Here is a 110088-nt window from a genome sequence, read left to right on the forward strand (position 1 = left end):
GATGTTCATACGCCTTCAGTTCCCCCTGATATGACGGTACATGCCAGGCATGTAAGTGAATCAGTCGGCCCGAAACCTCGCGTTGATGGCTGGCAATGTAGCGCCCCACGACTGCCTCAATGCCCAACTCTTCACGCAGTTCACGGAACAGCGCCTCGGGCTGACTTTCGCCCGATTCAACCTTACCGCCGGCAAACTCCCACATGCCTGACTGATCCGCATGTAGCGGACGCTGAGCCAGTAAAATTTTGCCATCACGTTCAATGATAGCGGCGACCACGTCGAGGGTTTTCATTATATTCATCAAGATCTAACAGCAGAAAATGACATACTATCGTTATCTTTGTTTTATCTAAAGTATTCAGGAGCCACCGTTGAACGAACCTCAGTCGTGGGTAAAGCCGTTAACGCGTATCCCTTCCAGTCTAAAACCGCTCGTTGCTACGCAGAAAAAACATTATGGCGATGTGCTGCATCCCACGCGCTGGTGGGGGCGGATGCCGTTTCTGTTCTGGCTGGTGGCGCTGTTTGTCGGGTTTCTGGAGCGTAAAAAGGCGCGCTTAACGCCGGTGATGCGCGCGCTGTTGATGACCCGCGTTTCTCAGGTGTGCCACTGCGCTTTCTGCGTTGATGCCAACAGTTTACGGCTGGCTGAACGCTGTGGCGCGCTGGATAAAGTCTTACAGGTTGCCAACTGGCAAGAATCGGCGCTATTTAGCGCAGAAGAGCAAGTAGCTCTGGCCTATGCCGATGCGGTGACCGCAACGCCTCCACAGGTTGATGATGCGCTGAAAGCGCAGATGAAGCAGCATTTTACCGATGATGCCATTACGGAAATGACCGCGCTGATTGCGTTTCAAAATCTCTCGGCGCGTTTTAATGCTGCTCTCGATATTCCTTCCCAGGGGCTGTGCGACAGCTTTAAAGGACGCCCGCATGCTTGATCGTCATATTCATCCGCGATTAAAACCCCTTTTGCATCGCTGCGTAAGCATTATTGATAAACCGGCGATTACCCCGGACGGGCTTACGCTGGTCGGTTTTGCCATTGGCGTGTTGGCCTTGCCATTTCTGGCGTTAGGCTGGTATCTGGCAGCGCTGGCGGCCATTGTGCTCAATCGGCTTTTTGATGGGCTGGATGGGGCTCTGGCGCGGCGCAGAGGGCTAACCGACGCAGGCGGATTTCTTGATATCACGCTCGATTTTCTGTTTTACGCCTTAGTGCCATTCGGTTTTATGCTCGCCGATCCGGCGGCTAACTCGCTGGCTGGCGGCTGGCTGCTGTTCGCCTTTATGGGAACCGGCAGCAGCTTTCTGGCCTTTGCCGCGCTGGCGGCGAAACATCAAATTGATAACCCGGGCTACGCGCATAAATCGTTTTATTATCTGGGGGGACTGACCGAAGGTACTGAGACGATTTTGCTATTTGTGTTGGGTTGTCTGTTCCCGGAATATTTTGCCGTGATGGCGTGGGTCTTTGGCGCGCTGTGCTGGATGACGACATTTACCCGGATCTGGAGCGGATACCTGACACTGAAAGCGGTTCAGCGTCAGGCGTAGCGTATTGCGTTGCCGGATACGCTTATCCGGCAATAATGACAATCTTACTTACTGGCGTCCGGGCCCCGTTCACCGCTGGCAACCGGATTTTTTGGATTGCTGCTCCACTCATACCAGCCGCCGTCGTAGACGGAGACGTTTTTCCAGCCCATCGCGCGGGCATACATAAACGTTTCTGAAGCGCGCCAGCCGGTACCGCAATAGAAAGAGACCTGTTGATTCGGCAGGATATTCCATTGCTTCCACATGGCGGCGATGTCATCCGCGCTGCGCATGGTGCCATCCGGGTTATGAAAATCTTCCATATGCGTGGAGTCGCTGCCTGCGTGGCCCCAACGTGCACCTGCAATCTCACCTTTTGGCTTAATGTAGCTATAGCCACTGGTGGTACCGACAAATTCTGGCCATGAACGAATGCTCACCAAAGACGCATCCTGGCGATGCAGCAGACCGCGAGCCTGTTCCATATCGAGCATCAACTGCGGCTGGGCAGGGATTTTCACGCCGAAATCAGGTTCTGGTTTCACCGTTGGCGGAGTGCCGCGTTCGACCGGTAAACCTGAGTCGGACCAGGTTTGCCAACCGCCGTCGAGAAGACGAACATCTTTCACGCCTGCATACAGCATAATTTGCGCCACGCGAGCGGCGGCATAGACATCGCGACCGTATAAAATCACCGTGGTGTCGTGGCGGATACCGTGTTTCGCCAGCATCGCTTTGAGCTGCGCGTCGGAAACTTTATTCCACAGCGGTTCGCTTTCAACTTCGTTGGTATCAATGTAGCCCGCACCAGGGATGTGGCTGAGCAGATACAACTTCGGCGCGCCCCAGGCGGCCTCAATCACTTTCCAGTCACCCGCCGGTTTAGCGGTTACGTTTTTACCCTGCTGCAGGTCGTGCAGCCACTGCGGGTACACCAGCTGTTCGAAGTGCGGCAGACGTTGCAGGCGGGCTGGGTCCGTAAGCGCATCGCTGAGGGTGGAGATATGGTTAACGCCAACTTTTTGCAGGCGGGCTTTGACAGCCTGTATGTCGTTATCGCTACCATACAGCGCTACTGGCGCATCAGTTTTCAACTGATGTGACTGAACCCAGGCGCTGAGTTGTTCATCATTCATCTTGTCGAGCCAGGCGGCAGACAGGTTCAGTGCGGAAGGTTCGTGTCCTGAAGGACCATTAAGCGACTGCGGCCAGCCGTTGTAAAAAGCGCTCTGACGGGTATCGATCGCCGCGCCTTGCTTTTGCTGTAACTGGTCGAGGGTGAGCGTCTGTGCTGTTTCAGTAGCCCAGGAAGAAGCGCAAGCGAGCCCTAAAGCCAGTGCCAGCGCGGTCATTTGAGAAACACGTTTCATCGAATAGCCCGACGTTGAAAAAAAGAGGACGACATTCTGTGCCGCCGATTAAGTAAAAACCTTGCGTTAACGCAGCATATCGCCACATTCACGCCCAGTTTTCCATCTGAAGTACGCGGCCTGCTGGCGGAACGTCCTGCGCATCATGGGTCACCTGTACCACCGGGATCCCCAACTTACGCACCTCGGTGAAGACCCATTGGCGAAAGGTGTCGCGTAGCGACGCATCCAGCCGACTAAAGGGTTCATCAAGTAACAGTGCCTGGGGCTGAGCCAGTAGCGCGCGGAGCAGGGCGACACGCGAGCGTTGTCCGCCGGAGAGCGACGCCGGATCGCGAGAATAAAAACCGGCCAGGTCAGCGCGTGCGAGAGCACTTTCCACCGCATGTCGTCTGGCGGAACCCTGCAGGCTGGCAGGTAGGGCCAGCAGTAAATTCTGCCCAACGCTGAAATGGTCAAACAACAACGCATCCTGGAACAGAATGCCAATCTGGCGCTGTGCCGTAGGTAGCGCGTCAACGCGTCGTTCGTTGAGCCACAGCTCGCCTGATGCCTGAAACTGAGGCGACAACGCCCCGACCATCCACGAAAACAACGAAGACTTTCCGCTGCCGGAAGAACCCATGATCGTGACAATGTCACTTTTATCAACCTGAAAGGTAACGTTCTTCAGCAGCGCAGTCGCCCCCTGGTACAACGAAACGTTTTGCACAATGAGCATTAGCGGAGTCCTTGTCGAAAGCGGCCAATCCACGCGGCGAGAAAGGCTGCGAGTGCGAAAACGAGCAGTGGTAGAAGAAGCTGCCACAACGCTTGTGTTGCCAGAATCTCGCTGCTACCGCCGCTGCTTAATGCCACCGCTTCGGTGGTCAGAGTGGAATAGCGTCCGGCACCTAGCCACAGCGTCGGCATATACTGGGCGATACTGACCGAGAAGCCAACCGCGAAGGCAATCAATGCCGGGCGCACCAGCAGCGGGCATTTCACCAGCCAGAATATCCGCCCCTGCGACCAGCCCAGCGTTTGTGCAATCAAAATTAATCGCGAGTCAATGCGCTGCCAGGCCGGTTTAAGCACAAATAGCATCCAGGGCATCACCCACAGCAGGTGGCCCCAGATAATGGTCGTCATCAGTCCATCCTGTCCGGCATATAACGCCAGCAGATATTGTCCGGTTACCAGTGGTAGCGCAGGCAAAATGAGCGGTAGCCAGACCCAGCGGTGCCCGGTTTGTGGACTCCATTCCAGCCAGACAAAAAGTATCAGTAGCGCTAACACGCTGGAAAGGAGCCCTAGCTGCAGGCTATTGCTGAGCGCCTCGTGGTTTAGTGAGGAATAGCTGGCGATAAGCGCCAGTACAAGCGCGCATACCACACCGTTGACGGGCAAGATCTGTACCAGCGGGCGTGCGATTGTTATAGGTGAAAAATGCAGGCGTTCACCATTTACTGCCGGGATAGTACGTCGCCAGGCGCGCCACAACAGATAACTCACCAGCGCGATAATGAGGAGTAACAGCACCAGCAACAGGCTGGCGAGTGCGCCTTTCGCCTGCTGTTCGACATCGCCCTGACTGAGCCATTGCCAGCTCAATACGGCCAGTGTTGGCGGATTTCCGGGGCCGAGGACGATTGCCACATCCACAACGGAGAGTGACCAGGCAACAATCGCCAGCATAGCTTTGCCTAATGCCGGGCCGATAGCGGGCAGTACCAGCCAGTTCAGGCATTGCAGTCGGCTGTAACCCAGCGAATCCAGCACGATAACCTGCTGCGAAAGTTGTTTTTCACTCAGTAGAGCCGAGAGGATCCATAACAAAAAAGCGCTCTCTTTCACCGCCAGCGTCACGCCAAGCCCAATGCCGTAACGGTCTGGTTGTGGGCTGAGGAACGGTAGCCATTGCCAGATTTTACCGCCTTCGGCAAAAAACAACAGCACGCTGGTGGCGAAGGCAACATGCGGGATCGCCAGCAGCCACGGAAGACGGGTGCTTAGTCGCGCCCAGCCTGCACCGGGCCATAAAGCGAGGATCGCCAGCAGCGCGATGATTAGCGCGCCGCCGGCAGCCAGTCCTGTGGAAACAAGTGTCGCCAGTAACGCCTGCGGAAGTTGAGGGTCGGCAAAGAGAGCCAGCCAATGGGGTAGGCTAAGGGCTGGCGCTATCAGAGAGAAAGCCGCTGGCACCAACGGCAGATAAACTGCCGCCATGATGGCCCAGAGTAGCAAAATTAATGCGTACCGTAGCGGCGTAGCCATTCTTGTTCCAGAGCGTTTACCCAGGCAGCATGCGGTTCCGGCAGAACGGCAGGGAGTCCTTGTGGGATCCGCGCCAGCAGCGCATCACGCTGTTCGACAGGTAATTTTTGTGGATCAAGCACCGAAGGATCTCCCCAGACAGTTGAGTCGGCTTTACGCAGTTGTGCTTCGGGCGAAAGCAGGAAGTTTGCCACGACTTTTGCTCCGGCGCTGGCGCGGGCATTCGCCGGAATGGCAACAAAGTGCACGTTGCCGAGCATGCCCTGTGAGAAACCAAAACTGTAGCTGCTTTTAGGCAATTCGCCGCTGGCTACTTTTTGCTGCGCGTGGGCAGGGTTAAAGGTCAATGACAAATGCAGGGTGCCGCTATTGAGCAGTACATCCATTCGTGCTGGCGTGGGCGGAAAATCTTTGCCTTCACGCCAAAGTACAGGGTGCAAGGTATCAAGATAATGCCACAATGGCGCGGTAACGTCGGCGAATGTCGCTGCATCTGGCGCAACTTTCAATGCTTGTGGTTTGGTGGTGAGCGATATTAACAACTGCTCCAGAAACGCCGTGCCGGTAAAGTCTGGCGGGCGCGGATAGGTCACCGTGCCAGGGTGCGCCTGCGCAAATTCAAGCAGTGCTTGCGGAGATTGCGGCGGCTGCGCGGTGAGATCGCGCCGGGCAATAAAGGTGAGTTGGGCACCGCCCCACGGTGATTCAGCTCCCTCCGTTGGAACGGAGAAATCTTCGGTCACCGGTTTCTGGGTATCAACATAGCGCCAGTTAGGTAGCGTTTGCGCCCACTGAGTTTGCAGAAGCCCGGCTTCTTTCAGAGTGCGGAAGTTTTCGCCGTTAACCCACAATAAATCGACAGAACCCCCGGTTTTTCGCCCGGATGCTGCTTCTGTCTGGATACGTTTTACCGCGTCGGCGGCATCTGCGAGACGTACGATTTTCAGGTTAATGGCATAGTGTGTTTTCATCTCGCCGCTAACCCAATCGAGATACTGGTTAACTGCATTGTCGCCACCCCAGGCGTTGAACCACACCGTCTGACCGCGGGCATCATTTTTGATTTGTTGCCAGCCGTCGTCCTGGGCAAACGTCGCCAGCGGACAGAGCATTAAACTCAGGCACAATAAGCAGTAACGCATAGTATCTCCATGGCTAAAAATGGGGGAAGTCTCAGGTTTTTTTTCGCTGATGTTCAAGATAAAGGCTTCTCGCCACTGAAATTATTACGCTCAGAGCGAACAGGATGAACAGGCCGGTTACAAACCAAAATGTACCGCCGGTTAACAGGCTACCAGCCCATGAATAGACGATAGTGGCGGGTAACTGACCGATACCGGTGGCGATGAAAAAATGGCGAAACCGAATCGAGGTCAGGCCTGCTGCGTAGCTTACCGGATCGAACGGTACAAAAGGTAACAGTCGACAGACCAGAATGGTGTGCTTGCCATAACGCTCGAAAAAAGCGTCCATGTTGTTCAACACCGTTTTTCCGGTCAGTTTCTCCACCGCGCCACGGCCTAAAACACGGGCAATAAAAAAGCACAGCGCCGCGCCGGCCATTGCGCTGCACCAGGACAATATGCCGCCCCAAAATGCACCAAACAGCGAGGCGTTGGCAAAGGTGATCACAAAAGCGGGAAGCGGGGCGACGATGGCCTGCAAGATCATCAGGAAGAATGAAACGACCGCCGCCTGAGTTCCGTAAGAACGAATAAAATTCTCAATTGCATGCTGATCGAGCGTGGCAAATGCCGCCAGGCTGGCGTGGAGAAAATCGCTCACGCCAGGTATCCACGCCCATGCCATCAGCGCGAGCAGCAGCAGGATTATCACTCCTTCGCGGTAGTAATGGATGCGTCGTTTTATCATTTATCTGCGCACTCGTGAGGAGCTGACGGATCGATATGCTTATACCGGGCCCAGGCTTTGGCTGCCTGAACGAGGACGAATAACGCCAGCCCCGCCACGCTGAGCTTACCGATAAATGCCCAACTAATTCCTTCGCTGGCCAGTTCGTGCGACATCAGCGTATAAATAAAAATGCCTGGTAAAGTGGTTGCCGCAGATATCACGGTAAATGACCAGAACGGAATAGCCGTCAGCCCATAGGCGTAATTTTGAATGTTATAAGGGAACAGTGGCACGAGCCGGGTGAGGATCAGAAAGTCAACTCCGCTATGGGCAATACCTTTTTCGATAGCCTGAAACATTGTCGTATGCCCAACGTATTTCAGGAGCAGATCCCGTCCAAGCCAGCGAGCCAGCAAAAACGACAGCGCCGAGGCCACGGTTGCTGCCACTAACGAGATAAGCGTCCCTGCCACGGGGCCAAACAGCACACCGCCGACGATCACCAGGATGCTGCCGGGGATCAGACACAGCGCAGCAACAATAAACAGCAGGATATAAAGCGTATAGCCGAACATACCGCTTTGGCGGATGACGTCTTGCAAATGATGGAAATTGGTTATCAGGTCGGTCAGACCATAATGATGGAAAACTCCCGCCAGAACGCAGAACAGGACCGCGACAATCAGCAGCCGGTATTCTGCTTTATGCGAACTTCTTTTTCATGGGGGTTCTCCTGTAAAACCGAGTGCAATGGAGCATTTTCGTCAGCGAAAAGTGCGCGCGAAGATATAATAAATTCCCGGCCGCAACAATGTATTACCGTCGCTTTATTGATTTTGCACAGAATAAACAGACTCTCCAGGCCGGGCCCGGAGAGTAAAAAAACATAGAAGGTCAGACGCTGAATTTAGCCCATACCGGCGCATGGTCGGACGGTTTTTCCATGCTGCGAATTTCATAGTCGATGCCGGTTTCTTCGCAGCGTTCCGCCAATGGGTTGCTCGCCAGCAGCAGATCGATACGCAGGCCACGATTATCGTCAAAGCCTTTTGAGCGGTAATCAAACCACGAGAACTGGTCATTCTTTTCAGGATTTGCGTGACGGTAGGTATCCACCAGACCCCAGCCCAGCAGGCGTTCCATCCACTCACGCTCCTCCGGCAGGAAGGAACATTTTCCGGTACGCAGCCAGCGTTTACGGTTCTCTTCGCCAATGCCGATATCGAGATCGGTTGGGCTAATATTCATATCGCCCATGATCAATACCGGATTGTCGCGCTTCAGCTCTGTCTCAAGATAGTTTTGCAGGTTCTGATAAAACGCGGCTTTGGCCGGGAATTTAGTTTCATGGTCACGACTTTCGCCCTGCGGGAAATAGCCGTTGATCACAGTGATGCTGCCCAGAGGGGACGGAATTTCTGCCATGATGATACGACGCTGCGCTTCTTCGTCATCGCCCGGGAAGCCACGACGTACCGCAATTGGCGTTTCTTTCGTTAACAACGCGACGCCGTAATGGCCTTTCTGGCCGTGATAAAAGACGTTGTAACCTAGCTTTGCTACCTCTTCGAGAGGGAACATATCGTCGTGGACTTTTGTCTCCTGTAAGCCAATAACATCCGGTTGGTGTTTTTCGACAATGGCTGCCAGTTGATGGGGACGGGCACGCAGGCCGTTGATATTAAAAGAGACAAATTTCATAGTCACTGCCACTTTGCAAGATGAATAGTGCAAGGATGGTAGCAGAATTTCTGCAGACTGACTGCTTCTTGTCACCTGATTCCAACAATGATTGCTAATGGTGTTAACGATGGAGCAAAAACTGCACCGTTTTGGCGCGAAGCGCGTCGGAATGGAGCAATAATTTCCGAAAAATTTCGTATACGATCACAATTCCAGAATTATATTTGGCGACTGAATAAAACTGCGTTTTTTCCTCTGTTTAGTCACCTGATGCGCAAACATATTCACTTTATATGCACGTATAGTGAATATCGTCACGTTGTAACCTGTTGATATTCCGTTCTCGCCCTCCGTTTATGCACTTTTTTTGCTGGCTGGCACGAACCCTGCAATCTACATTTACACCGCAAACACTATATTTATTAACATATAAATAACCTTTTATTTACCGTTGAGGTCGCTATGTCTCTGTCAATTACGCGTGAAAATTTTGATGAATGGATGATGCCCGTATACGCTCCGGCCCCTTTTATTCCGGTGCGGGGTGAAGGTTCACGTCTGTGGGATCAGCAGGGTAAAGAGTATATCGATTTCGCGGGAGGCATTGCGGTTAACGCGCTGGGTCACGCCCATCCGGCATTGCGCGAGGCATTAAACGACCAGGCGAGCAAATTCTGGCATACCGGAAATGGCTACACCAACGAGCCGGTATTGCGTCTGGCGAAAAAGCTGATTGACGCCACCTTCGCCGAGCGCATTTTCTTCTGTAACTCCGGCGCAGAAGCCAACGAAGCGGCACTAAAACTGGCGCGTAAATATGCCCACGATCGTTTTGGCAGCCAGAAGAGCGGGATTGTGGCGTTTAAAAATGCCTTCCATGGCCGCACGCTGTTTACCGTCAGCGCCGGTGGTCAGCCCGCCTATTCACAGGATTTCGCGCCGCTGCCGCCGGATATCCGCCATGCCGTGTATAACGATCTCGATTCTGCCAGTCAACTGATTGATGACACGACCTGTGCGGTCATCGTCGAGCCTGTCCAGGGCGAAGGCGGCGTGGTGCCTGCAACAAACGCGTTTTTGCAGGGGTTGCGTGAATTATGCGATCGCCATAATGCGCTGCTGATTTTTGATGAGGTTCAGACCGGGGTTGGCCGTACTGGCGAGCTGTATGCCTATATGCATTACGGCGTTACGCCGGACCTGCTGACGACAGCTAAAGCGCTGGGCGGTGGTTTCCCCATCGGCGCACTGCTGGCGACAGAGCATTGCGCCAGTGTGATGACGGTGGGTACGCACGGTACAACGTACGGCGGCAACCCGCTGGCGACGGCGGTGGCGGGTAAACTGCTGGAAATTGTTAACACGCCGGAAGTGCTCAACGGAGTAAAACAGCGCCACGACTGGTTTGTGGAGCGTATTAACGCCATTAACGAACGTTTTGGACTGTTTAGTGAAATTCGTGGACTCGGGCTGCTGATCGGCTGCGTGCTGAATGCGGAATTTGCCGGGAAAGCGAAACTCATCTCGCAAGAAGCGGCTGTTGCCGGGGTGATGGTACTGATCGCTGGCGCTAACGTGGTGCGTTTTGCGCCAGCGCTCAATGTCAGCGAAGAAGAAGTCGCCACCGGACTGGATCGCTTTGCGCTGGCCTGCGAACGCATTAAAGCAGGAGGTTCATCATGATGGTGATTCGTCCCATTGAACGTGCTGATATCACCGCGTTGATGCAGCTTGCCGGTAAGACCGGCGGCGGATTGACCTCGCTACCGGCGAATGAAGCGACGCTAATGGCGCGTATCGAACGTTCGCTACAAACCTGGCGCGGTGAGTTGCCCAAAAGTGAGCAGGGATATGTGTTTGTGCTGGAAGACAGCGCCAGCGGAACTGTGGCCGGGATTTGCGCCATTGAGGTGGCGGTAGGACTTAACGATCCCTGGTACAACTATCGGGTCGGCACACTGGTCCACGCCTCGAAAGAGCTGAACGTGTATAACGCGCTGCCGACGCTGTTTCTGAGTAACGATCACACGGGTAGCAGCGAGCTTTGTACGCTGTTTCTCGATCCGGACTGGCGAAAAGAAGGCAACGGCTATTTGTTGTCAAAATCGCGCTTTATGTTTATGGCCGCGTTTCGTGACAAGTTTAATGAGAAGGTCGTGGCTGAGATGCGCGGCGTGATCGATGAGCACGGTTACTCGCCGTTTTGGCAAAGCCTCGGCAAACGCTTTTTTTCAATGGAGTTCAGCCGGGCGGATTTTCTCTGCGGAACAGGGCAAAAAGCGTTTATTGCTGAATTAATGCCCAAGCATCCTATTTACACCGATTTCCTGTCTGATGAAGCACAAAGCGTGATTGGTCAGGTTCATCCGCAAACGGCGCCCGCGCGGGCGGTGCTGGAGAAAGAGGGCTTTCGCTATCGCAACTATGTCGATATTTTCGACGGCGGGCCGACGCTGGAATGCGATATTGATCGGGTGCGGGCGATTCGTAAAAGCAGGCTGGTGGAAGTGGCGGAAGGTCAGCCAGCAACCGGCGATTATCCGGCCTGTCTGGTTGCCAATGAAAACTATCAAAACTTCCGCGTCATGCTGGTTCGCGCAGACCCGGATACCCAACGTCTGGTACTGACGGCGGCACAACTGGATGCCCTGAAATGCCACGCGGGCGACCATGTACGTTTTGTGCGTCTTTGTGCAGAGGAGAAAACAGCATGACACTATGGATAAACGGTGACTGGGTGACGGGATTGGGCGAGCGCCGTGTGAAAACCAACCCAGTAGGTGGTGATGTGCTGTGGCACGGCAATGATGCCGATGCCACGCAGGTGACGCAAGCGTGCCAGGCTGCGCGTGCAGCTTTTGCCGGTTGGGCTAAACAGCCCTTCAGTGAACGCCAGGCGATTGTTGAAAAGTTTGCTTCATTGCTGGAAAGCAATAAGTCCGAGCTAACCCAGATTATCGCCAGGGAAACCGGCAAACCACGCTGGGAAGCCGCGACTGAACTGACGGCGATGATCAATAAAATCGCCATCTCCGTCAAAGCTTACCATGCCCGTACCGGAGAGCAGCACAGTGAACTACCGGATGGCGCGGCAACGTTGCGCCATCGCCCACACGGCGTGCTGGCGGTTTTTGGTCCGTATAACTTCCCTGGTCATTTACCCAATGGCCATATTGTTCCGGCATTGCTGGCAGGCAATACGTTGATTTTCAAACCCAGCGAGTTGACGCCGTGGACCGGTGAAGCAGTAACAAAGTTGTGGGAACAGGCGGGACTGCCGCCGGGCGTGCTGAACCTGGTGCAGGGCGGACGTGAAACAGGGCAGGCGCTGAGTGCACTGGAAGACCTCGATGGTTTGCTGTTTACCGGCAGTGCCAATACCGGTTATCAGTTGCATCGGCAGTTATCCGGTCAACCGGAAAAAATTCTCGCCCTCGAGATGGGGGGTAATAACCCGCTGATTATTGAGAATCCGGAGGATATTGATGCCGCGGTACATCTGACCATTCAGTCCGCATTTGTCACCGCCGGACAGCGCTGTACCTGTGCCCGCCGCCTGCTGGTAAAAAAAGGCGCGCAGGGTGATGCGTTCCTGACGCGTCTGGTGGAGGTTAGTCAGCGTTTAATGCCCGGTAACTGGGATGCGGAACCGCAGCCGTTTATGGGCGGACTGATTTCCGAACAGGCCGCGCAGCATGTCTATGATGCCTGGCAGCGTCTGGCGTCGTTGGGGGGACGTACGCTGTTGGCGCCACGTCTGGTGAAAGCCGGAACGTCACTGCTGACCCCTGGAATCATTGAACTGACCGGGGCGGCGAACGTACCTGATGAAGAGGTTTTTGGGCCGCTGCTTGGCGTATGGCGTTATGACAGTTTTGATGAGGCGATTCGTGTGGCGAACAACACCCGCTTTGGACTGTCGTGTGGGTTAGTTTCGCCCGATCGCGGCCAGTTTGAACAGCTACTGCTGGAGGCACGAGCAGGGATCGTCAACTGGAATAAGCCGTTAACCGGCGCTGCGAGTACCGCACCGTTTGGCGGCGTTGGCGCTTCCGGGAACCATCGCGCCAGCGCGTGGTATGCCGCAGATTATTGCGCCTGGCCGATGGCCAGTCTGGAATCACCGGTCTTAACGCTGCCAACGGCCCTTAGCCCCGGGCTGGATTTTTCTCGCGAGGATAATCTATGAAAGCCCGTGAGGTAAATTTTGATGGCCTGGTGGGACTGACTCACCACTATGCTGGATTGTCATTTGGTAATGAGGCCTCAACCAAACATCGATTTCAGGTGTCGAACCCGCGTCTGGCGGCGAAGCAAGGTCTGCTAAAGATGAAAGCGTTGGCGGATGCGGGTTTTCCTCAGGCGGTGATCCCGCCCCATGAGCGGCCTTATATTCCGGTTCTGCGTCAGTTGGGATTTAGCGGCAGCGACGAACAGGTGCTGGAGAAAGTGGCGCGTCAGGCACCTCACTGGCTCTCCAGTGCCAGCTCCGCATCGCCTATGTGGGTAGCGAATGCGGCAACGGTTTGCCCTTCAGCAGATTCGCTGGACGGGAAAGTGCATCTGACGGTGGCGAATCTGAATAATAAGTTCCACCGTTCGCTGGAAGCGCCTACTACCGAAGCGTTGCTACGGGCTATTTTCCGTGATGAGAATAGTTTTGCTGTCCACGGTGCGTTACCCCAGGTTGCGCTTTTCGGTGATGAAGGGGCGGCAAACCATAACCGCCTCGGTGGAGATTACGGCGATCCCGGTGTACAGCTATTTGTTTACGGTCGTGAAGAAGGCAATGCATCCCAGCCGAAGCGCTATCCGGCAAGGCAATCCCGTGAGGCCAGTGAGGCGGTCGCACGACTGAATCAGGTTAACCCGCATCAGTGTATTTTTGCTCAGCAAAATCCGGATGTCATCGATCTTGGTGTGTTTCATAACGATGTGATTGCGGTGTCGAATCGCCAGGTGTTGTTTTGTCATCAGCAGGCGTTTGTCAGACAGCAGACGTTATTAGAGCAGTTGCGTAGTCAGGTGGCAGGTTTTACCCCGCTGGAAGTCCCGACTGCGGAAGTTTCGGTGCAGGATGCGGTGACTACCTATCTGTTTAACAGTCAGTTGCTGAGTCGTGATGACGGTTCGATGATGCTGGTCCTGCCGCAGGAGTGCCGGGAGCATGCTGGCGTGTGGCGGTATCTGAACCGTCTTGTCGAGGAAGACAATCCGATCGATGATCTGCGGGTATTCGATCTGCGTGAAAGTATGTCCAACGGCGGCGGTCCGGCATGCTTGCGCCTGAGAGTGGTGCTCACCTTGCAGGAACAGCAGGCGGTGAATCCGGCGGTTATCATGAACGATGTGTTGTTTAACACCTTGAATAACTGGGTTGATCGTTACTATCGCGATCGTATTACCGCTGCCGACCTTGCCGACCCACAGCTGTTGCGCGAGGGGCGTGAAGCGCTTGATACGCTGACGCAATTGCTTAACCTCGGCTCTGTGTATCCTTTCCAGCAGGAGGGGACGCGCCATGGATAACTTTCTGGCTATCACGCTCGCAGGTGCCACTCCGGAGGAAACGCAAGGAACCATTCATGGTTTTGACTGGCAGTGGATCGGTCACGGAATTCTGGAACTGATGCCGCTTGCACCCGTTGAACATTCTCTGGTGCTGTCTGCGGGGATCCATGGCAATGAAACGGCTCCGGTAGAGATACTCGACTCATTGTTGTCCCGGTTATTTAGCGGCGAGCTGGCACTAACATGGCGGCTACTGGTGATTCTGGGAAACCCGCAGGCGCTTGCTGCGGGAAAACGGTATTGTCATAGCGACCTGAATCGTATGTTTGGCGGCCGGTGGCAGATTTTTACCGCGAGTGAAGAAACGCGCCGAGCCCATGAGCTTGAGCTGTGTCTGGAGGATTTTTATTCGCGGGCGAAAGAGCCAGCACGCTGGCATCTGGATCTACACACCGCGATTCGCGGTTCACAGCATCTGCGCTTTGGCGTGTTGCCACAACGCAACGTTGCCTGGGATGAGGGTTTTCTTGAATGGCTGGGAGATGCGGGACTGGAGGCGCTGGTCTTCCATCAGGCGCCTGGCGGTACGTTCACCCATTTTAGCGCTGAACATTTTGGCGCACTGGCCTGTACGCTGGAACTCGGTAAAGCGCTGCCGTTTGGACAAAACGATCTGTCCCAGTTTGCGCAAACGGCAGACGCACTGGCGCAGTTGCTGCGAGGCGAGCGAGTATCGACGGGAGAAACATCTCCGCTGCGCTACCGCGTAGTGTCGCAAATCACGCGACGTAGCGATGATTTTATTCTCCATATGGATAACCAGACGCTCAACTTTACCCCTTTTAAAGAGGGAACCTTGCTGGCGCAGGACGGTGATGAACGTTTTATTGTCACCCATGATGTTGAATACGTTCTCTTTCCGAATCCCAACGTGGCCTGTGGTTTACGTGCCGGGCTGATGCTCCAAAAAATGTGATAAATATATATGCCTTGCAGGTTTATCCTTCAGGGCTTATTTTTGCGTGCTGTTTTTATTTATTACGGATTATTCCTGGTGAATTGCTTTCTTAATAAGCAGGGTTCAGGTATAGTGCTTCATAATCCTTTCAAAATCATCCTGTTGTAATTTTTTATTGCAACTCTGCGCAATTTATTCTTTTTTTCTTCATAATTGATGAAAATTTGTTTTTTATACTTTCACTGTTTTACCGTTGCTCTGATTAATTGACGCTTAAGCCGGTAAAGTTAATCTCGTCAACACGACATCACATTGCATAAGAGTCGCATGAGTGTCGTAAAAATAACTGAAAGAAAGGATAGAAATTATGCGTAAACTGACTGCTCTGTTTGTTGCCTCTACTCTGGCCCTGGGTGCTGCCAACCTGGCTCATGCCGCTGACACGACAACAGCTGCGCCAGCTGATGCCAAACCGATGATGCACCACAACGGTAAATTCGCCCCGCATCACGACATGATGTTCAAAGACCTGAACCTGACCGATGCTCAGAAACAGCAGATTCGCGAGATCATGAAAGGTCAACGCGACCAGATGAAACGTCCGCCGCTGGAAGAGCGTCGCGCGATGCACGACATTATTGCCAGCGATAGTTTCGATAAAGCGAAAGCCGAAGCGCAGATTGCGAAGATGGAAGAACAGCGCAAAGCCAACATGCTGGCGCATATGGAAACTCAGAACAAGATTTACAACATTCTGACCCCGGAACAGAAAAAGCAGTTTAATGCCAATTTTGAGAAGCGTCTGACAGAACGTGCAGCGCAGAAAGGTAAAATGCCACAAGCTGCCGAGTAATCGATCAGCGTCTACACTAAATCATTCATGCTGTGTTGCACTGATTGCCGCACAGCGTGAAACCAAACTCAAGACCGCCGCTCTTGTCCACAACACGTTTAACGATGTGGGCAGGATCGGCGGTTTTTTCTTTCCTGCCTATTGCACCGGACACACGACACGCTATTCTCCTGAAGCCCGTGAAAATTCTACCTGGATCAGCGCGTTATTCTTTTTGCAAAATACCGGGTTCATCGCTAAGGCAAATCAACTCTGCTGCCGATAACAATAATCTGCAGGGTGAACATACCAATGATGATTTATGGCTGCCTGTTTACGGCGGGTTGCCGTGCTGCGTCTTTCTGGAGGGATGATGGAATACTTTGATATCCGCAAAATGCCGGTCAATCTGTGGCGAAATGGTGCGGGAGAAACCCGTGAGATTTGCTGTTTTCCGCCAGCAACACGAGATTTTCACTGGCGGGCGAGTATCGCCTCCATTGCAGCCAACGGAGAGTTTTCTCTCTTTCCCGGCGTAGAACGCGTGATTACTCTACTGGAAGGTGGAGAAGTGACCCTGGAAGAGTCAAACACCTTCACACATACTCTGAAACAGCATCAGCCTTTTACCTTTGCCGGTGACAAGGTGGTAAAAGCGAAGCTGACAGAAGGGCAGATGTCGATGGATTTCAATATCATGACCCGACGGGATGTCTGCCAGGCGAAAGTCAGAGTTGCCGACCGCACGTTTACGACTTTTGGTTCGCGCGGCGGCGTGGTATTTGTTATCAGCGGTGCCTGGCAACTGGGCGATAAGCTACTGACCGCCGATCAGGGTGCAAGCTGGCACGACGGTAAACACACCTTACGACTGCTGGAGCGCGAGGGAAAACTGCTGTTTAGCGAGATTAACTGGATGCCGGGCCATTCTCCGGACGCAGTTCAATAATGTCATATTGACCAGACAGAACAGGCCGGCAGAGAATTTTGTAGCCATCATGGTCAAAGCCGGCCGGCATACGCGCCAGGGTAGCCGCTTCATCCAGCGTTGAAACGGTTCCCAGCCACAGCCAGTTGTTGATGATATGGTACTGTGTCATTTCAGCGCGGGTTTCCTGCAGCGCAATGGCATTGCTCCATGGCCAGCAAATTACTCTCACTCTTTCCAGCGCCTCTAACAGACGCAAATGATGGGCTTCATGACTCTCTTTCCCGCAGCACGCTCCGGCGCATCGCTTAAGCGAGGAGCGAAAACAGGCGCGCCCGCGACTCAGGGGTTCCAGCCCCAGCAGGCCGTAGCACAGCTGCTGTTCATCCGCGAGGCTTTGCAACGCTTGTAGCGCTGCGCGACGATTGGCAAACAGGCCAAACAGATTGGGGGCATGGGAGAAATCAATATCTCGTGCGTAGACAACCTGAACAGTTCGGTCGGTAAGCTGCAAGGCGCAAAGCTGACGATTGCGCCGCAGTCGTTTATTAAACAACGGCTGTTGTTCTTTGATCAATCGCGCTTCCAGCAGCAGGGCACCAATTTCTCCCGCGGTACAAATCCAGCTAATGCGTTTGGCCTGACGCAGCATTGCTGCTTCGTTTGCGGTACGCAGGTGTGCCATCACGCGGCTGCGAATATTGACGCTTTTACCAATATAGAGCGGCATAGTGTCGCTTTCACTGTGAAACAGATAGACGCCTGGCACGGCGGGAAGCGCACTCAAAAATGGACGCAGGTGCTCAGGATATTCATAGATTGCCGCTGCCTCAAATGTCAGGCGCGGGGCTGATTGACGCCGTACCACTTCTCACTCCGAATGCTGGTTATCCATCCAGTATAACAGTTTGGAACCGATTAAAAAAGCGGCATCAGATCAGGAAAAGGGACCGGACAGCGGTGATCTCAGTGCTATCCGGCAATATGTGACTAAAAGAATTACGCTTTTTTCCAGAAGTCATCAAACACCGTAATCGGTGTGCGACGTTTGTGCTCGGTCTTCAGATACCAGCCTTCAATTTTTTTCGCGACGTCGGCAGTCAGCGTTTTTCCTTCCAGATAATCGTCGATGTTGTCATAGGTGACGCCTAATGCGGCTTCATCCGGCAGAGAAGGACGATCGTCTTCGAGGTCGGCGGTTGGTGCTTTCTTATATAAATGTTCCGGGCAACCCAGCGCGGCAAGCAGTTGCTTACCCTGACGCTTGTTCAAACGGAAAATAGGGTTAATATCAGTACCGCCATCGCCGTATTTGGTGAAAAATCCGGTGATAGCTTCTGCTGCATGATCGGTTCCCACGACAACGCCGCTGGTCATACCGGCGATACTGTACTGAGCCTTCATACGTTCACGGGCTTTTTCATTGCCACGGACAAAATCGCTCAGTTCAATACCCGCTTCACGCAGGGCCTGTTCACTGGCCAGTACCGCACCCTTAATATTGACGGTGAGTACGCGGTCCGGTTGGATAAAGGCGATGGCATCCTGACAGTCCTGTTCATCAGCCTGAACGCCATATGGCAGACGTACGGCAATAAACTGCAGCGCGTCATTCCCCGTTTCTTCGCGAAGCTCGGAAATAGCCATCTGGCATAGTTTTCCCGCGAGCGTTGAGTCCTGCCCGCCGCTAATCCCTAATACCAGTGATTTCAGAAAGGGGTAGGTCTGCAGATAAGATTTAAGGAAATCCACGCTGCGGCGAATTTCTTCTTCTGCATTGATGTGCGGTTTTGCGCCAAGCGCCTGGATTATCTCTTGCTGCAGAGTCATTTAACCCCCTATGGAAAATAAAATGATCAAAAAAATGATGTGTTAAAATTATCGCGTTGAGGCCCAAACGACAAGGGATGCGAGCATCATTTTGTTTTAATGGAATTTTCCGAAACTGCCTAAGTATCATCTGATTGCTTGAAAAATGCGTTGTTGTGCTCCAGGCTTATATAACACGCTGAAATACAAGAGGACGGAATATGAACAAGAACCTAACAGGAATTCTGAGTGCAGCGGCTGTTTTGACTATGCTGGCAGGGTGTACGGCTTACGATCGTACCAAAGACCAATTTGTTCAGCCCGTGGTGAAAGATGTGAAGAAAGGGATGAGCCGGGCGCAGGTGGCGCAGATTGCCGGTAAACCTTCTTCTGAAGTCAGCATGATTCATGCGCGAGGGACATGCCAGACCTACATCCTGGGTCAACGAGATGGTAAAGCTGAAACCTATTTTGTTGCTTTAGATGACACCGGACATGTGATTAACTCCGGTTACCAGACCTGCGCAGAGTACGACACCGACCCGCAGGCGGCGAAGAAGTAACAACTGCTTATTGCCTGAGCATTCAGACGAACCGGCCATCGTGCCGGTTTTTTTGTGCCGAACGATCTTATTTATTGCCGCGAATTATTTGCCCGAAATGTGAGGGGGGTCATAACGACAGGTCAAGGAGAGACAATTTAGTTGGTCAAGGAAATACCATCCACTGGTGCAATCCCGTATACTCATTTCAGCCACCTAAAAAAGTAATTTAGCTGACGCAAGTTACCCAGAGCATGGATGCAGGTTATGGCTTGCGGAGTGTCTGGTTGACAGATAATCGCATATGAGGATCGTTTTAATGGAAAAGAAACACATTTATCTGTTTTGTTCTGCGGGCATGTCGACTTCATTGTTGGTTTCGAAGATGCGTGCTCAGGCCGAAAAATACGAAGTGCCGGTTATTATTGAAGCGTTTCCTGAAACGCTGGCCGGAGAAAAAGGTCCAGCCGCCGATGTCGTGTTATTAGGTCCACAAATTGCTTATATGTTGCCCGAAATTCAGCGTTTGTTACCCAACAAACCTGTGGAAGTGATTGACTCGCTGCTGTATGGCAAAGTCGATGGTTTAGGCGTGCTTAAGGCTGCTGTTGCAGCAATTAAAAAAGCCGCAGCAAATTAATTATTTTATTTTAATTTTTCCCGTCAAAGAGTTATTTCATTAACATTCACCGTAATTATTAATTGCGGTATTTAAGGGTATTTTTCTATGAGTAACGCTATTGCTTCACTTGAAAAGGTACTCCTTCCTTTTGCTGTAAAAATTGGAAAGCAGCCACACGTTAATGCAATCAAGAACGGTTTTATTCGTTTAATGCCGTTAACCCTCGCAGGGGCCATGTTTGTATTAATCAATAACGTTTTCCTGAGCTTTGGGGAGGGGTCGTTTTTTTATTCAATGGGCATTCGACTTGATGCTTCAACTATTGAAACGCTGAATAGCTTGAAAGGCATTGGTGGAAACGTCTATAACGGTACGCTGGGTATCATGTCATTGATGGCACCGTTCTTTATCGGCATGGCGCTGGCAGAAGAACGTAAAGTCGACTCACTGGCTGCCGGGCTGTTATCTGTCGCCGCGTTTATGACCGTAACGCCTTATAGCGTGGGTGAGGCCTATGCCGTTGGCGCGAACTGGCTCGGCGGTGCCAATATTATTTCCGGTATCATTATCGGCCTCGCGGTCGCGGAAATGTTCACCTTTGTGGTTCGTCGCAATTGGGTCATTAAATTACCTGATAGCGTACCGACATCTGTATCGCGCTCTTTCTCTGCGCTGATTCCTGGCTTCCTTATCCTCTCCATTATGGGGATCATCGCCTGGGCATTGAACACCTGGGGTACGAACTTCCACCAGATCATTATGGATTCCATTTCAACTCCGCTGGCGTCGTTGGGCAGCGTGGTGGGCTGGGCCTACGTGATTTTTGTTCCGCTGCTGTGGTTCTTCGGTATTCACGGTTCACTGGCGCTGACTGCGCTGGACAGCGGTATCATGACGCCATGGGCGCTGGAAAACATCTCTATCTACCAACAGTTTGGTTCCGTAGATGCCGCGCTGGAAGCCGGTAAGACGTTCCACGTCTGGGCGAAACCGATGCTCGACTCCTATATTTTCCTTGGAGGTAGCGGGGCAACGCTGGGTCTGATTATCGCTATCTTCCTGGCATCGCGTCGTCCTGACTATCGTCAGGTTGCTAAACTGGCACTGCCATCAGGTCTGTTCCAGATTAACGAACCTATCCTGTTCGGTCTGCCGATCATCATGAACCCGGTGATGTTTATCCCGTTCATCCTGGTTCAGCCGATTCTGGCGGCGATTACGCTGGCAGCTTATTACTCAGGCATTATTCCACCGATTACCAACATTGCACCGTGGACCATGCCAACCGGTTTGGGCGCGTTCTTTAACACCAACGGTAGTGTCGCTGCTCTGCTGGTCGCGCTGTTCAACCTCGGTATTGCAACGCTGGTTTACCTGCCGTTCGTGGTGGTAGCCAACAAAGCGCAGAATGTTATTGACCAAGAAGAAAGCGAAGAAGATATCGCTAACGCATTGAAATTCTAAATTTGATCCGGCATGGCTTCACGGTCATGCCGGACTGAACCAGAGGAAAAAAGTATGTTGGATATCGAGAATATCGTCGACACGCAGTCCGAAGCAGAAGAACTTGAAGAAGTGGTGATGGGCCTCATCATCAACTCCGGTCAGGCGCGTAGCCTGGCGTACGGCGCACTTAAAATGGCCAAGCAAGGTGATTTCGAGTCGGCCAAGGCGATGATGGACCAGTCTCGTCTGGCGCTGAACGAAGCGCACCTCGTGCAAACGAAACTGATTGAAGGCGATCAGGGCGAAGGTAAAATGAAAGTTAGCCTGGTGCTTGTCCACGCGCAGGACCACCTGATGACATCAATGCTGGCGCGTGAGCTGGTGACTGAACTGATTGAACTTCACGAAAAGCTGAAATAGCGAGGAGTGCATAATGCAGCTACAGATTAACGCACCGGAAATCAAAACTGTTTATGAACAGCAACTGTTTAATGGCAAAAATTTCCATGTGTTCATCTATAACAAAACTGAGAGTATCAGCGGGCTGCATCAGCATGACTACTATGAATTTACCCTGGTTTTAACCGGGCGCTATTATCAGGAAATCAACGGTAAACGCGTACTGCTCGAACGTGGAGACTTTGTCTTTATCCCGTTGGGATCGCACCACCAAAGTTTTTATGATTTTGGTGCGACAAGGATCCTTAACGTCGGCATCAGTAAACGTTTTTTTGAACAGCACTATCACCCGCTACTGCCATTTTGTTTCGTTGCATCGCAGGTCTATCGGGCGAATAACTCGTTTCTTACCTATATTGAAACGGTTATTGCATCACTTAACTTTCGCGAGAGCGGACTGGATGAATTTGTAGAAGTGGTCACCTTCTATATTATTAATCGGTTACGTCATCATCGCGAAGAGCAGGTGTTGGATGATATTCCGCAGTGGCTTAAAACCACCGTCGAGACCATGCACGACAAACGGCAGTTTAGCGAGAACGCGCTGGAAAATATGGTACACCTGTCCGCGAAATCCCAGGAGTATCTGACCCGTGCAACCCAGCGTTATTACAGCAAAACGCCGATGCAGATTATTAATGAAATCCGTATTAACTTTGCTAAAAAACAGCTGGAAATGACGAACTATTCTGTAACGGATATTGCTTACGAGTCTGGCTACAGTAGTCCAAGCCTGTTTATTAAAACGTTTAAAAAGCTGACGTCGTTTACACCGAATAGCTACCGTAAGAAATTAACTGAATTTAATCAGTAGAAATTATTTGCCAATAACCCATTTTTTATAGCTTGCCCAAAATAGCGTCGGGACAGCCACGCTATACCTGACTTACGGGTTGAGCATAATACACGTCAGTGTTTTGACACTGAAGGGAGAAAGTATGAGCCAGAAATTAAAAGTCGTCACTATCGGTGGCGGGAGCAGCTACACCCCTGAATTACTTGAAGGCTTTATTAAGCGCTATCATGAATTACCGGTTTCTGAATTGTGGCTGGTTGATGTCGACGGTGGAAAAGAGAAACTGGACATTATTTTTGACCTATGCCAGCGCATGATCGATAAAGCCGGCGTACCGATGAAGTTGTTTAAAACGCTGGATCGCCGTGAAGCACTGAAAGATGCTGATTTCGTTACCACCCAGTTGCGTGTAGGGCAACTGCAAGCCCGTGAAAAGGATGAACGCATTCCGCTGAGCCACGGGTATCTGGGGCAGGAAACCAACGGCGCTGGCGGGCTGTTCAAAGGCCTGCGTACCATTCCGGTTATCTTTGATATTGTTAAAGATGTGGAAGAATTGTGCCCGAATGCGTGGGTGATCAACTTCACTAACCCAGCCGGGATGGTGACTGAGGCGGTTTATCGCCATACGAATTTTAAGAAATTCATCGGCGTATGTAATATTCCGATCGGCATGAAAATGTTCATCAGCGACGTGCTGGCGCTGAAAGAGAGCGATGACTTATCTATCGACCTGTTTGGTCTGAACCATATGGTCTTCATTAAGGATGTTCTGGTCAACGGTGTGTCACGCTTTGATGAACTGCTGGACGGCGTTGCTTCGGGTCAGTTGAAAGCCTCTGGTGTGAAGAACATCTTCGACCTGCCGTTCAGCGAAGGGTTGATTCGTTCGTTGAAGCTGCTGCCGTGCTCGTATCTGCTGTACTACTTCAAGCCAAAAGAGATGCTGGCGATCGAAATGGGCGAGTACTATAAGGGTGGCGCACGTGCTCAGGTAGTACAAAAAGTAGAAAAACAACTGTTTGATCTCTATAAAAATCCTGAGCTAAACGTTAAACCGAAAGAGCTGGAGCAGCGCGGCGGGGCCTATTACTCCGATGCGGCCTGTGAAGTGATCAATGCCATCTACAACGACAAACAGACTGAGCACTATGTCAACATTCCACATCATGGGCATGTTGATAATATTCCTGCGGACTGGGCGGTTGAGATGACCTGTACGCTGGGGCGTAACGGTGCTACGCCGCATCCGCGAATTACCCATTTTGATGAGAAAGTGCTCGGCCTTATCTATACCATTAAAGGTTTTGAAGTGGCGGCGAGCAACGCAGCGTTGAGCGGTGAGTTGAATGATGTGCTGCTGGCGCTGAACCTGAGCCCGCTGGTGCATTCTGACAGCGATGCCGAAATTCTGGCGCGTGAGCTGATTCTGGCGCATGAAAAATGGCTGCCAAACTTCGCCGGGTGCATTGAGAAACTCAAAAGCGAACAACACTAACCGAGGTCGGCTATGGAACGCGTACTGATTGTAAATGCGGATGATTTTGGCCTGAGTAAAGGACAAAACTACGGCATTGTTGAAGCTTGTCGCAATGGTGTTGTCACCTCGACCACGGCGCTGGTTAACGGTGCGGCAATTGACCATGCGGTACAGCTGAGTCGCGACATACCTGAACTTGCCGTCGGAATGCACTTTGTTCTGACGCTGGGCAGGCCGTTGACGGTAATGCCAGGCCTTACTCGTGACGGTGTACTGGGGAAATGGATCTGGCAGATGGCGGAGGAAGACACTCTGCCGCTGGATGAAATTTCTCAGGAACTGGCCGCACAGTATCAGCGTTTTATTGACCTGTTCGGGCGGGAGCCGACGCATCTGGATAGCCATCACCATGTGCATATGTTCCCGCAAATTTTCCCTATCGTAGCAGGGTTTGCTGCCCAGAAGGGGATTGCGTTGCGTATCGATCGTCAGGCGGTATTCCAGGCGTCTGACTTACCGGAAACCTTACGGACTTCCCAGGGATTCAGCAGCGAGTTTTACGGTGAGGCGATTTCTGAAGCTCTGTTTTTGCAGATGCTTGATGCGTCAGCCGATCGCGGAGAATCCTCGCTGGAAGTGATGTGTCATCCGGCTTTTATCGATGACATTATTCGTCAAAGTGCCTACTGTTACCCCCGCTTAACTGAGCTCGACGTGCTGACGTCTTCGTCACTGAAATATGCTATTGCGGAGCGCGGTTATCGTCTTGGCAGTTTTCTAAACGTGTAATTCCTGAGTTTGCGGCGCTTGATGCGCCGCATTTTTTTAGGCCGGAATCGTGTCTATTTTTCCGGCGCGTGACCAGACGCGGTGCGCGGTCATCAGCGTCAGCAGGGTATCCATGAACTGTGTGTCTGCACTGTCCGCTTTCACCACGCCTTCTTCTCCTTCCTTTTTGATATTCAACGTTGCTTTAAACTGACGAGCATCGCCAGCCAGGGCGATAGGTTTTAAGTGTTTATACGCTTCGAGTAAGTAATATCGGGCATCATCGTTCGTAACGATATCCGCGAGATTGCCGCACGGAACGATAACCGCATCGACCGTCAGGGTAGATCCATCATCGGCAACTACATTCCCCATCCGGGAATAGAGTAGTTTGGCATGAACACCTTCGGCCTGTAGGGCTTGCATGATGGCGAGCAGATCGGCCGATTTCACCTGGTTATTAAGTACGACCATGCGGCCAGTTATCATTGATGGAATTCGGTTCATAGTTGGCCGGATTGGTATCGATGTCCATGCAATGCATGCCGTCACGCTGGAAATTATGGTACGGACAGGTTGGGCGATTAATTGGGATTTCATGGAAGTTGGGCCCGCCCAGACGACTGATCTGGGTATCGGTATAGGAGAACAAGCGGCCCTGCAACAAGGGATCGTTAGTAAAATCGATGCCCGGGACGATGTGTCCGGGATGAAAAGCCACTTGCTCATTTTCGGCGAAAAAATTGTCCGGATTGCGGTTTAGCACCATTTTACCGACGAGTTGTACCGGAACCAGTTCTTCAGGTATCAATTTCGTTGGATCGAGCAGGTCAAAATCGAACTTGAATTCGTCCTCTTCAGGAATGAGCTGTAGCCCCAGTTCATATTCCGGATAATCGCCCGCTTCAATCGCTTCCCACAGTTCGCGGCGATGAAAGTCGGGAGCCCGACCTCAGCGGCGCAGGTACAGGCCGATGACGTAAAGCGCGATGAACCAGGCAAACAGCGCACGCAAGGCAGGACGTCAGGAGGCAAAATCGGCTAAGATAGTGGTTTTCTGATTTTTAGAATTTGTCTTTAGTGAAGCAACTGATTATGAAACCTCTTCGCCAACAAAATCGTCCGGTTATCAGCTATGTTCCTCGCGTGGAGCCCGCTCCACCAGAGCATGCGATTAAAATGGATGCGTTTCGTGACGTATGGATACTGCGCGGAAAATATGTCGCTTTTGTCTTAATGGGGGAGGCGTTTCAACGTTCGCCCGCATTTACGGTCCCGGAATCAGCGCAGCGCTGGGCTAATCAGGTCCGTCAGGAAAATGAACTGAGCGATTAATGGATATAAAAAAACCGCCGGAGCAGACACTCCGGCGGTTTTTTGTTTTTTAGCTGACAGACTTAGCGATGCGCCAGTTCGGCGTTATCGTCGCTGTCCAGAATTGTTTTATCGGTCTGCTTCAGCCATTGACTGGTCAGCGTACCGGCAGTCATGGAACCGCTCACATTCAGCGCGGTACGACCCATATCGATCAGCGGTTCAACGGAGATCAACAGCGCAACCAGCGTGACCGGCAGACCCATGGCAGGCAGGACGATCAGCGCGGCAAACGTTGCACCGCCGCCCACACCCGCGACGCCTGCAGAACTCACGGTCACGATACCGACCAGCGTGGCAATCCACATTGGATCCAGCGGGTTGATCCCGACGGTCGGCGCGACCATTACTGCCAGCATTGCCGGGTACAGACCCGCACAACCGTTCTGGCCAATCGTGGCGCCAAAAGAGGCGGCGAAAGAGGCGATGGATTCAGGCACGCCCAGACGACGGGTTTGCGCTTCAACGTTCAGCGGAATTGAGGCTGCGCTGGAACGGCTGGTGAAGGCGAAAGTCAGCACCGGCCACACCTTACGGAAGTATTTCAGCGGGCTAACGCCGTTAATACCCAAGAGGATCCCGTGAACCACGAACATAATGCCCAGACCGAGATAAGAGGCCACGACGAAGCTACCCAGCTTAATGATATCCTGCAGGTTGGAACCGGCAACCACTTTGGTCATCAGCGCCAGAACACCGTACGGCGTCAACTGCATCACCAGACGAACCAGCTTCATCACCCAGCTTTGCAGGGTATCGATAGCCACCAGAACGCGCTCGCCTTTTGGTGCATCATCCTTCAGCAGTTTAAGTGCGGCTACACCCAGGAATGCTGCGAAGATAACTACGCTGATAATCGACGTCGGGTTGGCGCCAGTCAGATCGGCAAACGGGTTTTTCGGAATAAACGACAGCACCAGTTGCGGAACGCTGAGGTCAGCCACTTTGCCAACATAGTTGGTTTCAATCGCGTTCAGACGGGCCGTCTCGGCACCACCTTGCACCAGACCTTCGGCGGTCAGGCCGAACAGGTTGGTCACCAGAACCCCGACCAGTGCGGCAATCAGCGTGGTAAACAGTAGCGTTCCGATGGTCAGGAAGCTGATTTTACCTAACTGAGAGGCATTGTGCAGACGCGCAACGGCGCTGAGAATAGATGCAAATACCAGCGGCATAACAATCATCTGCAGCAACTGGACATAACCGTTGCCGACAATGTTGAACCACTGTACGGAATCTTTAAGAACCTGGCTGTCGGAACCATAAATGGTGTGCAGGGCAAGGCCGAACACGACACCCATGATCAGACCGACCAGTACTTTTTTGGCCAGACTCCACTGTTTGTGACGGGCTTGCGCCAGCACGAACAGCAGCACTACGAACACGATAATGTTCGCGATTAATGGAAAGTTCATCCCCGTTCTCCTGATCTTATTATACGTATCACCGTTTAAAGGTGATTCTGTTGGCGCAAGATTAGCAGAACTGTGACTTGCCTCTTATATTCAAATGGAATTGTTTATACCGAAAATGACTTTTTGGCTGATTTATTAGTCAATCTGATGCGTTATGAAACGATTGAACTGCATTTGTAGCGTATTAATCATCTGCGAAGACCAGCGTACCGCGCTGTTCTCTTGTACGGTCTGCGGCATCCAGATTGCCCATGCGAACAGTGCCATGCACAGAAACCGTTCCAGTTGGTTGCCTTTTTGCGGCACGAGGATGGGCAGACGAAAACGCCAGCGGCAGGGCCAAAGCAGGGGAACGCCCGCCGGGGTCAGCATATCGGCCAGAATATGGCTGAGATAACCGAGAACCATACCTTGTAAGGCATCAGCCGGTATTATCCAGGTGTCCGGGACTTTCAGGTAAAACGTGGTCAGCAGGGCAAAGACTGCAAGCAGGCTATGCGTAAACCCGCGATGACCAAATGCCCGGGCAATGGGTTTTGATATCCACTTCAGACGCTGCCCCAGCAGGGATTTGGGATGATCAATATCCGGCAGCAGGCACGTTAAAATGGCGGAAGGAACAATATGCCACCAGTCACCCTGCGCAAGAACGGGCGTTAGCTCGGCATTCTTGGCAAATACCGCACAGGCAATAGAAAAAAGAAGGTGGCCTTCCGCCGTCATGATAAAACCCAATAAACTGTCGATTCATACAGTATAGGGGTTTTATACAGTAGGCGGAAGAGGTGACGTTGTAACCCTTTGTCACAAGTGCGCCATTACCGCGCCAGCCAACCGCCATCCACGGCTAGCGTATAGCCATGAATATAGTCAGAGGCGGAACTTGCGAGGAATACGACCGGGCCTTTCAGATCATTTGGCGTGCCCCAGCGCCCTGCGGGAATGCGATCGATAATCTCCTGATTGCGCTCGCTGTCTGCGCGCAACTGCTGGGTATTATTGGTCGCCATATAGCCGGGTGCGATAGCATTGACATTAATTCCTTTGGCCGCCCATTCATTGGCGAGCAGGCGAGTGATGCCGAGCACGCCGCTTTTTGATGCTGTATAGGAAGGGACGCGGATTCCGCCCTGAAAAGAGAGCATCGAGGCAATGTTAATAATTTTTCCGCCATTGCCCTGAGCCAGAAACTGGCGCGCCACGGCCTGTGACAGAAAGAAAACAGATTTGAGATTTAGATTCATCACGTCATCCCAATCCTTTTCACTGAAGTCCAGCGCATCCTGACGGCGTATAGTTCCTGCATTGTTAACCAGAATATCGACCCGGCCAAACGCCGACACCGATTGTGTCACGATGCTGGTGAGAGCATCTTGTTGGCTGAGGTCGGCCTGAATAGCCATAAAACGTCGACCGAGGGCGTTAATTTTCTCTGCGGTTTCATGTGGTATTTTACGATTCACGCCGACTACATCGCAGCCCGCTTCAGCCAGCGCCACTGCCATACCCTGCCCAAGGCCGGTGTCACATCCAGTGACGATGGCTACTTTACCTTCGAGACGAAAAGCTTCCTGAATCATGTTTACCTCACTATTTATGTCATTAACGCTTGCTCTATAGGGCAAGGATAGGAGAGGTTAAACAGAAACACAATTAAAAATGAAACGATGTTTTAAAAATAAAAAATCTGAGAGGGCGGGCAATACGATGATTGCCCGTTACAGGATTAGCCGCGCAGATGAGCGGCAGTGAGCTCGGTGAGCGAGGTTAGTTTGACGTCGGCAAGAACGAAGCGGGGATCGTCCTGATTCTCATGCGCTGGTACGACGATGGAACGCATACGGGCGGCTTTCGAAGCAATCATGCCGTTTACCGAGTCTTCCAGTGCTACGCAGTTTAACGGGTCAATGCCCAGTTTTGTGGCGCAATCGAGATAAACCTGCGGGTGCGGTTTGCTGTAGGGCAGTTTTTCTGCGGAAGCCAGAGCGTCGAAGCTGCTGCGCAGATCAAACATGGTCAGCACTTTTTCCAGCATATGCAGCGGCGAGGCGGATGCCAGTCCTACTTTGATTCCCTGAGATTTGCACAACGCCACGGCTTCACGCACACCCGGCAGCAGTGGTTTTGTTTCTTCTACTAACGCAATGGCCCGGGTGATGATGCGCTCGGTGACCTCCTGACGTGAGGGACCGTTCCACGGTTGCTGCGCAAACCACAAATCGACCACCATATCGATGCGTAAGCCAAGAGTATCGGGAAGTTCATGGCGGCGGGAGATATCAACGCCTAAACTTGCTATCACGTCCAGTTCAGCCTGATCCCAAAGCGGTTCAGAATCGACCAGTAACCCATCCATATCGAAAATTGCAGCAAGAATTTGACGCGGGGTTGACATTACAACCTCTCCTTTACGGTGATAAAAGGGATTAAGAGCCAGTCATAACAGGCTCTGAGCGTTCATTATGGCTAATTCAGCAGTATACCGCCTTTAAAGATCAGGCGAAAACGGTTATCAACGGGTAAACTTAGGCCAAAATGACACGTCTTTATCAAGGGGAACTCATGACGTATCAACAAGCTGGACGCATTGCCGTCTTGAAAAGGCTGGCGGGATGGGTAATTTTCATTCCCGCGCTGATTTCAACACTGGTTTCTGTACTGAAGTTTATGTATGCGCACAGCGAAAAGCAGGAAGGAATTAACGCGGTCATGCTCGATTTTGCTCACGTGATGATCGATATGATGCGGGTTAATACACCTTTTCTTAACGTGTTCTGGTATAACTCGCCAACGCCCGATTTTCAAAGTGGACTGAATCTTGTTTTTTGGTTGATATTCATCCTGATTTTTATCGGTCTGGCGTTGCAGGATTCAGGCGCCAGAATGAGCCGTCAGGCACGTTTCTTACGCGAGGGCGTTGAAGATCAGCTGATTCTGGAACAGGCAAAAGGCAGTGAAGGATTATCCCGCGAGCAACTTGAGTCGCGAATTGTGGTACCGCACCATACGATCTTCTTACAAATTTTCCCGCTTTATATTTTGCCGGTGATCGTTATCGTGATCGGCTACTTCTTCTTCTCATTGCTGGGCTTTTTGTAAGTGCCGCTCTATCGGGCCTGCCACGTTACGAAACGGCAGGCCTGATAAGCAACGCGGTACGTAGTTAAGCAGCGAGTAATCTATCCAGCGCTTTCTGCGCCACAACCAGATGCTGTCCTCCGAACAGAATTGCTCGATTTAGCAGCGTATAGAGCTGGTAGATTGGCTGCCTGTCAAGAAAGTCCAGCGGTAGTGGTGAGACAGACTGGTAACCGTCATAAATTTGCGGCGGCTGATCGGTATGTAACGGCAGCATTGCCAGGTCGCACTCTCTGTCCCCCCAGTAGCAGGCAGGGTCAAAGATGTACGGACCGTTAGGACCGAGGGCGCAGTTCCCGGACCACAAATCACCGTGCAGGAGAGACGGCTGCGGCTGATGAGAAGAGAGACGTTGCTGGACATGTTCGACGATGGCATCAATATTGCCAAACGCAATGCCTTTTTCAGCGGCGAGTTCCAGTTGCCAGCCTATACGCTGCTCGGCGAAAAAGGTTGACCAGCGACGTTGCCAGGTGTTGGGCTGCGGCGTGGTAGAGAGCGCGTTATCGAAGTCGAGACCAAACTGAGGCTGGTCGCTCCATTCGTGCAAATGCGCAAGCTGTTGACCGAGGATAAACGCGTTATGCGCATCAAGCGGACGGGGAGGGAGGAAATCCATCACCAGAAAGCTGTAATCTCTGTCTGCGCCTACTGCCCAGACTTTCGGTACAGATACAGTTTGACTGCGGGAAAGTAGCTCCAGCTGATCGGCTTCTGCCGTAAAGCCGGTTAACAGCTCTCTTTCATCGCATTTGACGAAAAAATCCCGCCCCGCATAGCGTAAATGCCATGCGGCGTGAATCTCTCCGCCGGGCAGTTCATTACGCAGTTCGATTTCGCCTTCACCTAATTGCTCGCTTAAAAGACGACTGATAGCCTGCCACATGATGTCTCTCCCCATGTTGTCTGCCAGATCATAAGGTTAGCGCAAGAATGCGGTTAAAAAACACGAACTGACGCACACCACGGACGCGTCATCGCTGGAAAGGCACTTAATGTTTGTCGCTCTTTTTCAACCCGTACCGTTGTGGAGACGTCTGACTGCACATGATTCACTTCTTTGTAATCACGTGACTTTTTTATCATAGTCGCATAACACCCATGCTGACAGTTTTGCGCGAGAATCCCCTTTCTCTTCAAAAGAGGGATGGTGTCATTACTGATTGAGATACGAATAAATTTTTTGCGTGTCGTCCAAAGAGCACAGGCGCGTACCCTGATTTAGCGTTGCTGCGCTACCTGCGGCGACGCCGTAACGGACAATATCCTCAAAAGGTGCATTCTCAGCCAGTTTAAGCGTCATGGCCCCGACCATACTGTCGCCCGCGCCTACGGTGCTTTGACTTTTCACCGGTGGCGGAACCACCTGAACGCAGGTATCTCGATCTACGCCCAGCGCCCCTTGCGGCCCAAGCGAGACCACAACGCGGTGCGCTTTTCCGCTATGTACGATTTCCTGTGCGGCCTTGCGCACATCATCGGGCTGTGTCAGTTCTCGATTTACCAGCGCACTCAGTTCTTTGAGGTTAGGTTTGACCAGTTCGATATTGCCGATGGCTAACGCCGCCGTCAGTGCTTCACCTGAACTGTCGACAATACAGCGGATCCCCTGTTTTTGTGCGGTGGTAATCAGTCGGGTCAACTTCTCAAGCTGTACGCCGGGCGGCAAACTACCGCTGATGACCAGCAATGCACCAGATTCAATTTCCAGCACCTGATCCTGAAGTTGGTAGAACTCGTCATCGGTCAGCGCAGCGCCAGGCATGACAAAACGATACTGTTCGCCGCTGGACTCAACGTGGACATGAAGATTTTGTCGGGTCCAATCTTTGGCTTCGACGGTGGATACGGGAACATTTTCGTCGGCGAGCAATGCAACAAGATGCTCTCCGGTTGCACCCCCCGCGGGGAAAATCGCCGTTGCGGTTCCGCCAAGATGGGCAATTGCGCGAGCGACGTTGATGCCGCCGCCGCCGGGTTCAAAAACCGGCGAGGTACAACGAAGCTTACCTTCCGGATAAATTTGCGGGGTGATTGTTGCGCTATCGAGAGAGGGCGCAAGTGTTAACGTATAGATACGTACCATCTTTACCTCCTGTTAGGCTGTCCTCAGTCTGGCACTTAACCTCCCGAAAGTGAAGTAATTAACAACATGATTTTTCATATCTTTATTTAAAATTATCGTCATAAAGTTATATAAATAAAATAAAGGTTTAGGAACGCTCTTATTCAAAAAATGAAATAAGAATTTATTGCTATGTTATTCGAGTCTTTTTATAATTTGTTACCTTTCAAGGGTCTTTTGTCATTGATCCATATGAAAGTTTCCGAGACCGTAATGGTCTCTTTTTTTGTTGTACGGACTCTTAATAAATGAAGCTTTTGAAGACAGTGCCCGCAGCATTGCTGCTGACGGGAGGCCTGCTTGCGTCAATGCATGCTGCCGCCGATGATTCCGTTTTTACTGTCATGGATGACCCTTCCAGCGCGAAAAAACCCTTTGAAGGTAACCTGAACGCGGGATATCTCGCCCAGTCAGGCAACACAAAAAGTTCTTCTTTAACCGCAGATACCACCATGACCTGGTACGGCCAAACGACCGCATGGTCTCTGTGGGGAAATGCCAGTAATACCTCCTCAAATGATGAACGTTCATCGGAGAAATATGCCGTAGGTGGCCGTAGTCGTTACAACATGACCGACTATGACTATCTCTTTGGACAGGCAAGCTGGTTGACCGACCGCTACAACGGCTACCGCGAGCGTGACGTGCTGACCGCGGGTTATGGTCGTCAGTTCCTCAACGGGCCTGTGCACAGCTTCCGTTTCGAATTCGGTCCAGGCGTGCGCTATGACGAGCACACGGATGGCACCACCGAAACACAGCCGCTGGGCTATGCGTCCGGGGCCTATGCATGGCAGATGACGGACAATACCAAGTTTACTCAGGGTGTGTCGGTATTCGGCGCTGACGATACCACTCTCAACTCTGAAACTGCCCTGAACGTTGCCATCAATGAACACTTTGGGTTAAAGGTGGCTTACAACGTCACCTGGAACTCTGAACCACCGGCAACAGCGCCGGAGCATACCGATCGCCGCACGACAGTTTCCCTCGGTTATCGGATGTAGTGACAAGCCGGGTCAAATAAATGGCCTGGCTTTTCTAAATTAAAGTTAAGTTTATTTAATATTTAATTTGCGTTTTATTTTTCTACCTGGCCATAACGCGCTATTTTCAGACGAATTCGATTAATCGATAAATAAACGAAATCGGAACAGCGGGTGAGCGTCATTTAGCCCCAGATCATCGCAGCCCAGCGCAGCATCAACATGGCCGCACAAATAACGAGCAGAATCACAACCATCTTCCAGTGTTTCTTCGCAAAGCGATTTGTGGGCATTGTTTTTTTCCTGCTCAGGTTAGATGACTTTGTGCAAGTGTAACAAAGATGGTTGGGTGTCAGTGAATTGATTTACATCATAGAGCGCGCGTTGATTGCTGCTTTGATCGACCCGTAATGCCGTGTACACTGTCAAACGGTGTTATCAAAAAGCGGGTGTAGGTCCAGTGTGGTCTTTAAGGCGACCAGTGACATATTTCGCAGAGTGAAGCGGGAATCAGCCCACACCTTTTTGATAATTTTAAATATTGAATCTTTGTATGTGATCTTACGTGTAAGTACCATCCAGAGTTTCTCCTCATTCCTGTCTGTTCCTACCTGTTTCACCAATTCCGCATCACACCTAACTTTATTCAATTTACCCGTTTCAATTTAGTTCATGTTGTCCGTGTTCGTGTCGTAGAATCTGTGTACCAAATCGTGTACCAATTCCGATAAAGCTGAACAGGGACAAGCATGCCTCTCAACGATACCAAGCTCAGGCGTATAGCTGGCAAGCCATATGATGGACCAGAGGAGATAGCTGACGGTGGTGGACTTTCTGCCAGGATCAGCCCAAAGGGGCTTATCACCTTTCAGTACCGCTATCGCTTCAACGGGAAACCTGCCCGGCTAAAACTTGGCACCTATGGCAAGATGTCGATCAAAGAAGCCCGTGATGCTATGGAGGAATGCAAGGGTTGGCTGGAAGAGGGACGCGACCCGGCTATGCAGCGGAAGAAAGCTAGGCACATCGTATCCAGTTCACCAAGCATAAGCACCCTCGTTGATGAGTGGCTTGAAACACCATCAGTGAAAGAGATGGTGAAGTACGAATACTGGAAGCGGATGTTGAAGCTTCACGTTACCGACAATTACGGCCGACTGATAGCAGATGAGATGAGCCCCGTTGAGTGGGAGCAGATATTCCTGCGCATAACGAAAGGTGGTTCGCCGGTTCAGGCAGGTAACGTTCTGGTGAAGATGAAGCAGGTTATCCGCTATGCGCTGCGCCGAAAACGTATAACTTCAAATTCGCTAATGTTGCTTGAGATTAACGATATCGGTAGCCGTCCGGATGACGGGGAAAGATTCCTGAATGACGAAGAGATAGGCGCGTTCTGGAATGCCATCGATAAAACCAAGATGTCATGGCAAAACAAAATGCTGATCCGCCTTGTGGCGCTTACCGGATGCCGCGGTGTTGAACTGAGGCTGGCAAGGAAGGGTGATTTTGACCTGAAGGCGAGGGAGTGGGTAATACCGAAAGAGAACTCGAAAACGCGTAAACGCTTTGTGCGTGGGATTTCTCAGCTGGCGGCTGATTATCTGCAGAAGGTTTTTGATGTGTACCCCGATCAGTCAATCGTGTTTCCACCGGCTAAGCTGCAGGTGGACAGGCCTATGTCAGCCAGTACATTGATTTCCATCGCGGGGCAGGTGGAAGAGGTCATGGGTGGGGAGCACTGGTCTCTGCACGACCTGCGCAGAACGTGCAAAACAAAGATGGCTGAGCTTGGCGTTGCGCCTCACGTATCAGAGAAGATACTCGGGCATAAGCTAACGGGGATGCTGGCTGTTTATGACCAGTATGATTACATCCCCGAGCAGCAGGCAGCGGCAGAATTGTGGGCTGAGAAGATTCAGGCGTGTGCGGCCAGTAAACCCTTATCTTTGCAGAACTGAATTACCTCTACATAGCGGTAGAGAGCACCACCTTTTGGTGGGTGGATTTCCTTCACTTCGGGCGGGAATGGTGTTCCAGATTGCTTCCATTGCCTGCGCTTACGATAAAACGTGGTTCTGGAGATACCACCAAGCATCTCCTGAACGCGCTCACGGTTAACCAGAACCGGCTGAATGCTGATTGTTGTTTGCATGCTTTTCTCCAGGCAAAAAAGAAGCCCGGGCGAACCGGGCAAATGGGGGATAACGTTGCAGTGCATTCGCACCCAATAGCCAGCTCACTGAAGCCGGCTATCAGTTGCGTCAGTCGTCTTCATCTTTCAACATGGTATCGTCAGGAACCTGAATGGTGAGAACTGTGCTATACCCATTCTCATGCACACTGAACGAGGTTTGCCATTGAGGGATTGGCACATCCTCAGCGACTTGTCGCACCCCAATTGACCAACACCCGTTGCCTGTATAATTAGCGGTTACCTGCATCTCTCCTTGTTCTGATATCAGGTGGTAAATTCCCAGCGTGTCGAAGCATCCTCTCTCTTCGCAAATATCACCTTCACATTCGAAAAGGTCATCACTTGCACCATAAAAACTTAATTCCTTCATAATCTCTCCTCATGCCGCCCGCATAGCGCGGAGGCGTTTTAAGTGTTCTGCTGTTTCGAATTCTTCGGCGATCCGCTCGGCCTGTGCTTTGGTAAGCGGCTCGAATTCATGCTGAAATCGCCCAATGCTGGCGATGCAGGTGCGGCCGTTGCGGATGTAGTGGATGACTTCGTGGGTAGCGCGGAGGATTTTGCAGGGTGCGCCGTGGAGATCGGCGTACCAGGTATTAGGCTGGATTATCCTGAACATTGGGCACCACCTTAAATTCGATTACCCAGACCCAAGGGTTGGCCTGCCAGTTTTCTTCGCCGTAGATGGATTCCCACAGATACTTAAATGCGCCTGTTACCGTTGGCCTTCCGGTCATGTTGTGGTCAGCAATGCAGTCGTAACAGTCCTGAGAGTCATAAAGTGCTTCCATATCGACGCCTTCCGACTCAGCATCCGTTTCACTGATGCCATTCAATCGCTCAACACGAACGCCGGTAACCTCCAGCAGAATGCGACATGCCGCGCGTGGCATGTGGATAGATGGTTTCCAGCACGAACGGCCATCTTCATAGCCATCGTCATCACCCCAGGTAAAATCCCCATCTGCTGCGTAGATAGCGTGACCAGAGTAGTAACCATTACCAAACGGCATTTCGTGAATGGCTGTGGCGGGACGGTCAGGACTCCATGGCTGAATGCGACCATCTTCATCCAGTTCATGGCTCACTACACCACACGTCTCCCGCACCCAGATGCGATCGCCGACGGCACCGAACGGGCAGGTGTGGCCTTCATTCTCATCAGCAACGCCAAATACATCTTTCTTTGCAGGCTGCAGGTATCCGTTTTTATCGACCACGCCAGGCGTGTACCAGTGGGCGTTTAAATCCAGATCGTAACCGTTATGTGTTGGGTGGAAGCCATCAGACGGCTGTACCTTCATTATCCGCCGCGTCTGCGTCTTCCGGCCGTCGAGGATGGCGCGCACCATTTCGCCGTTAAAAATCATTCCGCGCTCTTTCACTGGAACCCCCTTTGCTTATTCTTCAGTTCGATGACGGATTGGCACTCCGCGCAAGTCTGGCAGCCGGGAACGGCAGCGCGCCGCGGCTCGGGAATTGGTTCGTCGCATTCCGAGCAATGCTCTGCTGATACGGCGTTGTGGTCGATGCGGTGAGCGGAGAGGGCAGCGTTACGCTGAAGCTCTTCAATCTCTGCTGCGGTATCGATGATGTCCATGGTCAATGCTCCCGGAATTGTCGGTTAATTCGGTTGAAGGTGAACGCCAGCAATAAAAAAGGCCGACATAGCGACCTTGTGATTCGTTTGGTTAGCGTCATGATTCGACTCCGTACCGGCCTTGCATTCGACCGATGCTGCTAACGAATGCCACCAGGCTGATACCCAGCGGAGCAATTTTCTTGTGATGCTTGTTGATGATGGGAGGCACCGTTTCGTTCCAGTTAGGCTTTGGCTTCTTGCGCATGGCCTGCTGGATTTCCTCGGTGCAGCGGCGGCAGGCGGCGCGGATGGCGTTGTCTGTTTCTGGCGTCATAACCCCTCCATATAAGCCCGGATGAATTCAGCCGCAGCCAGCGCGTTTATAGCGTTCCCGTAGCCCTTAAGTCGGCCTGTGCGGTTGCGTCCAGCCATTGCTCGTAATGAGGACTTGCCGTGTCCCAGGCTTTTGGCAAACCTTGCAACCAGCGGGAATGTGCCGGGTTCAACTGGACGCCATTGCCCATCTCGACAAAACACCCAGTCCGCATCTCGCCAAAAACCGTTAACCTCAAGGGTCCTGCTGTGTAAGCCTGCCGCGGTAACTGATCCAGCCGATCTTTCCCTTCTCGCTGCGCTGTCATCCCTGATGTGTCTTTCCAGTCGCGAGTTGTCGGCGTAACCCATCCCGCCAGTAACGCTGTGCCCGGCAGCTTCAAGCACACTTTTGGTGACCCGTCCTGATTCTTCCCGCTGTAGCAATGAGTCGACCCGGTTGAGTCGTTCGCCACCGGTGTTTGCCAGCCTGTCAGTCGAGCTGCTCCGGAGACGTGCTGTAATCCCCGTTTCGTTTCCGGCTGCGGATTCGTATTCGCTACAGGCGTGGGCCACCCAATAAGCCCGCTCTCTGATGTGCGGCGCACCGACGCCCGCTGCCGCAAACGGCACAAGCCCGAAGGCGTATTCCATTCCTTCCAGGTCAGCTTGTACAAGGTCGAACCATGTGTTTGCGTTACCGCTTGCAACCTGTTCGCCAAAGACATGCTGAGGTCTGCGCTCGCTGATGAGGTGGAAGAAGTGGGGCCAAAGGTGCCGCTCGTCAGCAAACCCATCTCCTTTGCCTGCCGCGCTGAAAGGCTGGCAAGGACAGGAACCGGTCCAGACTGGTTTATCGTCAGGCCATCCGGCGAGGCGCAGGGAATGAGACCAGACGCCAATTCCGGCGAAGAAGTGGCACTGCGTGAATCCTCGCAGATCGTCAGGTGTGACATCTTCAATACTCCTTTCATCAACTTCGCCTGGGGCGATATGGCCGCCTGCGATTAAGTTCCGAAGCCACTGGGCAGCGAACGGGTCGATTTCGTTGTAATAAGCTGCTGGCGTCATGCGGCCTCCGTCTTAACAACATCGATGGCGCATCCGGGCAGCAGTTCCACCGCGGAGGTGGCACACTTATTTCCCCAGTGATCCCAGCCCGGCGCCGCGCTGCGGCTAAACAGCTCAATGCGCGGCACATCACCATAAAGCAGTTCCAGCCGGTGGCGCACTTCCCACGGCTTTTCGCTGTGCGCACCGAGCGGGCTGTAGACCACCTGCTTAATCCCGGCGTGCTTACGTTCCAGCCCGGCGCCGCGGGTTGCAATCAGCAAGTCCTCAGTGTTGGCCCGAGTGTGGTTGCCGCCGTTCATGCGCGTCTCGGCGTTAAGCAGATCGAGGAAGTCGTAAAAATCGCTGACGTCCCCCTCGGACAGCGCCTTGTTGATGCGCAACTCGGCGTTCTGATTCAACTTCACCCAGGTAAAGCCTTTCATAGTGCGAACGGCAAAACCCCAGGCCTCAGCCAGTTCGATGGCCTCCTGGTTATGCGTGCCGGTGTACCACATCGCCAGCACCGCGTTTTCGGTAGCAAGTTCCCAAACCGGAAGGCGCTTGATGTCGATGAGCTTCATGGTGGAGTAGTGATCGGAAGCGGCCCCGTTGTTGATGGTGTTGCCGTAAGACCAGGGCGGATCTGCGTAGATAAGAGAGTATTTTCTGGTCATGGAATTACACCTCGAAAGCAAGTTGTGGCGTGAACCGATCGCGTTCTGCGTCGTAATTCAGCGAACTTGCAGAGTTAAAGGCTTCAATGCGTTCGACCAGCACCGCAGCGCGTGTTTCTTTGCTTGCCGGTGCGTAGGCTGATTTATCCCACGCCTTGTCGATTCCGATGTTGCGCGCCACATTAGTGCTGTCGGCTGACGACAGCGGGATATGGCGGAAGATATCGGCGTTCAGCATGCGCAGGCCGTGAAGCTTTGTTATCGGATAACCGTTTATGTCGACAACGTGACGGATGAGATCGCGTAACTTTGCCCGACATGAGCGCGGGCGCTTCGCGTCGTATTCACCCATGCTACCGATGCATACGCGCGGAAATTCCCGACACAGGCGGAAGAAACGTTCATCGGGCTCGTTCATGTGCCACACCGGCGCGCCGACTACTTTGCCGTGCGGCCACTCTGCGATTAACGCATCGTTCTCTTCACTGGTCCCGCCGATCACGTCAGGGATGACAGCAAAAGCAAAACGAGGGTGATTCATCCAGCGACCTACAAACGCGTAGTAGTCATTCCAGTTAACAACGCGCTTTTTTGTCCAGAAGCTGAATGCGCCGTTATCCAGCGCGAAAGACTGGGTGACTTCGCTGGCCAGGGCTAATTGGCCGGGGTTAGCGAACGAGATGAAAGCGTGCCTGCCTTTCCATGCCTTCAGCGCGCAAGTGTCCGGCGTAATAGGGCCGCCGTGAAAATGAATCATGCCGCCTCCTGCCTTTCCCGATATTCCTCAGCGAGCCGCTGCGCCTTAAATGGATTGCTGACCACTTCACCCCATGGCATTAGCCAGCCGTTACCGATGAAGGGAAGGCACAGTTTGCCAACCCTGATGTCGTCGTGAGCATGAGTCATTAGTCACTCCTTGAAGCGCCGCCGAGGCCTTTGCGGTTGTCGTTTAGGTATGGGTCAGCTGGCGTGTAGTTGGATGGGGCAGGGGGTGAATCGTCGTTGGCTCTTTCTTGCTGGATGATTTGGTAAAGCTCTTTGCGGTCTGCTCGCTCAGAGGGTGAAAGCTTCCGGTCAGGGATTGGCCGGAGAAGATATTTTCGATACTCGGGGGTAAATTTGTTCATTGGTTCCTCCTGACCGGGAGATGCTTCAAAAGGGTATATCGTCGTCGAAGTCCATTGGCGGTTCGTTAGATTGGGCGGGTGCAGATTGCTGCTGTGCGCGAGGCTGTGCGCCGCCGCTGAACTGATTTCCGCCCTGCGCTGGGCTGCCACCTGCCGGTGCCGCTCCACCGCCCTGACGGCCACCAAGCATCTGCATTGTGCCGCCGACGTTTACCACTACCTCCGTGGTGTACTTCTCCACGCCAGCCTGATCTGTCCATTTTCGTGTACGCAGTTGGCCCTCGATATAAACCTGAGAGCCCTTTCGCAGGTATTCCCCAGCCACCTCAGCCAGTTTCCCGAACAGAACAACGCGGTGCCATTCCGTTTGCTCTTTCTGCTCGCCGGTAGCTTTATCTCGCCATGACTCCGATGTTGCCAGCGTCACACTGCACACTGCGCCGCCGGATGGCAGGTAACGGACCTCGGGGTCTTGTCCGAGGTTACCGACGAGGATCACTTTGTTTACGCCTTTGCTAGCCATTTACGCCGCCTGTTTAAGTTCTTTGAGTCGAATACCAGTAACGTCTTTGCATTTGTTCTGGTGCTCAGCAAATCCGTTAAGCAATTTCCATGTGTCTTCATAGCGATGCTTAAGCCGATCGCTATCGTTTTCAGAGCCAGCGTATGCCGAGAATTCGGCGAGGATTTTGTCCGCATCCACGGACTGTGGTGCCTGATCTCGCTGCTGGTGACCATCATGCGGTTGCTGGCCCTGCTCGATTGGTGTTCCTGATGGCAATGCCCATTCCGGTAGAGCAGGCGCCTTCCAGTAGAAAACGCCAACCTCTTTTGATTTGGCGTACTGGAACCCGGGCGCGCGCGTTGCTGAAACAACTGCGAACCCTTCTTCCAGGTTGTAGAGGTAACGACCGATCCCCCATTGCACGGCGGCGCGCTTCATGGCGCCAGAGCGACCACCTTTCACAGCTTCAACCTGTGTGTTTTCTGCCGCATCCCACTTGGTGATCCACTCGCCTTCAACCTTGATGGAAATGCCGCACTCAACGCCGCCATTGTTCGGAATATCGCGATATTCGTTACGCCAGCCAGCCTTACCGCATACTTCATCGAGACGCTTCATGATTGCCCGGTTGGTGACGTAGGCCAGCACCTTGGCCCAAATCTTGTCACCACTTTTGCCGGCTTGCTGAATTCGCCACTCGATATCATCAGCGGCGAATGGCTCGTCTAACAGATTCAGGTTCATGTGAAATCTCCTGCAAATTCTGCCCAGCTGATCACCGGGTTCTGCCGCTCGGCAGCCAGGTTAACAGGCTCGTCGTCGTTCTCCGGCTTTTCCGGCAGCACGTCGCGCATAAGGCGCAGGAATGACTCTTCATCCCACCGTTCTGCTGCCGTCATGCTGCACGCTCCTGATGGGTGATGACGTAACCCTGCTCAGCCAGCCATTCGATGACTTCAGCGCCGTCGAGCTGGGGGAGTACATCACGGGTTTTAACGGTACCGGCCAGCACAACGCCTTCCATCTCAACTTTGATGGTGTTGTGGGGGCCAACAGATGTGCGCATGTCCACGCATTCGCATGTGATATTCATGAATCACCTCAGTAATGAATTTTCGCGCAGGGGATCAGGTCATCTTTCAGAGCGGTAAGCACTTCGATAGCCTGCTCGCGGGTTAAGCTGGTGTGGCTGGTGAGCGCGTTAACGATGTTGGTGCCGACCGTCTTGCGATGCTTCACGTCAGCTTCGCGCTTGGCTTGCTCGTCGGCTTTGCGCTTCTCTTCGGCCAGGCGAGCATCTTCGGCCTGTTTTGCCTTCAGGCGCTCGGCTTCAACCGCCGCGGCCTTTTCGCGTTCCGCCCGCGCTTCTGCTTCCTGCTTCTCGCGTGCCGCACGCTGTTCCGCTTCAATGCGCTGGCGTTCGGCGAGTTCAGCGCGGGCTTTCTCTTCAGCTTCACGGCGCGCTGCTGCTTCAATCTCAGCTTTGTGTTTCGCTTCGGCATCGCGGCGGGCTTGTTCTGCCGCTTCCTGCTTCAGCCGCTCGTCACGTTCCCGTTGAGCCTGTTCCGCCTGACGGTGCAGCTCTTCGCGGTCACGGTCGAAAGCGTCATTCATCAGCAGAGCCATTTCGTGGTCTGCTTCGATCTGCGCGGCACGCTGGCGGTCAAACTCCTCGTTCATTTCCAGCGCTTCGGCATGCAGAGCATTCATTGCTTCTTCAGCCTTGATGCGTTCCTGCTCGGCTTCCCATTCTGTGAGTGGGCGGCGGGTCGCGTCGCGCAGCTCGTCACACGTATCAACGAATCGCTTAATTTCGGCCTCAGCGGGGCGCACAGCTTCTTTCAGGCGCTTCAGGTACTCACGGCCAGGCTTTTCGATTGCCGTCTTGCTGCGGGACACCTGCGCTGCCAGAGAGGCGACACGGTCACGGCCTTTCTTCGTGGACAGGTCCGGCACTTCGTTTACTGCCTGGCGGATTTGCTCGAGATAAGCGTCAAGGCCGCCCGCTACGTACAGCACTGGCGCCTGTTCCGGCTTGATTTCGATGACAGTTAAGTCCGTTACTTCGCTCATGGTTTCTCCTGAAATTTGGATGTGCAGATCCCGCCCGCAGAAAGCCAGGCCGATCGGTTGAACAGGGTGGTTGGTATCAGTGAACCATTGGCTCGCCGCGCTCATTCAGCAGCACAACAACGGAATCACTTTTGATGATGGTTTTTTCGAAGATATTGAAGGCGTACAGGCCTTTCTCAACGTTCGCAGAGGCGCGATAAGTTTTGCCGTGGTGTTGCAGCATTGTGCCCGGTAAAACCTCGCTGCGTGGAACTGATGCGGTGCCGTAGTGCATTCCAATCATACCTTCACCTCAACCTGTTCCAGGAGGCCAGCGATATGCATCTGCCAACGGTTCAGCACCAGTTTTTCCCGCGGTGCCGATACCGACGTCAGCTGCCACTCGTTATCGTTGAGCTTTTTGGCGGTGTACTGCTTGCCGTTGTGGGTGACTGTCATGATGCCTCCCGAGCTTTGAGCATGGCGTCTGCAACACGATAGGCGTCTTCCGCAACCAATTCAGTTGCAGAATCAGTGACGTTATCGAGCTGACCAGGATTAGCCAGAATTCCCTGCATAGCTTTAGCTGCGAAGTAGTCACGCAACTGCATCCCAGTAGTCGCCTTGACAAATCGTGTGTAATGCTGCTTGTCGATGTACTTATATCCCGGAACCGGGAAGGCCAATCCGCCTCTGATTTTATTGCTCATAATCATCTCCGCGCTTAAGCCGCGCCGCTGAACGTTAAAAGACCTCTGCGCTAACAGGCAGTGGATAGCCGCCATTCATAACTAAGCGTCCTCTGAGAAGCCGCTGAGGTATGAAAAAAAGCCGCTTGTTAGGCGGCTTATCTCTCGGTGTGTTTATCGATGATTCTCATCATCCTCCGCAGTAACTTTTGATATCGCTCTGGCTCATCATGCTGGATTGAGTAGCCAGGATAAGTTAGAAAACCATTTTCGTAGTCGGGACGTTCATATGGATATCTGTCAAATATCTTCGCGTGAGCTTCCGCTCTGATAGCTGAACGCCTACTGAGGAAATGCCTTCCTCTGGAAGGTGAATACCAAACTTTTTTTGTCGTTGCAGTTATCATCGCCTTACCCTCTGTTTGTATCGTGAGCTAATAAAAAGGCCGCCTAAGCGACCAGTCCATCAATTACCTTTTCAACAACTCCAACCGCATCAATCAACTTCACAAGCCTCTCGTGCATCTCGTTTCTTTTCGATTTGAGTGCTTCAATTAGAAACTCCTGATCGGCGGCGCCTCTAAATTGGGTATTGTTAGCTGCAACAACAATCAAGTTAAATCCATGCAGCCCATGCGCTCCCAATAAGTTGTCTATGTCTCTTATGTTTGATTCCAAGTTTTCAATTTCTTGGAGTAATTTTTTAATATCCATTGCCTCACCTCATAAGTTAATTAACGCGCCGTAACCGATTTGCTGCTGCGATGACCAGCTGCATAAATCGCCACATCTGGCAGGCACATCCCGCTATCCAGCGGCTTATTGCCGAACTCATTGCTGTAGACGATCGCTGCACGCTCAAGCTGGCGCTTGTATTCCTGGCGCTGCCACACTGCATCCTGCGCAACAAACTTAATCGGGGTCGCATCTTCAATGCTTGCTGGCGTGTGGTGCTGGCCTTTAGCCTGAACCTGAGCGCGGCTAAGGGTAGGGCGATGCATGGTCTCGGTGCTTACGGCAACTGCGCTCTGTACTGCTGCGCGACGCTCACGGCGACGACCTGCTGCTGACCCATTGAATGCTGTTCTGCGTGTCATGGTGACCTCCTGATGAACTTTGGTGATGTGGGCGGTAACCAGCCGCACAAGTCAGGGCTTCTTCACGTTTACCCTTTCTCGCTTGCCACATCCCAAATCTCACTTTGGTTGTTAGGCTTTTCAGCCTCGTAGATTCATCACTGAATCGTTGTAGGTTCACCGTCCTGGTGAGTGATGCGTCCTGCTGATGGGCTTAAGAATACGGCAGGTATTTCAATCTGTAAATACCCAAAGTATTTATTTGTGGTGTAATGACTGTAAGCGCATGAATATCTTCGGTATTTATTTTTATTGGTGGTTTTTCGTGGGGGATGGAATTAGCTTAATTGGTGGGAGTTAGTGTGGGTGTGAATTGAATTGGCTAAGGCCCGGCGTGTATGCCGGGCGCGGTGCTATTAGTCTGCAAAGGTTAAAACAAAGATTACTTTTAAAATATCTGCGATGAATGAAATTCCCATTGCCACGCCAAAGAAAATCCAAGCCATCACGATTTTATCATCCCCGGTATACAAAACACCGTATGCACCTTCATATGGTACGAATGTCGCTCCAAGATAAAGCATGTAATAACTGGTCAGGTTTAGCCCTAGCCCAATAATCAACTGGATCGCGCTGATAACAAGGATGATGAATCGAGCTGGTCTATGTTTCCACGCTTGATTTATTTTTTCAGAAAGGGCCGCCGTTGAAACTTTGTAGATAACCCCGTACACGGTGGAAATACACAGCATCCCGAAAAAACTGCCTATAGCGTAGCCAATCATATAAATCCCTTGAAATTATCAAATAAGCTTCAATTTTGTCTCAATGGCCACGCCAATAGTTTTACAATTACCGTTAACCGGGATCAGTGGCCATGCTGGGTTAAGCCCTTTTAGGTATTTCTGCCCACCATCAATGATTAACTTCTTAAACGTCGCCTCATTTGAATCCGACAATTTTGCGATCACTAGGCTTCCATTAATTGGCTCCCTGCCAGTATCAAAAAGGACAAATGTACCATCTGGAATGCTTATCCCCGTCGGTGCCGTCATGGAGTCACCTTCGACCTTAAGCCAAAAAGCTTCACCCTGAATGTGAGCGTCTGATTCAAGCCATAAGTCAATATCCTTCAATGTATACGGCTCACATGCCTCTTTCCATGATCCTGCCTGAACACTGCTTAGCACCGGGTATCTCCTGCCTGGCTTGTACTCACTAATGAATCTTACATTGGTTTCAGCACTAAGGCTCTCAGCCTGTTCAGCCACCTTAGCCGCCATCGACTTACTGAAATCAGAAATTGAAACCTGAAGCAACCTGGCAAAACCAGAGGCTATATCAACATTAAGGGCGTTCCTGCCATTGAGATAGTGGCCAACAGCACCCTGAGTAATGCCAAGTTCATCAGCAATCGTGTATTGAGTGATGCCCAATTCTTTCTTTTTCGACTCATACAAAGCCTTCAGCCGCCTGGCGTCATCAAGCTGTTCTGTCGTCAGGGATTTTTTTGTTTCCATAACAGGCATTGTAATACTGTCGCTATTCATTTTAAAAATACCTGCCATATTGATGTTTATAAATACCTGTAGTATTCTTGCTTCATGGAAACCAACTGGAGTACATCCATGAACCGTATGACACTTGCGGATTACGCCAAAATTCACGGGCAGGCGAAAGCTGCCAGCGACTTCGGAGTCATCCAGTGCGCTATAAGCAAAGCAATTCGTGCAGGAAGAACGATTTTCGTTACCGTTCTTCCTGATGGGAATGTTGAGGCTGAAGAGGTCCGCCCATTCCCAAGTAACAAGAAAAGCGAACCTTAAGTAACACCTGCATTTCACAACGGCCGTCCGGCCTACGTAGCTGAAAAGCTAGTTCCAATAAAACAAATCAAACATGGCTCTGCGTGTCTGCGCATGGGCCTATTTAACTATTTAACACTCTAGGAATTTAACAAATGGAAAACTCAATTAACCGCAACAAGGTCAATGCCCGTCGCATTGAGTCCTGGTTGCTTAACCGTATCGCTATGAAAGGTGGCAACAACGTAGCTAAAGAGATCGGCGTCGATAAAGCGCAGATAACCCGCTGGAAAGAAACATGGCTGCCGAAGATGGCAGTGCTGTTGGCAGTTCTGGAATGGGGTGTCGTTGATGACGATATGGCGCGATTGGCAAGAGAAGTAGCTGCGGTGCTCACAAAGAAAAAACGCCCGGCGGCAACCGAGCGTTCTGACCAGATGAATATGAACTTCTAATAACTAAGAGGTGAATTATGCCAGGAATTATGATCTCAGGCAACAACGACAAAATTGGCACTGATGAGCTTCTTTCCATTATCAATCAGGCCCGATTAGAGCATGGAGAAAAGCCAGTTCGTAACAATGATTTTATCCCTCGGGTCAAGGATGAGCTTGATGGGGAGCACTACGAAACTTTCGTAGTTCAAAATTCAAACGGCACAAAATCAGAAAACATTGTTGTATCCAACGACCAGGCAGTATTGATCGGCATGAGGGAGTCGAAGGCGGTTCGCCGAACTGTGCTCGCAAAACTAAAGGAAAAGGAGTCTCCATTATTGCCTCAAACGCTGCCTGAGGCGTTGAGACTTGCAGCTGATTTAGCTGAAGAGAAAATCCAGTTAGAGAATCAATTAGCCATTGCCGCCCCGAAAGCTCAATTCGTGGATAGCTACGTCAATGCGTCTGGATCTCTCGGCTTCCGCGAGGCATGCAAATTACTTCACATCAAAGAAAACGCCTTCCGTCAGTTCCTGATCGAAAGCGAAATCATGTACCTGCTTGCAGGCAAGTTAACGCCGTATGCGCAACATATTGATGCCGGGCGTTTCACTGTGAAAACAGGCGAGAACCAGAATAACGGTCACGCCTTCACCCAAAACAAATTCACGCCCAAGGGCATCCAGTGGATCGCCGGGCTGTGGGCGGCACATCAAATCGGAGACAAGGCGGCATGAGCAGAGCAGCAACGGACTGGGCATGGGGCCTTGAACTAAAAGCATCACAAAAACTTCTGATGCTCTCTCTGGCAGACCGTGCTGACGAATCGCACTGTTGCTACCCAAGCATACAACGCCTCGTTAAAGACACCGGCATGGACAGAAAGACCATCGGGAAGTGGGTCAGCCAGATGATTGACGATGGACTGATTACCGACACCGGAGAGCGCAAAGGTAAGACAAAACAGGTTCGCGTTTTGCGTCTCAATATCGAGGTTAAAGAAGCCCAAAAACGGAACAGTACCGAAAACGGTAACGATCCCAATTTTGGACACGAAACAAGCCCAAATTTGGACACGGAACGATCCCAAAATTGGGATACAGAATCAGTCATTGAACCCAACATAGAACCAACTCTCTCTGGGCGTGACGGTTTTGTGAGCGATGCAGCAAAGTCCCGCATGGGTATACCGACCGGTCAGGGGATTACATTCCCTTCCGCTTTCAGACCATCAGCCGAGCATATCGCTATGGCTGCCGAGAAAGGGGTCAGCATCGAAACCGAGCTGCTCAACTTCCGTGACTACCACACAGCGCGAGGAACCACCCTGATTGACTGGAATTCAGCATTCCGCGTCTGGATCCGAAACGCCCGCGTTAACCCCCTGGCATCAAAGCGCAGCCGCAGTGAGCCAGAAACCCCGCACTGGAATAGCCGTGAAGGCTGGGAGGACTTCCTGTGACAATGCAACTGATGACAGCTATTCAGAACCGTGATGGTGAAGCAATGGCCCGGATGTCCGGAAGCCACGATCCGAAAAACGTAATCAACATCGAAGCCGAGAACCTTGTCGACTCACTGTTTCGCCAGCTGAAGCAAATCTTCCCAGCGGCATCGCAGACCAACCTGAAGACAGATTCTGACGAGAAGACGGCAAAGCGACAGTGGATCGCCGCATTCTCTGAAAACGGAATACGCAGCAGAGAACAGCTTTCCGCAGGGGTGAGGCACGCCAGATCCAGCGAGTCACCTTTCTGGCCTTCACCTGGGCAATTCATCAAGTGGTGCAAGGACAGCAGTACAGTTCTTGGAATTAACCTGTCTGATGTGATGAATGAGTTTCATCGCTACAGCAGAGAAAAAGGCGTTCACACTGGCGGCGCGGAGAGGTTCCCATGGTCACATCCTGTCATGTACTGGATTATCACAGATACGCGACGGGCCATGTATCAAAGGCAACTTAGCGAAGTTGAAACTGAAAAGTTCGCAGCTAAAAAGCTCGAGGAATGGGCGATAAAAGTAGCTGGAGGCGAACAAATCCCACCACCCGTTATGGCTATTGAGTGCAACTCTGATGTCATTCCAGTAACCCATGAGAGCCGAAATATCGGTTACCACCCTGAAGGAAAAACATTTGGCTGCATGCCTAATGCTGCAACTTTGGGTGCGCTTACTCCAGCGCAGTGGCTATGGGATGAATATCTCAAAGGGAAGGCCGCCGGCCTTATCAGGTGAAGACGATGGACAGCTTAAAGCAACGCATTCTCGATTACGTATCAGCTAACCAGCCTGCCAAGGTTGATCTGATTTACAAGGAACTTGGTATCTGCCGTAACCGGTATTACGAAGAGGCCAAGCAACTCCGATTCATGGGTATGTTGCGCAGCGTACCGGGCATCGGTGTTTTCCCCGGCGAAGATGCTTATCAGCACTGGCTGAAAAGTGGGGGCTACGAAGAAATCAGAAGACGCGCTGTCGATGCAAACCTGAGTAGCCAGGAAGCGAAGGGTATGAAAAAGCAGCGTAACAGCGACGACCCGAAGATGTTCGCACCATACGACCCGGCGAAGAATGGAGTCGTGGCTGAGTTCATGCAGAGCGATGCGAGAAAGCGTCTGATGATGGTTTACGGGAGGTGAAGGCGTGTTTAATCCAGGCCAATTAGTTATGAGGGATTGCAGTAGGGCTATTTATAAAGTTATCGACTGGCCTTACTGCATCCGATTGTCAGATGGAAAAGAACTAAAACTGCGTCGGACATTCCATTGGAAAGCTTTTGTAGACAACTCCAACAATCCATTGAGAGAAGCTGGTTCGTCATGACTGAACATTACATAGCAGAGCTATCTGCAAGCGTGGCCGTGATAGTCGGCCTTTTTTATGCGATACGCAAAAACATCGATTAACAGGCCTGCTTAGCGGGCCTTTTTTATGAGGGTAGGATTATGACCGTATACGAAATGGAAGGTTTTCTCCGTGGCAAATGTCTGCCCGGAGACATGAAAGTTAACGAGAGTAATGCGCAGTATCTGGTGCGTAAATTCAGTGAATTCGAATCAAATCTATCCGAGTCAAAACGCGAGTTCCGTGCAGCAGACGCGACTATTCACAATCTGGAACTGAAACTCACAGACATGGCAGTACAGCTCACTAACGCCGAGAGCAAGTGCAGGGAGCTGTCATCAAAAGCAATGGAGCTGGTATGCGAAGCCAGCTTGGTTTACAGCAAGTACAACGACACGCAGATGCCAGACCGTGACCTTGTCGATATGCAGACTCTTCAGGAAATGCACGACCTGTGCAAAGGAGAGGCCCAATGACAGCACTCAACAAACAGTCGCTGACAGATGAAGCGATCAGCCACGCTTTCACTGGAACAAATTTCGGTAGGGATGACCTGAGAAACATCCTTGCGGAAACAGTCATTGATGCGGCTGCTGGCTGGCGGTGCGGGTACACAGCAACAACTATCTGTACTCAGCTTGGGCTATTAACAGCCAGTGGGAGACCATCTGCATTTGGTTTTCGGTTCATCAGTGAACATGTTTGCCGAGAAATCAAGCGTATGAAAGATGAGCGCTCCATTTCAGAGAAGAAATTATCAGACCAGCATGGAATCATTTTATCTGCGCGTAATTTTATCAGTGAGTACGCAGTGAATGGCGACGTTGGCGCTGCTGAGTTCGTGAAGATATTAGACCGCGCTGCTGGCATTGGTGTGAAGGGGGAGTGAGATGAAAACAGGTGACGTTATCGAGAGCATCCACACCAGTAACAGATTCATCATCGAATACATTTCTAAAGATGGTAAAAGTTTTGTTCTGGTCTACAAAGACGAGAATAACCAGCCGTCTCGCTGCTATGCGGACCATGATATCAGACGCAGTTTCAGGAAGGTTACCCCATGACAACTAACAACCACCCGGCGAACGGTCCTGTATCACTCGAGCGCCTGCACCAGATAAGCGAAATACTCAGCAAAGCAGCAGCACAAAGCGACGGCGGTAATCTCGGCTACGCAATGGCTGATGCTGTGAAGGTGATTGATGTGGCTATTGCGGAGTTTGATGCTGAGCCTGTGACTGTCAACGACTACATGGCCTACGCATTTCATCACGCTATCTCTGATTCATCCATTGGCGTCGATGAGGTAGAGGAAATTAAGACCGGGTTGCTTGCTGCCTTTGCCAATGCCACAACGTCGCTATCGACGGTAGTTCCTGATGAAATGACAATCAGGGACGCGTGCAAGTTTGTACAAGATATGCGTATTTTTGACGATGTTTCGGTGATTGTCATGCGCACCTGGAACTCCTGCCGCGCCGCCATGCTTCAGGCAGGCAACTCTCCAGTAACTCCAGATGGTTTGGCTTTGGTGCCTAAGAGGCTAACCGCCGAGAACGGCGCAAAGAGTGTGCTGTCCGGTGAGTTTTCAGAAACGAAATTTATAAACTGCCCAGAGTGTTTTGGTGATGATGATTGCGAAACCTGCGACGGCAGCGGAAGAATTGAAATCACCGTTCCCGTCACATGGACAACCATCAAAGCTATATGGGATAAAGGTGTCGAGCTTTTCGCAGCGGGATGAGTAAAAGGGCGACCTCAATGACGTAGATTTAAACTTGATATAATTGGGCTCCAATCAACAAAGGAGCCATAAAATGCATCACTACATATTTCCACGCAATAACGGCATAACACTGATTAAAACTGAGGAATTTATTCCTCAAGGCTCAATTTACGATATAGATGGTAGAGACCATTTGTGTATGCATGTGACGCTTAAAGATGGTACTTACGGGTATCTTCTACCCATAGGAACCGCCTACAATCATCAATGGGCCATTGGACAAATAAACGTTGCTCGCCCAAACCCACTGGCATTTGATATCAACTAGCCAGATATTGAGATGAGCTTCTGAAAACTATAAAACCGCTTCGGCGGTTTTTCTTTGTATAATCCCTCTCAAAGCATCGAGGGGGATTCATCATGTCTGGTCATAACATCGCAGCAAAATCGAAAGAAGAGCAGGACAAGGTTAACGTTGACCTGGCTGCCAGTGGCGTAGCGTACAAAGAGCGCCTTAACATGCCGGTTATCGCTGAGCAGGTAGCCCGAGAACAGCCAGAGCATCTGCGTGAATACTTCATGGAGCGCGTTCGCTACTACCGCGAGCAAAGCATTACACTGCCAAAATCATCAGATCCGCGCTATCTGGATATGGCTGCACAGAACGAGAAAAAGTAATCCACATTGACACCAACAAATTACGATTATACTGTATGTGTATACAGTGTTTATTGTGAGGTGTTTATATGGGCTTCCCATCTCCCGCTAATGACTACGTTGAATCATGCCTGACGGTTGATCGCTTATGCCACATGGATGCTAACTGTATCGTCATTGATACATCATCCGGCTATGCAGTGATTAATCGCGCTCTCAGGGTTAAGCAGGGATCGCCAATCCTCATCAATCACTGTGGTCGTATTCAGTTTGCAAAGCTGATGGGTGAGGCGCTGATAACGTCAGAAGGCGAGGCGCTGGAAGGAGAGTCTCTGGATGATGTTGATGTGATCGGAGTGGTTACTTTCTTCATCAACTCAGCTCTTCAGGAAGCCGCTGACTCATCACCGATTTAAGTCACGCGCAACGTCAAGCAACATTACCCACCCTCAAATTTAATGTTATAATTATGTCGCAGTCGGATTGAGCACCCGGCTGTGACCTCTGCATCTGATTGGGAAATTAGATGCGAAACACAAAGAGTACGACCTACCTTATGCCGTCAGCGTTATCCAATGCTGAGGGTTTTCTGCATTCTGCGCAACCTCTCGGAGGTGGCGTATGAAGCAACAATTCCACCTCGTAAATGAATCTGTTAAGCAGAACGCCATCAACTACATCCGGGAGTTGCCGGTTGACGCTAAGCGCCCGCTGATTCTCGACATAAAAGAGATGACCCGCACTGCTCAGCAGAATCGGAAATTATGGCCTCTTTTGAAAGACCTCTCTGACCAGGTTATCTGGTTCGGCAACAAATACGACTCAGACGACTGGAAAGATTTGATAACCGCAATGGTCGCCAAGTCTAAGAAGCAGGAGCAACGAATGGCTCCCGGTCTGGATGGCGGCATTGTTATGTTCGGTCAACGTACCAGCAAGATGACTGTGCGCCAGATGGTAGAAGTCATCGAGGCTATCTACTGGTTCGGCACTCAGCAGAACGTCAAATTCAGCGACAAGTCCCGCATTGAAATTGAATGGGCTAAGCAGTGGGGTGATCGCAATGCGTAAACCTACCAGCCGCAGTTGCAAAATCTGCAAGACCAAATTCACCGCTACCTACGACAACGTCTGGTGGTGCTGCCCTGAGCATGGCTTCGAGTACAGCCAGTTGCTGTTGGCAAAGAAGAAACTGGCAGCCGAGCGCAAGCGCAAGCAAGAAGCTCAGCAGGAACGCCGTGAGCTGAAGGTAAGAAAAGCAGCATTCAAGACTAAATCACAATGGGATAAAGAAGCTCAATCTGCTTTCAATCGGTATATCCGGATCCGCGACGAAGGAAAGGAATGCGTAAGTTGTGGCAATCCTCTTATTGGCAAAAGCAACTACCTGACGGGTAGCGCCATCGATGCCAGCCATTACCGTTCCCGCGGTGCTGCATCACATCTCAAATTCAACGTATTCAACGTTCACTCCGCTTGTACCAGGTGCAATCGCCAATTAAGCGGCAATGCCGTCGAGTATCGCATTCGCCTTATTGAACGTATTGGGCTTGAGCGTGTCGAGCGACTTGAATCCGACAACGAGCCGCGGCGGTTCGATATCGCCTACCTGAAGAGAATTAAGTCAATTTTTACCCGCAGAGCAAACTCGATGATTAAGCGCCGTCAAAAACACCAGGAGAATGCCGCATGAAATGCAAAGTTGAAGGTTGTGATCGTGAATGCAAGCACTACCCGGGAAAGGGCATTTGTCAAATGCACTACTTCAGAATGATGCGCTACGGGACATATGAGCTTACAAAGGTCGGAAAGGGTAAGGAGAGGACTAGTAACGCTAAAGGATACCAAATGCTGAAGTTGCCAAATCACCCATTGGCAATGGCTAACGGCTCGGTATATGAACACCGCAAGGTTATTTATGACCGATATGGCGATGTTCTTCCGCCATGCGAGAAGTGCGGGAAGGCAGTAACTTGGAAGACAGCCCACATCGACCATATTGATGAGGTTGTTGATAACAACGCTGAGTCAAATCTTAGAGTTCTCTGCAGAGCGTGCAATGTCATGCGCTCTCGAGTTCACATTCCAGAGCACACGAAAAAAGGAAGAGCTGGAATTACGTTCTCCGGAGAAACAAAAACAGCTACCGAATGGGCGCGAGACCCCCGAGTTTCCGTGGCAGGGAACACAATCAAGCTTCGCCTGAAGAAAGGGATGAGTGTCGAAGATGCACTGTTTTCACCAAAGGTAACTCATCGGCACACGAAAGCTCGGGGTAGAACGCCTTTATATGGGGAGTATGCCGGACCAAGAAAACAGGAGGCAGCATGACCCGCACCGATATCGACAACTATCAGCGCTCGTCAGTTGAACGCGCTACCAGGCTGACTCCTTACGCCAGAAGTGAAATAGCCCGGATTGATAGTGAAACAGCAGAGCTTCAGAAACGCATCGATCGGAACAACGAATTACGCCGTGAAATCATCAACCGCGCAAACATGAACAAGGGGCAGCCAGAATGAACACTCAATACCTGCAGTTTGTACGCGAGCAGCTCATTGTAGCGACTGCTGACCTGAGCGGCGCAACGAAAGGCCAGTTAGTAGCGTTTGCTGAGAATGCGATGTTTGAAGCGACACCGCGCAGCCGATCTCGTCTGAAGGTAGTTAATCCAGCTAACGGTCGCCTGATGAATCCAACCAGCCCACCAATACCAGGGCAGCAATCACGCGCCAAAGGTTCATCTATCGCACTGGTGCAACCGGTTGAGTATTCAACAGCATCATGGCGTCGCGCAGTGCTGTCACTCGATGAACATCAGAAATCATGGCTTCTCTGGAACTATAGCGAGAATGTGCGATGGGAGAATCAGGTTTCGATCACTCAATGGGCATGGACAGAGTTCAAATCCTCCCTTGGCACAAAGAAGGTAGCAGGGAAGACGCTGGATAGGCTGAAGGCCCTTATCTGGTTAGCGGCGCAGGACGTTAAAGCAGAACTGGCAGGGCGAGAAACTTACGAATACCAGCAACTGGCAGAGCTTGTTGGCGTCACACCAAAGAACTGGTCTGAGACATTTACCGATCGATGGCTGGAGATGAAACGTACATTCATGCGTCTTGATAGCAGCGCTTTATTGCAAGTAACGCGATCACGTTCACAACAAAAGGCGACAAATTTAGATGTAAGTCTTGCAAAACTGGATTGAAAAGCATATATTTCATGTAAATCTGATATTGTGCCAATTTTGTATGCACTGGCGGTATCGAAGAATTCATAGCCCGAGGTTAACGCCTTGGGCTTTTTATTTGCCTGTAGCTCAGTGGACAGAGCAGCATCCTTCTAAGATGTCGGTCACTGGTTCGAATCCAGTCAGGTGAGCCAAATCCCAGCCAGGGTATCCAGCCAAAGAGCTGACATTGCTAGACCCTCATATTGCCCACACGCAGTGGGCTTTTTTATTCAGGCCGCAGACAATCAATCAAAGATGCCACGTAGCTATCAGTGTCTGACGGCCTCCCACACTACAAACACAGCACCCCGTTCCTTCGGAGGTGATATGGCAAAACGTATGAATGACGACCACAAAATTGTAGGCCTGTCCTGGCTAGTTCTGCTCGGCATTGCATGCTGGGGCGGTTTGGTTCGCTACCTGATTGACGTTAAGCAGAATAAAGCAACATGGAGCTGGATTAACGCTCTCGCGCAGATCGCTGTCTCCGGCTTTACCGGCCTGATTGGTGGATTGATAAGCGTGGAGAGCGGCCTGAGTTTTCACATGATTCTGGTCACATCCGGCATTAGCGGGGCGATGGGATCCGTTGCTCTTACTTATTTCTGGGAACGCCTGACGGGTATGAAGAATGCAAACCAATAACTTTAAATTCTCCCAGCGCAGCGAGACAAACCTGAAAGGTGTCAATCCTGATCTGGTAAGAGTGATCCGCCGAGCTCTTGAATTGACCACAGTCGACTTCATCGTTATCGAAGGTCTGAGAACGCAAGCCCGACAAAAAGAACTGGTAGCAACCGGGAAATCGCAGACTATGAACAGCCGCCATCTGACCGGTCACGCTGTCGACCTCATCCCGGTAAACACCACCTGGAAGGTTGAAGAGTTCAAGCCTCTACTCAAGGCAGTTAAACAGGCTGCTGATGAACAAGGTCTGAAACTACGCTTTGGCATCAACTGGAAGAACGATCCGTCACTGCCGATTGAAACTAAATTCATCGACGCTCCTCACGTTGAGATTCCAGCATGAACATCAGCCTGAAGTCGCTGATTGTGCCGGGTGTGATTCTCCTGCTAGCGCTGGCCTCATGGCTATCTTACGGAAGTTACCAGAGTGAGAAGAAGCGGGCTGATGATGCCGAGCTTTCAGCAACCAGTGCGGTAACCATCACCGATAACGTTCTGCGCACCATCAAAATCACCAACATCGTTCTGGAGACCAACCAGTATGCCAAACAGCAGATCGCACTGGAGTCACAGAGAGCTCAGGCAGACATCAAAGTGGCTGTTGCGGATGATGATTGTGCTCATCGGCCTGTGCCTGATGCAGCTGCTAACCGGTTGCGGGAATACGCGGACAATTTACGTGCCGGTTCCAGTAGTACCGCTACCAACAAACCTGACCTCTGACACTGCGCAGCCAGCCATTCCCGACCCACTTACTTATGGGGCCAGTCTGGATCTGAATGTCAGCCTGTTATCGGCTCTTGGGCAGTGCAACACCGATAAGGCCAGCATCAGGGCGATAGAAGATCACCGAGCCTCGCAATAGCGGGGCTTTTTTATACCCGAATTTCACCGCGCATCTCACGCGCATTTCACCACTCAGAACCTTTCAGGATGACCCTTGAGGATCCCGGCTGGCTGTCGGAGCCTCTGAGGGCCGGTTTTCCTGTGAGACAAGGTTCATCGCTAAAAGGTAATTACCGACATGACAAATCAAACCGTTAATGTTTACGGCGTTTCTGTCCGGGTTGATTCCGCAGGGAGATACAACCTTAACGATCTGCATGCGGCCGCCGTTTCCAATGGAGAGGCGACAGAATCACAAAGGCCGAACAAATTTATTCGAAGCGCGGCTGTAAAACGCTTTGTTTCTGCACTAGATTCCAGAGGACAAAAATGTCGTCTGGAAATAAATCAATCACTTAGTGTAGTTAACGGTGGAGTTAACCAAGGTGTATGGGCTGCCGAGTTGTTAGCGATTCGCTATGCAGCCTGGATTAAGCCGGAGTTTGAAATCCGCGTTTATGAAACCTTCCGCGAGGCCGTGCTCAACGGGCTTAGCAATATGAACAGACTCAACCGCCTCGACTTACTGATCGCCAATGAGACCAAAGAGGTCAGTGCCTGCGCCCGGGCAATGAACAAGTGGGGCGTCGGTGGCCGCAAGAAACTGCTCAACTGCGCGCGTGAGCGGATCGTCAGCCAGATGGATCCTGATATGGTCACGCTGATGGAAGCGAAAGCTGGGTAACCGGCTCAAAATTGAGCTCGTCGGCAAGAGAGCCACTTTCACAACAGCTCTCCATTACAGAAGCTCTTCACTGAGGGGCTTCGATAATGATCTGTGTAACCCCGCAAGGATGGTGATCATCATCTTGCTGACGGGTAAGCCGTAAGTGGCTAAGCACTTCTGAGAAGCAGGGCAGCAGCTGCGACAAGGCAAAGAGGTAATCATGTCAGACATCTACCAAATCACCCTAACCACGCAAACAGGCGAAACCTTCACAGGCAAGATGTCACGACGTCAGCCTGAGCTGGTGAACGGCTTTGTGCCGCTGGCGACCGAGACGGGCGAGTGGCTGTATTTCACGCCTGCCGACGTTAAGCGCGTGCAGTTCACGCCAGTGCCGGTAGAGCAGACCGAACAGCCGGAAGAACAAACCACGGAGTAACCCATGTCGAACGATGACGAGCGCCGGCCATATCCGCCAGTTAACTTCATCGACTCCGATAACTGGCTGCCATACACCAGTTTGATCCCCGCTAACGAAGTGCATGAGTGGATAAACCGCCAAATACTCAGCGATACCGGCAGTATCCATAACCCTGACCATGTGCACCTTATTGATGCTGACCTTTGCTTCATGTGGGCGTCAGACTCGTTCGCGAAGAAAGGGCGCTATGTGCTCGGCCAGGCTGAGCAGGTAATGCTTCGCGCTGGTGGATGGCAGAAAGCCAGAATGGAACAGCAGATGCATGAATGGTTCGGTCGCATCCCGAAATTCATCATCACGCTGGCAGCCGATTACTGCTCACAATGCAGTGACCTAGAATTCTGTGCGCTGGTAGAGCATGAGCTTTACCACATCGCCCATGCCACCGATGATTTCGGTGCGCCAAGGTTCAACAAAGAGACCGGGCAGCCAGTGCTCACACTGCGAGGCCACGACGTCGAAGAATTCACTGGTGTCGTACGTCGATACGGTGCCAGCAAAGAAGTACAGGAGCTCGTTGATGCGGCTAATTCGCCAGCAGAAGTGGCTCACATAGATATAGCTAGGTCATGCGGGACGTGCATGCTAAAGCTGGCGTAACGCTTTATTCAGATTGTCATGGAGGTAACCGATGGCAGCATTATCGACAGAGGTTAAAGCCTTCATCGTTCAATCGCTCGCCTGCTACGAGACCCCGGTAAAAGTCATTGAGCTTGTAAAGGCTGAATATGGCATCGATGTCTCACGGCAGCAGGTGTCGCAATATACGCCCGGCAATGCAATGGCGGCCAAGTTGAGCCAGAAGTGGATTGACCTGTTCAACGCTACCCGTAAACGATTCCAGAATGAGATCGCTGACATCCCGATCGCAAATAAAGCGTACCGGTTGCGTGTCCTCGACCGAATGGCGACCAATGCTGAAAAGATGAAGAACTACGGCATGACCTCGCAGCTTATCGAGCAGGCCGCCAAAGAAATGGGCGATGCCTACACTAATCGCCAGAAAGTCGAGCATACAAGCCCTGATGGCAGCATGACGCCGCAGCCAACAATCATCCAGCTACTGCCTGTTGAGCCAAAGCATGAGTAACGCCGTTCAACTGCCGATCCCAGCGAAGCTTGCGCCACTGTTCACCGCCGAGAATAAGCGTTACCGGTGCTCGCATGGTGGGCGTGGTAGTGCCAAGACGCGCACTTTTGCGCTGATGACAGCCGTAAAGGCGTATCAGTCGATGATGAACGGTGAAAGCGGCGTAGTGCTCTGTGCGCGTGAATTCATGAACTCGCTGGAAGAGTCGAGTATGCAGGAGGTGAAACAGGCGATCCTGTCTGTACCGTGGCTGGCTTCCAACTTTGATATCGGCGAGAAATACATCCGCACCATCGACAAGAGCGTTAACTACGTGTTCTGCGGCCTGCGGCACAACCTCGACAGCATCAAGTCCAAAGCACGCATTCTGCTGTGCTGGGTCGACGAGGCCGAGTCAGTCAGCGAAATAGCCTGGCAGAAGCTGAGCCCGACAGTTCGCGAGGAAGGTTCAGAGATCTGGGTGACGTGGAACCCGGAACGAGACGGAAGCGCAACGGATAAGCGTTTCCGCAAAGAAGCTGGCGACGACTGCATCACTGTTGAGATGAACTACACGGATAACCCGTGGTTCCCTGACGTGCTGGAAGGTGAGCGACAGAACGATCAGCGCCGCCTCGACCCGGCGACATACGCATGGGTGTGGGAAGGCGCTTACCTCGAAAACTCTGATAAGCAGGTGCTGGCCGGAAAATACCGGATTGCTGAGTTCTCGGACCAACTCTGGAAAGAAGCTGAGCGCCTGTTCTTCGGTGCTGACTTCGGTTTCGCTAAAGACCCGAACACTCTGGTGCGCTCGTTCATCCTGCATAACCGGCTGTATATCGAGTACGAGGCATACGGGCAGCAGACAGAGCTCGACCACATGCCAGAGCTGTACGACACTATCCCCGGATCGCGTGACTGGCCAATCAAGGCTGACTCCGCTCGACCCGAGACGATTAGCTATCTCAAGCGGCAGGGATTCAACATCTCAGCTGCTGAGAAATGGCAGGGGAGCGTTGAGGACGGGATCGCCCATCTTCGCGGATTCGACGAAATCATTATCCATCCTCGCTGCAAGAACGTGGCGCGAGAGGCCCGCATGTGGTCGTACAAAACGGACCGGATCACTGGTGAGGTATTGCCGAAACTCGCCGATGGCTATGAGCACTGCTGGGACGGCATCCGATACAGCCTCGACGGACACATTAAGCGCAAAGGCCAGATGGCCGGAATGATGATCCCCAAAAGGCTGCGTTAAAAATTAAAGATTCACCAAGAATTGACGTTATTTATTAATGATGTACTTACAAGGAGATAGTTATGCAGCATCATTTCAAAAACGTCATTTTCCAGCGTATCGCGAAGGGTTCAACGGTTGGCAATCAGGTAAAGCTAAACGATGTTCTTGCTAATGGGAAGACAGAATCAGCTCTGCTAGAGGCGCTTCAGAAGCAATTTAAGGGCGATACGATAAAGTTGAAAAGCTACCAATAAGTTCAGGCCACTTCGGTGGCCTTTTTCATGCCTTAACTCCACCAACGGATAAACCATGACCGACCAATTAACTCTCGCCGTCAACCATGCGTTGAACGATGCGCGGATGGCGCGTGCCCGTATGGGGCTGATGGCGCCGACGATGGGGCTGGACAACAAGCGCCATTCCGCATGGTGCGAGTATGGCTTCCCTGAGCAGGTAACCTACGAAAACCTTTATGCCCTGTATCGGCGCGGTGGTATCGCACACGGCGCCGTAGAGAAGTTGGTGGGCAAGTGCTGGCAGACTAACCCGGAAATTATCGAGGGTGATGATGCCGACGAGAGTAAGGATGAAACTGCCTGGGAGAAGAACACCAAAAAGGTTTTCACAAAGCGTCTATGGCGGGCTTTTGCTGAAGCAGACCGCCGCCGCCAGGTTGGACGTTATGCGGGTATCCTGCTGCACATCAATGATTCCAGAACATGGGATCAGCCGGTATTTCGTGGGAAGTCACTAAAAAAGGTTACGATCGCATGGGCTGGTTCACTAACAGTCAGCGAGTGGGTTACTGACCAGAAATCGGCAGATTACGGCCAGCCAAAGCAGTGGAAATACGTTGAGAGCCTGCCAAATGGCGGGACAAATCAGCGCTTCGTACATCCAGATCGCGTCTTTATCCTTGGTGACTATTCTAATGATGCTATTGGCTTCCTTGAGCCTGGCTATAACGCCTGCGTCAGCCTTGAGAAGGTCGAGGGTGGTTCTGGTGAGTCATTCTTAAAGAACGCCGCGCGGCAGCTTAATGTCAACTTTGAGAAGGAAATCGATTTCAACAATCTCGCGTCACTTTATGGCGTGAGCATGGACGAGTTGCAGGATAAGTTTAACGAAGTTGCCGGGGAAATGAACCGTGGTAACGATGTTCTGATGACAACACAAGGGGCTACAGTCACACCACTGGTCACAGCTGTAGCGGATCCGTCAGCGACCTATAATGTCAACCTGCAAACCTTCGCTGCATCTGTTGATATCCCTGTGAAAGTTCTGGTTGGGATGCAGACGGGTGAAAGGGCAAGTACCGAGGATCAGAAATATTTCAACGCGCGCTGTCAGTCACGCCGCGGCGACCTGTCATTCGAAATTGAAGATTTCAGTGACAAACTTATCGATCTAAAAATTATTGATGCTGTCAGCGAGAAGACGGTTATCTGGGACGACCTCAACGAGCAGACTGGAACTGAGAAACTAGCCAATGCCAAAACCATGGCTGAGATTAATCAGACGGCTCAAGGCAGCGGAGAAAACCCAGCATTCAGCCGAGAAGAAATACGCACAGCAGCTGGTTATGAAAACGGTGATGAATTCCCGTTAGGAGAAGAGGATGGCGACGAACAAGACGAAGCCACCAATTCTACCGCGTAACTATCAGGATCCGACCGGAGCCGATGCGCTGGAACGCCGGGCAATGAAAGACTTCGCCAGGCGAATGAATAAGATTGGCAAAGCGTATAAATCAGCACTCAACAAAATACCTTCCTCCCTCGCAGTAAACGCCAGATACGAATACCAGCTAAACCCAACGTTGCTATCCATCATCCTGAACGATGCCAGTTACCTGGTTGATCAGGTGCTGCTTGAAGGTGGCGATTACGACCTGTGGTTTTATGAGTACATCGATCTGGCTTCGGAGAAAGGGACCGGGCAGTCGTTCTACAACCTCAGCCAGCAGTCGCCGGTGTACGCCGCTGGTCGTGAGTCGTTAGCGTCCATCCTCGCAAGCGACCCGTATCAGCAACGCATGGCGTTGGTGCATGCCCGTGTGTTTGAGGAAATGAAGGGGATTACTGCTGATGTTAAGCGCGATATGGCGCGCGTGCTTACTGATGGAGTAGGGCGAGGGCTTAACCCGCTGGATATTGCCCGCAACCTGACAGACCAGACCGGTATTGAGAAACGCAGGGCGAACAGAATAGCGCGCACTGAAGTGACTACCGCGCTGCGCCGGGCTAAGTGGGATGAAGACCAGGAGGCTAATGACCTTTACGGCCTTAAAACCCTTCTGGTTCATATCTCGGCACTGTCACCGACAACCCGACATACCCACGCAGTGCGCCACGCCCACCTCTACACCAATGAAGAGGTTCGTGACTGGTACAGCAAGGATGGGAACTCCATCAACTGCAAATGCAGCCAGCAGTCGGTGCTGGTGGATGCGGACGGTAAGCCGGAATACCCGGACACCATCACGAAACTCAAACAGGAATATCAATCGATGCAGGCGCGTGGTTACGCCTGGGCGGAGAAATAACTATGCCAATGCAGGTCAATATCACCACGAAGGTGAACAGCCAGTCTATCAGGCGCGAAACATACAACGGGCGTGAACATCTTGTTCTGCCGAGCTACACGCTGCCAGCGAACGTCGTTATGAATGGCGGCTTGTACACGCAAGAGCAAATCGACGCCCACTATAAGGGCCTGGAAGGCACCCTGGCGCCGCTGGGCCACCCTCAGGTTAATGGTCAGTTCGTGTCTGCTTTCTCGCCAGAGGGGATTAACGCAGGCCATATCGGCGCATGGAACCGCAACGTTAAGAAGTCCGGTAATCGCATCTACCTCGAAAAGTGGGTTGATGTTGCCCGCGCCAGTGAGTCTGAAGGTGGCAGGGAACTACTTGAGCGAGTCGCTGCCATTGAGCGCGGTGAAGACGTTCCGCCGATTCACACCAGCGTCGCTGCTTTCCTCGACCAACTTGAGCCGAACGAGCAGCAGCGCGCAACAGGTGCGGAGTGGGTGGCAGATATCCACGGCATGGACCACGACGCAATCCTGCTGCATGAAGTCGGGGCGGCAACCCCTGAGCAGGGCGTTGGCCTGATGGTCAATGCCGATCTGGCCCAACCGCTCAAGGCTAACTCGGGCGCGCTGGTGGGTGAATCCTACCGTGAGCGCGAGCAGCGTCTCGATCGCGCAGCCAAAGCGAAGTTTGCGGCGGGCGCGGATGAATACGCCTGGGTTGCTGACTTCACTGACTCGCAAGCGGTAATCATCCGCAACGGGGGCTCCGCTGAGGTGTTTGGCTACAAGTCGGAGGGCGGAGTTATCACCTTCGACGATAGCGGCACCGCAGTAGCGCGACAGGAATCGTGGGTGGCCGTCGTGGCCAACAAATTCAAAGCTCTATTCACACCGCAGGAACAGCCTGCACCAAACCACAAAACGGAGGGCGACATGCCTTTAACCAAAGAAGAACTGGAACAAATCGGCAGCATGATCGGCCAGGCTGTTGCGACCAACACGGAAGCGGCTATCAAGCCTCTCGCGGAAAAGGTTGATGCGCTGCAGGCCAATCAGAAGCAACTCGCGGAAACCCTGACCGCCAACTCCCGTGCCGAAGAGAAAACAAAGCGCGAAGCGGTTGCGAAGGTACATGGCGATATCGTGGCTAACGCACTGTCTGGCGAAGCTCTTGACGCTATGTTCAAGTCGCTGGGCGAAGCTGCGCCGCTGGGCACCAACAATGCTCAGCAGCACAAAGAAACCGGCGCACCTGCCGCTGACGAACACTTCAAGTAAGGAGCCGGAATAATGCCACGTTATCGTCGCGTTAATATCGACGGTCAGTCTCTGTACAAGACCGAAACCCGCACAACGGCAGCCGCGTTGCTTCCGGGCACCGCCGCAACCATCAACTCATCCGATAAATTCGCTCAGGCCACCGCGCTAACCGGCCGCCTGTACATCATCGATGTCGGTTATCACCAGGGCTTGACCATCACTGAATCAATCCCTGCCGGTGATTCGGCTGTCGGCAATTATGTCGAAGAAGGCCGTGAGCTGGCGTTACGTTGCCTGCCTGGTGCGTATAAGAAAGACAGCCCGATCAAGCTGGGAACTGCCGGTCAGTTCACCCTTGCTACTTCCGATACTGATTCAGTGATCGGCTACAGCCAGGATGAATACACCATCGCTGCCAGCACCACCGACTTCATTCGCGTGCGCATGCGCGTTGGCACTGTCGCCGCAGCTGGCGCCTAACAAAAGGACAAACACATATGTACTTCTCAAAAGAGACGCTGGCGACTAACTCCCGCCTCGGCGGGCACTGGAGCGAGCTGTGGGCAAACCGCAACATGTGGAACCTGCAGAACAATTCCATCATTGCAGCTAACCGCGCAATGATGACGCCTGACATGCTGGCTTGTAACGCTATTGGCGGTTTCTCCCGTGACTTCTGGGCTGAGATTGACAACCAGGTGCTGCAGCTGCGGGATCAGGAAGTCGGCATGGAAATCGTGAACGACCTGATCGGCGTTCAGACGGTGCTGCCGGTCGGTAAAACCGCCAAGTTGTATAACGTAGTTGGCGACATTGCTGATGACGTGTCGGTAAGCATCGATGGGCAGGCGCCGTTCTCATTCGACCACACTGACTACGCGAGCGATGGCGACCCGATTCCGGTGTTCACAGCTGGTTACGGTGTAAACTGGCGTCATGCTGCTGGCCTGAACTCTGTTGGCATTGACCTGGTGCTGGACTCCCAGATGGCGAAGATGCGCAAGTTCAACCAGAAACGCGTCAACTACTACCTGAACGGCGATTCAAAAATTCAGGTTCAGTCCTACCCGGCGCAGGGCATCAAGAACCACCGAAACACCAAGAAGATCAACCTCGGTTCCGGTGCTGGTGGCGCGAACATCGACCTGACCACCGCTGACATGACCGCGATCTTCGCATTCTTCGGTAAAGGCGCATTCGGCACCACCGCGCGCACTAACAAAGTCGCCTCATACGATGTGATGTGGGTTTCTCCAGAAATCTGGGCAAACCTGGCGCAGCCGTACGTGGTTAACGGCGTTGTAAGCGGCACTGTGTTGCAGGCTGTCCTGCCGTTCGCGCCGGTGAAAGAAATCCGCATGAGCTTCGCGCTGACCGGTAACGAGTTTATCGCGTACGTTCGTCGCCGTGACGTGATCTCTCCACTAGTGGGTATGGCTGTAGGCGTTGTTCCGCTGCCGCGTCCACTGCCTAACGTTAACTACAACTTCCAGATTATGTCTGCTGAAGGTCTGCAAATCACCGCAGACGATCAGGGCCTGTCTGGAGTTGTCTACGGCGCTAACCTTGCGTAAGGGAACAACATGGCTAAATACGAAGTTGTGCGCCCGTGGTTCGGCGTAAAGGTAGGGCAGGTAGTGGAGTTGAAAGAACTGCACCCGGCGCTGAAGTCTAACGTCCGTCTCATGAATGGTGAGGCAGGCGGAGAACTTACCCCGTCGACGCCTGATGCCGGTACCGGTGAGAAATCCCGCAAAGAGGTTATCCAGGCTCGTCTGACTGAACTAGGAATCGAGTTCAAAAGCAACCTGGGGGCTGAAAAGCTCAGTGAGCTGTTGCCTGACGGTGAGCTCGAAAAGCTTTTCCCTACTGAATAACAGCCGCCGCTAAGGCGGTTTTTTTATGCCCCGCTCCGGCGGGGTATTTCACGGAGTCGATAATGGTAACTCTCGAACAGGCGAAGGAGTATCTGGAGAGCCAGGGAATTACCATTCCCGATTTTGTTCTTCAGGCTCTCGTCGACCAGGCCAACAGCATTCAGGAGTGTCTCGATGCGCATTATCCGGCATCGACAGCGCTGCTGATTCAGCTCTATCTGCTGGCGCTTATGGGGCTCGGGCAGGGGGATAAGTACATCTCAAGCCAGACAGCTCCGAGTGGTGCGTCTCGCTCGTTCCGATACCAGTCGTTCACCGATCGCTGGAAGGCCTCGGTTAACCTGTTGCGCGGGCTGGATAAGTACGGCTGCGCCACCTCGCTAATTCCTGCCGACCCTACAGCCGCCCCGGCATTCGCTGGCATCTGGATCGGGAAGGGCGGCTGCATGTGCGGGGGCAAGTGATGACGTACAAATCAGTAACGGAAGGCAAGCCGAAGCCGCTCACTCGCGTATGGGTCGAGACCGATACCGGGCGGGAGACTACCGGCTACGTTAAATCGGACGGGGAGTGGTTCATCAACTGCCCGCGCATCCGGGCGACTGGCGCGAAAGTGCTGAGGTGGAAGGAGTGACCAATGTCGGCAACAGCTAACTGGAGTTACACCGCCAAAGCAACCATCTGGCGAAAACAGGCTGGCGGCAAGGACGAATACGGGGATCCGATTGATGGGTACGCCGCACCGGAAGTCATCATGTGCGACTACGAAGGCGGCCTGAGCAAGCGAATCGCGAGCATCGGCGAGGAAATCGTGGTCAAGAACACGGTATGGTCTGAGTACGCGCTAGCTGCCGCTGGTGACTATCTGCTAATTGGTGAGTCCACCAACGTCGACCCGGTTGTCGCCGGTGCTGACGAGGTGCGGCAGGTTATCCGCTATGCCGACACGTTCGAGCGCCTGGCGGATGATTGGGCAATTATTACCGGCATTTGATATAATTGAGGCGCGCGGCTAGACCGGCCAGTCGAAAGCGGAGAACACAGACTCTGTTGCCGCGCACCTTCATCTGTGAAACCTACTGTGAGGTTTATTATGGCTAAAGAGCCTGCTATTGAATTCCTGCGCGAATGCTTCAGCTACAACCCAGAAACCGGAGACATTATTTGGCTGCCAAGACCAAGAATTCATTTCGCAACCGAGAGGGTATTCAAAACCTGGCATTCTCGATTCTGCGGTAAGATCGCAGGTGGAGTGAACTCAAAGGGGTATATTGAAATTGGCATGCTGGGAAGGTTGATGAAGGCTCACCGGATAGCCTGGGCCTTGTCCTATGGCGAATATCCATCAGGCGATATCGACCACATTAACGGAGTCAGGGATGATAACCGCCTAATCAACCTGCGTGATGTCACCAGGCGAGGCAATAGCAGAAATGCAGCTAGGCACAGAAATAACAATTCCGGAATCAGTGGTGTCTATTGGCACATCAGAGACAACAGATGGGTTGCTGCGATTAATTTCGCGGGAATGCAGCGACATCTCGGTTATTACCCCTGCCTGATTGATGCAGCTGCTGCTAGAAAATCAGCTGAGCTGAAATATGGCTACCATGAAAATCATGGTAGAGCGCAGTTATGAGTGTAAAAAAGGTCGCTCCTGCGGCCTTTTTTATTGCATGGAGAAAACCATGGCTGGAAAAGTAAGGGGGATCAGTCAGGCGAAAGCCAACCTCGATAAGCTAATCAGTGACGTGCAGGGGCGCAAGGTTGTCCGGGCAATCCAGTCAGCGCTGATCATCGGTAGCTCACAAGCTGCGCTTTTTACCCCAATCGACACGTCCACGCTGCTGAATAGCCAATACCGCGAGCTGGACGTTAACGGAACGAAAGTAACTGGCAGGGTGGGCTATTCAGCGAATTACGCGGTATACGTCCATGACCCGAATGTGCCCCAAACATTCAGCAGGGCTACAGCACAGAAAGAGTTCCTGACCAAAGGCTTCGAAGATATGAAAGATGCCATCGACAGGACAATCAAAAAGGAGATGTCGTTATGAAGCTTTCAAATCTTCATTTTGTCGGCGATGGTCGGGGTCGCAGGAGAGTGTTGGTGAACGGCAACGAGATAAGGCATGTTGTGGCTGCCGATATTGATAAAGGCACGGTCCTGTTTCACCCCTATCCATTTCGCCTACATAAAATCCGCAGAGGGGAAGTATATAGTCGTCGACTAAAGGGAAAAGTTGAGGTGATTTTTATGGGGGATGAAATGTGACCCCTCCAATGCACCAACGAGTAAAAAACCTGATTGTCGCCGCCGGACTAACTGATGGATACATCGTTCAGTCGTTGACCTGGACGGATTCAGGGAAGTTAGTAGACCGGTTCATCGTTTTCAGGCCAAACGGCGGAACGTCAGTAGATCGGGACATAGGCTCTGACCATTACGTCCTGGTCGATCTGATTTCAGGCAAGGCTACCGGCGAATACGCCAAATCTGAAGCGGATGCTCAGGCCATCGTCGACTACGTGCAGCAAAACCCCATCACCGACCCCTGCGTCGGACAAATCACCAACATGGGCGGCATACCATCCCCGGTTTTAACGACTGAGGGGCGCATGGTCTGGCGTCTGCAATTTGCCTGTTCTTACGGCGAAAGTTAAATACCAAAGAGGAATTACCATGGCAGCAAATTGCCCTACAGACAACACCAAGTTGTTTGGCCGCGCCATTGTGCTCGAAGTAGCTGATGGCTGTGCAGACACAATGCCGCTTGAGTCGGAATGGATGGCTTTAGCAGCTGGCACCAGTAAAGGTTTCGACTTCTCTCCTAACAGCGTTACGTCGGATGCTGATGACACCAAAGGTTACGTTGAGAACATCGTCACCAACGCTGACTTTACTATCTCGTTTGAAGGTGAGGTTCGCCGTAACGACAAGCTCGATCAGTATGGTGTAGGTCGCCTTATTAAGTACTTCAACACCGAAATTCAGGCGGCCCGTCAGCCTACTCTTTGGGTGCGGATGGAGTTTGGTCCGGTAACGTTCATCGGCTACATGCTGATCAACGCCCTGAGTTCTGACGGCGGCACAAATGACATCATCACGTTCTCTACCGAATTTAAGGTGGCCGCTGCCGATACAATTCAGGTTATCGACACTGAAGATGATGTGGCTGTTGCAAGCGTTAGCGTTACACCGTCGACCAGTTCTGGAGCAGTCGGTACAACAGTGCAACTGACCGCCAACATCCTGCCGGCAGACGCAACTGACAAGACTGGCGTCTGGTCATCCTCAGATCAGACTAAAGCAACGGTTAACTCAAGCGGCCTGGTGACGCGCGTCGCCACCGGCACGGCAACCATCACCTTCACCACGAATGATGGCGGCAAAACTGGCACAAGCTCCATCACCGTTACTGCGTAATTGCCATTTCAGGGGCTTCCTCATGGTGGCCCCGAAAATGGTTATTTCAGGAAAAAGATATGACGCCCTATAAAGAGATCGGCGAGTGCCTGATAACAAGCGGCGAGTATGAATACTTCTTCCGCCCATCATTCTCTGCAATGAGCCGGATTGGCGAACCGCAAGAGATCGTGCAGTGCTTTTATGACCTGCATAACGATGAAGTAACGCCCATCATTAATCGCGCTGTAGCCGCTTACGGTACTCTCCCTCAGTGGCTGATTAATCAAATCCATAAAACGGATTACGGCCGCCTGGCGAGAAACGCTGCCATGTCTGTTCTGACTGCATGCTGCGACGCTGATGTGATTAAGCTGATTGGCGAATATGTGCCGGGAAAAACAGGCAGGAAAACATTCCTGTATAAGCCTGGTGAAATGGATTTGTTCTCAATGATAGTTGTCGCTCAATCGCTTATCACCCACGGAATAATCGGCAAGGCTAAAGTCAGGCAGTTGCAGAGGCATGAAAGCAATCAAGCCGTAACCGAATTCAGAGTCTTTGAGTACATCAACGCCGCCAGAAACCACTTCGGCATGAGCAGGAATGAGGCTGAGCAGTTAAGCATGACGGAGTTTCAGATGATGCTGGCGGCCAAATATCCTGACCAGAAAGGCTTCACGCGCGAAGAGTATGATCAAGTCGCGGACGAGTATCTTGCCAGAAAGGCCAAAAGGCTGGGCAAAGCAGCTTAACAGCGAAACACTGTGCAACATTGCACCTCATCGGTTGATATGTGATCGGTTCCTGATAGGATGTTTCTTAGCTATCAACATGAGATGGAATAATAAATGAACAAAAAAGGGTTGGCGGTTGGGGTCGCTATTTTGGTTGCTTGTGGCATAGGGTCCGTTTACTTGGTATCTCCTTCGGATGCCCAGGGAGCGGCAATGATCGATGCGTGTAGTAATTTAGTAAAAAGCCAAATGAAATCACCATCATCATACAGAATGATCGATTCAATTTATGATATTAAGGTCGTCAATAAGGATGACCTTCCTGCAAAACTGGATGCAATAAATTCTGACGCGATCAGACAGGGTGTTGAAAAAGGGTACTTCAGTATTAGTGAAGGAAAGGCTTTTGTTGAATTCGAATCCCAAAATTCATTTGGCGTAATGCTTAAGGGTAGCGCTCAATGTAACTTCAACATTTACGACACCTCGTGGGCTTCTTTCGAGTCAGCCACGGTTGGAGACCGACAGGCATCTATGGCAGACCTGATTATTGTTTCATCCCAACATAAAGTTGATGACACCTTCAAATCAAAATTCAAATACCTTAAGTACAAGCTATTTAAAACCATCTGAAAACTACTCAGTAAATAGAGCCCGCTTTAAGCGGGTTTTTTTATGCCCGGAGATTAATAAATGGCAGGCGATAAGCAATTAGGCAGCATTGTTTACCAGGTAGAGATGGATGTCGCTGATCTGATTGCCGCTCAGCAAAAAGTTAACCAGCGCCTTGACCAGATGGATGGAAGTTTCAATAAATCATCTCAGTCTGCTGGGCGCTTTGAAGGGGCGCTGAACAAGGTTGGCGTTGCTATCGGGGCTGCCTTTACTCTGGAAACAGCAAAGCGTCTGATCGCAATTGGCGATGAGATGAACACGCTTCAGGCGCGAGTAGCGCGGCTTAGCCCAAGTATTGATGCCGCCAGAGAAACAATGAAGTCGCTTTCTGTCATTGCATCGCAGACCGGTAGCAGCCTTTCTGACACAGAGCGGCTGTGGGAATCTATGACATCCGCGCTTAAGGAAACAGGCGCGACAAACTCTCAGATTCTGGCGCTCACATCCACCCTTCAAAAGATTGGGACGATCGGCGGTTCTTCGGCTGAAGAAATGTCTAACGCGCTTCGCCAGTTTGGTCAGTCTATTGCAGGCGGAACGGTTCGGGCTGAGGAATTCAACTCAATACTGGAGCAGATGCCAGAGCTTGCTCGCCAAATCGCTTCCGGCCTCGGAATATCTATCGGTGAACTACGTAAAAGAATGCTTGAGGGGAAATTAAGTGCAACTGACGCGCTTAATGCTATTCAGGATCGTTCTCAGGCGGTGAATGAAGAATTCGATAAGATGCCGGTCAGCATCGAGAGGGCAAAAAACAGCCTTGATGTGGCATTCAGAAATGCGATAAGCGATCTGAACCAGGCTATTGGCCTGACGTCTACGCTTGCCGGGCTGATGCAGAACGTTGCTGATAACCTGAACTTCTATAACAACAATGCTGGCGATGCGGCAAGGATGCCGAAGCTGATTAAGCTTCAGCAAGACCTCAATAAAGAGGTTCAGGAGGGGCAGCGCTGGTACGAGACTGACACCGTTTTCCAGCAGCGTAGAGGCCAGGCAGCATTTGAGCTTAAAAAGACCGAGCAGGAAATAGCCAGCATTCGGGCCAAGGCTGCGCAGGATGCGAAAAATAACAGCGGATTTAAGCCTTCTGGCACTAAAGGCGACGACGCAGCAACCCAAAAGCTTGTCAAAAACTCTGAGAGAAGGCTTGCTCTGTCAAAGCTTGAAGGTGAGGCTCGCGCCCGTCTTCAGGCTCAATATGACGCCGCTGATGCAGGAGTAACGGATCAGAAAAGAGTTAAAGCAATTGAGGATCAGTACGCCGCGACTTACCGAAATACTGAGGCTCAAAAAGAGAACAACAGGGAAGGGAAGACTTCTGCAAGTCAGGCCGAGGCAATTGCACAGAAGCTTGAGAACCTGAAAGAGCAGTCAGAGCTTGCAGCAGACTCAACAAGCCAGTTAAGTCGCGAGCAAGCCATCCTCAACGCCCAGCAATCGCTTGGTAAGTCGGCAACACAGGCGCAGATAGACCTTGCCGGCCAGTACGCGGCGAAGAAATGGGATACTGCGAATGCCATTAAGGCACAAGCTGCCGCTGAGAAGCTGTTGCCGGAAGCGCGCGAAAACGCCAGCTATAAGCAGGATGTTGATGACCTCAAAACCGCTTTGGCGGCCAAGAAGATTAGCCAGGAACAGTACGACAAAACTGCTGAGAGGCTTGAAGCCAATCATCAGGCGAATTTGGCTAAGATTCGAGCTCAACAGGTTGTAACCCCGCAGCAGTCTGCTAAAGGTGAGGTAGATCCGGTTCAAAGGCTTGCTAACCAGCACGCTCAGGAGTTGGCGTTAATACAGCAGTTTGAAAGCCAGAAGGGGCAGTTAACCCAGAGAGGACTGGAACTGACGAATGCGGCCAATAGGAAGTATGAGCAGGAGAGGATTGCAGCTCAGTGGGAGATATTCAGAAACCAAAACGCCGGGACGGAAGCGCTGGCCGCTTCAATTGACGCGCTCGCAGGAAATGCGTCCAACGCATTAACGGGAATTATCACCGGTAGCATGACGGCTAGTGATGCAATGCGCTCTCTTGGTAGCACTGTCCTCAACAGTCTGGTTAATACCTTCGTGCAGATGGGGGTTGAGTGGGTCAAATCGGCGATTATGGGTGGGACTGCCCAAAAGGCTGCGATAGTGTCTACAACCGCAGTGCAAAACGCCGCCGTAGGTACTCAGTTAGCTGTTAGCTCTGGCGCTGCAGCTGCAACCACCGCCGCATGGACACCCGCTGCAATAATGGCTTCCATTGCATCAATGGGCACAGCTGCAAAAATCGGTCTTGCTGCCGTGGCTGTTCTTGGGGTGGGGGCGTTAGCTGGCAAGCGCAAGAACGGCGGCCCTGTATCTGCTGGAGGAATGTACCAGGTCGGCGAAGGTGGCATGCCTGAGATTTACCAGGCCAGCACCGGTAAGCAGTACATGATACCTGGCGATAACGGCAAAGTGATCAGCAACAAGGATATGACTTCTGGCGGCGGTGTAAACGTCATAATCAACGTTCAGAATATGACGGGAGCCACATTTGACGCTCAGGCTACGAATAATAGAGATGGTACAATAACCGTGGATGCCATCATTGCTGATCTAAATAATGGCGGTCCAATTTCTCAGGGCATAACAAGTAATTTCAATGCCAAAAGAACACCACGCGGTCAAAATTGAGAGGGAACATGGATAGTATTTTGCCGGGCGAATCAAAAAGCATGCCACTTGAAAGCGGGAAGGTAGTCAAATATTCAGCTAATCGAGCTGTTAATTTTGAGTTTTTGCTTACAGATGGCACTTATATTACAGGTGTTATTCCTGCTGGTGAGACCCTTGAGTTCAAGAGTAACGGCTCTATTCAAGAATTTAACATTAAAATTTTTGAAGCTCCGAGACGACCAACTGCCATAGATTAAACCCGCTTCGGCGGGTTTTTTAATGCCTGGAGTTTAGATGCCAATTATCAACTATCCAGACTGGCTGCCGCTGGCGCAGAAGGCCAGTAAAAACATGACGCTCGATACCGGGTTCCAGACCGATCAGCCAGCGGTTGGCCCGGCTATCTTTCAGAACCAGACCGATGATCTAAAAGTGACCTGGTCACTGACGTGGATCTTTACGTCGGCAGAGGAGCGCGCATTCCAGCAGTGGCTGCGCAGCCCAAACTACCTAAACCGTGGGCTAAATTGGTTCCGTATGAAGGTGAATCTCGGCGGCAGTGGGGTACAGTTGCAGGAACTCCACTTCACGCAGATGCCTGTTCAGACAAACATCACAAACGGCGTTGTTACATGGACTGGAACCGTGATTGCAAACCACCTCTACAACGCAGATGACGAATTCGACGACATCATTGTTGAGCTGCCGCCGCCGTGGGATTCGTGGCTGGATATCGTGGTTACTGGTTATCCGGATGGACGCGATCCTGAATCACTGCCGAGGGTGCCGTAATGCCGAGCTTCAGGGAATATAAGCAGCAGCGTCCGACGCGTGGTCTGTACGACACCATCACGTTCTACCATCCATCATTTGGCTATGTTCGCCTGGTCGATAAGCAATTCTTCCCGAAGACGCTCGGCGGCCAGGTGTACACGCCAGCGCGCTTTGAAATTGAAGAGAGTCAGCAGAGCGGTACGCCGGTGATCGACGCTACGGTTAAGTTAGGTCGGCTGTCGTCTGATATCAAAGCACTGATGAAGCAGTGGAAGGGGGCAGCCAGACTGACGGCTATCACGGCCACGCGGCAGATCTTCGATAGTGGAGACGTGTCTGTACCGATAAAGTCGTGGGAGTTATACGTCAAGACGGTAGATATAGACGCCGATGCCGCTTCTGTCACGCTTTCTGTCACCAACCCGCTGAACAACAACATAGGCCGACTTTATGATCCGCAGGAATACACCGGGCTGCAGTACCTCTGATTTTATCAGCAAGGTGGTCGGCGTGCCGTGGGCTAATCGTGCCTGTTCGTTCGAGAGGGTCGACTGCTGGGGCCTGGTAGTGCTGTATTACCGTCACGTCCTCGGCATTGAGTTGCATCAGACACCGGACTACGAAGCCGGGGAGGACTTTTTCACCTGCTACCAGGGTGACGTCGTTTTCTGGCGTAAGGTCGATAAACCAGTTGAAGGTGGGATATTCGTCGGGTACCGCGGTGCGCAACCGGCACACGTTGGACTGGTGCTTAACAGGCAGGCGTTGCACTCTCGAGGCGAGAACGGAAGCGTGCGCATGGACTCGTTGCTGGTCATTCAGCGTGCATTTACAAAGGTGGAGTATTTTTCGTATGGCGTTGATTGAAATCCAGCGTTTCCCGGGAACGCCGAAAGAACGCTGCATGGTGCCAAACGGCACCCTTTTTTATGACTGGATGGCTGCCAACGACGCCACCTTTCATCGCGATCTACTGATCTTCCGCAATGGCGTGAAGCTGGGCGATGATGATGAGCTGGCGTTTGAACTGAGCGAACTGGACACCATTCAGATATTCGACCAGCCAAAAGGCATTATCAACGATATTCTCAGCCCAATATTCAAAGTTGTTGGCGCTGTGTTTTCCTTCCTGGCTCCGAAGCCTGCAATTGCTAACAACGGTGGCAACACCGTCGACTCACCGAATAATAGCCTGACTGGGCAAACGAATACTGCGCGAGTATACAAGGCTAAACCTGACATTTACGGACAGGTCAGATCTTTCCCTGACTTGATTCAGGAGTCGATGTTTGAATATGTGCGCCAGAGTGAGAACGATGGTGGTCTGAAATATGTCACTGAGTGGATGTGTATTGGTATCGGTAAGTATAACTATGAGTCTGTTCGTTACTCAGAGTCGAGTCTTGGATCGATGGCCGGTGCTGAATACCAGTTTTATCAGCCTGGTGAAGTGATACCGACTATTAACGAGGGGTATTCATTCGACGACGTCGACGGGCAGGAGATGCCAGGTCCCAACGAAAGCGACAATTTCCCGGTAGAATCTGCGACGGCAAATACCGTAGTCAGCGGGGATTATGCAGGCGGCCAGATAGCGATGAAAATCGTCAAGCAGGCTGAATTCGACTACTTCATGGGGCTGGTGTTACCACACTCCGTAACATTCACTATTAACGTCACCTACAACACGACATCAGGAAGCGTTACTGAAGATGTGCTTTTTTCAGGCACGCTGATTTCTGCTGTGGAGAGTGATGATGGCGCCGTTATAGACCCTGTTCAGTGGTACACGTTCACCATGACAGACTTGCAGGGACCGCCTACCGTTCCCTCTACAGCTACCATTAATACGACGAAATTCATCCTCAACGATAATGAGGCGCTTGTTGTGGGGCCTTTTTTCTCGCCAGTTGAGTCAACAGAGCTTTGGCTGCATACGCAGTCATCACTGGGTGGGGGAAACTGGACTGACTGGACGGTGACAATCTGGAAAATCGATGACGATTACAATCAGATCCCCGGGACACAACAGACATTCACCTATCATCAGGGAACGCCGCATAAGTCGACCAGCGAAGTGTTTTATCGGACCGATAAAATAATTCCAGCAGGAGGATTTGGTAAATACGCCATCAACTTCCAGCGTACAAACAACTCTAATGATGCGTCCATTCTTAAAGTTGAGGAAATTCACGCCGTCAACATCCGAAGCAACGTAGTTCATCCGACCGATACGTTGGTTCGCGTCAAGGTGCGGGCAACAGAGAACGCACTGGGTAGTCGTGACCGAAAATATAACGCTCTGGTGACTCGTCAGACCATCAGTTACAACCTGACGACACAGACCGTCGATTATACATTTCGTCCATCGCGTTCTTTTGCTGACGCGGTTGCACATACCTGGCTTGTAATGGGTGGCCAGCCAGAAAGCAGCATTGATCTGTACGGATTGTACTCTATAGCTGAGAGCCTGACTGATGAGCGTCTTGGTTACTTCGACTATACGTTTGACGATGAAAACGACTCGCTTGGCGACCGCGTGCAGGCGATCTGCAATGCGGCGTCTGTCATGGCGTACTGGGATGACGGCGTACTGACGTTCACCCGCGATCAGAAAGTCGATTACCCGGCGGCAGTATTCAACCGGGCGAACATGAAGACGGATGAGTACAAAATGACGTATGAGGCTACGCTACCAGGCGGTTACGATGGAGTGCAGGTCTCCTATGTCCACCCGACCACGAACAATAAGACGTACATCAATTACCGCGTGCTGAACGGAGCTATTGTCGAGCAGGAAGCGGAGAACCCGAACAAGCTGGAGATAGTTGGATTCCGTAACGAGTATCAGGCTCGGGAACGCGCGCTGCGCGAAACAAAACGCCTCATCTACTCCCGGGTGAAGATGAACGCCAAAGTGTTTGAGGACGGGATTATCCAGGTTGGAAGTGTCATTCAGATGCCAGACATTTATGACAGCAACCAGCAGCAGGGTTATATCACTGGCCGCACCGGGAATAACTTCGACGCCAGCGAGCCGATCACGTTTTCCGGTTCAATGTATGTTCTGGTGACCGACAGTATGGGAAACCCGACGCTGCGCTATCCGGCAACGGCCCGCCCCGACACGAAATACGGATTCACCGCAGCAATACCAGATATTCAGCTCAACATATGGAACGGAGATACAGTGCAACTCCCGTCGCGCTATCTCATAGCGACAGTGGAAGAACTAGACAGCCAACTATGGACGGTAAACAGCATCAAACCAAATTCAGATAACACGGTATCTCTTACCGTCGCAGAGTACAGCGACGCCATCTACCAATGAGAACCTTCACCGACCAACAAGACCCGGCCACCGAGCCGGGTTTTTTAATGGGAAAATTATGAGCACTACACCTACTAACCTGCCAGTACCGAGTGAAAAACCGCAAGATCTGAAATTTAACGCGGGGAAAATTGATGAGTTTGTCACATCGCTGGCGCGGCAATACATAGACCGATTCGGTGGGAAGCGCTACACCATCGAAGGTCTGCGATGGCTTGCACAGCAAGCTATTGCGCAGTACGGATGGGTGCTTATCGACTCATTCCAGGATGGTGCAGATATCACGCTACCTAATCAGGCGCTGCGAGACGAGTCCACCGGTGAATATTATCGATGGGATGGCGCATTGCCAAAGCATGTTGATGCTGGTTCCACTCCTTCTTCTTCAGGCGGTGTTGGAGTTGGAGCCTGGATTGGCATTGGTGATGCATCTTTACGGAGCATGCTAGCCAGCAGTGCCGACGGCATGGGTGATGCACTTATGGCCGTCAAGCTGTCTTATATTGGCTCTGTTGTTCGCACTCAGCATGACAAGAATGCTGACTTTATCAGCGCTAAGGATTTTGGTGCTGTCGGGGACGGACAGTATCATCTGTTGAGCGAATATTATCCGACCTTAGCCTCTGCGCAAGCGGTTTATCCATTTATAACATCGCTGTCTCAAACCATCGATTTTGCGGGAATTCAAGCTGCAATAAACACAGGTAGAAATGTGTTTGTCCCATCAGGTTTATATTACACAAGCACTCCATTTGATATGAGCGCGAGTAACACCATAAAAGGTGAGACAAACCCAGAGATAAACAGGCCCGCAACATTCATATCGGTGGTTGGTAATATTACCTGTTTCCACTATGGCAATGTTTTTAATTGTGCGAACATAGAGAATTTCTACATCTTCTATGACGGGGGAAGACCTACGTTACCTTCTGGAAATGACGGTAAGATAGGGATATTAATGGATGGTACTTCGGCATCCCCTGGTGTTATAAGTATAAAGAATGTGGATATAGACGGTGCCTGGTGGGGTATTTACGATTCTACAGGCAATTACCTGTCTAAATATATACATGTATGGTGCCGTAATGTGGCGCATGGCTTTTACAAGGCAAACGGAACTACCATCCAATGGGATACGTGCTATGTAATGAATGCTGCTCAGGCCTGGTATGTAGTTAACTGCCTGTCCCCTCAGTTGATAAACTGCGCTGCTGACAAAATTGTAGTGGATGGTACACAGTACACTTTTGACTCTGCTGGCCTTTATTTTTCAGGATGCAAGAGTGTTACATTTAGCGGTTATGATGGAGAGTCTAATGTAATAAAAAACAGCAATGGTGTTACCGCTGCATATATGAGATTCCATGATTCGTTTGTACACATGTCGGGTATCGCAGGGCACGGAAATGCTATGGAGAGTTCTGGCGGCGGAATTGTTAGTTATTTCTATGCAACGGGCAACAGTATTGTAAACATCAAGTCTTCAGTAGACTGTTTTTTAGATGCTCAGACAATAACCTATACAGGAACTGGGTACCCTAACACCTTGCTGACAGATTCTACAGCAAAAATTCTTGCTGAGGGTTGTAGATTTAAGGCTCCAACAGGTGGCACTCCAGCTGTGTCAGCAATCAGTACAGGGAACGTGGTTTTTTCTGATTGCGCTCTAACCGGAATTCAGACTGCTGGAACTTATGCAGAAACAAGAAGTGCAGAAGGATTAATGATACCGGCAGTGTATACAGCCAAGGGGGTCCAGGCAGTACCAGCCAACACACCAACAACATTGTTTGAGTTACCAAACAAACAAGGAACTTACTTAATTAGCGTATGGGCGTCTGGTAGCGGGACTAACTTTGCATCTACTCAATTGGCGATGTATGACGGATCGTTATACCTTACCCCCTTAAAGATTGGTGGGCTTATTTCGTTTACAGTGACAGGAAGGATAGTAACCATCACAAGTCAAGGTTGGACAACATTCACTTGGTCGTACGTTAAAGTTGGGTGATCGAAAAAAAGCGCCGGTTGGCGCTTTTTGCTTCATTGGAAATGTGTTAATGTCCAGTCAATTAAAACTCATTGTTGGTCAATAAATGAACGGTAAAATAAAATCTCTTGACGGTATAAGGGCTATAGCTGTTTTTCTTGTAATAATAGCTCATGCGACTGGAATTTATTATCATGAATATGAGGCTTCACTCGGAGGTATTTCTCAGTTTGGGGTTTGGTTGTTTTTTGTTCTTAGCGCATTTTTGTTAACAAATAGGTTTGTTACAACCGGTTTTTCATGGAGGTCACTACTTAGTTATATTCTAGGTAGATCTATGAGGATACTTCCAGTATTTGCAATCGCAGTTCTTGTATATTCATACTTCGGTTATTTCGATTTGAATATGGCATATTCAATAATAACCATGAAAGAGGCAGCGCTTCATTTCTGGACGATACCAATAGAATATAAGTTTTATTATATATTGCCATTTATTGCTTTTGCTGGAATTTATTTGGGAAAAATAAGCAACTGGAATATCTCAGCGTTGTTATTGGCTGTTTCAGCAATAGTGTTTAATATTCTGTCACCAAATGTTATGTGGTACATTCCAATATTTCTTTTTGGAATGTCAGCAGCATTTCTTTATCAAAAGAAAAGTTTAAATTTCGGTGGTAAGTTTTATGATTTAATTTTTATATTTTTTTTGCTGTCAGTTATTTTTGCACTTCCTAAAGTAATGCATATGATAACAGGTAGTTATTCAGATGGCTGGGTTCTAAACAAATTTGTATTTTACTCACCAATTTTTGCCTTGGTTATTTTAATGATGAGCTACGGTGAAGGATTCTTTGCTAAAATTCTATCAAGCCCTGTTTTGTCATATATAGGTAAGTGGAGTTTTTCTATCTACCTATGGCACTTTCTTATTCTTGCAATGGGCGTCTGGTTTGTTGGCATGAATTTCTACATGTATATATTTACAATGATAGCTTCTGTTTTTGTTGGCGCTATTAGCTTCTACTTAATTGAAAATCCAATGGAGAAGTTAAGGCACAAGATAATGAGTATGATAACCAGCAAGAGAATATCCGATAAGGCTATCGGAAAGGAAGCATAAGATTCGTCACAAGGCCGCGCTAGCGGCCTTTGTTTCATTTGTCACTTCATATTCCCATCAATCCAGTCCGCCCACCACTGCATCATCTCCCGTCGTTTATCAATGTACTGATCGTGATTGCATGCCCTACGCATAGAGACACTGCTAGCATGCGCTCGCATCTTATTCACTTAGTCGATCGCATCTATTGATGCAAAGCAATTTGAATCAATGTGAAACAGAGTGGTGCAATCACCACTTTTTTAGTGTTACCATCATTTTACCGGGTGAGAGGCTGAGGATGTCAGTTTTTCATTTGTGTACCAGATTGTGTACCAATTTAGCGATTGTTGGTTAGATGGTTGCACAACTTACTGTAAACAAATAAATTTTCTCTTTGTATGTGATCTTACGTGTGGGTCACCACTGCAAATAAGGATATAACATGCCTGTTATTACTCTTCCTGATGGCAGCCAACGCCATTACGACCACGCTGTAAGCCCCATGGATGTTGCGCTGGACATCGGTCCAGGTCTGGCGAAAGCCACTATTGCTGGCCGTGTTGACGGTGAGCTGGTAGATGCTTCCGATCTGATTGAGCATGATGCGAAGCTCTCCATCATCACCGCGAAGGATGAAGAAGGTCTGGAGATCATTCGTCACTCCTGTGCGCACCTGTTAGGGCACGCGATCAAACAACTCTGGCCGCACACCAAAATGGCGATCGGACCGGTTGTTGATAACGGTTTTTACTACGATATCGATCTTGACCGTACGTTAACCCAGGAAGACGTCGACGCGCTTGAGAAGCGGATGCACGAGCTCGCTGAGAAAAACTACGATGTCATTAAGAAGAAAGTCAGCTGGTACGAAGCGCGTGAAACCTTCGTGAAGCGTGGCGAGACCTATAAAGTCTCCATTCTTGATGAAAACATTGCCCATGATGACAAGCCTGGCTTGTACCATCATGAAGAATATGTCGATATGTGCCGTGGCCCGCACGTGCCGAATATGCGTTTCTGCCATCACTTCAAACTGATGAAGACCGCAGGGGCATACTGGCGTGGCGACAGCAATAACAAGATGCTGCAGCGTATTTATGGTACTGCATGGGCAGATAAAAAAGCCCTGAATGCCTACCTGCAACGTCTGGAAGAAGCGGCCAAACGCGATCACCGTAAAATCGGTAAACAGCTTGACCTGTATCATATGCAGGAAGAAGCACCGGGTATGGTGTTCTGGCACAACGATGGCTGGACTATCTTCCGTGAACTGGAAGTATTCGTTCGCTCAAAACTGAAAGAATACCAGTATCAGGAAGTGAAAGGTCCGTTCATGATGGACCGCGTGCTGTGGGAAAAAACAGGTCACTGGGACAACTACAAAGATGCGATGTTCACCACCTCTTCTGAGAACCGTGAATACTGCATTAAGCCAATGAACTGCCCTGGCCACGTACAGATCTTTAATCAGGGTCTGAAATCCTATCGCGATCTGCCGCTGCGTATGGCTGAGTTTGGTAGCTGCCACCGTAATGAACCGTCAGGTGCGCTGCATGGCCTGATGCGTGTTCGTGGCTTCACTCAAGATGATGCGCATATCTTCTGTACTGAAGAGCAGATTCGCGATGAAGTTAACGCGTGCATTCGTATGGTCTACGATATGTACAGCACCTTTGGCTTCGAGAAAATCGTCGTCAAACTGTCCACTCGCCCCGAAAAACGTATCGGCAGCGATGAAATGTGGGACCGTGCTGAAGCTGACCTGGCCGTTGCGCTGGAAGAAAACAACATCCCGTTTGAGTTCCAACTGGGTGAGGGCGCGTTCTACGGTCCGAAAATTGAATTTACCCTGTATGACTGCCTCGATCGTGCATGGCAGTGCGGTACTGTACAGCTGGACTTCTCCCTGCCGTCCCGTTTAAGCGCCTCTTACGTTGGCGAAAACAACGAACGTCAGGTGCCGGTTATGATTCACCGTGCAATTCTTGGGTCGATGGAACGTTTCATCGGTATCCTGACCGAAGAGTTCGCTGGCTTCTTCCCGACCTGGCTTGCGCCGGTTCAGGTTGTGGTCATGAACATCACCGATTCTCAGTCTGAATACGTTAACGAATTAACGCAGAAACTACAAAATGCAGGTATTCGTGTAAAAGCAGACTTGAGAAATGAGAAGATTGGCTTTAAAATCCGCGAGCACACTTTACGTCGTGTCCCTTACATGTTGGTCTGTGGCGACAAAGAGGTAGAAGCAGGCAAAGTTGCCGTGCGCACCCGTCGTGGCAAAGACTTGGGCAGCCTGGACGTAAATGAAGTGATTGAGAAGCTGCAACAAGAGATTCGCAGCCGCAGTCTTCAACAACTGGAGGAATAAGGTATTAAAGGCGGAAAACGAGTTCAAACGGCACGTCCGAATCGTATCAATGGCGAGATTCGCGCCCTGGAAGTTCGCTTAACAGGTCTGGAAGGCGAAGCTTTGGGTATTGTGAGTCTGAGAGAAGCGATCGAAAAAGCTGAAGAAGCTGGAGTAGATTTAGTTGAAATCAGCCCTAACGCCGAACCGCCAGTTTGTCGTATTATGGACTACGGCAAGTTCCTTTATGAAAAGAGTAAGTCTTCTAAGGAACAGAAGAAAAAGCAAAAAGTTATCCAGGTTAAGGAAATTAAATTCCGTCCTGGCACCGACGATGGCGATTACCAGGTAAAACTCCGCAGCCTGGTACGCTTTCTGGAAGATGGCGATAAGGCTAAGATCACGCTGCGTTTTCGCGGTCGTGAGATGGCCCACCAACAGATCGGTATGGAAGTGCTCAACCGCGTCCGTGACGATCTGAGTGAACTGGCAGTAGTCGAATCCTTCCCTACGAAGATCGAAGGCCGCCAGATGATCATGGTGCTCGCTCCTAAGAAGAAACAGTAAGGCCTTCAAGTAGCAATGTCTGTGGAGCCTACGGGTTCCACAGCCGTTGTTCGCCTACGTTTCGTTTATTAACAATGCGAAGTGGAAGTTATTAAAATGCCAAAAATTAAGACCGTACGCGGTGCTGCTAAGCGTTTCAAAAAAACCGGTGGTGGTGGATTTAAGCGTAAGCACGCAAACCTGCGTCATATTCTGACCAAAAAATCTACTAAGCGTAAACGTCACCTGCGTCCAAAAGGCCTCGTGTCTAAAGGCGATCTGGGTCTGGTTATCGCGTGCCTGCCGTACGCATAAGCCGTTAACGTTTAATTCATTTTTTTACTAAGAATATAGATACAGGAGAGCACATATGGCTCGCGTAAAACGTGGTGTAGTTGCCCGTGCACGTCACAAGAAAATTTTGAAACAAGCTAAAGGCTACTACGGTGCGCGTTCTCGCGTATACCGCGTTGCCTTCCAGGCTGTTATCAAAGCTGGTCAGTACGCTTATCGTGACCGTCGTCAGAAAAAGCGTCAGTTCCGTCAACTGTGGATTGCGCGTATCAACGCAGCAGCACGTCAGAACGGTATTTCTTACAGCAAATTCATCAACGGCCTGAAAAAAGCCTCTGTTGAAATCGACCGTAAGATCCTGGCTGACATCGCAGTATTCGACAAAGTAGCGTTCACCGCTCTGGTCGAAAAAGCGAAAGCAGCTCTGGCATAAGCCGGTGAAAAGAGGGAGCCTGGCTCCCTCTCTTTTATTTGCAGTACAATCAATTAGTTGACAATTTATCCGTAAGCCTTTTCAATAAAGGTTGTCCGGTTTTTACCACACAAGGTAACGCAAGCATGAATGCTGCTATTTTCCGCTTCTTCTTTTACTTTAGCACCTGAAATCAGGAGGCTTGCGCGTGAAAGAAGAAACGGAAAACAGCGCCTAAAAGCCTCCCTGGTGGAGGCTTTTTTTATACGCGTCATCCTTCAAGTTGTCTCTGTATTGGCTGCATTCGCTCTTTTGCTGCGTTGATACAACTTGAATGATTTTGCGTATATATGAGCGACTAGTGAATATCGCAACATAACGAGGAAAACCATGTCACATCTCGCAGAGCTGGTTGCCAGTGCAACGGCCGCCATTAACCAGGCTTCAGATGTTGCCGCGTTAGACAATGTCCGCGTCGAATATTTGGGCAAGAAAGGGCACCTGACCCTTCAGATGACAACCCTGCGCGAACTGCCGCCAGAAGAGCGCCCGGCAGCAGGTGCGGTGATAAACGAAGCCAAAGAGCAGGTGCAGCAAGCGCTGAACGCGCGTAAGGCCGAATTAGAAAGTGCTGCCCTGAATGCCCGTCTGGCAGAAGAAACTATCGATATCTCCCTGCCAGGGCGTCGTATCGAAAACGGCGGTCTGCATCCTGTAACGCGTACAATTGACAGGATTGAAAGTTTCTTTGGTGAGCTGGGCTTTACCGTGGCGACTGGTCCGGAAATCGAAGATGACTATCATAACTTCGATGCGCTGAACATTCCTGGCCATCATCCGGCGCGCGCTGACCACGACACTTTCTGGTTTGACGCGACGCGTTTGCTGCGTACGCAGACTTCCGGCGTGCAGATCCGCACCATGAAGGAAAAACAGCCGCCGATCCGTATTATCGCCCCGGGCCGTGTATATCGTAACGATTACGATCAGACTCACACCCCGATGTTCCATCAGATGGAAGGGCTGATTGTTGATACCAACATCAACTTCACCAACCTGAAAGGCACGCTGCACGATTTCCTGCGCAACTTCTTTGAAGAAGACCTGCAGGTTCGTTTCCGTCCTTCCTACTTCCCGTTCACTGAACCTTCTGCGGAAGTAGACGTGATGGGCAAAAACGGTAAGTGGCTGGAAGTGCTGGGTTGCGGGATGGTTCACCCGAACGTGCTGCGTAATGTTGGCATCGATCCGGAAATCTACTCGGGCTTTGCATTTGGTATGGGGATGGAGCGTCTGACCATGCTGCGTTACGGTGTTACCGATCTGCGTTCTTTCTTCGAAAACGATCTGCGTTTCCTCAAACAGTTTAAATAAAGGCAGGATAAAACAATGAAATTCAGTGAACTGTGGTTACGCGAATGGGTAAACCCGGCGATTGACAGTGATGCTCTGTCAAACCAAATCACGATGGCGGGTCTGGAGGTTGACGGTGTGGAACCTGTTTCCGGCGCGTTCAACGGCGTTGTGGTGGGTGAAGTGGTTGAATGTGGCCAGCACCCGAACGCTGACAAACTGCGTGTCACCAAAGTGAATGTAGGCGGCGACCGTCTGCTGGATATCGTCTGCGGTGCGCCAAACTGCCGTCAGGGGTTGAAAGTGGCTGTGGCAACCGTTGGTGCCGTTCTGCCGGGCGATTTCAAAATCAAAGCCGCGAAACTGCGCGGTGAGCCGTCTGAAGGTATGCTGTGCTCATTCTCTGAGCTGGGTATTTCCGACGATCATAACGGTATTATCGAACTGCCGGCCGATGCACCAATTGGCACCGATATCCGTGAATACCTTAAGCTTGACGACAATACTATCGAAATCAGCGTCACGCCGAACCGCGCCGACTGCTTAGGCATTATCGGTGTCGCACGTGATGTTGCTGTGCTGAACAAAGCTCCGCTGGTTGAGCCGGAAATCGCGCCTGTAGCGGCAACCATTAGCGACGTCCTGCCGATTCAGGTTGAAGCCGTGGAAGCCTGTCCACGCTATCTGGGCCGCGTGGTTAAAGGTATCAATGTTAAAGCGCCGACCCCGCTGTGGATGAAAGAAAAACTGCGTCGTTGCGGTATTCGTTCAATCGATGCCGTGGTTGACGTGACTAACTATGTGCTGCTCGAACTGGGCCAGCCGATGCACGCATTCGACAAAGACCGCATTGAAGGCGGAATTGTTGTCCGTATGGCAAAAGAGGGTGAGACCCTGGTATTGCTGGATGGCAGCGAAGCGAAGCTGAATGCGGATACGCTGGTGATTGCGGACCATAACAAAGCGCTGGCGATGGGCGGCATCTTTGGTGGCGAACATTCCGGCGTGAATGATGAAACGCAAAACGTCCTGCTGGAATGTGCATTCTTCAGCCCGCTGTCTATTACCGGTCGCGCACGTCGTCACGGTCTGCACACCGATGCTTCTCACCGCTATGAGCGTGGTGTCGATCCGGCTCTGCAACATAAGGCCATGGAACGTGCAACGCGCCTGCTGATCGATATCTGCGGCGGCGAAGCGGGTCCAGTCATTGACGTGACGAACGAAGACACGCTGCCAAAACGCGCAACCATTACGCTTCGTCGTAGCAAACTGGATCGTCTGATCGGACACCATATTGCGGATGAGCAGGTGAGCGACATTCTGCGTCGTCTGGGTTGTGACGTGACGGAAGGGCAGGATGAGTGGAAAGCGGTCGCGCCGAGCTGGCGTTTCGATATGGAAATTGAAGAAGACCTGGTCGAAGAAGTCGCCCGCGTATACGGTTATGACAATATCCCGAACACGCCGATTCAGGCGGGTCTTATCATGGGTACGCATCGTGAAGCGGATTTGTCGCTGAAACGTGTAAAAACCATGCTGAATGACAAAGGCTACCAGGAAGTAATTACCTACAGCTTCGTCGATCCGAAAGTCCAGTCGCTGCTGCACCCGGGTGAAGAAGCACTGCTGTTGCCAAGCCCAATCTCTATTGATATGTCGGCTATGCGTTTGTCCCTGTGGACCGGCTTGCTGTCTACGGTAGTGTATAACCAGAACCGTCAGCAGAACCGCGTACGTATTTTTGAAACGGGTTTACGTTTCGTACCGGATACACAGGCCAATCTCGGGATCCGTCAGGATCTGATGCTGGCGGGCGTGATCTGCGGTAACCGTCATGATGAACACTGGAATCTGGCAAAAGAGACCGTTGATTTCTATGATCTGAAAGGCGATCTGGAAGCGGTTCTCGACCTGACCGGCAAACTGGCAGACATTCAGTTCAAAGCTGAAGCGAATCCAGCACTGCATCCGGGTCAGTCTGCGGCGATTTATCTGAAAGGTGAACGTATTGGTTTCATTGGGGTTGTTCATCCTGAACTGGAACGTAAACTGGATCTGAACGGTCGCACTCTGGTGTTTGAACTGGAGTGGAATAAGCTCGCAGACCGCGTGGTGCCTCAGGCGCGTGAAGTTTCTCGCTTCCCAGCGAACCGTCGCGACATCGCGGTTGTTGTGGCCGAAAACGTTCCCGCTGCGGATATTTTATCCGAGTGTAAGAAAGTTGGCGTAAATCAGGTAGTTGGCGTAAACTTATTTGACGTGTACCGCGGTAAGGGTGTTGCGGAGGGTTATAAGAGCCTCGCTATCAGCCTGATCCTTCAGGATACCAGCCGTACACTTGAAGAAGAGGAGATTGCCGCTACCGTCGCCAAATGTGTAGAGGCATTAAAAGAGCGATTCCAGGCATCATTGAGGGATTGAACCTATGGCGCTTACAAAAGCTGAAATGTCAGAATATCTGTTTGATAAGCTTGGGCTTAGCAAGCGGGATGCCAAAGAACTGGTCGAGCTGTTTTTCGAAGAGATCCGTCGTGCTCTGGAAAATGGTGAGCAGGTAAAACTCTCTGGTTTTGGTAACTTCGATCTGCGTGATAAGAATCAACGTCCGGGCCGTAACCCGAAAACGGGCGAAGATATTCCCATTACAGCACGGCGCGTGGTGACCTTCAGACCCGGACAGAAGTTAAAAAGCCGGGTCGAAAACGCAACGCCCAAAGAAGAGTGATTTAACGATCCGTTAAGTCACTTGCTCTGCCATCAAAGCGGCAGCGCAAACCATGATATATAACTAAAAAGGCCGCTCTGCGGCCTTTTTCCTTTTCACTACCGAATCAGCACCGTAGAATCACCTTCATCTCTTTTCAGCAGAATGGAAAACATGCTGACTTTCGCCCATCAACAGCAGCGTCGAAATGTGCGCTGGATACTGTCACTGTCAGTACTTATGCTACTGGCAACGATTCTAAGCTTGTGCGCAGGAGAACAATGGATCGCTCCCGGCGACTGGTTCAGCGCCCGCGGCGATCTGTTCGTCTGGCAAATCCGACTTCCCCGTACCCTTGCCGTTTTGCTGGTAGGCGCTGCGTTGGCCTTATCAGGCGCAGTGATGCAAGCTCTCTTTGAAAATCCGCTCGCCGAGCCGGGATTATTAGGCGTGTCTAACGGCGCGGGAGTCGGGCTCATCGCGGCGGTGCTGCTGGGGCAGGGGCAACTTCCCGGCTGGGCATTGGGCCTTTGCGCCATTGCCGGGGCGCTGATTATCACGCTCATACTGCTACGTTTCGCCCGCCGCCATTTGTCTACCAGCCGTCTGCTGCTGGCAGGGGTGGCGCTGGGGATTATCTGTAGCGCGCTGATGACATGGGCCATCTACTTCTCCACCTCATTTGACTTACGACAGCTGATGTACTGGATGATGGGGGGCTTCGGTGGCGTAGACTGGCATCAGGCCTGGCTCATGATAGCGTTGATTCCGGTACTGGTGTGGATCTGCTGTCAGTCGCAGCCGATGAATATGCTGGCATTAGGAGAGATATCTGCTCGTCAGCTGGGGCTGCCCCTATGGTTCTGGCGCAACCTGCTGGTGGTCGCCACGGGCTGGATGGTCGGCGTGAGCGTGGCTCTGGCAGGGGCGATTGGTTTTATTGGGCTTGTGATCCCGCATATTTTGCGACTGTGCGGCCTCACCGATCACCGTGTTTTATTGCCAGGTTGTGCGTTGGCTGGTGCAATCGCATTACTGTTTGCTGATGTTGTCGCGCGTCTGGTGCTGGCCTCGGCTGAGTTACCTATCGGCGTGGTGACGGCCACCATGGGCGCACCGGTATTTATCTGGCTATTGTTAAAAGCCGCGCGCTAGAACGCGTTGGTTCGGTCTATGATTAAACACTGAAAATCCACCTGTTGTTCTGGAGATGCTATGCAAAACACTATCCTCGATACAGAAGTGACGACCATCGACGGCGAGGTTACCTCACTGCAGCCGTATTCCGGAAATGTGCTGTTAATCGTCAACGTTGCTTCAAAATGTGGACTGACGCCGCAGTACGAGCAACTGGAGAATCTGCAGAAAACCTGGCACCAACAGGGCTTCAGCGTTCTTGGTTTCCCTTGCAATCAGTTTCTGGGCCAGGAGCCGGGCAGCGAAGAGGAAATAAAAACGTACTGCAGTACCACCTGGGGCGTAACTTTCCCGATGTTCAGCAAAATTGACGTCAACGGCGAGGGACGCCATCCGCTGTATCAGAAGCTGATTGATGCCGCGCCAACGGCCGTTGCACCTGCGGACAGTGGGTTCTATGAGCGAATGGCGAGCAAAGGTCGTGCGCCGCTCTACCCGGACGATATTCTGTGGAATTTCGAGAAGTTTTTAGTGGGGCGCGATGGAAAAGTGCTGCAACGATTCTCACCGGATATGACGCCTGAGGATCCCATTCTGGTGCAAACCATCAAGCAGGCGCTGGCAAACTAATGTCTCGATTGATGCAGCTACAGGACGTCGCGGAATCGACCCGTCTTGGCCCGCTTTCTGGTGAGATAAAAGCAGGAGAGATCCTGCATTTAGTGGGACCAAACGGTGCCGGAAAAAGTACGCTGTTGGCGCGTATGGCGGGTCTAACGAACGGAGAGGGCAGCATCACTTTTGGTGATATGCCGTTGGAGGAATGGCCGGCTGCCAGGCTGGCGCAATATCGTGCCTATCTTGCGCAACAGCAAAATCCCCCGTTTGCGATGCCGGTCTGGCATTTTCTGACGCTGCATCAACCCGACAAAGCACGTACCGATCTGTTACAGGAGGTCGCCGATGCGCTCGGCCTGGGAGATAAACTGGGGCGCGGCGTGAACCAACTCTCCGGCGGTGAGTGGCAGCGTGTGCGCCTGGCTGCGGTTATCCTGCAGATTTGCCCACAAGCGAATCCATTAGGTCAGCTTTTACTCCTGGATGAGCCGATGAACAGTCTGGACGTCGCGCAACAAAACGCACTGGATCGATTGTTGAGTCAGCTGTGTTTGCAGGGCATAGCGATTGTGATGAGCAGTCACGACCTTAATCACACCTTACGCCATGCGCATAAAGCCTGGCTACTCAAACGCGGGAAACTGCTTGCCAGTGGTTCTCGAGATGCGGTACTGACGCCGGCTAATCTGTCTGCGGCCTATGGCGTCAACTTCCGACGTTTGGATATTGAAGGGCACAGAATGCTCATATCAACCACTTAAGTTAAATGGGTTCTTGAAAATCATATAATTTCCACGCTAAATTGGTATAAAAATAAAATTCAGAGGATTCGTACTGAATGCGCTTTTGGCTCCTTTTAATCACAGCATTGTTTTTGGCGGGCTGCAGCAGCCATCGTGCGCCTGCGCCAAATGCCCGCTTGTCGGATTCAATCGCCGTTATCGCCGGTCTTAATGATCAGCTACAAACCTGGCATGGCACACCCTATCGTTATGGCGGTATGAGTCGTAGCGGGGTGGATTGTTCTGGATTTGTTTTGATGACGATGCGCGATAAATTCGATCTGCAACTCCCACGCGATACGCGTACGCAATCAAAGATTGGTACCGAAATTGATAAAGACGATTTGCTGCCCGGCGATCTGGTTTTCTTTAAAACCGGGTCTGGGGAAAGCGGTCTGCATGTCGGTATTTACGATACCAATAATCAATTTATTCATGCTTCAACCAGCCGTGGAGTGATGCGCTCGTCTCTGGATAACGTTTACTGGCGTAAAAACTTTTGGCAGGCGCGACGTATTTAATCCCCACAACTCCGAGGCTGCCATCGAGTGGCAGCCTCGACATCACCGTTTGAAAGTTAACTTTTATTTCTGCTTTGGGTTAGACAATACCCATGAACATTAAGAGCGTATCTTGCTAAAAATATGATTTATTCCGAGATATTAAAAAGTGCAAAGCTGGATATTCGCTTATAATCAGGATAAGCTAAAAAAAAGGATTCGATTTACCGGCTAAAAAGGGAAAAATGAAAGGGCCTCTACTTGCATCAGCAGTAACGTATTTCTTCATCCTTTGCTACAGGATGCCGGATAACACCCATGCAGCGGGGCTGGCACGATGATTGTTTCACTGGATAATCTTTACCATTCTGAGTTCTCTTTTCTTCCTGCGAGAAGCGAAAAAGGCGATCTTGAATTCGTCGACATCATCACCAATTTCGCCAGTGCACATGGGGATGTGCGTATACCCACCGAGCTGGTCCTACCTCGGATGTCAGACGACGAACAATGTCGTTTATTTGTAGAAAAACTAGAATTAATCGAAACGTGCCAACATTTTTTTATTCAGCGAAAAGTATTTGCCTGGATTAATTTAACGCCAGCAATTGCTAATACTTTATTATCAGATACTGAACTTGCTTCACAAGTTGAACGATTTTCATTTCTGGAGCTGACTATTAATGAAAGCTATCCGGAGTTAAACAAAGGTAAAGATAATCCAACATTGGCCGCACTTGCTGCGCGATTTCCATTAGTCCTGACAAACTATGGTGCTGGCGGTATATCAACCCGGGCAATTTTTGACGGCCTGTTCAAACGCGTCGTTCTGGATAAAAACTTTGTTCAACAAAGGATTGCACATATTTCGTTTGAACCGTTTATGCGGGCTATTCTGGTGCAACTATCTCCCAGTTGTGAGTCAATAATCATTAGCGGAATTGATACACAAGAGATGCTGGAGCGCGTTTTGCCTGTGGGATTCAGTGCCATGCAGGGAGGATTGTGGCCTGCAGTGCCTCCTGCGCAGATAATTTCGCTTGCTAAGATATAACCCTTTTATTTGCTGGTGTTTAACAGGCTATTAACAGTCTACACTAGAGGCAGGAGGCCCTATGACCCTGTCTTTTACCACTCGCTGGCGTGATGAACTACCAGCAACTTATACCGCGCTTTCACCCACCCCTTTGAAAAATGCGCGCCTTATCTGGCATAACGATGCGCTGGCGGAGCAATTAGCTATTCCTGCGGCGCTATTTGATATTCCAACTGGTGCGGGCGTTTGGGGAGGCGAATCGCTGCTTCCCGGAATGTCGCCTTTAGCCCAGGTTTATAGTGGGCATCAGTTCGGCGTCTGGGCTGGTCAGCTTGGCGACGGACGTGGGATCCTGCTGGGCGAACAACAGCTTGCGGATGGTTCAACGTTTGACTGGCACCTGAAAGGCGCCGGACTCACGCCGTATTCCCGCATGGGTGATGGGCGCGCCGTGCTGCGCTCGACCATTCGCGAAAGCCTGGCCAGTGAAGCGATGCACTACCTGGGAATACCGACCACGCGGGCATTGTCGATTGTCACCAGCGACACGCCGGTGTATCGCGAAACGGTCGAAGCGGGGGCGATGCTTATCCGCGTGGCGCAAAGCCATATGCGGTTTGGCCATTTTGAGCATTTTTACTATCGCCGGGAGCCGGAAAAAGTGCGCCAGTTGGCTGACTTTGCGATTCGCCATTACTGGCCGCAATGGCAGGAAGACGCCGATAAATATCAGCTGTGGTTTAACGATGTTGTCACGCGTACTGCGACGTTAATCGCTGACTGGCAGGCGGTAGGATTTGCGCATGGTGTTATGAACACGGACAACATGTCGATTCTGGGTCTGACGATGGATTACGGTCCATTCGGTTTTCTTGATGATTACGTGCCCGATTATATCTGCAACCACTCTGACAACCAGGGGCGATACAGTTTCGATAATCAACCGGCCGCCGCGTTGTGGAACCTGCAACGTCTGGCGCAAACCCTGTCGCCGTTTATCCCGGTCGAGGCGCTCAATGATGCGCTGGACAGTTACCAGCTGGCGCTGTTAACTCGCTACGGTCAGCGGATGCGGCAAAAGCTCGGCTTCTTTAGCGAGCAGACAGACGATAACGAACTGCTTAGCGAGCTGTTTAGTCTGATGTCGCGGGAAAGAAGCGACTATACGCGAACGTTTCGCATGCTCAGCCAAACGGAACAACACAGTGCGCAATCTCCGTTGCGCGATGAGTTTATCGACCGCGCAGCGTTTGACGACTGGTTCACGCGGTATCGCTCGCGCCTTCAGCAAGACAATATTGCCGATGCTGTCAGACAAACCCAGATGAAGGCGGCTAACCCGGCGATGGTATTACGTAACTGGCTGGCGCAACGGGCGATTAGTCAGGCAGAACAGGGGGATTACGCCGAGCTGCATCGGTTGCACCAGGCGTTGCGTACCCCGTTTGCCGATCGTGATGATGACTATGTCAGCCGTCCACCTGACTGGGGCAAACGGCTGGAAGTGAGTTGTTCAAGCTAAGGGGCCAGAAATACCTGCGGGGAGGCGTTGGCCGGATGCTGGCCAACGTGTACCTGAGCACCGTACCAGCGCTTCAGGTCATCGGCTTGTAACACAGTTTCCGGTGTTCCCTGCGATACCAGCCTGCCGTTGTGCAGCAGCACTATTCTGTCTGCCCACAGTGCGGCGAGGTTCAGATCGTGAAGCACAATGCACACATGCAGCTCTCCCGAAGAGGTAAGCGTTTTTAGCATGCGCAACAGATGCTGCTGGTGGTAAAGATCCAGCGCGGAGGTCGGTTCATCAAGGAATAACCAACCGCGAGGCGCACCGTCGCACCAGAGTTGTGCCAGCGCACGGGCTAACTGTACTCGCTGTTGCTCGCCGCCGGAAAGCGCGGCGTATTGCCGACCCGCCAACGGTGTGCATCCGGTCATTTCCATCACCTGAGCGATAAGCCGGGGCTCCTGCTGTTGGGTCCACGGCGCGCGGCCCATCGCGATGACGGCCTCTACCGGCCAGTCGAATCCCAACAGTGTTTGCTGGCGCATCACTGCCCGATGCCGCGACAGGGTCTGGGTAGACCATTCATGCAGCGGTTTGCCCGCCAGCACGCAGCGCCCGCTAGCGGGCTGCAGAAAACCGGTCAGCAGGCGTAGCAGGGTGGATTTTCCCGCACCGTTTGGGCCGATGAGCGCAACCAGTTCACCTCTTGTAAGGGCGAGCGATACGTCGTCAATCACCGGTCTGCCAGCTACGTGATAATGAAGCCTTTCAGCGATGAAATGTTCAGCCATGCGCTCCTCGCTGACGAAAAATAAGCCATAAAAACCACGGTGCACCGAGAAGACTGGTCAACAGACCGACCGGCATCTCCGCAGGCGCAACCGCCGTACGAGCCAGGGTGTCGGCAATCAGCAATAAAAACGCGCCCGCCAGCACGGAACCCGGAATAACGGCCCGATGGTCTGAGCCGAGCCACATACGTATTAAATGTGGGATTACCAACCCGATAAAGCCAATCACCCCGCTTACCGCCACGGCTGAGGCAACCAGTAATGCGCTACAAAGCAGCAAAATACGCTGGATTGTACGTACATCAACGCCGAGATAATGCGCCTCTTCCTCACCCAGTTGCAGAAGATTCAGCGCCGGAGCAAGTCGCCAGATGATCAGCACTGTCGGGATTGTCAGTGAAGTGACAGCCAACAGCGTGGACCACTGTGCGGCCCCCAGACTTCCCATTCCCCATAGCGACAGCTGGCGCAGTTGCGCATCATTACTGACCCACGACAGTACGCCAACCGCCGCCCCGCAGAGCGCGTTGATGGCAATGCCGACCAGCAGCAGGCGGGAGAGCGAACCGTCGCGCTGTTGGCTGAGGATAAAAATCACTACGGTTGCCGCCAGCGCGCCGAAAAAAGCGGCCAGCATTGGAGCATACAACATCATCAGCGCGGGCAAAGAGACAGGCAGCACCACCCACAGGGCCACAGCGCAGGCAGCGCCGCTGCTTATTCCCAGTAATCCAGGGTCTGCAAGCGGATTGCGAAACAGCCCCTGCATCACGCAGCCAGCGAGCGCCAGAGAGCCGCCAATCACCAGTGCCAGCAGGACGCGGGGAAGACGAATCGTGATCCAGATTTGACGCAGTGCCTCATCGCCATCACGCCAGAGCAGACTTACTGGCAGGCGCAACGCGCCAAAACCGGTAGCCAGAACCGTCATTGCAATCAGCATCAATGCCAACATCCACAACGAACAGGTGATCCGCCGGGACATCAGGGCAATTGCTCCGCTTTAGCACGAAGCTGCAAAATAGCCTGTGGCGTGCGAACGCTGAAGCCCAACAGCGCCATATCGTCAACCTGCAATACCTGTTTATTCCTTCCGGCAGGTGTTTGCGCAAGTCCCGGTAGCGCCCACAGGTTATCTTCGCCACCCATCGCCTTAACGCCGTCCTGCGAAATCACCACCAGATCGGGCTGGCTGGCAATGACGCCTTCTTGTGACAGCGGCTGATAGCGATTAACGCCCTGCATCGCGTTGCGTAGACCTGCGGCACGAATCGCCGCATCGGCTCCGGTTTGCTGGCCCGCCGCCATCGCGGTCATCCCGCCATGATTGAGAATAAACAGCACACGTTTATTAAGTTCAGACGACGGGAGCGTCGCCAGTTCCTGACGTAACGTTGCGCGCAGAGTTTCTCCGTCGGCCTCCCGATGAGTAGCCTCAGCGATAACCCGAACTTTTTCATCAATCGCGTTAAGATCGTTGCTTGCTGGGATCGTGACAACCCTGACGTTGCTCTGTTCAAGCTGTTTTAGCGCTAAAGAGGGCTGTGCCTGCGCGCTGGCAAGGACCAGCGTAGGGCGGGTAGCCAGGATCCCTTCGGCGTTGAGCTGGCGCAAATAACCAACATCAGGTAACGCGGTTGCCGCAACAGGCCACTGGCTGGTGCTGTCTCTCGCCACAAGGGAGGGTTGTGCTCCCAGTGCGTAGACAATCTCGGTGACATCGCCACCGAGCGCAACAACCCGTTCCTCGGGCGCAGCCAGCGCCGCGAAGGGCAGCAGCGCGATCAGGGCCAGCAGTTTTTTCATGCGGCCAGTCCTTTCGGCGTCAGTGCGTCAATCTGTGCGCGCCATTGTGTCTGCTCCGGCTCGCCTTCCGTACGTTGACCATACAGCTGGGCGATTTGCGTGCCGTCGGCAGCAAACAGCTCCAGACTGGTGACGTGACCATCGGCGGTCGGTTTACGCGTCACCCACGTTTCTGCCACGCTCTCTTCCAGTAGATGCAGGGTAAAGGTTGGGTTGAAGATGTTCAGCCAGCCTTTCATCGGTACCAGTTTTTCAATCACGCCGGTAAATATCTGTACACAGCCGCGATTACCCACAAAAACCATAATTTCGTTGCCATCCTGACGCGCGGTGTCGAGTAATTGCGCCAGTGCGCTATTAGAAACCTTACAGGCCAGATCGTCGCCAACCAGATTAAACGCCTGTTGGCGGGTGAGATCGTGGCGTTTCAGAAGACCGAAGAACTGATGGACATCAGTCATCGCTCGCCACTCTTGATCAACGGTCTGTGCGTCGACAGTGACGGCGGCAGGCACAGAATTGTTGACGGGTTGCAGCACCAGCGGCGGGTTTTCTGCAAAGATGAAACGGGTCAGCAACGCCGCCCATTCCTCAACGAGGGTATTTTGTGTGGTATAGACCTTCAGCAGTGCGTCTCCCTGATGGTCAAAGAATTGAATGCTCTGACGCTCGCCGTGGGCGGTGGTCTCACTGATATGAAAAGCGCTTGCCCACTGATTTAAGAACAGACGCAGGTCGAGTGCACGCGGATTAAGAACCAGCCCGGCATGGCCGTTCAGGTGCTGATTGGTAAAAGCGCCAACCTGTTCATGCACCGCATATTCGTTGCGGCAAATGCATTTGGTTTCACCAACCGCTTCCAGTGCGCCGAGGATTTCGCGGACTTCGCCACGTAAGCGCCAGGCGTCATGGCCGACGCGCGCAAAGGTCAGTTCGGCTTCGCTAATATTCATCAATCCTGCAATGTCACGTGCGTATTTTCCGGGATTTTCTTTCTTCAGTTCCAGCCAGCGTGTGTAATGATTCATTGTCTCTTCCTTCCAGATTGCGGCCCCGGCGAACCGGGGAAAAGTGATTACCACTGATAACTCACGAAAATTTTGCCATTACGACCATCCTGCGGAATGCCTTGCGGCGACCAGTACTCTTTGTCAAAGGCGTTGCCCAGTACCAGCGTGGTGGTCATGCCTTTCAGCGCTTGTTGGCCCTGATAGCTCACGTAAAAATCGTTTACCACATAGCCAGGCTGTTTAGCGTAGGTGCTGCTGATATGCGTTGAACGGTCAGCAAATGTCCCGATCCAGCCTACGGAGAAACCGCTGTGCGCAACCGGCACATTCAGTTTGCTGGTGACGGTGTCCGGATTAATGCTGGAAATGTATTCACCTGTGTCAGTATCTTTGCCGCGTGTGCGGTTATAGGCCATGTCGAGGCTGAACAGGTCGGCGGTATATTTCGCCATCACGTCCCAACCCCAGATTTTGGCATTGGGAACGTTATAGGACATGGTTGTCGCAGCGGCGAAGTCGACGCTGGTGGAGATGTAATCTTTTGCTTTGGTGTCGAAATAGCTGGCTTTAAATTCGAGCGCATCGCTCGCCATCAGCAGATCGTCAAAGCGCAGGCCAAATCCGTATTCCTGTGTTTCGTTGGTTTCCGGGCGCAGGTTAGGGTTTGGCACCCAGTAGTTAGTGTAGAAACGACCAATCGAGAAGTGTTTCGCATCGTTATACATTTCGCCCATGGTTGGCGCACGGAAGGCCTGAGCGTATGAACCGAACAGCATCAGCCAGTCGGCTGGCGTAACGGTGAGTCCGGCGCGGGACGACCATTTGTCAGCATCAACATCTTCATAGCCGTCGCTGCTGCCGCGATAAGAGTCATAACGGGTACCGCCCAGCAGCGTAACCGGCAGGTCACGCAGGGTGATTTCATCCTGTAGCCAGCCGGAGCTGAAATCGATCTTTGCCTCCGGGAAACCGGTGGTTGAACCACCCGGTTGTTGTTCCTGGCGATAGTATTCACCGCCGTAGGTCAACAGGTGAGATGCAAAAGAGTCGGTAAACAGGCGGCTGCGGTTGTCGATCTTCCCGCCTTTGGTGGTTTGCTTGCGAAATTCGCCAGTGTTATCTGCGTTCTGAGCATTAATGCGCGCTTCGGACCAGTAGATACGGGCATCCGCGTTCAGCCAGTCATTGTCTGCCGGAGCGAGCGAGTAGGTCAGTTGCGCATCACGCTGGATCGTTGAACGGTTGGTCATCGGGTTGCTGGTATCCGCCACACTGGTCTGCGGGTTTTTAGGTTCCCGGGCGTCATTGTTGTAGTAACGCAGCGAGCCGGCCAACGTCTGGGCGCTGTCAATTTTCCAGCTACCTTTCGCCAGCATATTGTTAATTGCTTCATCATTCGGCGCAGTAGTACCGTCACTCTGGCGTAAATCACCGCGATCGCGACTCGACCATGCAAGCAGTCCGTCCAGCGTATCGGTGCGCCCAAATGCGCTGGCGCCCATACCGAGGCTGTGATCGCCGGTTGCCGCGGTACCGAACACGCGGTAACCGCTGTTTTGTCCGGCTTCCAGCAGATCTTTGGCATCCGCAGTGTCATAGGCGATCACGCCGCCCAGCGCGCCGCTACCGTACAGTAGTGCGGAAGGGCCACGCACGACTTCGATACGTTTGATAAGCGCCGGGTCGAGGAAGGTGCTGTTCAGGTGTCCGGTGTCAGTTCCCTGACGAACGCCGTCAACCAGTACCAGAACGCCACGTCGATCGTAGCCGCGCAGATTCACGTCCTGGCCGTTGGTACGACCCGTTCCATCGAGGGTTAGACCCGGAACCGTCCGCAACAGATCGGCTGCCGAACTGGCGGTCTGGTTTTCCGGGGCGGTGGCATCAATCACGCTGACCATCATCGGCGCTTCAAAGGCACTACGGGCATTGCCGGTGGCGGTAACGGTCATATCTTCGACCGCCGCATAGGCTACGGCGGGCAGGTTACTGACAATCGCCAGCGCCAACAGCGATGGACGCAGGGAAGCGGTGTGCAGGTAAGGCATAGCAACTCTCCATTAGGAAATCGAAAAGCGCTGGCTGCCTGGGTATGACCTGGGTGGCTGGCGAAATGTGTTGTTTATTTAGTCAGAATGAGTTTTCCGGCTTGCGTCTGGCGCAGCAGGTAGTGCTGACCATCATGTTCTATGATCACGCGTCCTTCGTTACCCAGCAGGGTTTTACTGTCAATTCGTCGCTCGTTTGGCGCGACGGAAGGCGGTGTTGTGTCTTTTGTAGGCGTAGCCGTTGTGTTATCCATACGTGACATAGTGTTTAAAAATAACAATCAATGTAACAATGATAATCATTATCATCAAACTGCAAATTTGCGGCAAGCGTTTTTGTGAAATAATTGTGACGAGAACGTTTTTTGCACAACAATTGGGGAAAAACAAAGGATTAGCACCGGGCAAAGTGATATTGCCCGGTGAACAGCATTAAAAACGGCTATCAACCGCAGAGGCGAGTTTTTCAACCAACAGTTCAGTATCTTCCCAGTTCAGGCACGGGTCGGTAATGGACTGACCGTAAACCAACGGCTGGCCGCTAACGATTTTTTGAGTACCTTCACGCAAGAAACTCTCCGCCATGATCCCGGCAATTGCCGTCGAGCCGTTACGGATTTGCTGGCACACATCATCACAAACGTCCAACTGACGACGATGCTGCTTCTGGCAATTGCCGTGGCTAAAATCGACCACCAGATGCTCAGGCAGGGAAAATTCGTGCAGGGTATCGCAGGCGGCGGCAATATCTTCAGCATAATAATTCGGCTTTTTACCGCCACGCATGATGATATGCCCGTAAGGGTTACCGCTGGTCTGATAAATGGTCATCTGACCGGTTTTATCCGGCGAGAGGAACATGTGACTGGCGCGGGAGGCGCGAATCGCATCGACGGCGATGCGCGTGTTGCCATCCGTTCCGTTCTTAAAACCGACCGGGCAGGAGAGCGCGGAGGCCATTTCACGATGGATCTGACTTTCGGTGGTGCGCGCGCCAATAGCTCCCCAACTGATTAAATCGGCAATAAACTGGCCGGTCACCATGTCGAGGAATTCAGTCGCCGTGGGGACGCCCAGTTCGTTGACCTGCAACAGCAGTTTTCGCGCCAGTTCAATACCGTGGTTTACACGATAACTGCCGTTCAAATCCGGGTCGGAAATCAGGCCTTTCCAGCCCACGACGGTGCGTGGCTTTTCAAAATAGGTACGCATCACGATTTCCAGACGCGCCTGGTGCTTTGTGCGCAGCGCCTGTAATCGTGTCGCGTATTCCATCGCGGCATCAAGATCGTGAATCGAGCAGGGACCTACGATCACCAGTAAACGGGGGTCTTCACCATTTAAAATTTTTTCTATCCGACGTCGGGAGTCCGTAACATGACGGGCGACGGAGGATGAAACAGGATGCCGTTGCGCAAGCTCTGCTGGAGTGACCAGGTTGTCAATACGCGCAGTACGGAGTTCATCGGTTCTGTTCATTACTTGTCTCAGAAATTTGTTGCTTCAACGGCAGGACTACCGGGAAGTGATGTACATCACAATATCACACTCATCCTGCCTGGTGGCGAGCATAATAACAAAAAATCGAACCAATGCACTAGCATTCTAGTACATGCGGCGATTCAGTCCCATGATATCGAGGATCTTGGTAGCAATCTCTTCTACCGAATAATTGGTACTGTTCAGCCAGGGGATCTGGTTTTTCCGGTACAGCGCTTCTACCTCAGCAACTTCCATTCGGCACTGTCGCAGCGAGGCGTAACGGCTGTTCTCACGGCGCTCTTCGCGGATGGCCGCCAGGCGCTCAGGGTCGATAGTCAGACCGAACAGCTTATGCTGCAACGGCTTCAGAGAGGCGGGCAGCACCAAATTATCCATATCATCGGCAATAAAGGGGTAGTTGGCGGCGCGGATACCAAACTGCATGGCCAGATACAAACTGGTTGGGGTTTTGCCGCAACGAGAAACGCCGAGCAGGATCACCTGGGCCTGATCGAGGTTGCGCAACGAAATACCGTCGTCGTGGGCGAGGGTGTAGTCAATGGCGGCAATGCGCGCGTCGTACTTGTTGAGGTTACCGGGATTCAGACCGTGCGTGCGATGGGCGATAGGTGTAGGGTCGAGCTTCATCTCGTGTTGTAGTGGGGCAACCAGCGCCTGCACAATATCCTGACAAAATCCCTCACTTTGCAGAATGATTGAGCGAATTTCTGGCAGGACGATGGAGTAAAACACCAAAGGGCGCACACCAGTTTGTTGGTAGATCGCGTCAATCTGGTCTTTAACCGCGCGCGCACGACTCTCATTTTCCACAAACGGCAGCGTAATGCTGCTGATCGTGACCGGGAATTGCGACATCACCGCGTGACCCAAGACCTCGGCGGTGATGGCCGTACCATCAGAAATATAAAATACGTGACGATCAACAGCATTATCCATTTTGCTCATCCTGGGCAGACATAATTCTCTGAAAGCATAAATTAAAATTCGCCAGAAGCGAATATTGCTGCATCTTTTTTATAAAATGAAACGGTATTTTTATAATTAATGAAAAGTGCATTTCATTTTTCGGAACAAATATTTATACCGGTAGTTTTTGTGGAGATCCCCTGTGGCTCGCGGGTTTGCGCAAATGCGTAAACAATCTGAAAAAATAAAAAATAAAGTTGCTTGAACGATTCACCGTTTTTTTCGCTGGAGTAAATATGCAAAGATAATTACGCAAAATTGAGTTTCCTAACCTCGTTCAAATATAAGGATTGTTCGATGTCCAACAATGGCTCGTCACCGCTGGTGCTTTGGTATAACCAACTCGGCATGAATGATGTAGACAGAGTTGGGGGCAAAAATGCCTCCCTGGGTGAAATGATTACTAACCTTTCAGGTATGGGTGTTTCCGTACCGAATGGTTTTGCAACGACCGCCGACGCGTTTAACCAGTTTCTGGACCAGAGCGGTGTAAACCAGCGCATTTATGAGCTGCTGGATAAAACGGATATTGACGATGTCACCGAGCTTGCAAAAGCCGGCGCGCAGATCCGCCAGTGGATTATCGACACTCCTTTCCAGCCGGAGCTGGAAAATGCCGTCCGCGATGCCTACGCGCAGCTGTCAGCGGACGATGCCCATGCCTCTTTTGCTGTGCGATCTTCCGCAACCGCAGAAGATATGCCAGATGCGTCATTTGCCGGTCAGCAGGAAACCTTCCTCAACGTCCAGGGATTTGATGCCGTGCTGGTTGCCATCAAACACGTATTTGCCTCGCTGTTTAACGACCGTGCGATCTCTTATCGTGTCCACCAGGGTTATGACCATCGTGGCGTAGCGCTCTCTGCGGGTGTGCAGCGGATGGTGCGTTCTGACCTCGCGTCTTCCGGCGTCATGTTCTCCATCGATACCGAATCCGGTTTCGATCAGGTAGTGTTTATTACCTCTGCATGGGGCCTGGGCGAGATGGTCGTGCAGGGGGCCGTTAACCCGGATGAATTTTACGTGCATAAACCGACGCTGGCGGCTAATCGTCCGGCTATCGTTCGTCGCACCATGGGTTCGAAAAAAATCCGCATGATCTACGCGCCGACTCAGGAACACGGTAAGCAGGTAACGATCGAAGATGTGCCGCAGGAACAACGCGACATTTTCTCCCTGACTAACGAAGAAGTGCAGGAACTGGCCAAGCAGGCGGTGCAGATCGAGAAGCACTACGGCCGTCCGATGGATATCGAATGGGCGAAAGACGGTCATACCGGTAAGCTGTTCATTGTGCAGGCGCGCCCTGAAACCGTGCGTTCTCGTGGCCAGGTGATGGAGCGTTATACGCTGCATGCGCAGGGTAAAATTATTGCTGAAGGTCGTGCCATCGGTCACCGCATTGGCGCGGGTCCGGTTAAAGTCATCCAAGACATCAGCGAAATGAACCGTATCGAACCAGGCGACGTACTGGTTACCGACATGACCGACCCGGACTGGGAACCGATCATGAAGAAAGCAGCGGCGATTGTCACCAACCGTGGCGGTCGTACCTGTCACGCGGCAATCATTGCCCGTGAACTGGGGATCCCAGCCGTGGTGGGCTGTGGCGATGCGACCGAGCGTATGAAAGATGGTGAGAAGGTTACTGTCTCTTGTGCCGAAGGCGACACCGGTTATGTTTACGCTGACATGCTCGACTTTAGCGTGAAGAGTTCCAGCGTGGAGACCATGCCGGATCTGCCGTTGAAGGTGATGATGAACGTCGGTAACCCGGACCGCGCTTTCGACTTCGCCTGCCTGCCAAACGAAGGTGTCGGTCTGGCGCGTCTGGAATTTATCATCAACCGCATGATTGGCGTACACCCGCGTGCACTGCTGGAGTTTGATGACCAGACGCCTGAGCTGCAAAATGAAATCCGCGCCATGATGAAAGGTTTCGATTCTCCGCGTGAATTCTACGTTGGTCGTCTGACGGAAGGGATCGCGACGCTGGGGGCGGCGTTTTATCCTAAACGCGTCATCGTGCGTATGTCTGACTTTAAGTCCAACGAATATGCCAACCTGGTCGGCGGTGAGCGTTATGAACCGCATGAAGAGAACCCGATGCTGGGCTTCCGTGGGGCGGGCCGTTATGTTGCCGATAGCTTCCGCGACTGCTTCGCGCTGGAATGTGACGCAGTAAAACGTGTCCGTAACGACATGGGCCTGACTAACGTTGAAGTGATGGTACCGTTTGTACGTACCGTTGCCCAGGCGAAAGCGGTGGTGGAAGAGCTGGCACGCCAGGGGCTGAAACGCGGTGAGAACGGACTGAAGATCATCATGATGTGTGAGATCCCGTCTAACGCCTTGCTGGCCGAGCAGTTCCTCGAGTACTTCGACGGCTTCTCCATCGGCTCAAACGACATGACGCAGTTGGCGCTGGGTCTGGATCGTGACTCTGGTGTAGTTTCTGAACTGTTTGATGAGCGTAACGACGCGGTGAAAGCCTTGCTGTCGATGGCGATTCGCGCAGCCAAGAAACAAGGCAAATACGTGGGTATCTGCGGTCAGGGTCCCTCTGACCACGAAGACTTCGCGGCCTGGTTGATGGAAGAGGGGATCGACAGCCTGTCGCTGAACCCGGATACCGTCGTGCAGACCTGGCTGAGCCTGGCTGAACTGAACAAGTAACATCATGCCGGATGGTGGCGTAAGCGCCTTATCCGGCCTACGGTGAGTATCATTCGTGGGCCGGATAAGATGCGGCAGCATCGTCATCCGGTATTTTATCCTTCCACGCTTAAGCCTGATGCAATATTGTCAGTACAGTGCGCAGATCGGTCACTGCGATTTGCCCCGGAGCAGATGCTTTTTTCACTGCACCGAACGTGGCTGCTGAACCAAAAACCTCGCCAGCTAAACGAGAAATCACCCCGTTTTTTGCCATCGACATCGTGATAATTGGACGATCGGCATAGCGTTCATGCATTTCCAGCGTCGCGCTGAGCAGCGTCAGCACATCCGTTTTGCATTGCGGCATCAGCGCAATTTTGGGGATATCGGCGTCCAGTTCCTGCATTTTACGCAGACGCTGAACAATCTCCTCTGCGGCCGGCGTTTTATGAAAATCATGATTCGACATAATAACCAGGACGTTTTTGGCGTGAGCTTGCTCAACGGTTGCTTTAACCTGCACATCACCAGTGAATAGCTCGAGATCGATCATATCCACCAGACCACAGTCTATCGCTGCACGGTTTAGTGCGAAATAGTCTTCAGCAGGTAAGGCCTGCTCGCCGCCTTCCTGCGCAGTACGGAAGGTAAAAAGTAACGGCTTGTCAGGCAGAATCTCGCGGATGGCGCGCGCAGCGTCCAGGACTGCGTCAATGGATGCGACATCGGCAAAATGGTCAACGCGCCATTCCAGAATATCGAAATCCGCTTCGCGATAGGTCAGCGCTTCACTTTTTACCATTGCGATGTCTTTAGCCATCAGTGAGACAATGATCTTCGGTGCACCCTTGCCAATTACGACATTTCTTACAGTTACGGTTTTCATTGATTACCTTATAAATATTGGCTGATATCTGTCCGTCAGCCCCCTGAGCCTTCAACAATATCACGGATTTGCGCTTGATATCGAAACCACTTTTTTTAATTGGTACAGACCGTTGAATGGTGGGAAAGTTAAGAAAGGAGAGTACGGCGATTAGAATGGTACGAAGGACAAAAAAAAGCCCACCGTGGGAGATGGGCAAAGACTACACACAGCAATTCGTTGTTTCACTCAGGGGATTTCCATGCTTATAAATCAATGTGTTGATCTAAAGCCATGGGCTAATAGTAGGCATACTGTTTTTTTACGTCGATCAGATTCATCTCAATAGTTTAAAAACTGTAAAGAATTTGCGACACAAATGAGTATTGAAAGAAGGACGGCGTTGGGTCTAATCCCGTAAGAGGGAGGGATTGATTAGTATTGTTAAACAATCAGGCGGCGTTGCCGCCTGATGTTGGATTACTTATTGCGTTCGATTTCAGCAATTTCTTCGAGGATTTCATCCGGATTGGTACCTGGCGCAGGGGCTTCATTTACCCACGCGGAGAACAGACGCCAGGAAACGGCCAGTACTACTGGACCTATAAACAGACCAATCATGCCGAAGGCAATCAATCCGCCGATGACTCCGGAGAGAATCAGGAGCAGTGGCAAATCGGCGCCCATGCGAATCAGCATCGGTCGAATCACGTTATCCAGTGTTCCGACCACGCCGCTCCACACCAGCAGCACGGTGCCCCAGGTTGAATCCCCCGTCCAGTATAGCCAGATAATGGCCGGAATCAGTACCGGTAGCGGCCCCAGTTGCACCAGACATGACAGGATCATCAATACCGCCAGCAGTGTGGCATACGGCACACCGGTTACCGCCAGACCAATACCCCCGAGCACTGCCTGTACCAGAGCGGTGACCACAACGCCTAATGCGACGGCGCGAATGGCTTGTGCTGCAAGCAGAATGGCAGCATCTCCACGTTTTGAGGCAAGACGGCAGGCGAAGTGACGAATACCTAATGCGACTTGTTCACCGCGCCAGTACAACAGGGCACTGAACAGCAGCATCAGGCCACAGTGCATCATAAAGCGGCCGATATGCGCGGCCTGACCGACGAACCAGGTTGTGGTGGTGCCGATATAAGGACGAACCTTGGCCATAATCGCCGAACCGCCCATATCCAGTAAGCTGTGCCATGCGCCATACATTTTGGCACCCACCAGTGGAATGCTGTTCAACCATGCCAGATCCGGTAGCGTCATATCACCTGCGGTTACGGCATGGATCAGCGGCCCACTGCCATCGACGATGCTGTTAACCAGCAGCGCGATGGGGATGATGAACAACAGCACCAGCAACAGCGTCATCACCAGTACGGCAAGTGAACGGCGTCCCCAGAGCAATTTTTGTAAGCGTAGCAGGATAGGCCAGGTTGCAATAACAATCGTGCCTGCCCAGGCAAAACCGAGGATAAAGGGCTGAACAATCCAGAGACAGGCCACAATCAGGATGGCTAAAAACAGCACCGATAGCAGCACTTGTGCAATATCCCTGGGCTGACGGAAATTTACCATAAATACTTTTCACCTTTGTCTTTGCGCCAGAACGTTGACGCGACGTGAATACTTAAATGACACCCTGTAATGATGAGCAATTTCAGCGGTTTTGAACAGGCGGATTCTGCCTGTAAATCTGCTGAGCGTATTAGAAAAAAATGTGATACAACAAACAAAGCAACACGCAAACGATTAAATTCACAACACAGACCGCAGGAAAGGGTCACTATAATGATTCCACAAATTTCTCAGGCACCAGGTGTCGTTCAACTGGTGCTCAACTTTTTGCAGGCGCTGGAGCAGCAAGGATTTACGGGCGATACGGCAACGAGCTATGCCGATCGTCTGACAATGTCGACGGATAACAGTATTTATCAGCTGCTACCTGATGCTGTCGTTTTCCCTCGTTCAACCGCAGATGTGGCGCTAATCGCCCGTCTGGCGGCAGAACCGCTTTTCTCGTCGTTGATTTTTACCCCGCGCGGCGGCGGCACCGGGACCAACGGTCAGGCGCTGAACCAGGGCATTATTGTTGATATGTCCCGCTATATGAGCCGCATTATTGAAATCAACCCGCAAGAAGGTTGGGTGCGGGTAGAAGCCGGGGTGATAAAAGATCAGCTCAACCAGTTTCTGAAGCCTTACGGCTATTTCTTTGCCCCGGAATTATCCACCAGTAACCGGGCAACGCTCGGCGGGATGATCAACACCGATGCGTCCGGGCAAGGATCGTTGGTTTACGGTAAAACTTCCGATCATGTGTTGGGCATCCGTGCGGTGCTGATGGGCGGCGATATTCTTGATACTCAGCCAATGCCGATCGAGCTTGCCGAAATGCTGGGGAAAAGCAATACCACCATTGGCCGCATCTATAAGACCGTTTATGAACGTTGTCGCGATAACCGACAACTGATCATGGATAAATTCCCGAAACTTAATCGCTTCCTGACCGGGTACGATCTACGGCACGTCTTTAACGATGAGATGACCGAATTTGATTTAACCCGCATTCTCACCGGCTCTGAAGGTACGCTGGCGTTTATCACCGAAGCCCGTCTGGATATCACGCCGCTGCCAAAAGTCAGACAACTGGTTAACGTCAAGTACGACTCTTTCGACTCGGCGTTGCGTAATGCCCCGGTGATGGTGGAAGCGCGGGCATTGTCGGTAGAAACTGTCGACTCCAAAGTACTCAATCTGGCGCGGGAAGATATCGTCTGGCACTCGGTAAGTGAATTGATTACCGATGTACCTGATCAAGAGATGCTGGGTCTGAACATTGTAGAGTTTGCCGGTGACGACGAAGTATTGATTAATTCGCAGGTCAGCGCACTGTGTGAACGTCTGGATGGCTTAATCGCTCGCCAGGAAGCGGGTGTCATTGGCTGGCAGCTGTGTACCGAACTGGCGGGAGTCGAACGAATTTACGCCATGCGCAAAAAGGCAGTCGGTCTGCTGGGCAATGCAAAAGGTTCCGCGAAGCCAATTCCGTTCGCTGAGGATACCTGCGTTCCGCCGGAGCATCTGGCGGACTATATTGCCGAGTTCCGCGCGCTACTCGACAGCCACGCCCTGAGTTACGGCATGTTTGGTCACGTGGATGCTGGCGTGCTTCACGTCAGACCGGCGTTGGATATGTGTGACCCGCAGCAGGAAGTGCTGATGAAACGCATTTCTGATGATGTTGTGGCGCTGACGGCGAAATATGGCGGTTTGCTGTGGGGCGAGCATGGGAAAGGTTTTCGTGCAGAATACAGCCCGGCGTTCTTCGGCGAGGAGCTGTATCGCGAACTGCGCAAAGTGAAATCGGTGTTTGATCCGCAAAACCGGCTGAATCCTGGGAAAATTTGTCCACCGGAAGGCGTAGATGCGCCGATGATGAAAGTGGACGCGGTGAAACGCGGAACGTATGACCGTCAGATCCCTCTGGCCGTACGCCAGGAGTGGCGCGGGGCAATGGAGTGTAACGGCAACGGGTTATGCTTTAATTTCGATGCGAAAAGTCCCATGTGTCCGTCGATGAAAATCAGCCTCAACCGTATTCATTCGCCAAAAGGGCGAGCCACGTTGGTGCGTGAATGGCTGCGTTTGTTAGCGGATCGCGGGATCGACCCAATACAGCTGGAAAAAGAGCTACCGGAAAAACGCGCCAGTTTACGTGCGCTGATTGCCCGTACCCGCAACAGTTGGCATGCGCGCAAGGGTGAATACGATTTCTCGCACGAAGTAAAAGAGGCAATGTCCGGCTGTCTGGCATGTAAAGCATGTTCAACACAGTGTCCAATTAAAATTGATGTACCGGAGTTCCGTTCGCGCTTCCTCCAGCTGTACCACACGCGTTATCTGCGCCCGTTGCGCGATCACATGGTGGCGACCGTTGAGAGCTATGCGCCGTTAATGGCA

136 protein-coding genes, 1 tRNA gene, 1 other RNA gene, 2 pseudogenes and 1 other annotated feature (2 of these 141 running past the window's edge) are annotated in these 110088 nt (G+C 51.8%); of the genes and pseudogenes, 87 read left to right on the forward strand and 53 right to left on the reverse strand.

What is annotated here, in order from left to right; translation table 11 throughout:
- A protein-coding gene (locus OGV71_RS11715; RefSeq protein ID WP_003840884.1) for a pyrimidine (deoxy)nucleoside triphosphate diphosphatase crosses the window boundary here: on the reverse strand, positions 1-295 show its 5' portion. 119 nt of this gene lie to the left of the window's left edge; the window shows 295 of its 414 coding nt (coding positions 1-295); the start codon lies at positions 293-295; its stop codon lies off the left edge, out of view.
- 79 nt (positions 296-374) lie between these two features.
- On the opposite strand from OGV71_RS11715, the gene OGV71_RS11720 reads away from it, so the two are divergent.
- A complete protein-coding gene (locus OGV71_RS11720; protein ID WP_003030660.1) occupies positions 375-944 on the forward strand; it encodes a carboxymuconolactone decarboxylase family protein in 570 nt (189 codons plus the stop codon).
- The gene (locus OGV71_RS11725; protein WP_177712170.1) at positions 937-1560 is read left to right on the forward strand and encodes a CDP-alcohol phosphatidyltransferase family protein; all 624 of its coding nucleotides are present in this window, start codon (positions 937-939) and stop codon (positions 1558-1560) included. The genes OGV71_RS11720 and OGV71_RS11725 overlap by 8 nt, the downstream gene beginning before the upstream one ends.
- 44 nt (positions 1561-1604) lie before the next feature.
- On the opposite strand, the gene OGV71_RS11730 is transcribed toward OGV71_RS11725, so the two are convergent.
- From OGV71_RS11730 to xthA, 7 genes are all read right to left on the reverse strand, one after another.
- Positions 1605-2912 carry a sulfurtransferase gene (locus OGV71_RS11730; RefSeq protein ID WP_003840887.1) on the reverse strand — a complete coding sequence of 436 codons (1308 nt, stop codon included), beginning with the start codon at positions 2910-2912 and terminating at the stop codon, positions 1605-1607.
- Positions 2913-3000: 88 nt separating this feature from the next.
- On the reverse strand, positions 3001-3633 hold the full coding sequence (locus tag OGV71_RS11735) for an ATP-binding cassette domain-containing protein (RefSeq protein WP_044700015.1): 633 nt from the start codon (positions 3631-3633) through the stop codon (positions 3001-3003).
- Positions 3633-5168: an ABC transporter permease family protein gene (locus tag OGV71_RS11740; RefSeq protein WP_286533254.1), complete on the reverse strand. Its 1536-nt coding sequence runs from the start codon at positions 5166-5168 to the stop codon at positions 3633-3635. The genes OGV71_RS11735 and OGV71_RS11740 overlap by 1 nt, the downstream gene beginning before the upstream one ends.
- A complete protein-coding gene (locus tag OGV71_RS11745; RefSeq protein WP_044712186.1) occupies positions 5141-6310 on the reverse strand; it encodes an ABC transporter substrate-binding protein in 1170 nt (389 codons plus the stop codon). The genes OGV71_RS11740 and OGV71_RS11745 overlap by 28 nt, the downstream gene beginning before the upstream one ends.
- A 31-nt stretch (positions 6311-6341) precedes the next feature.
- Positions 6342-7040: a TVP38/TMEM64 family protein gene (locus OGV71_RS11750; RefSeq protein WP_086504245.1), complete on the reverse strand. Its 699-nt coding sequence runs from the start codon at positions 7038-7040 to the stop codon at positions 6342-6344.
- On the reverse strand, positions 7037-7693 hold the full coding sequence (locus OGV71_RS11755) for a TVP38/TMEM64 family protein (RefSeq protein ID WP_174329916.1): 657 nt from the start codon (positions 7691-7693) through the stop codon (positions 7037-7039). The genes OGV71_RS11750 and OGV71_RS11755 overlap by 4 nt, the downstream gene beginning before the upstream one ends.
- Before the next feature lie 223 nt (positions 7694-7916).
- Positions 7917-8723 carry an exodeoxyribonuclease III gene (gene xthA, locus OGV71_RS11760; RefSeq protein ID WP_048233587.1) on the reverse strand — a complete coding sequence of 269 codons (807 nt, stop codon included), beginning with the start codon at positions 8721-8723 and terminating at the stop codon, positions 7917-7919.
- A gap of 444 nt (positions 8724-9167) precedes the next feature.
- On the opposite strand from xthA, the gene astC reads away from it, so the two are divergent.
- From astC to ves, 7 genes are all read left to right on the forward strand, one after another.
- Complete coding sequence (astC, locus tag OGV71_RS11765) at positions 9168-10388, forward strand: succinylornithine/acetylornithine transaminase (protein WP_003840894.1); 1221 nt, start codon at positions 9168-9170, stop codon at positions 10386-10388.
- Entirely contained in the window at positions 10385-11419 is a 1035-nt protein-coding gene (astA, locus tag OGV71_RS11770; protein ID WP_003030637.1) for an arginine N-succinyltransferase, read from the forward strand. The genes astC and astA overlap by 4 nt, the downstream gene beginning before the upstream one ends.
- Entirely contained in the window at positions 11416-12894 is a 1479-nt protein-coding gene (gene astD / locus OGV71_RS11775; protein WP_032936103.1) for a succinylglutamate-semialdehyde dehydrogenase, read from the forward strand. The genes astA and astD overlap by 4 nt, the downstream gene beginning before the upstream one ends.
- Complete coding sequence (astB, locus tag OGV71_RS11780) at positions 12891-14234, forward strand: N-succinylarginine dihydrolase (RefSeq protein ID WP_204583662.1); 1344 nt, start codon at positions 12891-12893, stop codon at positions 14232-14234. Before astD ends, astB begins: the two co-directional genes overlap by 4 nt.
- The gene (gene astE, locus OGV71_RS11785; protein ID WP_204583660.1) at positions 14227-15192 is read left to right on the forward strand and encodes a succinylglutamate desuccinylase; all 966 of its coding nucleotides are present in this window, start codon (positions 14227-14229) and stop codon (positions 15190-15192) included. The genes astB and astE overlap by 8 nt, the downstream gene beginning before the upstream one ends.
- Positions 15193-15541: 349 nt before the next feature.
- Positions 15542-16027, forward strand: coding sequence for an ATP-independent periplasmic protein-refolding chaperone Spy (spy, locus tag OGV71_RS11790; protein ID WP_003030629.1), 486 nt, complete (start codon positions 15542-15544; stop codon positions 16025-16027).
- A gap of 352 nt (positions 16028-16379) precedes the next feature.
- Positions 16380-16955, forward strand: a complete 576-nt coding sequence (gene ves, locus OGV71_RS11795; protein WP_003030626.1) for an environmental stress-induced protein Ves — start codon at positions 16380-16382, stop codon at positions 16953-16955.
- On the opposite strand, the gene cho is transcribed toward ves, so the two are convergent.
- Together cho and nadE are read right to left on the reverse strand one after the other, a co-directional pair.
- Positions 16915-17802 (reverse strand): excinuclease Cho, encoded by an 888-nt coding sequence (gene cho / locus OGV71_RS11800; protein WP_204583658.1) that lies wholly within the window; start codon positions 17800-17802, stop codon positions 16915-16917. The genes ves and cho overlap by 41 nt on opposite strands.
- Before the next feature lie 131 nt (positions 17803-17933).
- Positions 17934-18764: an NAD(+) synthase gene (gene nadE, locus OGV71_RS11805; protein WP_204583656.1), complete on the reverse strand. Its 831-nt coding sequence runs from the start codon at positions 18762-18764 to the stop codon at positions 17934-17936.
- Between the two features lie 200 nt (positions 18765-18964).
- On the opposite strand from nadE, the gene osmE reads away from it, so the two are divergent.
- The 7 genes from osmE to chbG all read left to right on the forward strand — a co-directional run bounded on the left by osmE (position 18965) and on the right by chbG (position 24877).
- Positions 18965-19306: an osmotically-inducible lipoprotein OsmE gene (gene osmE / locus OGV71_RS11810; RefSeq protein WP_003030621.1), complete on the forward strand. Its 342-nt coding sequence runs from the start codon at positions 18965-18967 to the stop codon at positions 19304-19306.
- A 298-nt stretch (positions 19307-19604) separates the two neighbouring features.
- The gene (chbB, locus tag OGV71_RS11815; RefSeq protein ID WP_003030620.1) at positions 19605-19925 is read left to right on the forward strand and encodes a PTS N,N'-diacetylchitobiose transporter subunit IIB; all 321 of its coding nucleotides are present in this window, start codon (positions 19605-19607) and stop codon (positions 19923-19925) included.
- 87 nt (positions 19926-20012) lie between these two features.
- Positions 20013-21371 carry a PTS N,N'-diacetylchitobiose transporter subunit IIC gene (chbC, locus tag OGV71_RS11820; protein ID WP_003030619.1) on the forward strand — a complete coding sequence of 453 codons (1359 nt, stop codon included), beginning with the start codon at positions 20013-20015 and terminating at the stop codon, positions 21369-21371.
- 54 nt (positions 21372-21425) lie between these two features.
- Positions 21426-21773, forward strand: coding sequence for a PTS N,N'-diacetylchitobiose transporter subunit IIA (chbA, locus tag OGV71_RS11825; RefSeq protein ID WP_003030618.1), 348 nt, complete (start codon positions 21426-21428; stop codon positions 21771-21773).
- Between the two features lie 10 nt (positions 21774-21783).
- A complete protein-coding gene (chbR, locus tag OGV71_RS11830) occupies positions 21784-22626 on the forward strand; it encodes a transcriptional regulator ChbR (protein ID WP_085951046.1) in 843 nt (280 codons plus the stop codon).
- A gap of 124 nt (positions 22627-22750) precedes the next feature.
- Positions 22751-24106 carry a 6-phospho-beta-glucosidase gene (locus OGV71_RS11835; protein WP_003030616.1) on the forward strand — a complete coding sequence of 452 codons (1356 nt, stop codon included), beginning with the start codon at positions 22751-22753 and terminating at the stop codon, positions 24104-24106.
- Between the two features lie 12 nt (positions 24107-24118).
- Entirely contained in the window at positions 24119-24877 is a 759-nt protein-coding gene (gene chbG / locus OGV71_RS11840) for a chitin disaccharide deacetylase (RefSeq protein WP_204583652.1), read from the forward strand.
- 36 nt (positions 24878-24913) lie between these two features.
- Here chbG and OGV71_RS11845 read toward each other — a convergent pair.
- A pseudogene (locus OGV71_RS11845) lies at positions 24914-25808 on the reverse strand (catalase); the annotation flags it as partial.
- Between the two features lie 119 nt (positions 25809-25927).
- Here OGV71_RS11845 and cedA point away from each other — a divergent pair.
- Positions 25928-26191, forward strand: a complete 264-nt coding sequence (gene cedA, locus OGV71_RS11850; RefSeq protein ID WP_071667549.1) for a cell division activator CedA — start codon at positions 25928-25930, stop codon at positions 26189-26191.
- 62 nt (positions 26192-26253) lie between these two features.
- On the opposite strand, the gene tcyP is transcribed toward cedA, so the two are convergent.
- The 4 genes from tcyP to hxpB form a co-directional block, all read right to left on the reverse strand.
- The gene (gene tcyP / locus OGV71_RS11855; protein ID WP_003030608.1) at positions 26254-27645 is read right to left on the reverse strand and encodes a cystine/sulfocysteine:cation symporter; all 1392 of its coding nucleotides are present in this window, start codon (positions 27643-27645) and stop codon (positions 26254-26256) included.
- A gap of 135 nt (positions 27646-27780) precedes the next feature.
- A complete protein-coding gene (locus OGV71_RS11860) occupies positions 27781-28380 on the reverse strand; it encodes a metal-dependent hydrolase (RefSeq protein ID WP_086551139.1) in 600 nt (199 codons plus the stop codon).
- 83 nt (positions 28381-28463) lie between these two features.
- Entirely contained in the window at positions 28464-29225 is a 762-nt protein-coding gene (gene kduD, locus OGV71_RS11865; protein WP_204583648.1) for a 2-dehydro-3-deoxy-D-gluconate 5-dehydrogenase KduD, read from the reverse strand.
- Positions 29226-29371: 146 nt separating this feature from the next.
- Positions 29372-30040, reverse strand: a complete 669-nt coding sequence (gene hxpB / locus OGV71_RS11870) for a hexitol phosphatase HxpB (protein ID WP_003030602.1) — start codon at positions 30038-30040, stop codon at positions 29372-29374.
- Between the two features lie 167 nt (positions 30041-30207).
- On the opposite strand from hxpB, the gene OGV71_RS11875 reads away from it, so the two are divergent.
- Positions 30208-30744, forward strand: coding sequence for a YniB family protein (locus tag OGV71_RS11875; protein ID WP_003030600.1), 537 nt, complete (start codon positions 30208-30210; stop codon positions 30742-30744).
- A 64-nt stretch (positions 30745-30808) separates the two neighbouring features.
- Here the strand turns inward: OGV71_RS11875 and OGV71_RS11880 are convergent, their stop codons facing one another.
- Both OGV71_RS11880 and pfkB read right to left on the reverse strand, forming a co-directional pair.
- On the reverse strand, positions 30809-31669 hold the full coding sequence (locus OGV71_RS11880; RefSeq protein WP_003030598.1) for a fructosamine kinase family protein: 861 nt from the start codon (positions 31667-31669) through the stop codon (positions 30809-30811).
- A gap of 270 nt (positions 31670-31939) precedes the next feature.
- The gene (gene pfkB, locus OGV71_RS11885) at positions 31940-32869 is read right to left on the reverse strand and encodes a 6-phosphofructokinase II (RefSeq protein WP_204583646.1); all 930 of its coding nucleotides are present in this window, start codon (positions 32867-32869) and stop codon (positions 31940-31942) included.
- 287 nt (positions 32870-33156) lie between these two features.
- Here pfkB and OGV71_RS11890 point away from each other — a divergent pair, with 287 nt between their 5' ends.
- On the forward strand, positions 33157-33915 hold the full coding sequence (locus OGV71_RS11890) for a DUF481 domain-containing protein (RefSeq protein ID WP_003840911.1): 759 nt from the start codon (positions 33157-33159) through the stop codon (positions 33913-33915).
- A 164-nt stretch (positions 33916-34079) separates the two neighbouring features.
- On the opposite strand, the gene yniD is transcribed toward OGV71_RS11890, so the two are convergent.
- Entirely contained in the window at positions 34080-34187 is a 108-nt protein-coding gene (gene yniD / locus OGV71_RS11895; protein WP_003030590.1) for a small membrane protein YniD, read from the reverse strand.
- Positions 34188-34643: 456 nt separating this feature from the next.
- On the opposite strand from yniD, the gene OGV71_RS11900 reads away from it, so the two are divergent.
- On the forward strand, positions 34644-35852 hold the full coding sequence (locus OGV71_RS11900; protein WP_286533258.1) for a tyrosine-type recombinase/integrase: 1209 nt from the start codon (positions 34644-34646) through the stop codon (positions 35850-35852).
- Here the strand turns inward: OGV71_RS11900 and OGV71_RS11905 are convergent.
- The 23 genes from OGV71_RS11905 to OGV71_RS12015 form a co-directional block, all read right to left on the reverse strand.
- Entirely contained in the window at positions 35810-36046 is a 237-nt protein-coding gene (locus tag OGV71_RS11905) for a helix-turn-helix domain-containing protein (protein ID WP_169328924.1), read from the reverse strand. The genes OGV71_RS11900 and OGV71_RS11905 overlap by 43 nt on opposite strands.
- Before the next feature lie 109 nt (positions 36047-36155).
- Positions 36156-36458 (reverse strand): hypothetical protein, encoded by a 303-nt coding sequence (locus OGV71_RS11910; RefSeq protein WP_286533262.1) that lies wholly within the window; start codon positions 36456-36458, stop codon positions 36156-36158.
- 9 nt (positions 36459-36467) lie between these two features.
- A complete protein-coding gene (locus tag OGV71_RS11915; protein WP_286533264.1) occupies positions 36468-36707 on the reverse strand; it encodes a DUF4222 domain-containing protein in 240 nt (79 codons plus the stop codon).
- Positions 36685-37473 carry a hypothetical protein gene (locus OGV71_RS11920; protein ID WP_502873630.1) on the reverse strand — a complete coding sequence of 263 codons (789 nt, stop codon included), beginning with the start codon at positions 37471-37473 and terminating at the stop codon, positions 36685-36687. The genes OGV71_RS11915 and OGV71_RS11920 overlap by 23 nt, the downstream gene beginning before the upstream one ends.
- Positions 37470-37688 (reverse strand): TraR/DksA family transcriptional regulator, encoded by a 219-nt coding sequence (locus OGV71_RS11925; RefSeq protein WP_286533266.1) that lies wholly within the window; start codon positions 37686-37688, stop codon positions 37470-37472. The genes OGV71_RS11920 and OGV71_RS11925 overlap by 4 nt, the downstream gene beginning before the upstream one ends.
- Positions 37689-37785: 97 nt before the next feature.
- The gene (locus OGV71_RS11930) at positions 37786-38004 is read right to left on the reverse strand and encodes a hypothetical protein (protein ID WP_286533268.1); all 219 of its coding nucleotides are present in this window, start codon (positions 38002-38004) and stop codon (positions 37786-37788) included.
- Positions 38001-39053, reverse strand: a complete 1053-nt coding sequence (locus OGV71_RS11935; RefSeq protein ID WP_286533270.1) for a DNA cytosine methyltransferase — start codon at positions 39051-39053, stop codon at positions 38001-38003. The genes OGV71_RS11930 and OGV71_RS11935 overlap by 4 nt, the downstream gene beginning before the upstream one ends.
- Positions 39050-39709, reverse strand: coding sequence for an MT-A70 family methyltransferase (locus tag OGV71_RS11940; protein WP_286533272.1), 660 nt, complete (start codon positions 39707-39709; stop codon positions 39050-39052). Before OGV71_RS11940 ends, OGV71_RS11935 begins: the two co-directional genes overlap by 4 nt.
- 4 nt (positions 39710-39713) lie before the next feature.
- Positions 39714-40466, reverse strand: coding sequence for a hypothetical protein (locus OGV71_RS11945; RefSeq protein WP_045418776.1), 753 nt, complete (start codon positions 40464-40466; stop codon positions 39714-39716).
- The gene (locus OGV71_RS11950; RefSeq protein WP_286533274.1) at positions 40463-40615 is read right to left on the reverse strand and encodes a DUF1317 family protein; all 153 of its coding nucleotides are present in this window, start codon (positions 40613-40615) and stop codon (positions 40463-40465) included. The genes OGV71_RS11945 and OGV71_RS11950 overlap by 4 nt, the downstream gene beginning before the upstream one ends.
- A complete protein-coding gene (locus OGV71_RS11955; protein ID WP_032671017.1) occupies positions 40615-40836 on the reverse strand; it encodes a hypothetical protein in 222 nt (73 codons plus the stop codon). The genes OGV71_RS11950 and OGV71_RS11955 overlap by 1 nt, the downstream gene beginning before the upstream one ends.
- Before the next feature lie 25 nt (positions 40837-40861).
- Positions 40862-41359 (reverse strand): single-stranded DNA-binding protein, encoded by a 498-nt coding sequence (locus OGV71_RS11960; protein WP_045418780.1) that lies wholly within the window; start codon positions 41357-41359, stop codon positions 40862-40864.
- On the reverse strand, positions 41360-42085 hold the full coding sequence (locus OGV71_RS11965; protein ID WP_045406204.1) for a Rad52/Rad22 family DNA repair protein: 726 nt from the start codon (positions 42083-42085) through the stop codon (positions 41360-41362).
- The gene (locus tag OGV71_RS11970; protein WP_158409412.1) at positions 42082-42240 is read right to left on the reverse strand and encodes a phage-type recombination accessory function protein; all 159 of its coding nucleotides are present in this window, start codon (positions 42238-42240) and stop codon (positions 42082-42084) included. The genes OGV71_RS11965 and OGV71_RS11970 overlap by 4 nt, the downstream gene beginning before the upstream one ends.
- Complete coding sequence (locus tag OGV71_RS11975; RefSeq protein WP_001303341.1) at positions 42237-42434, reverse strand: hypothetical protein; 198 nt, start codon at positions 42432-42434, stop codon at positions 42237-42239. Before OGV71_RS11975 ends, OGV71_RS11970 begins: the two co-directional genes overlap by 4 nt.
- 8 nt (positions 42435-42442) lie before the next feature.
- Positions 42443-43414, reverse strand: coding sequence for a hypothetical protein (locus tag OGV71_RS11980; protein ID WP_045418782.1), 972 nt, complete (start codon positions 43412-43414; stop codon positions 42443-42445).
- 76 nt (positions 43415-43490) lie between these two features.
- Positions 43491-43697: a cell division protein FtsZ gene (locus OGV71_RS11985; RefSeq protein WP_001752704.1), complete on the reverse strand. Its 207-nt coding sequence runs from the start codon at positions 43695-43697 to the stop codon at positions 43491-43493.
- The gene (locus tag OGV71_RS11990) at positions 43694-43852 is read right to left on the reverse strand and encodes a hypothetical protein (RefSeq protein ID WP_023330205.1); all 159 of its coding nucleotides are present in this window, start codon (positions 43850-43852) and stop codon (positions 43694-43696) included. The genes OGV71_RS11985 and OGV71_RS11990 overlap by 4 nt, the downstream gene beginning before the upstream one ends.
- Complete coding sequence (locus OGV71_RS11995; RefSeq protein ID WP_286533283.1) at positions 43849-44103, reverse strand: hypothetical protein; 255 nt, start codon at positions 44101-44103, stop codon at positions 43849-43851. Before OGV71_RS11995 ends, OGV71_RS11990 begins: the two co-directional genes overlap by 4 nt.
- Positions 44104-44532: 429 nt before the next feature.
- Positions 44533-44796, reverse strand: a complete 264-nt coding sequence (locus OGV71_RS12000) for a hypothetical protein (protein WP_286533285.1) — start codon at positions 44794-44796, stop codon at positions 44533-44535.
- A gap of 20 nt (positions 44797-44816) precedes the next feature.
- Positions 44817-45179, reverse strand: a complete 363-nt coding sequence (locus tag OGV71_RS12005; protein WP_129694912.1) for a transcriptional antitermination N peptide — start codon at positions 45177-45179, stop codon at positions 44817-44819.
- Positions 45180-45574: 395 nt separating this feature from the next.
- Positions 45575-45943, reverse strand: coding sequence for a hypothetical protein (locus tag OGV71_RS12010; RefSeq protein ID WP_286533287.1), 369 nt, complete (start codon positions 45941-45943; stop codon positions 45575-45577).
- Positions 45944-45961: 18 nt separating this feature from the next.
- Positions 45962-46678 carry a LexA family protein gene (locus tag OGV71_RS12015; RefSeq protein ID WP_286533410.1) on the reverse strand — a complete coding sequence of 239 codons (717 nt, stop codon included), beginning with the start codon at positions 46676-46678 and terminating at the stop codon, positions 45962-45964.
- Between the two features lie 108 nt (positions 46679-46786).
- On the opposite strand from OGV71_RS12015, the gene OGV71_RS12020 reads away from it, so the two are divergent.
- The 51 genes from OGV71_RS12020 to OGV71_RS12270 all read left to right on the forward strand — a co-directional run bounded on the left by OGV71_RS12020 (position 46787) and on the right by OGV71_RS12270 (position 81245).
- A complete protein-coding gene (locus tag OGV71_RS12020) occupies positions 46787-46984 on the forward strand; it encodes a Cro/CI family transcriptional regulator (RefSeq protein WP_286533288.1) in 198 nt (65 codons plus the stop codon).
- A 134-nt stretch (positions 46985-47118) separates the two neighbouring features.
- On the forward strand, positions 47119-47418 hold the full coding sequence (locus tag OGV71_RS12025) for a CII family transcriptional regulator (RefSeq protein WP_286533291.1): 300 nt from the start codon (positions 47119-47121) through the stop codon (positions 47416-47418).
- A gap of 17 nt (positions 47419-47435) precedes the next feature.
- On the forward strand, positions 47436-48137 hold the full coding sequence (locus OGV71_RS12030) for a phage antirepressor KilAC domain-containing protein (RefSeq protein ID WP_286533293.1): 702 nt from the start codon (positions 47436-47438) through the stop codon (positions 48135-48137).
- Positions 48134-48862: a helix-turn-helix domain-containing protein gene (locus OGV71_RS12035; protein ID WP_263525915.1), complete on the forward strand. Its 729-nt coding sequence runs from the start codon at positions 48134-48136 to the stop codon at positions 48860-48862. Before OGV71_RS12030 ends, OGV71_RS12035 begins: the two co-directional genes overlap by 4 nt.
- A gap of 2 nt (positions 48863-48864) precedes the next feature.
- Positions 48865-49635 carry a replication protein P gene (locus tag OGV71_RS12040; protein WP_286533412.1) on the forward strand — a complete coding sequence of 257 codons (771 nt, stop codon included), beginning with the start codon at positions 48865-48867 and terminating at the stop codon, positions 49633-49635.
- 5 nt (positions 49636-49640) lie between these two features.
- Entirely contained in the window at positions 49641-50039 is a 399-nt protein-coding gene (locus OGV71_RS12045; protein ID WP_286533297.1) for a hypothetical protein, read from the forward strand.
- Between the two features lie 306 nt (positions 50040-50345).
- A complete protein-coding gene (locus OGV71_RS12050; protein ID WP_286533299.1) occupies positions 50346-50720 on the forward strand; it encodes a YfdS family phage-associated protein in 375 nt (124 codons plus the stop codon).
- On the forward strand, positions 50717-51133 hold the full coding sequence (locus tag OGV71_RS12055; protein ID WP_286533301.1) for a hypothetical protein: 417 nt from the start codon (positions 50717-50719) through the stop codon (positions 51131-51133). Before OGV71_RS12050 ends, OGV71_RS12055 begins: the two co-directional genes overlap by 4 nt.
- A 171-nt stretch (positions 51134-51304) precedes the next feature.
- Positions 51305-51988 carry a hypothetical protein gene (locus tag OGV71_RS12060; RefSeq protein ID WP_286533302.1) on the forward strand — a complete coding sequence of 228 codons (684 nt, stop codon included), beginning with the start codon at positions 51305-51307 and terminating at the stop codon, positions 51986-51988.
- 73 nt (positions 51989-52061) lie between these two features.
- Positions 52062-52298: a ricin-type beta-trefoil lectin domain protein gene (locus OGV71_RS12065; protein WP_286533304.1), complete on the forward strand. Its 237-nt coding sequence runs from the start codon at positions 52062-52064 to the stop codon at positions 52296-52298.
- Positions 52299-52390: 92 nt separating this feature from the next.
- Positions 52391-52648 (forward strand): DNA polymerase III subunit theta, encoded by a 258-nt coding sequence (locus tag OGV71_RS12070; RefSeq protein WP_286533306.1) that lies wholly within the window; start codon positions 52391-52393, stop codon positions 52646-52648.
- A gap of 68 nt (positions 52649-52716) precedes the next feature.
- Positions 52717-53043 carry a hypothetical protein gene (locus OGV71_RS12075; RefSeq protein WP_286533310.1) on the forward strand — a complete coding sequence of 109 codons (327 nt, stop codon included), beginning with the start codon at positions 52717-52719 and terminating at the stop codon, positions 53041-53043.
- 205 nt (positions 53044-53248) lie between these two features.
- On the forward strand, positions 53249-53698 hold the full coding sequence (locus OGV71_RS12080) for a recombination protein NinB (protein ID WP_286533312.1): 450 nt from the start codon (positions 53249-53251) through the stop codon (positions 53696-53698).
- Positions 53691-54320: a recombination protein NinG gene (locus tag OGV71_RS12085; protein WP_286533315.1), complete on the forward strand. Its 630-nt coding sequence runs from the start codon at positions 53691-53693 to the stop codon at positions 54318-54320. Before OGV71_RS12080 ends, OGV71_RS12085 begins: the two co-directional genes overlap by 8 nt.
- On the forward strand, positions 54317-54958 hold the full coding sequence (locus OGV71_RS12090) for an HNH endonuclease signature motif containing protein (RefSeq protein WP_286533317.1): 642 nt from the start codon (positions 54317-54319) through the stop codon (positions 54956-54958). Before OGV71_RS12085 ends, OGV71_RS12090 begins: the two co-directional genes overlap by 4 nt.
- Entirely contained in the window at positions 54955-55149 is a 195-nt protein-coding gene (locus tag OGV71_RS12095; RefSeq protein WP_286533319.1) for a hypothetical protein, read from the forward strand. The genes OGV71_RS12090 and OGV71_RS12095 overlap by 4 nt, the downstream gene beginning before the upstream one ends.
- The gene (locus OGV71_RS12100; protein WP_286533321.1) at positions 55146-55835 is read left to right on the forward strand and encodes a bacteriophage antitermination protein Q; all 690 of its coding nucleotides are present in this window, start codon (positions 55146-55148) and stop codon (positions 55833-55835) included. The genes OGV71_RS12095 and OGV71_RS12100 overlap by 4 nt, the downstream gene beginning before the upstream one ends.
- A 100-nt stretch (positions 55836-55935) precedes the next feature.
- A tRNA-Arg gene (locus tag OGV71_RS12105) sits at positions 55936-56011 on the forward strand.
- Between the two features lie 187 nt (positions 56012-56198).
- Positions 56199-56504, forward strand: a complete 306-nt coding sequence (locus OGV71_RS12110; protein WP_001472851.1) for a phage holin family protein — start codon at positions 56199-56201, stop codon at positions 56502-56504.
- Positions 56491-56889 carry a M15 family metallopeptidase gene (locus OGV71_RS12115; RefSeq protein WP_286533323.1) on the forward strand — a complete coding sequence of 133 codons (399 nt, stop codon included), beginning with the start codon at positions 56491-56493 and terminating at the stop codon, positions 56887-56889. The genes OGV71_RS12110 and OGV71_RS12115 overlap by 14 nt, the downstream gene beginning before the upstream one ends.
- Positions 56886-57269, forward strand: coding sequence for a DUF2570 family protein (locus OGV71_RS12120; protein WP_286533325.1), 384 nt, complete (start codon positions 56886-56888; stop codon positions 57267-57269). The genes OGV71_RS12115 and OGV71_RS12120 overlap by 4 nt, the downstream gene beginning before the upstream one ends.
- Positions 57154-57411, forward strand: a complete 258-nt coding sequence (lysC, locus tag OGV71_RS12125; RefSeq protein WP_286533327.1) for an Rz1-like lysis system protein LysC — start codon at positions 57154-57156, stop codon at positions 57409-57411. Before OGV71_RS12120 ends, lysC begins: the two co-directional genes overlap by 116 nt.
- 159 nt (positions 57412-57570) lie before the next feature.
- Complete coding sequence (locus tag OGV71_RS12130; RefSeq protein ID WP_286533329.1) at positions 57571-58116, forward strand: KilA-N domain-containing protein; 546 nt, start codon at positions 57571-57573, stop codon at positions 58114-58116.
- Between the two features lie 202 nt (positions 58117-58318).
- Positions 58319-58537, forward strand: a complete 219-nt coding sequence (locus tag OGV71_RS12135; protein WP_286533331.1) for a hypothetical protein — start codon at positions 58319-58321, stop codon at positions 58535-58537.
- A gap of 3 nt (positions 58538-58540) precedes the next feature.
- Positions 58541-59179 carry a putative metallopeptidase gene (locus tag OGV71_RS12140; RefSeq protein ID WP_286533332.1) on the forward strand — a complete coding sequence of 213 codons (639 nt, stop codon included), beginning with the start codon at positions 58541-58543 and terminating at the stop codon, positions 59177-59179.
- A 31-nt stretch (positions 59180-59210) separates the two neighbouring features.
- Positions 59211-59669 carry a DUF2280 domain-containing protein gene (locus OGV71_RS12145; protein WP_013095976.1) on the forward strand — a complete coding sequence of 153 codons (459 nt, stop codon included), beginning with the start codon at positions 59211-59213 and terminating at the stop codon, positions 59667-59669.
- On the forward strand, positions 59662-60909 hold the full coding sequence (locus tag OGV71_RS12150) for a PBSX family phage terminase large subunit (RefSeq protein ID WP_183168865.1): 1248 nt from the start codon (positions 59662-59664) through the stop codon (positions 60907-60909). Before OGV71_RS12145 ends, OGV71_RS12150 begins: the two co-directional genes overlap by 8 nt.
- Before the next feature lie 62 nt (positions 60910-60971).
- Positions 60972-61145, forward strand: a complete 174-nt coding sequence (locus OGV71_RS12155) for a hypothetical protein (RefSeq protein WP_017383021.1) — start codon at positions 60972-60974, stop codon at positions 61143-61145.
- A 55-nt stretch (positions 61146-61200) separates the two neighbouring features.
- Positions 61201-62550, forward strand: coding sequence for an anti-CBASS protein Acb1 family protein (locus OGV71_RS12160; protein WP_286533336.1), 1350 nt, complete (start codon positions 61201-61203; stop codon positions 62548-62550).
- Entirely contained in the window at positions 62510-63436 is a 927-nt protein-coding gene (locus OGV71_RS12165) for a phage minor head protein (RefSeq protein ID WP_286533338.1), read from the forward strand. The genes OGV71_RS12160 and OGV71_RS12165 overlap by 41 nt, the downstream gene beginning before the upstream one ends.
- Positions 63437-63438: 2 nt before the next feature.
- Positions 63439-64704 (forward strand): hypothetical protein, encoded by a 1266-nt coding sequence (locus OGV71_RS12170; RefSeq protein ID WP_286533339.1) that lies wholly within the window; start codon positions 63439-63441, stop codon positions 64702-64704.
- Positions 64705-64716: 12 nt separating this feature from the next.
- Positions 64717-65166, forward strand: a complete 450-nt coding sequence (locus OGV71_RS12175) for a gp53 minor capsid family protein (RefSeq protein ID WP_023330664.1) — start codon at positions 64717-64719, stop codon at positions 65164-65166.
- 17 nt (positions 65167-65183) lie between these two features.
- Complete coding sequence (locus tag OGV71_RS12180) at positions 65184-66260, forward strand: major capsid protein (protein WP_286533341.1); 1077 nt, start codon at positions 65184-65186, stop codon at positions 66258-66260.
- Positions 66261-66269: 9 nt separating this feature from the next.
- Positions 66270-66563 carry a hypothetical protein gene (locus tag OGV71_RS12185; protein ID WP_286533343.1) on the forward strand — a complete coding sequence of 98 codons (294 nt, stop codon included), beginning with the start codon at positions 66270-66272 and terminating at the stop codon, positions 66561-66563.
- 62 nt (positions 66564-66625) lie between these two features.
- The gene (locus OGV71_RS12190; RefSeq protein ID WP_032646328.1) at positions 66626-67027 is read left to right on the forward strand and encodes a DUF7370 family protein; all 402 of its coding nucleotides are present in this window, start codon (positions 66626-66628) and stop codon (positions 67025-67027) included.
- Between the two features lie 173 nt (positions 67028-67200).
- Positions 67201-67557 (forward strand): hypothetical protein, encoded by a 357-nt coding sequence (locus tag OGV71_RS12195; protein WP_286533345.1) that lies wholly within the window; start codon positions 67201-67203, stop codon positions 67555-67557.
- Between the two features lie 99 nt (positions 67558-67656).
- Positions 67657-68202, forward strand: a complete 546-nt coding sequence (locus OGV71_RS12200; protein ID WP_286533347.1) for an HNH endonuclease — start codon at positions 67657-67659, stop codon at positions 68200-68202.
- A 49-nt stretch (positions 68203-68251) separates the two neighbouring features.
- Positions 68252-68620: an HK97 gp10 family phage protein gene (locus OGV71_RS12205; protein ID WP_286533349.1), complete on the forward strand. Its 369-nt coding sequence runs from the start codon at positions 68252-68254 to the stop codon at positions 68618-68620.
- Complete coding sequence (locus tag OGV71_RS12210; protein ID WP_286533351.1) at positions 68617-68838, forward strand: hypothetical protein; 222 nt, start codon at positions 68617-68619, stop codon at positions 68836-68838. Before OGV71_RS12205 ends, OGV71_RS12210 begins: the two co-directional genes overlap by 4 nt.
- Positions 68835-69227, forward strand: coding sequence for a phage tail termination protein (locus tag OGV71_RS12215; protein ID WP_286533353.1), 393 nt, complete (start codon positions 68835-68837; stop codon positions 69225-69227). Before OGV71_RS12210 ends, OGV71_RS12215 begins: the two co-directional genes overlap by 4 nt.
- A 19-nt stretch (positions 69228-69246) precedes the next feature.
- Positions 69247-69990, forward strand: a complete 744-nt coding sequence (locus tag OGV71_RS12220) for an Ig-like domain-containing protein (RefSeq protein WP_286533355.1) — start codon at positions 69247-69249, stop codon at positions 69988-69990.
- A gap of 59 nt (positions 69991-70049) precedes the next feature.
- A complete protein-coding gene (locus OGV71_RS12225; protein ID WP_286533358.1) occupies positions 70050-70724 on the forward strand; it encodes a DUF6246 family protein in 675 nt (224 codons plus the stop codon).
- Positions 70725-70820: 96 nt separating this feature from the next.
- A complete protein-coding gene (locus OGV71_RS12230) occupies positions 70821-71339 on the forward strand; it encodes a hypothetical protein (RefSeq protein ID WP_286533360.1) in 519 nt (172 codons plus the stop codon).
- A 60-nt stretch (positions 71340-71399) separates the two neighbouring features.
- Complete coding sequence (locus OGV71_RS12235; RefSeq protein WP_286533362.1) at positions 71400-74045, forward strand: tape measure protein; 2646 nt, start codon at positions 71400-71402, stop codon at positions 74043-74045.
- An 8-nt stretch (positions 74046-74053) separates the two neighbouring features.
- Positions 74054-74284 carry a hypothetical protein gene (locus OGV71_RS12240; protein ID WP_097759335.1) on the forward strand — a complete coding sequence of 77 codons (231 nt, stop codon included), beginning with the start codon at positions 74054-74056 and terminating at the stop codon, positions 74282-74284.
- Between the two features lie 37 nt (positions 74285-74321).
- Positions 74322-74819 carry a hypothetical protein gene (locus OGV71_RS12245; RefSeq protein ID WP_286533365.1) on the forward strand — a complete coding sequence of 166 codons (498 nt, stop codon included), beginning with the start codon at positions 74322-74324 and terminating at the stop codon, positions 74817-74819.
- Positions 74819-75289 carry a hypothetical protein gene (locus OGV71_RS12250; protein ID WP_284957617.1) on the forward strand — a complete coding sequence of 157 codons (471 nt, stop codon included), beginning with the start codon at positions 74819-74821 and terminating at the stop codon, positions 75287-75289. The genes OGV71_RS12245 and OGV71_RS12250 overlap by 1 nt, the downstream gene beginning before the upstream one ends.
- The gene (locus OGV71_RS12255; RefSeq protein WP_284957619.1) at positions 75252-75668 is read left to right on the forward strand and encodes an NlpC/P60 family protein; all 417 of its coding nucleotides are present in this window, start codon (positions 75252-75254) and stop codon (positions 75666-75668) included. Before OGV71_RS12250 ends, OGV71_RS12255 begins: the two co-directional genes overlap by 38 nt.
- Complete coding sequence (locus OGV71_RS12260) at positions 75655-78132, forward strand: host specificity factor TipJ family phage tail protein (protein ID WP_286533371.1); 2478 nt, start codon at positions 75655-75657, stop codon at positions 78130-78132. The genes OGV71_RS12255 and OGV71_RS12260 overlap by 14 nt, the downstream gene beginning before the upstream one ends.
- 58 nt (positions 78133-78190) lie before the next feature.
- A complete protein-coding gene (locus tag OGV71_RS12265; protein ID WP_286533373.1) occupies positions 78191-80143 on the forward strand; it encodes a tail fiber/spike domain-containing protein in 1953 nt (650 codons plus the stop codon).
- Between the two features lie 85 nt (positions 80144-80228).
- Complete coding sequence (locus tag OGV71_RS12270) at positions 80229-81245, forward strand: acyltransferase family protein (RefSeq protein ID WP_286533375.1); 1017 nt, start codon at positions 80229-80231, stop codon at positions 81243-81245.
- A gap of 41 nt (positions 81246-81286) precedes the next feature.
- Here the strand turns inward: OGV71_RS12270 and OGV71_RS12275 are convergent.
- Positions 81287-81400: pseudogene (locus OGV71_RS12275) on the reverse strand (integrase); the annotation flags it as partial.
- A gap of 269 nt (positions 81401-81669) precedes the next feature.
- Between OGV71_RS12275 and thrS the strand changes: the two are divergent.
- From thrS to selO, 14 genes are all read left to right on the forward strand, one after another.
- A complete protein-coding gene (thrS, locus tag OGV71_RS12280) occupies positions 81670-83598 on the forward strand; it encodes a threonine--tRNA ligase (protein ID WP_003832572.1) in 1929 nt (642 codons plus the stop codon).
- Between the two features lie 3 nt (positions 83599-83601).
- Positions 83602-84144: a translation initiation factor IF-3 gene (gene infC / locus OGV71_RS12285; RefSeq protein WP_048997935.1), complete on the forward strand. Its 543-nt coding sequence runs from the start codon at positions 83602-83604 to the stop codon at positions 84142-84144.
- A 96-nt stretch (positions 84145-84240) separates the two neighbouring features.
- Positions 84241-84438 (forward strand): 50S ribosomal protein L35, encoded by a 198-nt coding sequence (rpmI, locus tag OGV71_RS12290; protein WP_003030583.1) that lies wholly within the window; start codon positions 84241-84243, stop codon positions 84436-84438.
- Positions 84439-84493: 55 nt separating this feature from the next.
- Complete coding sequence (gene rplT / locus OGV71_RS12295) at positions 84494-84850, forward strand: 50S ribosomal protein L20 (RefSeq protein ID WP_003030578.1); 357 nt, start codon at positions 84494-84496, stop codon at positions 84848-84850.
- A gap of 120 nt (positions 84851-84970) precedes the next feature.
- Positions 84971-85095 (forward strand) — a sequence feature (Phe leader region).
- Positions 84976-85020 (forward strand): pheST operon leader peptide PheM, encoded by a 45-nt coding sequence (pheM, locus tag OGV71_RS12300; RefSeq protein ID WP_001386830.1) that lies wholly within the window; start codon positions 84976-84978, stop codon positions 85018-85020. (Overlaps the previous feature by 45 nt.)
- 124 nt (positions 85096-85219) lie before the next feature.
- Positions 85220-86203: a phenylalanine--tRNA ligase subunit alpha gene (gene pheS, locus OGV71_RS12305; RefSeq protein ID WP_003832580.1), complete on the forward strand. Its 984-nt coding sequence runs from the start codon at positions 85220-85222 to the stop codon at positions 86201-86203.
- Between the two features lie 15 nt (positions 86204-86218).
- On the forward strand, positions 86219-88606 hold the full coding sequence (pheT, locus tag OGV71_RS12310; protein ID WP_003030574.1) for a phenylalanine--tRNA ligase subunit beta: 2388 nt from the start codon (positions 86219-86221) through the stop codon (positions 88604-88606).
- Between the two features lie 4 nt (positions 88607-88610).
- On the forward strand, positions 88611-88910 hold the full coding sequence (gene ihfA, locus OGV71_RS12315) for an integration host factor subunit alpha (RefSeq protein WP_003030571.1): 300 nt from the start codon (positions 88611-88613) through the stop codon (positions 88908-88910).
- A gap of 153 nt (positions 88911-89063) precedes the next feature.
- Positions 89064-90044 (forward strand): vitamin B12 ABC transporter permease BtuC, encoded by a 981-nt coding sequence (gene btuC / locus OGV71_RS12320; protein ID WP_003030570.1) that lies wholly within the window; start codon positions 89064-89066, stop codon positions 90042-90044.
- 60 nt (positions 90045-90104) lie between these two features.
- On the forward strand, positions 90105-90656 hold the full coding sequence (locus tag OGV71_RS12325) for a glutathione peroxidase (RefSeq protein ID WP_003030569.1): 552 nt from the start codon (positions 90105-90107) through the stop codon (positions 90654-90656).
- On the forward strand, positions 90656-91405 hold the full coding sequence (gene btuD, locus OGV71_RS12330; RefSeq protein ID WP_003030567.1) for a vitamin B12 ABC transporter ATP-binding protein BtuD: 750 nt from the start codon (positions 90656-90658) through the stop codon (positions 91403-91405). Before OGV71_RS12325 ends, btuD begins: the two co-directional genes overlap by 1 nt.
- Positions 91406-91482: 77 nt before the next feature.
- Positions 91483-91947 (forward strand): NlpC/P60 family protein, encoded by a 465-nt coding sequence (locus OGV71_RS12335; protein WP_003836644.1) that lies wholly within the window; start codon positions 91483-91485, stop codon positions 91945-91947.
- 316 nt (positions 91948-92263) lie between these two features.
- A complete protein-coding gene (locus tag OGV71_RS12340; protein WP_204583644.1) occupies positions 92264-92977 on the forward strand; it encodes an EAL domain-containing protein in 714 nt (237 codons plus the stop codon).
- A gap of 61 nt (positions 92978-93038) precedes the next feature.
- Positions 93039-94481 (forward strand): protein adenylyltransferase SelO, encoded by a 1443-nt coding sequence (gene selO, locus OGV71_RS12345; protein ID WP_048219024.1) that lies wholly within the window; start codon positions 93039-93041, stop codon positions 94479-94481.
- Here selO and OGV71_RS12350 read toward each other — a convergent pair.
- From OGV71_RS12350 to ppsR, 8 genes are all read right to left on the reverse strand, one after another.
- The gene (locus tag OGV71_RS12350) at positions 94478-95257 is read right to left on the reverse strand and encodes a heme ABC transporter ATP-binding protein (protein ID WP_110248439.1); all 780 of its coding nucleotides are present in this window, start codon (positions 95255-95257) and stop codon (positions 94478-94480) included. The two genes, selO and OGV71_RS12350, sit on opposite strands and share 4 nt — an antisense overlap.
- Complete coding sequence (locus tag OGV71_RS12355; RefSeq protein ID WP_204583642.1) at positions 95250-96242, reverse strand: FecCD family ABC transporter permease; 993 nt, start codon at positions 96240-96242, stop codon at positions 95250-95252. Before OGV71_RS12355 ends, OGV71_RS12350 begins: the two co-directional genes overlap by 8 nt.
- On the reverse strand, positions 96242-97063 hold the full coding sequence (locus OGV71_RS12360) for a heme/hemin ABC transporter substrate-binding protein (RefSeq protein WP_003843463.1): 822 nt from the start codon (positions 97061-97063) through the stop codon (positions 96242-96244). Before OGV71_RS12360 ends, OGV71_RS12355 begins: the two co-directional genes overlap by 1 nt.
- On the reverse strand, positions 97060-98091 hold the full coding sequence (gene chuS, locus OGV71_RS12365; RefSeq protein WP_048233606.1) for a hematinate-forming heme oxygenase ChuS: 1032 nt from the start codon (positions 98089-98091) through the stop codon (positions 97060-97062). Before chuS ends, OGV71_RS12360 begins: the two co-directional genes overlap by 4 nt.
- A gap of 47 nt (positions 98092-98138) precedes the next feature.
- A complete protein-coding gene (locus tag OGV71_RS12370) occupies positions 98139-100121 on the reverse strand; it encodes a TonB-dependent hemoglobin/transferrin/lactoferrin family receptor (protein ID WP_204583640.1) in 1983 nt (660 codons plus the stop codon).
- A gap of 74 nt (positions 100122-100195) precedes the next feature.
- Positions 100196-100384, reverse strand: coding sequence for a hemin uptake protein HemP (hemP, locus tag OGV71_RS12375; RefSeq protein WP_003030556.1), 189 nt, complete (start codon positions 100382-100384; stop codon positions 100196-100198).
- Positions 100385-100553: 169 nt separating this feature from the next.
- Entirely contained in the window at positions 100554-101600 is a 1047-nt protein-coding gene (gene aroH / locus OGV71_RS12380) for a 3-deoxy-7-phosphoheptulonate synthase AroH (RefSeq protein WP_003030555.1), read from the reverse strand.
- 126 nt (positions 101601-101726) lie between these two features.
- Positions 101727-102560, reverse strand: coding sequence for a posphoenolpyruvate synthetase regulatory kinase/phosphorylase PpsR (gene ppsR, locus OGV71_RS12385; RefSeq protein WP_003030553.1), 834 nt, complete (start codon positions 102558-102560; stop codon positions 101727-101729).
- A gap of 327 nt (positions 102561-102887) precedes the next feature.
- Here ppsR and ppsA point away from each other — a divergent pair, with 327 nt between their 5' ends.
- A complete protein-coding gene (ppsA, locus tag OGV71_RS12390; protein WP_003030548.1) occupies positions 102888-105266 on the forward strand; it encodes a phosphoenolpyruvate synthase in 2379 nt (792 codons plus the stop codon).
- Between the two features lie 109 nt (positions 105267-105375).
- Here the strand turns inward: ppsA and aroD are convergent, their stop codons facing one another.
- From aroD to ydiK, 3 genes are all read right to left on the reverse strand, one after another.
- Complete coding sequence (gene aroD, locus OGV71_RS12395) at positions 105376-106134, reverse strand: type I 3-dehydroquinate dehydratase (protein WP_048219016.1); 759 nt, start codon at positions 106132-106134, stop codon at positions 105376-105378.
- A gap of 167 nt (positions 106135-106301) precedes the next feature.
- Positions 106302-106409: antisense sRNA RprA (gene rprA / locus OGV71_RS12400), an RNA gene on the reverse strand.
- A gap of 184 nt (positions 106410-106593) precedes the next feature.
- A complete protein-coding gene (ydiK, locus tag OGV71_RS12405; protein ID WP_003030544.1) occupies positions 106594-107703 on the reverse strand; it encodes an AI-2E family transporter YdiK in 1110 nt (369 codons plus the stop codon).
- Between the two features lie 213 nt (positions 107704-107916).
- On the opposite strand from ydiK, the gene ydiJ reads away from it, so the two are divergent.
- Positions 107917-110088, forward strand: the 5' portion of a protein-coding gene (gene ydiJ, locus OGV71_RS12410; RefSeq protein WP_048219015.1) for a D-2-hydroxyglutarate dehydrogenase YdiJ. Its footprint extends 885 nt past the window's final position; the window shows 2172 of its 3057 coding nt (coding positions 1-2172); its start codon is at positions 107917-107919; its stop codon lies off the right edge, out of view.

Source organism: Citrobacter sp. Cf088, assembly GCF_030334295.1.
Classification (GTDB): domain Bacteria; phylum Pseudomonadota; class Gammaproteobacteria; order Enterobacterales; family Enterobacteriaceae; genus Citrobacter; species Citrobacter freundii.

Bases quoted from the DNA above. Each gene is read 5' to 3' on its own strand.
- chuS (WP_048233606.1), bottom strand. From the start codon at position 98,091: ATGAATCATTACACACGCTGGCTGGAACTGAAGAAAGAAAATCCCGGA.
- selO (WP_048219024.1), top strand. From the start codon at position 93,039: ATGACCCTGTCTTTTACCACTCGCTGGCGTGATGAACTACCAGCAACT.
- OGV71_RS11740 (WP_286533254.1), bottom strand. From the start codon at position 5,168: ATGGCTACGCCGCTACGGTACGCATTAATTTTGCTACTCTGGGCCATC.
- OGV71_RS11940 (WP_286533272.1), bottom strand. From the start codon at position 39,709: ATGACCAGAAAATACTCTCTTATCTACGCAGATCCGCCCTGGTCTTAC.
- OGV71_RS12015 (WP_286533410.1), bottom strand. From the start codon at position 46,678: ATGGAAACAAAAAAATCCCTGACGACAGAACAGCTTGATGACGCCAGG.
- OGV71_RS11970 (WP_158409412.1), bottom strand. From the start codon at position 42,240: ATGACGGCAGCAGAACGGTGGGATGAAGAGTCATTCCTGCGCCTTATG.
- chbC (WP_003030619.1), top strand. From the start codon at position 20,013: ATGAGTAACGCTATTGCTTCACTTGAAAAGGTACTCCTTCCTTTTGCT.
- OGV71_RS12360 (WP_003843463.1), bottom strand. From the start codon at position 97,063: ATGAAAAAACTGCTGGCCCTGATCGCGCTGCTGCCCTTCGCGGCGCTG.
- OGV71_RS12025 (WP_286533291.1), top strand. From the start codon at position 47,119: ATGGAAAACTCAATTAACCGCAACAAGGTCAATGCCCGTCGCATTGAG.
- OGV71_RS12030 (WP_286533293.1), top strand. From the start codon at position 47,436: ATGCCAGGAATTATGATCTCAGGCAACAACGACAAAATTGGCACTGAT.
- OGV71_RS12140 (WP_286533332.1), top strand. From the start codon at position 58,541: ATGTCGAACGATGACGAGCGCCGGCCATATCCGCCAGTTAACTTCATC.
- OGV71_RS12370 (WP_204583640.1), bottom strand. From the start codon at position 100,121: ATGCCTTACCTGCACACCGCTTCCCTGCGTCCATCGCTGTTGGCGCTG.
- OGV71_RS11900 (WP_286533258.1), top strand. From the start codon at position 34,644: ATGCCTCTCAACGATACCAAGCTCAGGCGTATAGCTGGCAAGCCATAT.
- OGV71_RS12195 (WP_286533345.1), top strand. From the start codon at position 67,201: ATGTCGGCAACAGCTAACTGGAGTTACACCGCCAAAGCAACCATCTGG.
- OGV71_RS11730 (WP_003840887.1), bottom strand. From the start codon at position 2,912: ATGAAACGTGTTTCTCAAATGACCGCGCTGGCACTGGCTTTAGGGCTC.
- OGV71_RS11960 (WP_045418780.1), bottom strand. From the start codon at position 41,359: ATGGCTAGCAAAGGCGTAAACAAAGTGATCCTCGTCGGTAACCTCGGA.
- OGV71_RS11915 (WP_286533264.1), bottom strand. From the start codon at position 36,707: ATGTTCAGGATAATCCAGCCTAATACCTGGTACGCCGATCTCCACGGC.
- OGV71_RS11725 (WP_177712170.1), top strand. From the start codon at position 937: ATGCTTGATCGTCATATTCATCCGCGATTAAAACCCCTTTTGCATCGC.
- ppsA (WP_003030548.1), top strand. From the start codon at position 102,888: ATGTCCAACAATGGCTCGTCACCGCTGGTGCTTTGGTATAACCAACTC.
- OGV71_RS11880 (WP_003030598.1), bottom strand. From the start codon at position 31,669: ATGTGGCAGGCTATCAGTCGTCTTTTAAGCGAGCAATTAGGTGAAGGC.
- OGV71_RS11965 (WP_045406204.1), bottom strand. From the start codon at position 42,085: ATGAACCTGAATCTGTTAGACGAGCCATTCGCCGCTGATGATATCGAG.
- OGV71_RS12165 (WP_286533338.1), top strand. From the start codon at position 62,510: ATGGCGACGAACAAGACGAAGCCACCAATTCTACCGCGTAACTATCAG.
- OGV71_RS12145 (WP_013095976.1), top strand. From the start codon at position 59,211: ATGGCAGCATTATCGACAGAGGTTAAAGCCTTCATCGTTCAATCGCTC.
- OGV71_RS12000 (WP_286533285.1), bottom strand. From the start codon at position 44,796: ATGGATATTAAAAAATTACTCCAAGAAATTGAAAACTTGGAATCAAAC.
- OGV71_RS12040 (WP_286533412.1), top strand. From the start codon at position 48,865: ATGCAACTGATGACAGCTATTCAGAACCGTGATGGTGAAGCAATGGCC.
- OGV71_RS12355 (WP_204583642.1), bottom strand. From the start codon at position 96,242: ATGTCCCGGCGGATCACCTGTTCGTTGTGGATGTTGGCATTGATGCTG.
- OGV71_RS12190 (WP_032646328.1), top strand. From the start codon at position 66,626: ATGGTAACTCTCGAACAGGCGAAGGAGTATCTGGAGAGCCAGGGAATT.
- OGV71_RS12155 (WP_017383021.1), top strand. From the start codon at position 60,972: ATGCAGCATCATTTCAAAAACGTCATTTTCCAGCGTATCGCGAAGGGT.
- ydiK (WP_003030544.1), bottom strand. From the start codon at position 107,703: ATGGTAAATTTCCGTCAGCCCAGGGATATTGCACAAGTGCTGCTATCG.
- astC (WP_003840894.1), top strand. From the start codon at position 9,168: ATGTCTCTGTCAATTACGCGTGAAAATTTTGATGAATGGATGATGCCC.
- OGV71_RS11890 (WP_003840911.1), top strand. From the start codon at position 33,157: ATGAAGCTTTTGAAGACAGTGCCCGCAGCATTGCTGCTGACGGGAGGC.
- OGV71_RS12090 (WP_286533317.1), top strand. From the start codon at position 54,317: ATGAAATGCAAAGTTGAAGGTTGTGATCGTGAATGCAAGCACTACCCG.
- OGV71_RS12180 (WP_286533341.1), top strand. From the start codon at position 65,184: ATGTACTTCTCAAAAGAGACGCTGGCGACTAACTCCCGCCTCGGCGGG.
- OGV71_RS12020 (WP_286533288.1), top strand. From the start codon at position 46,787: ATGAACCGTATGACACTTGCGGATTACGCCAAAATTCACGGGCAGGCG.
- ves (WP_003030626.1), top strand. From the start codon at position 16,380: ATGGAATACTTTGATATCCGCAAAATGCCGGTCAATCTGTGGCGAAAT.
- nadE (WP_204583656.1), bottom strand. From the start codon at position 18,764: ATGACTCTGCAGCAAGAGATAATCCAGGCGCTTGGCGCAAAACCGCAC.
- hemP (WP_003030556.1), bottom strand. From the start codon at position 100,384: ATGTCACGTATGGATAACACAACGGCTACGCCTACAAAAGACACAACA.
- OGV71_RS11990 (WP_023330205.1), bottom strand. From the start codon at position 43,852: ATGACAGTCACCCACAACGGCAAGCAGTACACCGCCAAAAAGCTCAAC.
- OGV71_RS12120 (WP_286533325.1), top strand. From the start codon at position 56,886: ATGAACATCAGCCTGAAGTCGCTGATTGTGCCGGGTGTGATTCTCCTG.
- OGV71_RS12150 (WP_183168865.1), top strand. From the start codon at position 59,662: ATGAGTAACGCCGTTCAACTGCCGATCCCAGCGAAGCTTGCGCCACTG.
- OGV71_RS12170 (WP_286533339.1), top strand. From the start codon at position 63,439: ATGCCAATGCAGGTCAATATCACCACGAAGGTGAACAGCCAGTCTATC.
- astD (WP_032936103.1), top strand. From the start codon at position 11,416: ATGACACTATGGATAAACGGTGACTGGGTGACGGGATTGGGCGAGCGC.
- OGV71_RS12065 (WP_286533304.1), top strand. From the start codon at position 52,062: ATGCATCACTACATATTTCCACGCAATAACGGCATAACACTGATTAAA.
- OGV71_RS12245 (WP_286533365.1), top strand. From the start codon at position 74,322: ATGCCAATTATCAACTATCCAGACTGGCTGCCGCTGGCGCAGAAGGCC.
- OGV71_RS12230 (WP_286533360.1), top strand. From the start codon at position 70,821: ATGAACAAAAAAGGGTTGGCGGTTGGGGTCGCTATTTTGGTTGCTTGT.
- OGV71_RS12070 (WP_286533306.1), top strand. From the start codon at position 52,391: ATGTCTGGTCATAACATCGCAGCAAAATCGAAAGAAGAGCAGGACAAG.
- OGV71_RS12220 (WP_286533355.1), top strand. From the start codon at position 69,247: ATGGCAGCAAATTGCCCTACAGACAACACCAAGTTGTTTGGCCGCGCC.
- yniD (WP_003030590.1), bottom strand. From the start codon at position 34,187: ATGCCCACAAATCGCTTTGCGAAGAAACACTGGAAGATGGTTGTGATT.
- OGV71_RS12045 (WP_286533297.1), top strand. From the start codon at position 49,641: ATGGACAGCTTAAAGCAACGCATTCTCGATTACGTATCAGCTAACCAG.
- btuD (WP_003030567.1), top strand. From the start codon at position 90,656: ATGTCTCGATTGATGCAGCTACAGGACGTCGCGGAATCGACCCGTCTT.
- OGV71_RS11910 (WP_286533262.1), bottom strand. From the start codon at position 36,458: ATGAAGGAATTAAGTTTTTATGGTGCAAGTGATGACCTTTTCGAATGT.
- OGV71_RS11735 (WP_044700015.1), bottom strand. From the start codon at position 3,633: ATGCTCATTGTGCAAAACGTTTCGTTGTACCAGGGGGCGACTGCGCTG.
- OGV71_RS12050 (WP_286533299.1), top strand. From the start codon at position 50,346: ATGACCGTATACGAAATGGAAGGTTTTCTCCGTGGCAAATGTCTGCCC.
- chbA (WP_003030618.1), top strand. From the start codon at position 21,426: ATGTTGGATATCGAGAATATCGTCGACACGCAGTCCGAAGCAGAAGAA.
- ihfA (WP_003030571.1), top strand. From the start codon at position 88,611: ATGGCGCTTACAAAAGCTGAAATGTCAGAATATCTGTTTGATAAGCTT.
- kduD (WP_204583648.1), bottom strand. From the start codon at position 29,225: ATGATTCAGGAAGCTTTTCGTCTCGAAGGTAAAGTAGCCATCGTCACT.
- OGV71_RS12080 (WP_286533312.1), top strand. From the start codon at position 53,249: ATGAAGCAACAATTCCACCTCGTAAATGAATCTGTTAAGCAGAACGCC.
- astA (WP_003030637.1), top strand. From the start codon at position 10,385: ATGATGGTGATTCGTCCCATTGAACGTGCTGATATCACCGCGTTGATG.
- OGV71_RS11930 (WP_286533268.1), bottom strand. From the start codon at position 38,004: ATGACGCCAGAAACAGACAACGCCATCCGCGCCGCCTGCCGCCGCTGC.
- tcyP (WP_003030608.1), bottom strand. From the start codon at position 27,645: ATGAACTTTCCATTAATCGCGAACATTATCGTGTTCGTAGTGCTGCTG.
- xthA (WP_048233587.1), bottom strand. From the start codon at position 8,723: ATGAAATTTGTCTCTTTTAATATCAACGGCCTGCGTGCCCGTCCCCAT.
- OGV71_RS12085 (WP_286533315.1), top strand. From the start codon at position 53,691: ATGCGTAAACCTACCAGCCGCAGTTGCAAAATCTGCAAGACCAAATTC.
- OGV71_RS11925 (WP_286533266.1), bottom strand. From the start codon at position 37,688: ATGGACATCATCGATACCGCAGCAGAGATTGAAGAGCTTCAGCGTAAC.
- OGV71_RS12210 (WP_286533351.1), top strand. From the start codon at position 68,617: ATGAAGCTTTCAAATCTTCATTTTGTCGGCGATGGTCGGGGTCGCAGG.
- OGV71_RS11975 (WP_001303341.1), bottom strand. From the start codon at position 42,434: ATGAATATCACATGCGAATGCGTGGACATGCGCACATCTGTTGGCCCC.
- OGV71_RS12055 (WP_286533301.1), top strand. From the start codon at position 50,717: ATGACAGCACTCAACAAACAGTCGCTGACAGATGAAGCGATCAGCCAC.
- hxpB (WP_003030602.1), bottom strand. From the start codon at position 30,040: ATGTCAACCCCGCGTCAAATTCTTGCTGCAATTTTCGATATGGATGGG.
- pheS (WP_003832580.1), top strand. From the start codon at position 85,220: ATGTCACATCTCGCAGAGCTGGTTGCCAGTGCAACGGCCGCCATTAAC.
- astB (WP_204583662.1), top strand. From the start codon at position 12,891: ATGAAAGCCCGTGAGGTAAATTTTGATGGCCTGGTGGGACTGACTCAC.
- OGV71_RS12200 (WP_286533347.1), top strand. From the start codon at position 67,657: ATGGCTAAAGAGCCTGCTATTGAATTCCTGCGCGAATGCTTCAGCTAC.
- OGV71_RS12335 (WP_003836644.1), top strand. From the start codon at position 91,483: ATGCGCTTTTGGCTCCTTTTAATCACAGCATTGTTTTTGGCGGGCTGC.
- OGV71_RS12160 (WP_286533336.1), top strand. From the start codon at position 61,201: ATGACCGACCAATTAACTCTCGCCGTCAACCATGCGTTGAACGATGCG.
- OGV71_RS11945 (WP_045418776.1), bottom strand. From the start codon at position 40,466: ATGATTCATTTTCACGGCGGCCCTATTACGCCGGACACTTGCGCGCTG.
- pfkB (WP_204583646.1), bottom strand. From the start codon at position 32,869: ATGGTACGTATCTATACGTTAACACTTGCGCCCTCTCTCGATAGCGCA.
- OGV71_RS12225 (WP_286533358.1), top strand. From the start codon at position 70,050: ATGACGCCCTATAAAGAGATCGGCGAGTGCCTGATAACAAGCGGCGAG.
- spy (WP_003030629.1), top strand. From the start codon at position 15,542: ATGCGTAAACTGACTGCTCTGTTTGTTGCCTCTACTCTGGCCCTGGGT.
- OGV71_RS12205 (WP_286533349.1), top strand. From the start codon at position 68,252: ATGGCTGGAAAAGTAAGGGGGATCAGTCAGGCGAAAGCCAACCTCGAT.
- OGV71_RS11980 (WP_045418782.1), bottom strand. From the start codon at position 43,414: ATGAGCGAAGTAACGGACTTAACTGTCATCGAAATCAAGCCGGAACAG.
- OGV71_RS12260 (WP_286533371.1), top strand. From the start codon at position 75,655: ATGGCGTTGATTGAAATCCAGCGTTTCCCGGGAACGCCGAAAGAACGC.
- thrS (WP_003832572.1), top strand. From the start codon at position 81,670: ATGCCTGTTATTACTCTTCCTGATGGCAGCCAACGCCATTACGACCAC.
- aroD (WP_048219016.1), bottom strand. From the start codon at position 106,134: ATGAAAACCGTAACTGTAAGAAATGTCGTAATTGGCAAGGGTGCACCG.
- OGV71_RS12175 (WP_023330664.1), top strand. From the start codon at position 64,717: ATGCCACGTTATCGTCGCGTTAATATCGACGGTCAGTCTCTGTACAAG.
- OGV71_RS12005 (WP_129694912.1), bottom strand. From the start codon at position 45,179: ATGACACGCAGAACAGCATTCAATGGGTCAGCAGCAGGTCGTCGCCGT.
- OGV71_RS11905 (WP_169328924.1), bottom strand. From the start codon at position 36,046: ATGCAAACAACAATCAGCATTCAGCCGGTTCTGGTTAACCGTGAGCGC.
- OGV71_RS11955 (WP_032671017.1), bottom strand. From the start codon at position 40,836: ATGAACAAATTTACCCCCGAGTATCGAAAATATCTTCTCCGGCCAATC.
- OGV71_RS12265 (WP_286533373.1), top strand. From the start codon at position 78,191: ATGAGCACTACACCTACTAACCTGCCAGTACCGAGTGAAAAACCGCAA.
- OGV71_RS11750 (WP_086504245.1), bottom strand. From the start codon at position 7,040: ATGATAAAACGACGCATCCATTACTACCGCGAAGGAGTGATAATCCTG.
- lysC (WP_286533327.1), top strand. From the start codon at position 57,154: ATGATGATTGTGCTCATCGGCCTGTGCCTGATGCAGCTGCTAACCGGT.
- OGV71_RS12115 (WP_286533323.1), top strand. From the start codon at position 56,491: ATGCAAACCAATAACTTTAAATTCTCCCAGCGCAGCGAGACAAACCTG.
- OGV71_RS12350 (WP_110248439.1), bottom strand. From the start codon at position 95,257: ATGGCTGAACATTTCATCGCTGAAAGGCTTCATTATCACGTAGCTGGC.
- OGV71_RS12010 (WP_286533287.1), bottom strand. From the start codon at position 45,943: ATGATTGGCTACGCTATAGGCAGTTTTTTCGGGATGCTGTGTATTTCC.
- OGV71_RS12340 (WP_204583644.1), top strand. From the start codon at position 92,264: ATGATTGTTTCACTGGATAATCTTTACCATTCTGAGTTCTCTTTTCTT.
- OGV71_RS11985 (WP_001752704.1), bottom strand. From the start codon at position 43,697: ATGATTGGAATGCACTACGGCACCGCATCAGTTCCACGCAGCGAGGTT.
- OGV71_RS12325 (WP_003030569.1), top strand. From the start codon at position 90,105: ATGCAAAACACTATCCTCGATACAGAAGTGACGACCATCGACGGCGAG.
- OGV71_RS12135 (WP_286533331.1), top strand. From the start codon at position 58,319: ATGTCAGACATCTACCAAATCACCCTAACCACGCAAACAGGCGAAACC.
- OGV71_RS12060 (WP_286533302.1), top strand. From the start codon at position 51,305: ATGACAACTAACAACCACCCGGCGAACGGTCCTGTATCACTCGAGCGC.
- chbB (WP_003030620.1), top strand. From the start codon at position 19,605: ATGGAAAAGAAACACATTTATCTGTTTTGTTCTGCGGGCATGTCGACT.
- OGV71_RS12255 (WP_284957619.1), top strand. From the start codon at position 75,252: ATGATCCGCAGGAATACACCGGGCTGCAGTACCTCTGATTTTATCAGC.
- OGV71_RS11950 (WP_286533274.1), bottom strand. From the start codon at position 40,615: ATGACTCATGCTCACGACGACATCAGGGTTGGCAAACTGTGCCTTCCC.
- OGV71_RS12095 (WP_286533319.1), top strand. From the start codon at position 54,955: ATGACCCGCACCGATATCGACAACTATCAGCGCTCGTCAGTTGAACGC.
- rplT (WP_003030578.1), top strand. From the start codon at position 84,494: ATGGCTCGCGTAAAACGTGGTGTAGTTGCCCGTGCACGTCACAAGAAA.
- OGV71_RS12235 (WP_286533362.1), top strand. From the start codon at position 71,400: ATGGCAGGCGATAAGCAATTAGGCAGCATTGTTTACCAGGTAGAGATG.
- OGV71_RS12035 (WP_263525915.1), top strand. From the start codon at position 48,134: ATGAGCAGAGCAGCAACGGACTGGGCATGGGGCCTTGAACTAAAAGCA.
- astE (WP_204583660.1), top strand. From the start codon at position 14,227: ATGGATAACTTTCTGGCTATCACGCTCGCAGGTGCCACTCCGGAGGAA.
- OGV71_RS11835 (WP_003030616.1), top strand. From the start codon at position 22,751: ATGAGCCAGAAATTAAAAGTCGTCACTATCGGTGGCGGGAGCAGCTAC.
- OGV71_RS11935 (WP_286533270.1), bottom strand. From the start codon at position 39,053: ATGACGCCAGCAGCTTATTACAACGAAATCGACCCGTTCGCTGCCCAG.
- OGV71_RS12240 (WP_097759335.1), top strand. From the start codon at position 74,054: ATGGATAGTATTTTGCCGGGCGAATCAAAAAGCATGCCACTTGAAAGC.
- OGV71_RS12185 (WP_286533343.1), top strand. From the start codon at position 66,270: ATGGCTAAATACGAAGTTGTGCGCCCGTGGTTCGGCGTAAAGGTAGGG.
- OGV71_RS11745 (WP_044712186.1), bottom strand. From the start codon at position 6,310: ATGCGTTACTGCTTATTGTGCCTGAGTTTAATGCTCTGTCCGCTGGCG.
- aroH (WP_003030555.1), bottom strand. From the start codon at position 101,600: ATGAACAGAACCGATGAACTCCGTACTGCGCGTATTGACAACCTGGTC.
- OGV71_RS12130 (WP_286533329.1), top strand. From the start codon at position 57,571: ATGACAAATCAAACCGTTAATGTTTACGGCGTTTCTGTCCGGGTTGAT.
- OGV71_RS12075 (WP_286533310.1), top strand. From the start codon at position 52,717: ATGGGCTTCCCATCTCCCGCTAATGACTACGTTGAATCATGCCTGACG.
- OGV71_RS12250 (WP_284957617.1), top strand. From the start codon at position 74,819: ATGCCGAGCTTCAGGGAATATAAGCAGCAGCGTCCGACGCGTGGTCTG.
- OGV71_RS12110 (WP_001472851.1), top strand. From the start codon at position 56,199: ATGAATGACGACCACAAAATTGTAGGCCTGTCCTGGCTAGTTCTGCTC.
- OGV71_RS12270 (WP_286533375.1), top strand. From the start codon at position 80,229: ATGAACGGTAAAATAAAATCTCTTGACGGTATAAGGGCTATAGCTGTT.
- OGV71_RS11995 (WP_286533283.1), bottom strand. From the start codon at position 44,103: ATGAGCAATAAAATCAGAGGCGGATTGGCCTTCCCGGTTCCGGGATAT.
- btuC (WP_003030570.1), top strand. From the start codon at position 89,064: ATGCTGACTTTCGCCCATCAACAGCAGCGTCGAAATGTGCGCTGGATA.
- rpmI (WP_003030583.1), top strand. From the start codon at position 84,241: ATGCCAAAAATTAAGACCGTACGCGGTGCTGCTAAGCGTTTCAAAAAA.
- OGV71_RS12100 (WP_286533321.1), top strand. From the start codon at position 55,146: ATGAACACTCAATACCTGCAGTTTGTACGCGAGCAGCTCATTGTAGCG.
- ppsR (WP_003030553.1), bottom strand. From the start codon at position 102,560: ATGGATAATGCTGTTGATCGTCACGTATTTTATATTTCTGATGGTACG.
- chbG (WP_204583652.1), top strand. From the start codon at position 24,119: ATGGAACGCGTACTGATTGTAAATGCGGATGATTTTGGCCTGAGTAAA.
- OGV71_RS11875 (WP_003030600.1), top strand. From the start codon at position 30,208: ATGACGTATCAACAAGCTGGACGCATTGCCGTCTTGAAAAGGCTGGCG.
- osmE (WP_003030621.1), top strand. From the start codon at position 18,965: ATGAACAAGAACCTAACAGGAATTCTGAGTGCAGCGGCTGTTTTGACT.
- pheT (WP_003030574.1), top strand. From the start codon at position 86,219: ATGAAATTCAGTGAACTGTGGTTACGCGAATGGGTAAACCCGGCGATT.